108 protein-coding genes and 1 tRNA gene (2 of these 109 cut by a window edge) are annotated in these 115,343 nt (G+C 33.4%); 53 read left to right on the forward strand and 56 right to left on the reverse strand.

Annotated elements, in window-relative coordinates; all coding sequences use genetic code 11:
* The 3 genes from bglX to J2Y38_RS03180 form a co-directional block, all read right to left on the reverse strand.
* Positions 1-1,245, reverse strand: partial view of a beta-glucosidase BglX gene (gene bglX / locus J2Y38_RS03170; protein WP_309839485.1) — the 5' portion only. The gene continues 1,053 nt to the left of window position 1, outside the view; the window shows 1,245 of its 2,298 coding nt (coding positions 1-1,245); its start codon is at positions 1,243-1,245; its stop codon lies off the left edge, out of view.
* 205 nt (positions 1,246-1,450) lie between these two features.
* Positions 1,451-2,833 (reverse strand): sialate O-acetylesterase, encoded by a 1,383-nt coding sequence (locus J2Y38_RS03175; protein WP_309839487.1) that lies wholly within the window; start codon positions 2,831-2,833, stop codon positions 1,451-1,453.
* Entirely contained in the window at positions 2,823-3,914 is a 1,092-nt protein-coding gene (locus J2Y38_RS03180; RefSeq protein WP_309839489.1) for a GDSL-type esterase/lipase family protein, read from the reverse strand. The genes J2Y38_RS03175 and J2Y38_RS03180 overlap by 11 nt, the downstream gene beginning before the upstream one ends.
* A 194-nt stretch (positions 3,915-4,108) precedes the next feature.
* Between J2Y38_RS03180 and J2Y38_RS03185 the strand changes: the two genes are divergently transcribed.
* A complete protein-coding gene (locus tag J2Y38_RS03185; protein ID WP_309839491.1) occupies positions 4,109-4,609 on the forward strand; it encodes a C40 family peptidase in 501 nt (166 codons plus the stop codon).
* Positions 4,610-4,667: 58 nt separating this feature from the next.
* On the opposite strand, the gene J2Y38_RS03190 is transcribed toward J2Y38_RS03185, so the two are convergent.
* Positions 4,668-5,081 carry a DUF1573 domain-containing protein gene (locus tag J2Y38_RS03190; protein ID WP_053473824.1) on the reverse strand — a complete coding sequence of 138 codons (414 nt, stop codon included), beginning with the start codon at positions 5,079-5,081 and terminating at the stop codon, positions 4,668-4,670.
* Positions 5,082-5,244: 163 nt separating this feature from the next.
* Here J2Y38_RS03190 and J2Y38_RS03195 point away from each other — a divergent pair, with 163 nt between their 5' ends.
* From J2Y38_RS03195 to J2Y38_RS03210, 4 genes are all read left to right on the forward strand, one after another.
* A complete protein-coding gene (locus tag J2Y38_RS03195; RefSeq protein ID WP_309839493.1) occupies positions 5,245-6,510 on the forward strand; it encodes a HAMP domain-containing sensor histidine kinase in 1,266 nt (421 codons plus the stop codon).
* Positions 6,507-7,193, forward strand: coding sequence for a response regulator transcription factor (locus J2Y38_RS03200; RefSeq protein ID WP_309839494.1), 687 nt, complete (start codon positions 6,507-6,509; stop codon positions 7,191-7,193). Before J2Y38_RS03195 ends, J2Y38_RS03200 begins: the two co-directional genes overlap by 4 nt.
* Before the next feature lie 107 nt (positions 7,194-7,300).
* Complete coding sequence (locus tag J2Y38_RS03205) at positions 7,301-8,065, forward strand: MBL fold metallo-hydrolase (protein ID WP_309839496.1); 765 nt, start codon at positions 7,301-7,303, stop codon at positions 8,063-8,065.
* 98 nt (positions 8,066-8,163) lie between these two features.
* Positions 8,164-8,688, forward strand: coding sequence for a hypothetical protein (locus tag J2Y38_RS03210; RefSeq protein WP_309839498.1), 525 nt, complete (start codon positions 8,164-8,166; stop codon positions 8,686-8,688).
* Positions 8,689-8,701: 13 nt separating this feature from the next.
* Here the strand turns inward: J2Y38_RS03210 and J2Y38_RS03215 are convergent, their stop codons facing one another.
* A complete protein-coding gene (locus J2Y38_RS03215; RefSeq protein WP_309839500.1) occupies positions 8,702-10,918 on the reverse strand; it encodes a B12-binding domain-containing radical SAM protein in 2,217 nt (738 codons plus the stop codon).
* Between the two features lie 133 nt (positions 10,919-11,051).
* Between J2Y38_RS03215 and J2Y38_RS03220 the strand changes: the two genes are divergently transcribed.
* The gene (locus tag J2Y38_RS03220; RefSeq protein ID WP_309839502.1) at positions 11,052-15,083 is read left to right on the forward strand and encodes a T9SS type B sorting domain-containing protein; all 4,032 of its coding nucleotides are present in this window, start codon (positions 11,052-11,054) and stop codon (positions 15,081-15,083) included.
* A gap of 70 nt (positions 15,084-15,153) precedes the next feature.
* Here the strand turns inward: J2Y38_RS03220 and J2Y38_RS03225 are convergent, their stop codons facing one another.
* Positions 15,154-16,431 carry an MFS transporter gene (locus J2Y38_RS03225; protein ID WP_053473817.1) on the reverse strand — a complete coding sequence of 426 codons (1,278 nt, stop codon included), beginning with the start codon at positions 16,429-16,431 and terminating at the stop codon, positions 15,154-15,156.
* A gap of 271 nt (positions 16,432-16,702) precedes the next feature.
* Between J2Y38_RS03225 and bshC the strand changes: the two genes are divergently transcribed.
* The 3 genes from bshC to J2Y38_RS03240 all read left to right on the forward strand — a co-directional run bounded on the left by bshC (position 16,703) and on the right by J2Y38_RS03240 (position 20,410).
* Positions 16,703-18,292 (forward strand): bacillithiol biosynthesis cysteine-adding enzyme BshC, encoded by a 1,590-nt coding sequence (gene bshC / locus J2Y38_RS03230; protein WP_309839505.1) that lies wholly within the window; start codon positions 16,703-16,705, stop codon positions 18,290-18,292.
* Between the two features lie 208 nt (positions 18,293-18,500).
* On the forward strand, positions 18,501-19,772 hold the full coding sequence (locus J2Y38_RS03235; protein ID WP_309839507.1) for a DUF5009 domain-containing protein: 1,272 nt from the start codon (positions 18,501-18,503) through the stop codon (positions 19,770-19,772).
* Between the two features lie 218 nt (positions 19,773-19,990).
* A complete protein-coding gene (locus J2Y38_RS03240) occupies positions 19,991-20,410 on the forward strand; it encodes a nucleoside-diphosphate kinase (RefSeq protein WP_031456090.1) in 420 nt (139 codons plus the stop codon).
* 98 nt (positions 20,411-20,508) lie between these two features.
* On the opposite strand, the gene J2Y38_RS03245 is transcribed toward J2Y38_RS03240, so the two are convergent.
* The 3 genes from J2Y38_RS03245 to J2Y38_RS03255 form a co-directional block, all read right to left on the reverse strand.
* Positions 20,509-21,225 carry a hypothetical protein gene (locus J2Y38_RS03245; protein ID WP_309839515.1) on the reverse strand — a complete coding sequence of 239 codons (717 nt, stop codon included), beginning with the start codon at positions 21,223-21,225 and terminating at the stop codon, positions 20,509-20,511.
* Between the two features lie 140 nt (positions 21,226-21,365).
* Positions 21,366-21,662 carry a DUF721 domain-containing protein gene (locus J2Y38_RS03250; protein ID WP_256635773.1) on the reverse strand — a complete coding sequence of 99 codons (297 nt, stop codon included), beginning with the start codon at positions 21,660-21,662 and terminating at the stop codon, positions 21,366-21,368.
* The gene (locus J2Y38_RS03255; protein WP_309839519.1) at positions 21,643-22,083 is read right to left on the reverse strand and encodes a hypothetical protein; all 441 of its coding nucleotides are present in this window, start codon (positions 22,081-22,083) and stop codon (positions 21,643-21,645) included. The genes J2Y38_RS03250 and J2Y38_RS03255 overlap by 20 nt, the downstream gene beginning before the upstream one ends.
* A 384-nt stretch (positions 22,084-22,467) precedes the next feature.
* Here J2Y38_RS03255 and J2Y38_RS03260 point away from each other — a divergent pair, with 384 nt between their 5' ends.
* Together J2Y38_RS03260 and J2Y38_RS03265 are read left to right on the forward strand one after the other, a co-directional pair.
* Complete coding sequence (locus tag J2Y38_RS03260; protein ID WP_309839521.1) at positions 22,468-22,986, forward strand: hypothetical protein; 519 nt, start codon at positions 22,468-22,470, stop codon at positions 22,984-22,986.
* A gap of 95 nt (positions 22,987-23,081) precedes the next feature.
* Positions 23,082-24,152, forward strand: coding sequence for a serine hydrolase (locus J2Y38_RS03265; RefSeq protein WP_309839523.1), 1,071 nt, complete (start codon positions 23,082-23,084; stop codon positions 24,150-24,152).
* Positions 24,153-24,169: 17 nt separating this feature from the next.
* Here the strand turns inward: J2Y38_RS03265 and J2Y38_RS03270 are convergent, their stop codons facing one another.
* From J2Y38_RS03270 to J2Y38_RS03325, 12 genes are all read right to left on the reverse strand, one after another.
* Positions 24,170-24,763, reverse strand: a complete 594-nt coding sequence (locus J2Y38_RS03270; RefSeq protein ID WP_309839525.1) for a Zn-dependent protease — start codon at positions 24,761-24,763, stop codon at positions 24,170-24,172.
* 207 nt (positions 24,764-24,970) lie between these two features.
* Positions 24,971-25,924, reverse strand: coding sequence for a signal recognition particle-docking protein FtsY (gene ftsY / locus J2Y38_RS03275; protein ID WP_180859604.1), 954 nt, complete (start codon positions 25,922-25,924; stop codon positions 24,971-24,973).
* A 265-nt stretch (positions 25,925-26,189) separates the two neighbouring features.
* On the reverse strand, positions 26,190-26,342 hold the full coding sequence (locus J2Y38_RS03280; protein ID WP_008468081.1) for a DUF4295 domain-containing protein: 153 nt from the start codon (positions 26,340-26,342) through the stop codon (positions 26,190-26,192).
* 77 nt (positions 26,343-26,419) lie between these two features.
* Positions 26,420-26,602, reverse strand: coding sequence for a 50S ribosomal protein L33 (rpmG, locus tag J2Y38_RS03285; protein ID WP_008253902.1), 183 nt, complete (start codon positions 26,600-26,602; stop codon positions 26,420-26,422).
* Positions 26,603-26,629: 27 nt separating this feature from the next.
* Positions 26,630-26,866: a 50S ribosomal protein L28 gene (rpmB, locus tag J2Y38_RS03290; protein ID WP_008468080.1), complete on the reverse strand. Its 237-nt coding sequence runs from the start codon at positions 26,864-26,866 to the stop codon at positions 26,630-26,632.
* Positions 26,867-26,937: 71 nt separating this feature from the next.
* The gene (locus J2Y38_RS03295) at positions 26,938-28,191 is read right to left on the reverse strand and encodes a competence/damage-inducible protein A (protein WP_309839531.1); all 1,254 of its coding nucleotides are present in this window, start codon (positions 28,189-28,191) and stop codon (positions 26,938-26,940) included.
* A gap of 196 nt (positions 28,192-28,387) precedes the next feature.
* On the reverse strand, positions 28,388-28,732 hold the full coding sequence (locus J2Y38_RS03300) for an Hpt domain-containing protein (protein ID WP_053473805.1): 345 nt from the start codon (positions 28,730-28,732) through the stop codon (positions 28,388-28,390).
* Positions 28,732-29,343: a fumarylacetoacetate hydrolase family protein gene (locus J2Y38_RS03305; RefSeq protein WP_073484407.1), complete on the reverse strand. Its 612-nt coding sequence runs from the start codon at positions 29,341-29,343 to the stop codon at positions 28,732-28,734. The genes J2Y38_RS03300 and J2Y38_RS03305 overlap by 1 nt, the downstream gene beginning before the upstream one ends.
* 97 nt (positions 29,344-29,440) lie before the next feature.
* Positions 29,441-30,211, reverse strand: coding sequence for a 3'-5' exonuclease (locus J2Y38_RS03310; protein WP_053473803.1), 771 nt, complete (start codon positions 30,209-30,211; stop codon positions 29,441-29,443).
* A gap of 206 nt (positions 30,212-30,417) precedes the next feature.
* A complete protein-coding gene (locus J2Y38_RS03315) occupies positions 30,418-31,776 on the reverse strand; it encodes a dihydrolipoamide acetyltransferase family protein (RefSeq protein ID WP_309839536.1) in 1,359 nt (452 codons plus the stop codon).
* An 83-nt stretch (positions 31,777-31,859) separates the two neighbouring features.
* Positions 31,860-33,023, reverse strand: coding sequence for a glycosyltransferase family 2 protein (locus J2Y38_RS03320; protein WP_309839538.1), 1,164 nt, complete (start codon positions 33,021-33,023; stop codon positions 31,860-31,862).
* 30 nt (positions 33,024-33,053) lie between these two features.
* Positions 33,054-34,235, reverse strand: a complete 1,182-nt coding sequence (locus J2Y38_RS03325; RefSeq protein WP_309839540.1) for a hypothetical protein — start codon at positions 34,233-34,235, stop codon at positions 33,054-33,056.
* Between the two features lie 120 nt (positions 34,236-34,355).
* Here J2Y38_RS03325 and J2Y38_RS03330 point away from each other — a divergent pair, with 120 nt between their 5' ends.
* Both J2Y38_RS03330 and J2Y38_RS03335 read left to right on the forward strand, forming a co-directional pair.
* Positions 34,356-34,940, forward strand: coding sequence for a hypothetical protein (locus J2Y38_RS03330; RefSeq protein WP_309839542.1), 585 nt, complete (start codon positions 34,356-34,358; stop codon positions 34,938-34,940).
* Positions 34,941-34,945: 5 nt separating this feature from the next.
* Positions 34,946-35,344, forward strand: coding sequence for a hypothetical protein (locus J2Y38_RS03335; protein WP_309839544.1), 399 nt, complete (start codon positions 34,946-34,948; stop codon positions 35,342-35,344).
* A gap of 223 nt (positions 35,345-35,567) precedes the next feature.
* Here J2Y38_RS03335 and J2Y38_RS03340 read toward each other — a convergent pair whose 3' ends face one another.
* Positions 35,568-36,755 (reverse strand): DUF5009 domain-containing protein, encoded by a 1,188-nt coding sequence (locus J2Y38_RS03340; RefSeq protein ID WP_309839546.1) that lies wholly within the window; start codon positions 36,753-36,755, stop codon positions 35,568-35,570.
* A gap of 127 nt (positions 36,756-36,882) precedes the next feature.
* On the opposite strand from J2Y38_RS03340, the gene J2Y38_RS03345 reads away from it, so the two are divergent.
* Positions 36,883-37,620 (forward strand): CpsB/CapC family capsule biosynthesis tyrosine phosphatase, encoded by a 738-nt coding sequence (locus J2Y38_RS03345; RefSeq protein WP_309839548.1) that lies wholly within the window; start codon positions 36,883-36,885, stop codon positions 37,618-37,620.
* A gap of 27 nt (positions 37,621-37,647) precedes the next feature.
* Complete coding sequence (locus tag J2Y38_RS03350) at positions 37,648-38,619, forward strand: T9SS C-terminal target domain-containing protein (RefSeq protein ID WP_309839549.1); 972 nt, start codon at positions 37,648-37,650, stop codon at positions 38,617-38,619.
* Here the strand turns inward: J2Y38_RS03350 and J2Y38_RS03355 are convergent.
* Together J2Y38_RS03355 and J2Y38_RS03360 are read right to left on the reverse strand one after the other, a co-directional pair.
* Positions 38,603-39,292, reverse strand: coding sequence for a DUF4386 domain-containing protein (locus J2Y38_RS03355; protein WP_309839551.1), 690 nt, complete (start codon positions 39,290-39,292; stop codon positions 38,603-38,605). The two genes, J2Y38_RS03350 and J2Y38_RS03355, sit on opposite strands and share 17 nt — an antisense overlap.
* 18 nt (positions 39,293-39,310) lie before the next feature.
* The gene (locus tag J2Y38_RS03360) at positions 39,311-39,742 is read right to left on the reverse strand and encodes a DUF6326 family protein (RefSeq protein ID WP_309839553.1); all 432 of its coding nucleotides are present in this window, start codon (positions 39,740-39,742) and stop codon (positions 39,311-39,313) included.
* 222 nt (positions 39,743-39,964) lie between these two features.
* Here J2Y38_RS03360 and J2Y38_RS03365 point away from each other — a divergent pair, with 222 nt between their 5' ends.
* The 4 genes from J2Y38_RS03365 to J2Y38_RS03380 all read left to right on the forward strand — a co-directional run bounded on the left by J2Y38_RS03365 (position 39,965) and on the right by J2Y38_RS03380 (position 44,133).
* Positions 39,965-41,827 carry an ABC-F family ATP-binding cassette domain-containing protein gene (locus J2Y38_RS03365; protein ID WP_309839555.1) on the forward strand — a complete coding sequence of 621 codons (1,863 nt, stop codon included), beginning with the start codon at positions 39,965-39,967 and terminating at the stop codon, positions 41,825-41,827.
* 121 nt (positions 41,828-41,948) lie between these two features.
* Positions 41,949-42,431 (forward strand): FKBP-type peptidyl-prolyl cis-trans isomerase, encoded by a 483-nt coding sequence (locus J2Y38_RS03370; RefSeq protein ID WP_309839557.1) that lies wholly within the window; start codon positions 41,949-41,951, stop codon positions 42,429-42,431.
* A 20-nt stretch (positions 42,432-42,451) separates the two neighbouring features.
* A complete protein-coding gene (locus J2Y38_RS03375; RefSeq protein WP_309839559.1) occupies positions 42,452-43,231 on the forward strand; it encodes a class I SAM-dependent methyltransferase in 780 nt (259 codons plus the stop codon).
* A 50-nt stretch (positions 43,232-43,281) separates the two neighbouring features.
* Positions 43,282-44,133, forward strand: coding sequence for an alpha/beta fold hydrolase (locus J2Y38_RS03380; RefSeq protein WP_309839561.1), 852 nt, complete (start codon positions 43,282-43,284; stop codon positions 44,131-44,133).
* Between the two features lie 63 nt (positions 44,134-44,196).
* On the opposite strand, the gene J2Y38_RS03385 is transcribed toward J2Y38_RS03380, so the two are convergent.
* Positions 44,197-44,856, reverse strand: coding sequence for a DUF6565 domain-containing protein (locus tag J2Y38_RS03385; RefSeq protein WP_309839563.1), 660 nt, complete (start codon positions 44,854-44,856; stop codon positions 44,197-44,199).
* A gap of 290 nt (positions 44,857-45,146) precedes the next feature.
* Here J2Y38_RS03385 and J2Y38_RS03390 point away from each other — a divergent pair, with 290 nt between their 5' ends.
* From J2Y38_RS03390 to J2Y38_RS03430, 9 genes are all read left to right on the forward strand, one after another.
* Complete coding sequence (locus tag J2Y38_RS03390; protein ID WP_309839565.1) at positions 45,147-45,833, forward strand: ABC transporter ATP-binding protein; 687 nt, start codon at positions 45,147-45,149, stop codon at positions 45,831-45,833.
* A gap of 93 nt (positions 45,834-45,926) precedes the next feature.
* Positions 45,927-46,496, forward strand: a complete 570-nt coding sequence (locus tag J2Y38_RS03395; RefSeq protein ID WP_073484375.1) for a cob(I)yrinic acid a,c-diamide adenosyltransferase — start codon at positions 45,927-45,929, stop codon at positions 46,494-46,496.
* 173 nt (positions 46,497-46,669) lie between these two features.
* A complete protein-coding gene (locus J2Y38_RS03400) occupies positions 46,670-46,891 on the forward strand; it encodes a DUF2795 domain-containing protein (protein WP_007138072.1) in 222 nt (73 codons plus the stop codon).
* An 87-nt stretch (positions 46,892-46,978) separates the two neighbouring features.
* Positions 46,979-50,326, forward strand: a complete 3,348-nt coding sequence (gene secA / locus J2Y38_RS03405) for a preprotein translocase subunit SecA (protein ID WP_309839569.1) — start codon at positions 46,979-46,981, stop codon at positions 50,324-50,326.
* Positions 50,327-50,563: 237 nt separating this feature from the next.
* On the forward strand, positions 50,564-50,941 hold the full coding sequence (locus J2Y38_RS03410; protein ID WP_309839571.1) for a hypothetical protein: 378 nt from the start codon (positions 50,564-50,566) through the stop codon (positions 50,939-50,941).
* A gap of 99 nt (positions 50,942-51,040) precedes the next feature.
* Positions 51,041-53,200: a TonB-dependent receptor gene (locus tag J2Y38_RS03415; RefSeq protein ID WP_309839573.1), complete on the forward strand. Its 2,160-nt coding sequence runs from the start codon at positions 51,041-51,043 to the stop codon at positions 53,198-53,200.
* Between the two features lie 132 nt (positions 53,201-53,332).
* Positions 53,333-54,925 (forward strand): PepSY-associated TM helix domain-containing protein, encoded by a 1,593-nt coding sequence (locus J2Y38_RS03420; protein WP_309839576.1) that lies wholly within the window; start codon positions 53,333-53,335, stop codon positions 54,923-54,925.
* Between the two features lie 207 nt (positions 54,926-55,132).
* Positions 55,133-55,768, forward strand: coding sequence for a DUF2306 domain-containing protein (locus tag J2Y38_RS03425; RefSeq protein WP_309839578.1), 636 nt, complete (start codon positions 55,133-55,135; stop codon positions 55,766-55,768).
* The gene (locus J2Y38_RS03430; protein WP_309839580.1) at positions 55,765-56,661 is read left to right on the forward strand and encodes a YARHG domain-containing protein; all 897 of its coding nucleotides are present in this window, start codon (positions 55,765-55,767) and stop codon (positions 56,659-56,661) included. The genes J2Y38_RS03425 and J2Y38_RS03430 overlap by 4 nt, the downstream gene beginning before the upstream one ends.
* A gap of 168 nt (positions 56,662-56,829) precedes the next feature.
* On the opposite strand, the gene J2Y38_RS03435 is transcribed toward J2Y38_RS03430, so the two are convergent.
* From J2Y38_RS03435 to cysC, 4 genes are all read right to left on the reverse strand, one after another.
* The gene (locus J2Y38_RS03435) at positions 56,830-57,492 is read right to left on the reverse strand and encodes an RNA methyltransferase (protein ID WP_309839582.1); all 663 of its coding nucleotides are present in this window, start codon (positions 57,490-57,492) and stop codon (positions 56,830-56,832) included.
* A 60-nt stretch (positions 57,493-57,552) separates the two neighbouring features.
* Entirely contained in the window at positions 57,553-58,521 is a 969-nt protein-coding gene (locus tag J2Y38_RS03440; RefSeq protein ID WP_309839584.1) for a sulfotransferase family protein, read from the reverse strand.
* Between the two features lie 12 nt (positions 58,522-58,533).
* Positions 58,534-59,217, reverse strand: coding sequence for an aspartyl/asparaginyl beta-hydroxylase domain-containing protein (locus J2Y38_RS03445; protein ID WP_309839586.1), 684 nt, complete (start codon positions 59,215-59,217; stop codon positions 58,534-58,536).
* A gap of 116 nt (positions 59,218-59,333) precedes the next feature.
* Positions 59,334-59,867, reverse strand: coding sequence for an adenylyl-sulfate kinase (cysC, locus tag J2Y38_RS03450; protein WP_309839588.1), 534 nt, complete (start codon positions 59,865-59,867; stop codon positions 59,334-59,336).
* A 157-nt stretch (positions 59,868-60,024) separates the two neighbouring features.
* On the opposite strand from cysC, the gene J2Y38_RS03455 reads away from it, so the two are divergent.
* The 3 genes from J2Y38_RS03455 (at position 60,025) to J2Y38_RS03465 (ending at position 64,679) form a co-directional block, all read left to right on the forward strand.
* Positions 60,025-60,714 carry an NAD-dependent deacylase gene (locus J2Y38_RS03455; protein WP_309839589.1) on the forward strand — a complete coding sequence of 230 codons (690 nt, stop codon included), beginning with the start codon at positions 60,025-60,027 and terminating at the stop codon, positions 60,712-60,714.
* Between the two features lie 221 nt (positions 60,715-60,935).
* Positions 60,936-62,282, forward strand: coding sequence for an adenylosuccinate lyase (purB, locus tag J2Y38_RS03460; RefSeq protein WP_309839591.1), 1,347 nt, complete (start codon positions 60,936-60,938; stop codon positions 62,280-62,282).
* Between the two features lie 165 nt (positions 62,283-62,447).
* Positions 62,448-64,679, forward strand: a complete 2,232-nt coding sequence (locus J2Y38_RS03465; RefSeq protein WP_309839593.1) for a cation:proton antiporter — start codon at positions 62,448-62,450, stop codon at positions 64,677-64,679.
* A gap of 286 nt (positions 64,680-64,965) precedes the next feature.
* Here the strand turns inward: J2Y38_RS03465 and J2Y38_RS03470 are convergent, their stop codons facing one another.
* Both J2Y38_RS03470 and J2Y38_RS03475 read right to left on the reverse strand, forming a co-directional pair.
* Positions 64,966-65,604 (reverse strand): peroxiredoxin, encoded by a 639-nt coding sequence (locus J2Y38_RS03470; protein ID WP_309839594.1) that lies wholly within the window; start codon positions 65,602-65,604, stop codon positions 64,966-64,968.
* Positions 65,605-65,900: 296 nt separating this feature from the next.
* On the reverse strand, positions 65,901-66,830 hold the full coding sequence (locus tag J2Y38_RS03475; RefSeq protein WP_309839596.1) for an AEC family transporter: 930 nt from the start codon (positions 66,828-66,830) through the stop codon (positions 65,901-65,903).
* Between the two features lie 271 nt (positions 66,831-67,101).
* Between J2Y38_RS03475 and J2Y38_RS03480 the strand changes: the two genes are divergently transcribed.
* Together J2Y38_RS03480 and J2Y38_RS03485 are read left to right on the forward strand one after the other, a co-directional pair.
* Positions 67,102-67,509 (forward strand): Rrf2 family transcriptional regulator, encoded by a 408-nt coding sequence (locus J2Y38_RS03480; RefSeq protein WP_056201713.1) that lies wholly within the window; start codon positions 67,102-67,104, stop codon positions 67,507-67,509.
* A 57-nt stretch (positions 67,510-67,566) separates the two neighbouring features.
* A complete protein-coding gene (locus J2Y38_RS03485; RefSeq protein WP_309839598.1) occupies positions 67,567-68,208 on the forward strand; it encodes an NAD(P)H-binding protein in 642 nt (213 codons plus the stop codon).
* A gap of 318 nt (positions 68,209-68,526) precedes the next feature.
* On the opposite strand, the gene J2Y38_RS03490 is transcribed toward J2Y38_RS03485, so the two are convergent.
* Positions 68,527-69,234 carry a S24 family peptidase gene (locus J2Y38_RS03490; RefSeq protein WP_309839600.1) on the reverse strand — a complete coding sequence of 236 codons (708 nt, stop codon included), beginning with the start codon at positions 69,232-69,234 and terminating at the stop codon, positions 68,527-68,529.
* Positions 69,235-69,326: 92 nt separating this feature from the next.
* Here J2Y38_RS03490 and J2Y38_RS03495 point away from each other — a divergent pair, with 92 nt between their 5' ends.
* The 4 genes from J2Y38_RS03495 to meaB all read left to right on the forward strand — a co-directional run bounded on the left by J2Y38_RS03495 (position 69,327) and on the right by meaB (position 76,459).
* Positions 69,327-69,554, forward strand: a complete 228-nt coding sequence (locus J2Y38_RS03495; protein ID WP_309839602.1) for a hypothetical protein — start codon at positions 69,327-69,329, stop codon at positions 69,552-69,554.
* Between the two features lie 276 nt (positions 69,555-69,830).
* On the forward strand, positions 69,831-73,004 hold the full coding sequence (locus J2Y38_RS03500; RefSeq protein WP_309839604.1) for a hypothetical protein: 3,174 nt from the start codon (positions 69,831-69,833) through the stop codon (positions 73,002-73,004).
* A 168-nt stretch (positions 73,005-73,172) separates the two neighbouring features.
* Positions 73,173-74,477 (forward strand): redoxin domain-containing protein, encoded by a 1,305-nt coding sequence (locus tag J2Y38_RS03505; protein WP_309839606.1) that lies wholly within the window; start codon positions 73,173-73,175, stop codon positions 74,475-74,477.
* An 884-nt stretch (positions 74,478-75,361) separates the two neighbouring features.
* Positions 75,362-76,459, forward strand: coding sequence for a methylmalonyl Co-A mutase-associated GTPase MeaB (gene meaB / locus J2Y38_RS03510; protein WP_309839608.1), 1,098 nt, complete (start codon positions 75,362-75,364; stop codon positions 76,457-76,459).
* Between the two features lie 17 nt (positions 76,460-76,476).
* Here meaB and J2Y38_RS03515 read toward each other — a convergent pair whose 3' ends face one another.
* The 4 genes from J2Y38_RS03515 to J2Y38_RS03530 form a co-directional block, all read right to left on the reverse strand.
* The gene (locus J2Y38_RS03515) at positions 76,477-77,028 is read right to left on the reverse strand and encodes a hypothetical protein (RefSeq protein WP_309839610.1); all 552 of its coding nucleotides are present in this window, start codon (positions 77,026-77,028) and stop codon (positions 76,477-76,479) included.
* Positions 77,029-77,296: 268 nt separating this feature from the next.
* Positions 77,297-79,231, reverse strand: a complete 1,935-nt coding sequence (locus J2Y38_RS03520) for an LTA synthase family protein (protein WP_309839612.1) — start codon at positions 79,229-79,231, stop codon at positions 77,297-77,299.
* A 203-nt stretch (positions 79,232-79,434) separates the two neighbouring features.
* Positions 79,435-79,662, reverse strand: coding sequence for a hypothetical protein (locus tag J2Y38_RS03525; RefSeq protein WP_073484329.1), 228 nt, complete (start codon positions 79,660-79,662; stop codon positions 79,435-79,437).
* A gap of 150 nt (positions 79,663-79,812) precedes the next feature.
* Positions 79,813-81,198, reverse strand: a complete 1,386-nt coding sequence (locus J2Y38_RS03530; RefSeq protein ID WP_309839615.1) for an MATE family efflux transporter — start codon at positions 81,196-81,198, stop codon at positions 79,813-79,815.
* 190 nt (positions 81,199-81,388) lie between these two features.
* Here J2Y38_RS03530 and J2Y38_RS03535 point away from each other — a divergent pair, with 190 nt between their 5' ends.
* Positions 81,389-81,913, forward strand: a complete 525-nt coding sequence (locus J2Y38_RS03535) for a hypothetical protein (protein WP_309839618.1) — start codon at positions 81,389-81,391, stop codon at positions 81,911-81,913.
* A gap of 184 nt (positions 81,914-82,097) precedes the next feature.
* Here the strand turns inward: J2Y38_RS03535 and J2Y38_RS03540 are convergent, their stop codons facing one another.
* From J2Y38_RS03540 to J2Y38_RS03550, 3 genes are all read right to left on the reverse strand, one after another.
* Positions 82,098-83,876, reverse strand: a complete 1,779-nt coding sequence (locus J2Y38_RS03540; RefSeq protein ID WP_309839620.1) for a cytochrome c peroxidase — start codon at positions 83,874-83,876, stop codon at positions 82,098-82,100.
* Positions 83,877-83,972: 96 nt separating this feature from the next.
* Positions 83,973-85,439: a hypothetical protein gene (locus tag J2Y38_RS03545; protein WP_309839622.1), complete on the reverse strand. Its 1,467-nt coding sequence runs from the start codon at positions 85,437-85,439 to the stop codon at positions 83,973-83,975.
* Between the two features lie 282 nt (positions 85,440-85,721).
* Positions 85,722-86,600, reverse strand: coding sequence for a PPK2 family polyphosphate kinase (locus J2Y38_RS03550; protein WP_309839624.1), 879 nt, complete (start codon positions 86,598-86,600; stop codon positions 85,722-85,724).
* A gap of 297 nt (positions 86,601-86,897) precedes the next feature.
* Here J2Y38_RS03550 and J2Y38_RS03555 point away from each other — a divergent pair, with 297 nt between their 5' ends.
* The 9 genes from J2Y38_RS03555 to J2Y38_RS03595 all read left to right on the forward strand — a co-directional run bounded on the left by J2Y38_RS03555 (position 86,898) and on the right by J2Y38_RS03595 (position 95,049).
* A complete protein-coding gene (locus tag J2Y38_RS03555; RefSeq protein WP_309839626.1) occupies positions 86,898-87,734 on the forward strand; it encodes a DUF6929 family protein in 837 nt (278 codons plus the stop codon).
* Between the two features lie 184 nt (positions 87,735-87,918).
* Entirely contained in the window at positions 87,919-88,434 is a 516-nt protein-coding gene (locus tag J2Y38_RS03560; RefSeq protein ID WP_309839629.1) for a hypothetical protein, read from the forward strand.
* Positions 88,435-88,653: 219 nt separating this feature from the next.
* Positions 88,654-89,154 (forward strand): RNA polymerase sigma factor, encoded by a 501-nt coding sequence (locus tag J2Y38_RS03565; RefSeq protein ID WP_053474076.1) that lies wholly within the window; start codon positions 88,654-88,656, stop codon positions 89,152-89,154.
* 2 nt (positions 89,155-89,156) lie between these two features.
* Positions 89,157-90,116: a hypothetical protein gene (locus tag J2Y38_RS03570; protein WP_309839633.1), complete on the forward strand. Its 960-nt coding sequence runs from the start codon at positions 89,157-89,159 to the stop codon at positions 90,114-90,116.
* 79 nt (positions 90,117-90,195) lie between these two features.
* The gene (locus J2Y38_RS03575; RefSeq protein WP_309839635.1) at positions 90,196-92,268 is read left to right on the forward strand and encodes a von Willebrand factor type A domain-containing protein; all 2,073 of its coding nucleotides are present in this window, start codon (positions 90,196-90,198) and stop codon (positions 92,266-92,268) included.
* 38 nt (positions 92,269-92,306) lie between these two features.
* Positions 92,307-93,008, forward strand: coding sequence for an SIMPL domain-containing protein (locus J2Y38_RS03580; protein ID WP_309839637.1), 702 nt, complete (start codon positions 92,307-92,309; stop codon positions 93,006-93,008).
* 40 nt (positions 93,009-93,048) lie between these two features.
* Positions 93,049-93,636: a phospholipid scramblase-related protein gene (locus J2Y38_RS03585; RefSeq protein WP_309839639.1), complete on the forward strand. Its 588-nt coding sequence runs from the start codon at positions 93,049-93,051 to the stop codon at positions 93,634-93,636.
* 112 nt (positions 93,637-93,748) lie between these two features.
* Complete coding sequence (locus tag J2Y38_RS03590) at positions 93,749-94,465, forward strand: 3-ketoacyl-ACP reductase (protein ID WP_309839640.1); 717 nt, start codon at positions 93,749-93,751, stop codon at positions 94,463-94,465.
* Between the two features lie 74 nt (positions 94,466-94,539).
* The gene (locus J2Y38_RS03595) at positions 94,540-95,049 is read left to right on the forward strand and encodes a hypothetical protein (RefSeq protein ID WP_309839642.1); all 510 of its coding nucleotides are present in this window, start codon (positions 94,540-94,542) and stop codon (positions 95,047-95,049) included.
* 157 nt (positions 95,050-95,206) lie between these two features.
* On the opposite strand, the gene mtaB is transcribed toward J2Y38_RS03595, so the two are convergent.
* Entirely contained in the window at positions 95,207-96,541 is a 1,335-nt protein-coding gene (gene mtaB, locus J2Y38_RS03600) for a tRNA (N(6)-L-threonylcarbamoyladenosine(37)-C(2))-methylthiotransferase MtaB (protein ID WP_053474036.1), read from the reverse strand.
* Between the two features lie 499 nt (positions 96,542-97,040).
* Between mtaB and J2Y38_RS03605 the strand changes: the two genes are divergently transcribed.
* Complete coding sequence (locus tag J2Y38_RS03605) at positions 97,041-97,565, forward strand: hypothetical protein (protein WP_053474077.1); 525 nt, start codon at positions 97,041-97,043, stop codon at positions 97,563-97,565.
* 86 nt (positions 97,566-97,651) lie between these two features.
* Here J2Y38_RS03605 and J2Y38_RS03610 read toward each other — a convergent pair whose 3' ends face one another.
* From J2Y38_RS03610 to hisS, 12 genes are all read right to left on the reverse strand, one after another.
* Complete coding sequence (locus J2Y38_RS03610; RefSeq protein WP_309839645.1) at positions 97,652-98,179, reverse strand: GNAT family N-acetyltransferase; 528 nt, start codon at positions 98,177-98,179, stop codon at positions 97,652-97,654.
* 7 nt (positions 98,180-98,186) lie between these two features.
* Positions 98,187-98,990 (reverse strand): Cof-type HAD-IIB family hydrolase, encoded by an 804-nt coding sequence (locus J2Y38_RS03615; protein ID WP_309839647.1) that lies wholly within the window; start codon positions 98,988-98,990, stop codon positions 98,187-98,189.
* 99 nt (positions 98,991-99,089) lie between these two features.
* Positions 99,090-99,308 (reverse strand): putative signal transducing protein, encoded by a 219-nt coding sequence (locus J2Y38_RS03620; protein ID WP_053474039.1) that lies wholly within the window; start codon positions 99,306-99,308, stop codon positions 99,090-99,092.
* A 26-nt stretch (positions 99,309-99,334) separates the two neighbouring features.
* Complete coding sequence (locus tag J2Y38_RS03625) at positions 99,335-100,150, reverse strand: alpha/beta fold hydrolase (RefSeq protein WP_309839650.1); 816 nt, start codon at positions 100,148-100,150, stop codon at positions 99,335-99,337.
* Positions 100,151-100,239: 89 nt separating this feature from the next.
* Positions 100,240-100,902 carry a DEAD/DEAH box helicase gene (locus J2Y38_RS03630; protein WP_180859756.1) on the reverse strand — a complete coding sequence of 221 codons (663 nt, stop codon included), beginning with the start codon at positions 100,900-100,902 and terminating at the stop codon, positions 100,240-100,242.
* A 44-nt stretch (positions 100,903-100,946) separates the two neighbouring features.
* The gene (locus J2Y38_RS03635; protein ID WP_309839653.1) at positions 100,947-102,110 is read right to left on the reverse strand and encodes a sigma-54 dependent transcriptional regulator; all 1,164 of its coding nucleotides are present in this window, start codon (positions 102,108-102,110) and stop codon (positions 100,947-100,949) included.
* A gap of 100 nt (positions 102,111-102,210) precedes the next feature.
* Positions 102,211-103,527: an ABC transporter permease gene (locus J2Y38_RS03640; protein WP_309839655.1), complete on the reverse strand. Its 1,317-nt coding sequence runs from the start codon at positions 103,525-103,527 to the stop codon at positions 102,211-102,213.
* A 93-nt stretch (positions 103,528-103,620) separates the two neighbouring features.
* A complete protein-coding gene (locus J2Y38_RS03645; RefSeq protein WP_309839658.1) occupies positions 103,621-104,550 on the reverse strand; it encodes an ATP-binding cassette domain-containing protein in 930 nt (309 codons plus the stop codon).
* 163 nt (positions 104,551-104,713) lie between these two features.
* The gene (gene dnaJ / locus J2Y38_RS03650) at positions 104,714-105,823 is read right to left on the reverse strand and encodes a molecular chaperone DnaJ (RefSeq protein WP_309839660.1); all 1,110 of its coding nucleotides are present in this window, start codon (positions 105,821-105,823) and stop codon (positions 104,714-104,716) included.
* Positions 105,824-105,900: 77 nt separating this feature from the next.
* A complete protein-coding gene (locus J2Y38_RS03655) occupies positions 105,901-106,479 on the reverse strand; it encodes a nucleotide exchange factor GrpE (RefSeq protein ID WP_309839661.1) in 579 nt (192 codons plus the stop codon).
* Positions 106,480-106,947: 468 nt separating this feature from the next.
* Positions 106,948-107,018 (reverse strand) — tRNA-Trp (locus J2Y38_RS03660).
* Between the two features lie 334 nt (positions 107,019-107,352).
* Positions 107,353-108,780, reverse strand: coding sequence for a histidine--tRNA ligase (gene hisS, locus J2Y38_RS03665; protein ID WP_309839664.1), 1,428 nt, complete (start codon positions 108,778-108,780; stop codon positions 107,353-107,355).
* 183 nt (positions 108,781-108,963) lie between these two features.
* Here hisS and J2Y38_RS03670 point away from each other — a divergent pair, with 183 nt between their 5' ends.
* A complete protein-coding gene (locus tag J2Y38_RS03670) occupies positions 108,964-110,208 on the forward strand; it encodes an ABC transporter permease (RefSeq protein ID WP_309839667.1) in 1,245 nt (414 codons plus the stop codon).
* A 3-nt stretch (positions 110,209-110,211) separates the two neighbouring features.
* Here J2Y38_RS03670 and J2Y38_RS03675 read toward each other — a convergent pair whose 3' ends face one another.
* The 3 genes from J2Y38_RS03675 to J2Y38_RS03685 form a co-directional block, all read right to left on the reverse strand.
* Positions 110,212-110,715 (reverse strand): hypothetical protein, encoded by a 504-nt coding sequence (locus J2Y38_RS03675; RefSeq protein ID WP_309839669.1) that lies wholly within the window; start codon positions 110,713-110,715, stop codon positions 110,212-110,214.
* A 23-nt stretch (positions 110,716-110,738) separates the two neighbouring features.
* Positions 110,739-111,605 (reverse strand): peptide chain release factor N(5)-glutamine methyltransferase, encoded by an 867-nt coding sequence (prmC, locus tag J2Y38_RS03680; RefSeq protein WP_309839671.1) that lies wholly within the window; start codon positions 111,603-111,605, stop codon positions 110,739-110,741.
* Between the two features lie 76 nt (positions 111,606-111,681).
* A complete protein-coding gene (locus J2Y38_RS03685; RefSeq protein WP_309839673.1) occupies positions 111,682-112,173 on the reverse strand; it encodes a GNAT family N-acetyltransferase in 492 nt (163 codons plus the stop codon).
* Positions 112,174-112,299: 126 nt separating this feature from the next.
* Between J2Y38_RS03685 and ribD the strand changes: the two genes are divergently transcribed.
* The 3 genes from ribD to J2Y38_RS03700 all read left to right on the forward strand — a co-directional run bounded on the left by ribD (position 112,300) and on the right by J2Y38_RS03700 (position 114,683).
* Complete coding sequence (gene ribD / locus J2Y38_RS03690; protein WP_309839675.1) at positions 112,300-113,349, forward strand: bifunctional diaminohydroxyphosphoribosylaminopyrimidine deaminase/5-amino-6-(5-phosphoribosylamino)uracil reductase RibD; 1,050 nt, start codon at positions 112,300-112,302, stop codon at positions 113,347-113,349.
* Complete coding sequence (locus J2Y38_RS03695; RefSeq protein ID WP_309839677.1) at positions 113,342-113,944, forward strand: HAD family phosphatase; 603 nt, start codon at positions 113,342-113,344, stop codon at positions 113,942-113,944. The genes ribD and J2Y38_RS03695 overlap by 8 nt, the downstream gene beginning before the upstream one ends.
* 106 nt (positions 113,945-114,050) lie before the next feature.
* Entirely contained in the window at positions 114,051-114,683 is a 633-nt protein-coding gene (locus J2Y38_RS03700) for a YigZ family protein (RefSeq protein ID WP_309839679.1), read from the forward strand.
* 31 nt (positions 114,684-114,714) lie between these two features.
* On the opposite strand, the gene J2Y38_RS03705 is transcribed toward J2Y38_RS03700, so the two are convergent.
* Entirely contained in the window at positions 114,715-115,119 is a 405-nt protein-coding gene (locus J2Y38_RS03705) for a thioesterase family protein (RefSeq protein WP_053474055.1), read from the reverse strand.
* 186 nt (positions 115,120-115,305) lie between these two features.
* Here J2Y38_RS03705 and dnaA point away from each other — a divergent pair, with 186 nt between their 5' ends.
* On the forward strand, positions 115,306-115,343 hold the 5' end (the start) of the coding sequence (gene dnaA / locus J2Y38_RS03710; protein ID WP_011921525.1) for a chromosomal replication initiator protein DnaA. 1,390 nt of this gene lie beyond the right edge of the window; the window shows 38 of its 1,428 coding nt (coding positions 1-38); it begins with the start codon at positions 115,306-115,308; its stop codon lies beyond the right edge, outside the window.

A 115,343-nucleotide genomic window follows, 5' to 3' on the forward strand; every position in this document is an offset into this window, starting at 1 on the left:
TAATGGCAATAAATTCTTTTCGTTCTTTAATAATACGATCGATTTTTTCGCCATATCCAAAACGCCGTCATTATTGATCTTACTTCCAACAACAGCCTTTTCACGTTTTTCATCACAATATCTGTACGGATCATCAAATAGTCCTAATTCGAATTTTACACGAAGAATTCTACGAACGGCATCATCAACCAAAGATTCTTTAACTTTTCCAGACTTAACCAAATCCACCAATTTTGCAACATACAAATACGATTCCATATCCATATCAGAACCCGCAATTACCGCTTTAGCAGTTGCATCAGCTTCGTCTTTTGCGTAACCGTGCGCAATCATTTCGCGAATCGAAGCATAATCAGAAATCACAAATCCGTCAAACTTCCATTTTCCTTTTAAAATATCTCTTTGTAAAAAAGCATTTCCGGTTGCCGGAACGCCATTTAAAGTGTTGAATGAATTCATAAACGTACGAACTCCGGCTTCTACAGTTGCTTCAAAAGGAGGCAAAACCGAGTTATATAATTTAGAATTACTGATATCCACAATATTATATTCTAAACCTGCTTCAACATAACCGTAAGCGGCAAAGTGTTTTGCACAGGCTGCAATTGTATTTACTTTGGCTAAATCAGCAACTGTTTCTCCCTGAAAACCTTTTACTCTCGCATAACCGACTTTGCTTCCTAAATATGGATCTTCCCCTGCACCTTCCATCACACGTCCCCAGCGCGCATCATTTGCCACATCTACGTTTGGTCCAAAAGTCCAGTTAATCCCAGATGCCGAAGCTTCATCTGCCGCAATTGCCGCCGATTTTTTAATCGCTTCTAAATCCCAACTTGCTGCTTCTGCCAACGGAATTGGACTTAACGTTTTATAACCATGTATTACGTCAAAACCTATAATTAACGGAATTCCTAATCGTGTTTCTTCAACCGCAATTTTCTGCACGGCACGAACTTCTTTTACGCCACGCACCGTCAACATTGATCCGACTAATCCTTTTCTTAAATGTTCGTATTTTAATTCGGCAGTTCCGCCTTTTGGAGCCGGTCCCGTAACATCCCAAAAACCATTATATTGGTTCATCTGCCCCACTTTCTCCTCCAATGTCATCAAAGGTAAAAGCAAATCAATTCTTTGCTCAATAGTTTTGTTTTTATCCAAATACGGCTTTTTTTGTGCATTCATATTTCCAACAGTAAACAGGGACAAAACCCCAAAAATTATTATTTTTTTATTTTTCATATGTGGTTTAGTTTTTTCAAGGTGCTATCCCGATAGCTATCGGGACTGAGATACTAAGATTCTAAGTTTTTTTTTCAAACTTTGCGGGGCTTCAACTTCGCTCAGCCTGACAAAAGCGAGCAAAACATCTGCGCAAATCAGTTGAATCAGTAAAATCCGTGGGCAATCCCGATTGCTATCGGGACTAAAATCTACAATCTAAACTCTAAAGCTCTGTCGTAAAACAAGAAGCGGGCAGATTTGCTTTATTAAACAAATCAGACTGTGTGGTATTTCCCCATGCAAATCTCACTTTTGCTGGGTTTGTTACTTTTTTACTTGTCAAAATCACTTGATTATTTTTTATTGAAGCTTCTGCAGAAACAAAATTTCCATCGGCTCCAGCTATTTCAAATTGATTCGAAATTTTGTTTTTAAAATACAATCCGTCAGCATAATCAAAAGAAACTGTGACTTTGTTTTTATCGATTTTAATTTCTTTGAAAAGCGGACCGTTTACCAAATTTGAATTTGTTTTGTAAACTTCTGCCAAAGCTAAATTTGCTAAACGAATTCCAACTGATTTTTTATTCTTTGGATGAATATCAATTGTATCTGAAATGTCTGAAGTTAAAACCATTCCTGTTTTCGGAACTTCTTTTAAAATTTTTCTTTGAGAATTTCTAACCGTAACATTCGAGAAATTATTTGTTCCGGTTTTATACGGTGCTATCTGAACGAAATAAAAAGGAAATTCGTCATTCCAGTTTTTTCTCCACGAAGTAATTAAAGCCGAAAGTGTTTTATCGTAAACTAAAGAACCCACATTTGATTCTCCCTGATACCAAATTGTTCCCGCAATTTTAAATCCAACAATTGGTGCAATCATAGCGTTGTAAGCACGTCCGGGTTGGTGCGGGCCATATTCCTGTTCGTATAGTTTTTTGGCATTTTCTAATAAAACAGGATCATTTTGAATCACTTCTTCCGGCATCCAGATTTCGGCTGGAGTTCCGCCCCAGTTCGATGAAATTAATCCGATTGGTACATTTTTTAAATCTTCACGTAAGCGTTTAGCAAAAAAATAACCAACAGCACTGAAATATTTCATTGTTTCAGGAGTCGATTCAACCCAATTTCCTAATACATTATTCTGCGGAGTTATTGCCGTTGATTTTGAAACGGTAAAAAATCGAATATTAGGATTCGTGGCATTTTTAACTTCTTCATCGCCGTTATCGATTCCCCAGCTTGCAGACATTTCCATGTTGGATTGCCCGGAACAAATCCAGACTTCTCCAATTAAAATATTTTTCAGTACAATTTCATTATATCCTTTTATAGAAATAGTATAAGGTCCTCCGGCTTCAGGAGTTTTGATTATAATCTCCCATTTTGCCTGATTATTTGTAACGACTTTATATTCCTGATTATTCCAGCTCGAAACTAATTTGATTTCTTCTTTTGGATTTGCCCAGCCCCAGATTTTAACTTCTGAATTTCGCTGTAAAACCATATTATCTCCAAAAATATTCGGGAGCGTAACATTTGCTGTTATGCTATTTGCAATCATAAAAAAGAAAATAAGCTTAAGTATATTATTTTTCATTTAGCAGCTTTTTTAAAAATGGAGCATATTCCTCTGCCAAAACTTTATGATCTTCAACATCCGGATGTCCTGAACAGCCTTTTGGTGTCATTGGTTTGAATTTGAAAATCTGAATTGTTTTGTGCTGTTTATCTTCCGCGAAAGCGTTTTTTACTTTATTCAGACAATCTTCAAAAACAACGGCTCTTTCTCCGCCAACCATCGGACTGTTTGTAATTACGATTTGTACATTTGGATTATGTTCGTACAACATTTTTATAAAGTTGATGTAATTCGAAACATATTTTTCGGGATTAAAAGGCAGACGTTCTTTTTTTCCATCTCCTCCAGAAAAATCATTTGTTCCTAAAGCGATACTTATAATATCTGGCTGAAAAGCAAAATCATATTTTGGTTTTGATGGATCTTTTGTCAAATATAAATTCTGATAAATATCCGGCATTATGGCTTCGTCTTTATTTTCGTCATTCCAGTTTCTGTAAATTCCAATTCCTGAAACGCAGCTCATTAAATAATCTATACCAATTTCTCTCGAAAGTCTTGGTCCGTAAGCATAATAACCGTTATGATGATCCATATATTCGCCTTTATCACACGGAATATCCGACGGATCGCTGGCCGCTCCGCAAGTAATTGAATCGCCTATAAATTCTATTTTCTTTTTCTTTTTAGATGAAATCGAAGTCAGTTTTGCCGTTGTTCCGGCAAACAAAATATTGCCGCTTTGAGCTTCGGTATTTTTATAGATTTCTAAATGATGCTCTTTTTTATTGGAAGTAACTTTTATTGGAAATGATTGAACGGCTCCTTTTTCGATTCTGATTTTTCCAATGTATTTTCCATCTAAAACCAACTGAACATAATTATGATGTTCATAAGCATCAACGCTTTGAAGCGAAATTGAACATTCATTTCCTGTAAAATTAAAAGATACAGAAGATGCAGTTCCTATTAAGATTACTTGATCGTTTTGAAGTTTATCAACTCTTCCGGCATAAAGAAAAGTATTTTGGTTTTGAGATGTCGAAACAAGTGAAATCAGCAAAAACAGAATTAAAAGTGCGTTTTTTTTTAGAAACATAATTTATTTGTTAAAATATAAATACGATTCACAAATATATTTGAAACTTAATAAACATAAAGATACTAAAACATCAAAAAGTAATAAAAAAACACCACGTAAACACATCATTTAATTGCTAATTCTTACAATCTATACTGTATTTTGAAAAATAACGTTCTATCTTAGCAATTAAACTTTTTCTTACTTAAAAAATGAAATCCTACTTTTTAATCTTCCTACTTTCTGTTGTTTTATTTTCTTCTTTTACTACAAAAGAGAAAAATAAAAATATCATTCGAAAAGAGCAATCAGCAATAGATCGCGATTCTATAATAGTTTTTGCTAAAAAATATTTGGGAACGCCTTATTTATATGCGAGCAGTAATCCACAAAAGGGGTTTGACTGTTCTGGTTTTGTGAGTTATGTTTTTGGGAATTTTGGCATGACTTTGCCGAGAAGTTCCAGCGGTTATAAAAATTTAGGAACGGCGCTAAAACCTGAAGATTTTAAAGTTGGAGATATTTTGGTTTTTTACGGTTATAAAGACAAAACCGTAATTGGTCATCTTGGTATAATTTGCGAAGCTGACGGAATGCATTCTAAGTTTATTCACGCTTCATCTGGAAAAGCGCAGCAGGTTACGATTACAGCTCTTGATACAGAACATTATACGAACCGTTTTTATAAATGTATTGATGTAATTTCTAAATAAAAAAAGCTCCAGATATGTAATGTCTCTGGAGCTTCCACTTTATAACTAACCTTTATTTTTAAATAACCGTTCCTTTTAACGTAAGTATTTTTGGAGCAGTTTCAGCACTTGTCGTTACAGTAACTGTTTTTGTGAAAGCACCTTTGTTTGCTGCATTGTAAGTTGCTGTTACTTTTGCAGATTTACCAGGTAAAATTGGTTCTTTTGTATAGTCTGTTGCTGTACAACCGCATGAACCTTGAACTTGTGTAATTACAACGGCAGTTTTTCCTGTGTTTTTAAATTCATAAACGATTGCTTTTGGAGTTCCTTGTGGAATTTCTCCAACATCGATTGTTTCAGCTTTCCAAACAATTGCAGAAGCTGTTTCAGTAATTTTTGTTTCAGCTGTTAAAGATTTTACCGGAGCAATTGCTGAAAAAGACATTAGGCTTAAAGCCAAAACCAGCATAGAAATTTTGATAATTTTCATAGTTAAATATATTAATGGTTTATAGTTCGATTTTTACATTACAAAGATATTTCAGACAAAAAGAAATCGCTGTTAAGCGGTTTCAAATGTTTGTTAATGACTTGTTAATCGCTGTTTTTAACTATATTTTTGATTAATATTACACTCTCAAAAGTCTGTTTTCTTGAAAATTAATAAACTCAATAGTATTATCGTTCTGGGATTGGTCGCCATAATTAGTATTTTGGTGGCGCAATTGCTTTGGACAAAAGAGGCTTTTACTATAGAGCAGAAAAAGCTGAGTCAAAAAGCCCATATTGCTCTTCTTGAAGTAGCCAAAAAATTGTATGAAGGAACGAGTCACGAACTTCCGGCGCAAAGTCCTGTACAGAAAATTTCAAATGATTATTATATTGTAAATGTCGATAATGAATTTGAACCTGATATTTTAGAATTTTATCTAAAAACAGAATTCAAAAAGATGAACATTACGACAGATTTTGAATATGCGATGTACAATTGCCAGAGTGATGAAATGATTTATGGCGATTATATTTCTTTATCGAAAAAAAAATCGGAATGTAAAAAGACGGTTTATTTCCCGAAGCATAAAAATTTAGTCTACTATTTTGCGGTTCGTTTCCCAAATGAAACGACTTATTTATTTAGTTCGATGCGCTTTTGGTTTGTGCTTTCGATTATGCTGATTTTGATTTTATTGATTTACGTTTATTCGATTTTTACGCTTTTGCAGCAAAAAAAATATTCTGAATTGCAGCGTGATTTTATCAATAATATGACGCATGAATTTAAAACACCTTTGTCTTCTATTTTAATTGCTTCGAAATACTTAAGTGAACAAAATCCTATTAAGGACGATAAAAAACTGCATACTTATACGGAGATTATTATTAATCAAAGCAATAAACTGAATCATCATATTGAGAAGATTTTAAATATCGCCAAATCAGATTATGCGCCTTTGGAATTAAAAAAAGAACCTGTTTTAATTGTTCCGATTATTGAAGAAGCGATTGAAAATATTCAGTTAAAATACCCTGAAGCGATTATTACTATTGAAAGTCCTTCTCAGGAATATTTATTAGAAACAGATGTTTTTCATTTTGGAAATCTGATTTATAATCTTTTAGATAATGCGGTAAAATACTGCAATAAAAAGCCTGAAATTACGATTAGAATTTATGAGGATAATTCCATTTTAAAATTAGAGTTTGTCGATAACGGAATTGGAATTTCTACTAAAAAATTATCTTATATATTTGATAAATTTTACCGTATTCAAAACGAAAAGAGTAATGAAGTAAATGGTTTTGGACTTGGATTATATTACGTAAAAGAAATCTGCAGTTTACAAAACTGGAAAATAAAAGCTGAAAACAATACTGAAAACGGAGTTACTATAACTTTGTCTATTCCTTATAAAAAATGAAAAATTTCAAGATACTTTATACCGAAGATGATGAAACGCTGGCATTTTTGACCAAAGATAATTTGGAACAAAACAATTATGAAGTCGTTCATTGTACGAATGGAAAATCTGGTTTGGAAACTTTCAAAGATGAAGATTTTGACATTTGTATTTTTGATATTATGATGCCAAAAATGGACGGTTTTGAACTGGCTGAAGAAGTTCGAAAAATGGATACTGATGTTCCAATTATTTTTCTTTCGGCTAAAACTTTAAAAGAAGACCGTATAAAAGGACTTCGTCTTGGTGCCGATGATTATTTGGTAAAGCCTTTCAGCATTGAGGAATTAATCTTGAAAATTGAAGTTTTCCTGAAACGTTCCCAAAAGAATAATAAAGTCGAAAAATCGGTTTATGAAATTGGTAAATATCAATTTGATACCAAAAATTTTATTCTTTTTAATGATGAAGAAAAAGTTGGCCTTACGCAACGTGAAGCCGAATTGCTAAAATTGTTTCTTGACAATAAAAATTTAGTTTTAAAAAGAGAACAGATTTTAACCGCACTTTGGGGAACTGATGATTATTTTATGGGAAGAAGCCTTGATGTTTTTATTTCGCGCCTGCGTAAAATTTTATCAAACGAAAAAGGTATTTCGATTGAAAACCTACACGGAATTGGTTTTAGGTTTTCTATAGTGTAATTGTAAAGTGTATTCTTTCAAATAATCACAATTCTGTTAAAAATAAAGAATAATCTGTAAATAGATTTTGAAAAATCTTTGTATTTTTAAGTTCTAATTTTCCAGATATGAAAATACATCATTTGCGAAATGCCACATTGGTTATTGAGACAGAAAAGCATGTTATTCTTGTAGATCCGATGTTAGGAAAGAGAAAAACAATTGCTCCTTTTACTATTTTTCGTTACAATCCAAAACGCAATCCTCTAGTGGCTCTGCCTAAAAACAGCAGGGAAATTTTGAGCAATGTTACGCATTGTTTAATTACGCATTTACACCCGGATCATATTGATAAAGCCGGAGAAGTATTTTTAAGACGAAAAAGCGTTCCTGTAATTTGCAGTGCTAAAGATGAAAAGGCTCTTTTACAAAGAGGTCTTAATATTGTACAGACTTTAAATTATTGGGAACCTCAGCCTTTTTTAGATGGTAGAATTATTGGAATTCCTGCGCTTCATGGTTACGGATGGGTTGCAAAATTGATGGGAAATGTAATGGGATTTTACATTGAACTTGCAAACGAAAAATCGGTTTATATAAGTTCTGATACTATTTTTACAGATGATGTTCAAAAAGCCTTAATCGAACTCAAACCCGATATCGCAACGGTTGCCTGCGGAACTGCCAGACTAGATATTGGACAGCCTTTATTGATGCGAATGAATGATATTTTGAAATTTACAGCTCTTGCTCCCGGAAAAGTTTTTGCCAATCATCTTGAAGCTCTAAATCACTGCCCAACAACTCGTGAGGAATTAAGAAAAGCGTTGACTGAGAATAATCTATTGTCTAAAGTTGCTATTCCTAGTGACGGAACTAGCGTAGATTATTGATTCTAAATGCATTCTGTTTTTACTGAAAAATAGTTTCGTTTTGCTATTTTCTGTTTCAGTATTATACTATATTTGGCTCTTAATCCAACCAAAAACAGATGAATAATTTTTTAAAAAAAATAAACTTAATTAAAAATATTACAATACAATTACCGGTTTCAAAAATAGATTTTATTCAAAAATTTAGAAACAATGTTGATGAATCTGATTTGGGTTATGTTCCTTTTGAAATTTTTCTATCCAGTAGAAATGAATACAAAGGCAATATTGAAAATAATTCATTTGAGTTGAAAAAGAGAAAAAAATTATTTGACATGAATCATTCTTTTGCCAAAGTAAATGGAAATTTAATTCAGGAAAATGATAAATTGACTATTGATGTTGAAATTATAGGCTTCAGAAAAAGAATGATTATCTTTTTTGGATTTATAATTTTCTTCTATCTCATATCTATTGCAGGAATGATATCTGTAGGTGATAATGTGACTTTTATTTTTTTACCTTTTCTATTTATACATATGTCAATTATGTTAGGCATTCCTTACTTTATAATTAGAAGAAGTGTAAACAGAATGGCTTATGATTTAGAAAGAGATTTTCACTATTGGGTAACAAAAAACTAGTTCAATTTTTTTATTATAAAACTAACAATCCAAACTCTCGCAAAGTATTGATTGGTTTTGAATACCAAAATAATTCGAAATCTTCTAATGAAGTTTCGAAATCATTTTTGACTTCCTGAAAAGTATAATTTTTAGTATTCGAAATTGAAATTCTTGTCAAAATATCAATTAACCAATCGCCTTCTTCTTTACTGGTTTGAATGGTAAAACTTTCTTTTTTATCATGAAAAGTTAGCGACATCATTTCCCAGCTTCTTCCTTTTTTTGATTTGGTGAAGATTTCTGCCGAAGGCTTTCCGCCTAGCCAAACTACTTTTGCATTTGGTTTTGTATTGAAATCGTTTTGTTCTTCTAGCGCATTAAAAATAAAATCGGGATGAATTTTTGTTTTCGGAATTTTGAAATCGAACCAATCTTGCAGTTCGTAATCAAAACAAATTCCGTGCATAAAATTGAAAAGAGATTTCTTTAATCCGAAGCTAAATTTATCGTGATTGATTCCTGTTGAATCTGTGTATTCAATATCGTTGTTTGCAAAAGTCCCAATAACTTCTGTCTTTTTAGTCACACCAAATTGCTCCGGATATAACCCAACCGGACTATGCGCCGTCAACGCAAACTGATGCCAAAATCCTGATTGCAAAACTCCTGCTTCAAATAACTGACGTACCATTTCAAGACTATCAATGGTTTCCTGAATGGTTTGCGTAGGATATCCGTACATTAAATACGCATGAACCATAATTCCAGCTTCGGTAAAATTGCGAGTTACTTTTGCAACTTGTTCTACCGTTACACCTTTGTCAATTAATTTCAATAATCTATCCGAAGCCACTTCTAAACCGCCTGAAACAGCAATACAGCCAGAAGCTTTTAACAATAAACATAAATCTTTAGAAAAGCTTTTTTCGAATCGAATGTTTGTCCACCACGTTACAGCAAGTTTTCGTTTTAAAATTTCGAGTGCCAAAGCTCGCATTAAAGCGGGCGGTGCAGCTTCATCTACAAAGTGAAATCCGTTTTGACCCGTTTGCAGAATCAATTCTTCCATTCGGTCGCAAAGCAGACTTGCTGCAACAGGTTCGTAAACTTTTATATAATCTAGTGAAATATCGCAGAAAGTACATTTTCCCCAATAGCAGCCATGTGCCATTGTGAGTTTATTCCAACGTCCGTCACTCCACATTCGATGCATCGGATTTACGATTTCGATAACCGAAATGTATTTATCCAAAGGTAAATCTGAGTAATCGGGCGTTCCTACATAGGCTTGTTTATAATCGTGTTTTAAGGAATTATTTTTGTAGACAACTTCTCCATTTTCTAACAAAAATGTTCTTTTGAAACGCTTCTCGTCCCTCGACTCCGATCGGGATGACAAATTTTCAACAAGTTCTTCTATCGGAACTTCTCCATCATCTAAAGTGATAAAATCAAAAAACTCAAAAACTCGTTTATCCGAAAGTGAACGAAGTTCTGTATTTGGGAAACCACCACCCATTGAAATTTTAATTTCGGGATGATTTTGCTTTACCCATTGTGCAGATCGAAACGCACTGTATAAATTTCCCGGAAATGGAACTGAAATTAAAAACAATGTAGGTTTTACAGCTTCTATCTTTTCTTTTAAAATTGAAATTAAAATTGAATCAATATAAGTTGGTCCTTGCTGTAAAGCGTTGTATAATTCATCAAAAGAATTGGCACTTCGGCCTAAACGCTCGGCATATCGGCTAAAGCCAAAATTTTCGTCGACACATTCTACAATATAATCCGAAATATCTTCAAGATATAAAGTAGCCAAATGTTTTGCCTTATCCTGAGTTCCCATTGTTCCAAAGGCCCAATCAAGTTCTTCTAACTGTGCAAAACGAGAAGCCTCAGGCAGAAAATCTTCCTGACAAATCTGCAATGCTAATGTTGGATTTTTCCCTTGTAAAAACTGAATCACAGGATCAATTGTTTTGATATATTCATCCTGCAAAGCAAAAATACGTTTAGAGTTGTCTGAGATTTCAGAACCTGAAACTTCAAACTTAAAACCTGAAACCTGAAACAAATCAGAAAGTCCTTTCTTCGAAAACAATTCTAAAATCACATCAATACCCAAATCTGCCTGAACTGATTCTATATTTTTTGTATTGAGAAAACCTTTTATATACGCCGTTGCCGGATACGGAGTATTCAGTTGGGTAAATGGCGGTGTAATTACAAAAAGTTTCGTTTTCAAAAGAATTTATTTTTTTGCAAAAATACGGGATATTTGGAGACTTTTTAGGAAAAGATTTTAAGTATGCGAAGTTTGATTTTTTAATTTCGGTTTGTAGATATTTAATTACATTTGCGACAGTCAAATTAATCAGATGAAGCATAAATTACTTTTCGTTTTCTTTATAATAACTATTCAATTATTTTCTCAAAATAAAAATCAATCTATTGGTTTTAAAGAGAACAAAGGTCAGATTATTGACCAAAAAGGAAAACCAAATACTGCTGTTAAATATTTACTGAACACTAACGGGCTGAATGTCCAACTAAGAAAAAATGGATTTTCATATGACGTTTATGAAGTAAAAAAAACGCCAGTAGAACATCATCCCCGCAATCCCAGAGAAGAGCAATCCCATTTTCATTATAATCAGGAAAAAGATAAAGAAGACTTCAAATTAGAATACACTTTCCACAGAATTGATATTGACTTTGTAAATTCAAACTCAAAAATTGAATTAATTGCAGAACAAAAATCAACTGATTTTGATAACTATTATAATGTTCCAAATAAACCCGAAGGAATTACCAGCGTTTATCAATACAAACAAATTACTTATAAAAATATTTACCCAAATATTGATGTAGTTTTTACAATTCCAAACGACCCTAAAAAAACAGTTGAATATAATTTTGTGATTCATCCAAAGGGAAAAATCTCTGACATTCAATTAAGATTTAATGGTGCCGAAACTGATTTGGTTGATAATAAAATCCAGATGAATGTTCGCTTTGGAAAAATGGAGGAAACACTTCCTGCGAGCTGGATTGAAGATGGAGCGAGTAAAAAGGAAATTGAGGTTGGATATACTAAAATCAAGGAGGATATTTATGGGTTTTCTTCTTCTGATAAGGTAAGTGGAAAAACTATTGTGATTGATCCGGTACCGACAAGACTTTGGGGAACATTTTATGGGGATGACGAAAATTATGGTAGTAATGAATTTGGAGGAAGTACAACTGATTTATTAGGTAATAATTACTTAGTAGGATCAACTTCAGTTCCTAATTCTTCATATGCTACATCGGGTGCACATCAAACTACAATTGGAAACCCTCAAAGCATGGCTCCAGATGGAATAATTGTAAAATTTTCTTCTAGTGGACTTAGACTATGGAGTTCTTATTATGGAGGAGAAGGATATGATCGAATAAAAGCTGTAAGAACAGATTCTCAAAATAATGTTGTCATTGTAGGCCAAACAAATAGTACAACCAAAATTAGCACATTAGGTTCATACCAAACTTCATTTAGTGGATATGATGATGCTTTTTTGGTAAAATTTAACTCTTCAGGTGTTAGACTTTGGGGTACATATTATGGAGGAAGAGATGAGGACGGAGCTTATGGCGTTGATATTGATAAAAATGATAATATTTTTATGGTGGGATATTTTTCAATAAATCACTCAACAAATATTTTTGATACCCCAATAGGAGATGGTTTCATAACCAAATTTAACCCTAATGGAACTATAGTTTGGAATAAATTATATGGGGGGAAAGGTACAGATGAATTTAGATCGGTTAAAGTTGGAGAAAACTTTATTGCAGTTGGTGGACTTTCATACAGTACAGATAATATTTCTACACCGGGAGTATTTCAAGAAAATCTTTATTACACGAATAATCTATCTAACGATGGCATAGTATTTAAATTAAATTTAAATGGAGATCGAATATGGAGTACCTATTATGGAGGGGAATCTGGAGAAAAAATTCATGCAATCGAAATTGATGACGAGAACAATATATATGTAGGTGGAGAAACTACTAGTTCTAATAATATTGCCTCACCAAGTTCTTTTGATGATTATAATTCATATTCTTGGACAGGTTTTCTTGCAAAATTGGATCAAAACGGGCAAAGATTATGGGGAACCTATTTAGGCTATGATACAATAATCTACTCTCTTGCTTTTACAAATAATTCAATCTATGTTGGTGGTAATGGAGGAATTGATAATTCAATAACAACTTTATGTGCATATAAACGAACTGGTATGGCTGGTGGGTACATTGGAAAATTCTCTAAATTAGGAAGCTTAATATGGGGAAGCTACACTGGAGGATTTGACCAATACTCTCAAACAGAAATAACTGTTAAAAATAAAGAAATAGTAGTTGGTGGAACATCATCGATGAATGATGGAATAGCTGACTTAAATTCATATCAGCCTGAAATTTTAGGTCGTAAAAATTTCTTTCTAATGAAGTTTTCAGAAGAAAACAATTGTAATATTAATGCGAACCCAAGCAGTAATTCTCCTGTTTGTATAGGGGGTACATTAAATCTTAATGCTGATTCAGGATATCATTATGCATGGACAGGACCTAATGGTTTTACAAGTAATTTACAAAACCCAACGATCAATAACGTATCAAATGCAAATAAAGGGACTTACAAATTAGTAGCAAGCGATGATTGTGGCTGTCAAAAGAATTATGATATTGAAGTAGTAATTGGAGATATTCTGGCACCAGTTCCGGACATTACCAATCTGCCAACAATAAATGGTGATTGTCATACCACAATAAATACAATTCCAACCGCTACAGATGCCTGTGCAGGACAAATTACAGGAACAACTACAAATCCATTATCTTATAGTTTACCGGGAACTTATACAATTGTATGGAATTATGACGACGGAAACGGAAATTCATCAAAACAAAATCAAACTGTTACAATTACAGGTCAGCCATTGCCAGTTGCAAATTCTCCACAAACTTTTTGTGTTGACAAAAATGCTACAGTAAACGATATTCAAATTACCGGACAAAATATAAAATGGTACAGTAATCTAACCGGAGGAACACTCGTGCCTACAACAACTGTAGCTCAGGATAAAGCAACATATTATGCTTCACAAACCATAAATGGCTGCGAAAGTGAAAGAGTTCCTGTTACAATTAATATTCAGGTTACTTTTCCTCCAATAGGAAATGCAAATCAACCATTTTGTTCAGGACAAAATCCAACTATTGCAGATATTCAGGTTACGGGAACTTCAATAAAATGGTATGACTCGTTAAACAATGGTTCTTTATTATCACAAACTACAAATCTTGTTAATGGACAAACTTATTATGCTTCACAAACAGAAAATAGCTGTGAAAGTCAAAGATTTGGAATTACTGTTTCAATAGTAAATACGCCTTCTGCACCAATATTAAATGGAAATACAGAATTTTGCAAGAAAGAAAATGCAAAATTATCCGACATCCAAATGTCTGGACAAAATATAAAATGGTACGATACTAATTTCTCTGCTACCAGTTTACCTACTACTACTTTATTAGAAGATAACAGAACATACTATGCTTCACAAACAATTGGATGTGAAGGTGACAGAACCCCTGTTTTGGTTCGGGTTTATAATACTCCGCTGCCAACCGGAAATAATAGCCATCTATTTTGTATTGATGAAATCGCAACAATTGAGAATCTTAATATAACCGGAACAGCTGTTAAATGGTATGATGCAGCAACAAATGGAAATATTTTGCCAGAAACAACTTTACTGCAAAGCGGCATTTATTATGCAACACAAACATTGAATAACTGCGAAAGTGAAAGATTTGCTGTTACTGTAAAAATACAAGACACTCAAATTCCAATTGCAGATTCGCCACAAACATTTTGCATACAAAAAAATGCATCAATTAATGACATTGATATTACTGGACAAAATATAAAATGGTTTGAAAGTATTTCTGCAAATAGTACTTTATCCGAATCAACACTGCTTGAAAACGGACACACTTATTATGCTTCGCAAACAATCAGTACTTGTGAAAGTGACAGAATTCCTGTTGTGATAAATATTTTGGGAGCCACAACCGCAGAATGTATCAATTTTGTTGATGATTTGCCTTTTCCAAAATTCTTTACGCCAAATAATGACAACTTCAATGATCACTGGACGATTGATTCAGCTTATTTAGCTCCAAACACAGCAATTAGAATATTTGATCGTTATGGAAAATTAATAAAAGAATTAGCCCCAAATACTTCTTGGGATGGAACTTATCTTGGTCATCAAGAACCAGCTTCAGATTATTGGTTTACTGTTACAAGATTAAACGGAACAGAATTTAGAGGGCATTTTAGTTTAAAAAGATAATTAATAAAAAAGGCGCAGTTTTATGTAACTCGCGCCTTTTTTTATTTCAAAAAATTTAGAATTCTATTATTTAAAATTTATGTTCCTCCTTGCTAATTACCAAAAATGAAACTAAAGAAATAAATGCTGCAATCGTTAAGTACAAACCAACATAACTTACATCATAAGTTTTGGCTAACCAAATTGCAATCATAGGCGCAAAAGCAGCACCAAGAATTCCCGCTAAATTAAAAGTCAAAGACGCACCGGAATAACGAACATTTGTTGGAAACAACTCCGACAGAAAAGTTCCTAAAGGTCCATAAGTGAATCCCATTAAAGCCATTCCGATACAGGCGAAAGTGGTCACTAAAACAATATTTCCGGAACTTAAAAAATAAGAAAAGAAAAATCCGAAAATCGCAATAGCTGCTGTTGCTATAATAAGCATTTTACGACGGCCGATTTTATCTGCAACTACAGCCGAAACCGGAATAAAAATAGCAAAAAACAATACCGAAAACAATTGGATTAATAATCCATTTCTTTTTACAATTCCTAAATCAGAAGTAGCCCAGCTTAATGTAAAAACAGTCATCAGGTAAAAAACTAAAAAAGTTGTAATGGCTGCAAATGTTCCAAAAATCAATTGATTTTTATACGATTTTACAATTGTTAAAAATGGAACTTTAACTTCTTCCTGTTCTTTTTTAGAATTTTCGAAAGACGGAGTTTCTGTAATTTTTGTTCGGATATAAAAACCAACAACAACCAATAATGAACTGGCAATAAATGGAATTCTCCAGCCATAATCCATAAAATCTTCATTGCTCATAGAATCGGTTAGCAATAAAAAAGTTCCTCCTGAAAGCAGCAGTCCTATTGGAGCACCCAATTGTGGAAACATTCCGTACCAGGCACGTTTATTTGGTGGTGCATTTTCTATCGCTAATAAAACAGCTCCTCCCCATTCGCCGCCTAAACCAACACCTTGCCCAAATCGGCATAACATTAATAATAAAGGAGCTGCAACACCAATACTAGCATAACTTGGCAAAAATCCAATTGTAACAGTCGAAATACCCATCGTCAATAAAGCCGCAACTAAGGTAAATTTACGTCCTATCTTATCTCCATAATGCCCAAAAAAAGCTGAACCTAACGGACGCGATAAAAATGCAATCGAAAAAGTGGCTAAAGATTCCAGAGTCGCCATTGTCGAATCTGAACCGGGGAAAAATAATTGAGGAAAAACCAATACTGCAGCATTGGCATAAATATAAAAATCAAAAAATTCAATTGTGGTGCCAATAAGGCTTCCAAAAAGAACATGTTTTAGTGAGTTCTTCTTTTTAGGGTTTGTTTCCATGCAAAATCAGGTATATCTTTTTTTGTTTACAAAAATATAGTTTCGTTATTAATATTTCACATTTAAGACAATTAGTTTCAAAACACTTCTGTATTTTTAACAAATTTCATGTATTTAGCATTTTAAATCATGTTTAATTTATACAAAATTAAAAACCTGATTATAGGAACTTTAAAACAAAAAATAAAAATCAATCTTAAGCAATAGTTAAAACCGATTTTAACTGTATATTTTCATTAAATTTACAGCTGTCAAAAATAAATTTAAAATTATGCCTACCGACTGTATCAGCTATCAAACTTCTGGATATTTCTCTAAATTGATACAAGATTATTTAGATCAGAAATCAGAATTGAAACCGCTGTACAACAATTTCCCAACATTGGAGAATTTCGAAAAACAGATTGCCGAAAAAACAGGCAACTTTGATAACAGCAACCGAATTCCTTTGGTTACTACTTTAAAAAAGCAATATCAAAGCATCGAAATTTCTGATTCAACAAAACAAAACATTGAGCTTTTAGCACTCGAAAACACCTTCACAATTACAACCGGACATCAGTTAAATTTATTTAGCGGCCCATTGTATTTCTTATATAAAATCATTTCGACCATTAATCTTACCAAAGAATTAAAATCGAAATATCCGTCATACAATTTTGTCCCAATTTATTGGATGGCGACAGAAGATCATGATTTTGAAGAAATAAACTATTTTAATTTTAAAGGTAAAAAATTCAGATGGAACAAAGAAAGTAACGGTCCAGTTGGTCGACTTTCAACTGAAGGTTTAGATGAATTCTTTGAAATTTATTCATTAGAATTAGGTTCAAGCACAAATGCCAATACTTTAAAAAAGCTTTTTCAAGATGCTTATTTAAAACACAATAATCTGGCTGATGCAACCCGTTTTTTAGCCAACAGTTTATTTGCTAATTACGGTTTAGTAATTATAGATGCTGACGATGCCGATTTAAAACGTGCTTTTATTCCGTATGCAAAAGAAGAATTAGAAAAACAGACTTCATACAAAGCTGTTCAGGAAACTATCGAGCAATTAAAAGAGTATACTGTTCAGGTAAATCCGCGTGAAATTAATTTATTTTATATTGAAGATAATCTGCGAGAAAGAATCGTTTTTGAAGAAAATAAGTACTTCGTAAACAACACTAAAATCTCATTTTCTAAAGAACAAATTCTTTCTGAATTAGAAAATCATCCTGAAAAATTCAGTCCAAATGTTATTATGCGTCCACTGTATCAGGAAATTATTCTTCCGAATCTATGCTACATTGGCGGAGGCGGAGAAATTGCCTATTGGCTCGAACTAAAATCATTTTTTGATACCGTAAGAATTACTTTTCCAATGATTTTGGTTCGTAACTCTGTTCTTCTGGCAACCGAAAAACAAGGAAAAAAAGCAGATCAATTAAACTTAAGCTGGAGCGATCTTTTTACCAAACAAGAAAATTTAATAAATACGATTACACACAAAATTTCTGCATTTCCAATTGATTTAACACCTCAAAAAGAAATATTGAAAACCCAATTTCAATATCTTTATGAATTAGCAAATCAAACCGATAAATCTTTTTCCGGAGCTGTAAAAGCACAGGAAGTAAAACAGACAAAAGGTTTAGAAAATTTAGAAAAACGTTTATTAAAAGCACAAAAAAGAAAACTAAACGATCAATTACAACGTGTAGTAGACTTACAATGCGAACTATTCCCAAATAATAGTTTACAGGAACGTCAGAGCAATTTTTCAGAATTTTATCTGGAAAAAGGCGAGCAATTAGTTCCACTTTTATTGCAAAAACTGAAACCTTTAGAAATGAATTTTAACATCATAACAATTTAAAATAGTTTGCCACGAATTGCACGAATTACCACGAATTATTTTTTTTATTCAAAGAATATAAATTAGTGGAAATTCGCGTAATTCGTGGCAGAAAAATAATATAATAATAATTCTTGAGAACTAAATAACCACCTATCTTCTCTAAATTATTATTTCAAACCAAATAGCGATTTTTAAAATTATTAACTAACCAATTTACCCAAAACCAATGGTAAAAGAACGCTTAATTTCGCTAGATGTCTTTCGTGGACTAACAATTTTATTAATGACAATTGTAAACAACCCCGGAGATTGGGGCCATGTTTTCCCGCCTTTATTACACGCCGAATGGCACGGCTGCACACCAACAGATTTAGTATTTCCGTTTTTTGTTTTTATAATGGGAGTTGCCGTTCCGCTTGCAATGCCTGATAAATTTTATGACGGCACCACTTTCAACAAAATTTTAGTCCGCTCTTTGCGAATGCTTTGCTTGGGGATTTTCTTTAACTTTTTTGGAAAAATCCAATTGTTCGGACTGGAAGGAATTCCGCTTTTAGTTGGCCGACTTGCTATTACTATTGCTGTCGGTTATGCCTTAATGGGAAATTTCAGTTCAAAAATCAAAAACATTTTAGCATTTTCAATTCTGATAATTTATCTCTTTCTCGCTTACAGCGGCATCGAAGCTTATAGTGATGTAAGGCTTCCGGGAGTTCTACAACGAATTGCAATTGTTTATTTTGTAGTTTCTCTTTTGTATTTAAAAACATCTCAAAAAACACAGATCATAACCGGAATCGTTTTATTATTAGGATATTGGGCAATAATGACTTTGATTCCTGTTCCGGGAATTGGCGACGCAAATCTGGACAAAGGAACAAATCTTGCTTCGTGGTTGGATAGCGTTTTACTAAAAGGGCATATGTATCGCGGAACCGTAACCTGGGATCCTGAAGGAATTTTAAGCACACTTCCTTCAATAGTAAACGGGATAATTGGTTTATTAATTGGTCAATTATTACAGCAAAACTTTCCAAAAACTAAAAAAGCACAAAAAATGGCAATCGCAGGAGTTGCGTTAATTATTGGAGGTTTACTTTGGAATATTGTTTTCCCAATAAACAAAGCCCTTTGGACAAGCAGTTATGTTTTATACACTACAGGGTTAGCCACTACATTTTTAGCGATTTTATATTACATCATTGATATTGCCGATTATAAAAAAGGATTCAAACCATTCTTAATTTGGGGTGTAAACCCAATGATCGTTTTCTTTACTTCGCAGATAATTCCGCAGGCATTGGTAATGATTGAGTTTCAAAATCCACATAAAACTGGCGAAAAAATCAATTTATTAAATTACTTATACAGCTTTTGGATTGCGCCATTTTTCACTAACCCAATGACCGCTTCATTAGCCGGCGCATTAGTTTACGTTTGTATCTGGACTTTTATTTTGTGGATATTTTACAGAAACAAATTAATATTCAAAGTATAATTTTTAAACCATATAAGTAATATAAGTTCATTTTAGAAATACGTTATACTTTGCGGAGATATTCTGCACGCAGTATTTAAATGAACTTATATTACTTATATGGTTTAAAAAAAGCTTTTCTTGGTTAAAACATCATTCTACCATGTTTTAATTACGAATTAATTAAAATCAATTCATAAAAAAAGTCTACTTTTGCACAAAATTTAATAAAATATAAAATGGCAACAAATAGAACTTTTACAATGATTAAACCAGATGCTGTTGCAAACGGACACATCGGGAATATCTTAGCAATGATCACTAATGGTGGTTTCAAAATCGTTTCATTAAAATTAACTCAATTAACTGTTGCAGATGCAAAAGCATTTTACGCAGTTCACGCAGAAAGACCTTTCTACGGAGAATTAGTTGAATTCATGTCACGTGGACCAATTGTTGCTGCAATTTTAGAAAAAGACAACGCAGTAGAAGATTTCAGAACTTTAATTGGAGCTACAAATCCTGCTGAAGCTGCTGAAGGAACTATTCGTAAAGCATACGCAACTTCTATTGGAGAAAATGCAGTTCACGGTTCTGACAGCGACGAAAATGCTGCAATCGAAGGTGCTTTTCACTTTGCTGGTAGAGAGCAATTCTAATATTTTAGATTATAGAGTTCAGATTTTAGATTGCTGAACTTAATAAACAAAAAAAATCCCGTTTCAAATTAAACGGGATTTTTTTATTTGGATATTGATTAAAGCTTGTCTGATTTTTTAACAATTTTCTCCAATTTTTCATCAAGATCTTTCAAAAGTTCTTCTAATGCACTTTCACACATAGGTAATACTTTATCAAGACTTAAAACAGGAACTCCACCTACGATCGTTCCAGTTTTCTTAGAGTTTGCTCCTTCAGAAAAAGCAAATACTTTTTTTCCTGTTTTATCGTATAAAGCGATTCTGGCATAAGCTTTCATTTTTATTGTTCCAGTTCCGCCAACAGCGAATCCTTTTACTACAGCAAAATGAATTTCTGTAAATAAAACACCATCAGCTGTTTCTTTAAACATTTGAGCAGATGCTACTTCATTTGCAGAACCATTCATTCCTTCATAAATATATTTATATCCAGGATAATTAATAATAGTACCGCTTTCTCCGCCTTCTCTTGCAAATTTAGGAGTGAATGCAATGTATTCCTGTTTCTGAGTCACATCAGTTTCAGGAAGTAAATCAAACGGAAATTTTTTAGCATAATCATTAAAAAATGCATTGTGATATTTCTCTAAAATTGGAGAAAGGTTAAAATTTGGGTTATTTCCTAAATCTGCTATCGCAGCCAGTCCATTTAAACCCAACTCCGAAAGATCTATTGTTTTATCTGTGTAAAATGACACAACAGCAACTTTTTTCTTTTGTGAATAACTAGTTAAGGCAAATAATACAGTTAAAATAAGTAATACTTTTTTCATGTTTTGGTTTTGTTTTTTATTTGTTTATTATTAATCAGGTGTTTATAAAAAAACACTTAATGCTCAAATATATCATAAAAAAAACACTTCCATAATGGAAGTGTAATATTTATTTTTAAGCTTAAAATAAAAATTTAAAATCAGCGTAAAACCACGTCTTTAACAACTTCACGACCTAGTTCTTCATTAATCATTTTAATAATTTTAGATTTTCCGTGACTTAATTCCTCTCTTAAAACTGCTGAGCCAAGTTCAACATAAAGTGTGCTTCCTTTCAAAACAACATTTCTCGTATACGTTTTCACGCCATTTCCCATTAGGTTTCCCCACGCATCTTTTACATCAATCTGATCCATTCCGGGCTGTAATTTATTAACCTGAATAATTTGTTGCAAAACAGCCCCAATCGTACTTTGGTTATTTAGTCTTTTTGCCATCGTTTAAAATATTTATTGGTCCCGTTTTTTTATAATAATATTCTTTGTTCTGATCATTTTTCACCACAAACTCTTCATCCGAAATCGAGATTAATTCCTCACTCCATTTGGCATAATTCGTATTATAATCCAGAAAAGTTCCCTTATCCGTAAATCTTACTGAAACATTTTCAAAAGTATCAGTAGTTAAAAAAGTTCCGTCAAGCTGTGCCATTACTTTAGTACGAGTTCCTTTTACGCCTTTAATTTTAAAAAAATCAAAGTTCTCGTTCATTCCATAAGCCTTTTCTTCACCTTTATCAAAAACCACTTTTTCAATTTCCCAGTAACCGTTTAGTTTTTCAATATCTGCCGGTTTTATTTCCTGTTTACAGCTTACAAACAAAAGTGATAAAACCAAAATCATAAAAGCATTTTTCATAGTAAAATATAATATTAATAAGGAGCTGTTTCCTGCTGTCCGCTATATCTTTTATGGCCTCGTTAAAAAGACGAAGCCATAAAAGGATGCCGCTTCCATCAGGGCTAGGGCTCCCTTTTTCAAAAGAAAATTTAGTGAATTACAAAGGTAACTTTATAAATTTCAAAAGAAATATTTTAGTCAATAATTATCTCATTTTTCTCAGACTTTATTTCCCAGATATTGGCAGCCTATAAAAAAGCCTATTTTAACAATCTTATGTCATATTATGGCAGAAATAAATGTGAATCTACAAGACCTTTGCGCAAAATTACCCTGCTTCAGTTTTATAAAAAAAATTAACTGAATTAAAACTTCAACTGCAAAACTCTTATCAAAAATATTATGAAAAAGTATTTCATATCAACACTCGGCACGCTACTCTTAATTTTAGGATGCAGTAAAACCCCTCCTAAAAACATTGCACACATTAAACCAGTGTATGTACAGATAAATAACTATCATCAACCTGAAGAAAAAGAAAATATTGCACCTTCTATAAAAGAAGATTTTTTACAAAACAAAAATTCAAAAAATTCACCAATCACAATTTTAGCTTCCAGCCTGTCGAGAGCACAATACTCTGATCATAAAGACATAAAAATTGTCTTTAAAAATTCAAGCAAAAAAAACATTCAGGCAATTAAACTGGAATGGTACTGCGAAAACTCATTTGATGAACCCGCAAATGGCAGGTATTTTTATGGAAAAGGAAGATCTACGGGAGAGATAGCAAATTTGCTAAAGCCCGGCATGATCGAATCAAAAATCTGGGAAGATTTTTCTACAGATGCAAACCGCATTATAAAAGTAAGGGCTTACTATGTAGTATTTACAGACGGAACAAAATGGGAGCTTAAATAAAAACACTTCATGGTTAAATATGTAAAATAAGTTTTCCCACTCATTAAACTATTTTACATATTTTTGGTCAAACCCCAAACCAAAAACAAAAAACCATGACCAAAACTCTTTGTACAATCCTTACTACCTTATTATTGATAGGCTGCAGTAAAGATTCAGCAGAACCAGATCCGGTTCCAACTCCATCAGAAAACATGTATTTCCCTCCATTAACCGGAACAACCTGGGAAACAAAATCCATAGCCGATTTAAAGTGGAATCAAAATGCCGTACAGCCGCTTCTGGATTACTTAGAACTAAAACATTCTAAATCGTTTATCATTTTAGTAAATGGCCGAATCGTTTTAGAAAACTATTTCAACGGACACACAGCTTCAACAAACTGGTATTGGGCAAGCGCCGGAAAAACATTAACTTCAACCGTTACCGGAATCGCACAACAGGAAAACCTACTAAACATTAATAATAAAGTTTCTCAATATTTAGGCACCGGCTGGACAAGCGAAACGTTGGCACAAGAAAACAAAATTACCTGCAAACATTTACTAACCATGACATCCGGGCTTGATGATTCAACCGATGATGTAAATCCTGAAAATCTAATCTACAAAGCCGATGCAGGAACAAGATGGGCTTATCACAATGTTTATGTAAAACTACAAGATGTTGTTGCAAGTGCAAGCGGACAGACTTGGGAAAATTATTTCAATGCCAAATTAAGGGATAAAATAGGCATGAATGGAACCTGGTTAAAAATTGATGTAAATAGCGTTTATGCCAGTAACTCAAGAAGCATGGCACGCTTTGGGCTATTGATGCTGAATAAAGGGAAATGGGAAAATAATATCATTTTAAATGAAGCCTACTTCAATGAAGCAACAACAACTTCACAAAACATTAATTTAGGATACGGTTATTTATGGTGGCTAAATGGTAAAAGCTCCTATCATTTACCACAATCACAATTTACTTTTCAAGGAAGCGTAATTCCAACTGGACCAAGCGATATGTTTATGGCTTTAGGAAAAAACGATCAAAAAATATATGTAATTCCGAGTAAAAAAATAGTAGTTATTAGAATGGGAGATGCCGCAGATAATGAAAATCTTGCCTTATCTGATTTCGATAAAGTTTTATGGGAAAAAATTAGCGCATTGTATCAATAAAAAAGACTGTACAAAGTTTAGATCAATTGCCAGCCTTTAGATTTTAAAAAACTTTTACAATTATTGCAAAAGTCCTTTTCTTCATCCAGTGGGTTTCCTCCTTCAGCATCACGCATTAAACACGTTTTTATTGCACAATGCGGTAAACCCGCTGTATGACCTAATTCATGTAAAACTAGTTTATAAAACTGTTGATTTTTATTTTTGGGAGACAATCTAAAATCCGAGACTACGCATGCTTTTCCGGGTCTGTAGCCTAACCCCATTACACCCCAATCCTTAATTTCGTTTTTAGTTGTACTAATATCAAAATTTGATAATCCAACTATTACAGAATCTTTGCCAATATTATCTTTAAGACTTTTAATAATACTATCGGCGCGGTATCGATTCCTTGGTTTGTAATAGGAATTTTCAGGAAAAGAAATATTTGATCTTAAAACTACATTTGGATTTATAGTTTTAATTTCTTCAAAAACCTTTTTAGCCTGTTCGGTTTTAAAACTGCCTAAAGGCTGAATAACAATTACTTTTTGACTTTTATTACTTTCATTTTTTCCGTTTGTACAAGAAAGTACAACAAAAAGAAAAACGAGAAAGCAGTATTTCATAATCAAAAATGTATTAAAAAATTATTGCTTAGTTCGCAGTCTTTTAAGAACTCCCATAAAGAAGAAACCTATTCCCAGAACTAATAAAACGTAGTAAAAAGAAAGACTATTGTCTCTCAAAACATTTGCTAAAACAAAACATATAACGCTTGCAAAATAAAAAACAACAGCCGATATATTTTTAAAAGAAGAAAAACTCATTATAAATTATTTAAAGAAACTATCAACGAATTCATATTTATTAAAGACTTGTAAATCTTCAATTCCTTCGCCAACACCAATATATTTCACCGGAATTTGAAACTGATCTGAAATACCAATTACAACACCGCCTTTTGCTGTTCCGTCTAATTTTGTAACTGCTAATGAAGTTACTTCTGTCGCAGCAGTAAATTGTTTTGCTTGTTCAAAAGCATTTTGACCTGTTGAACCGTCTAAAACTAAAAGCACGTCGTGCGGCGCATCAGCAACCACTTTCTGCATAACACGTTTTACTTTCGTAAGTTCGTTCATCAAATTGATTTTATTGTGCAAACGTCCGGCAGTATCAATAATAACAACATCGGCATTTTGAGCCACAGCAGACTGTAAAGTATCAAAAGCAACAGAAGCTGGATCGCTTCCCATATTTTGTTTTACGATTGGAACGCCTACACGATCTGCCCAAACTTGTAACTGATCAATAGCTGCGGCACGGAAAGTATCAGCAGCACCTAAAACTACTTTATAACCAGCTTTTTTAAACTGATAAGCCAGTTTACCAATTGTTGTAGTTTTTCCAACACCGTTTACTCCAACAACCATTAAAACGTAAGGTTTTTTATCTTTTGGAATATCAAATTCAGTTGCTTCGCCTGTATTGGTTTCAGATAATAATCCGCCTATTTCATCACGAAGAATTTGATTTAATTCTTCAGTTCCTAAATATTTATCTTCAGATACACGTTTTTCGATTCTTTCAATGATTTTCAATGTTGTATTTACACCAACATCTGAAGCTACTAAAACTTCTTCAAGATTATCTAAAACATCATCATCGACTTTAGATTTTCCTGCAACAGCTTTGCTTAACTTAGAGAAAAAAGTAGTTTTTGTTTTTTCAAGACCTTTATCTAAAGTCTCTTTTTTTTCGGTAGAGAATAATTTTTTAAAAAAACTCATTTTTAATTTATTGTTAGTTTTAGATCGTTTCTAAGAGTTTTGAAACAATCTTAATGTTTATAGAATGCCATTTGTTTTTAATTTAACCCCAACTGCATCGATCTTTTTATTGTTTTCTTTAAACAAGTAAAGATAAAGAGTCTGACGGGAACAAATGTTTAAAAAAAACACAAATTGATTGGTTTCTATAAAATTTTAAACAAATATAAAAAATAAAAAAGCTACTTCCGAATGAAAGTAGCTTTTCTATATATTGTAATTGTAATTATTTCTTTTTCAAGAATTCATCAACTTCTTCAGGAGCCATAATAGATTCTACGAATGTATATGCACCAGTTTTAGGAGATTTTACCATTTTGATGGCTTTTGATAATCTCTTAGAAGATGTTTGTAACGATGCTACGGTTTTCTTTGCCATGATTCAAATGTTATTTGAAGTTTTTTATAAAACTCTAAATGGCAAAACCATTTAAGATTTACAAAAATCTCTAATTATTACTTAATTTCTTTGTGAACAGTTACACGTTTCAAGATTGGATTAAATTTTTTAATCTCTAATCTGTCTGGAGTATTCTTTTTGTTCTTAGTTGTAATATATCTAGAAGTTCCTGGAACACCAGAAGTCTTGTGCTCAGTACATTCTAAAATTACTTGGATTCTATTACCTTTCTTTGCCATCTTGCTATATATTTATTTAGGAAAAGATTATTTGATAAATCCTTCTGACTGTGCTTTTTTCAAAACAGCAGTGATTCCATTTTTATTAATTGTTTTTATCGTAGATGCTGCTACTCTAAGAGTAATCCATCTATCTTCTTCTGGAAGATAAAAACGCTTTTTAACTAAGTTTACAGAAAACTTTCTCTTAGTTTTGTTCATAGCGTGAGAAACGTTATTTCCTACCATCGCTCTTTTACCTGTAAGGTCACAAACTCTTGACATTATACTTATCTTTTATCGTTATTCAAAATCAGGGTGCAAAGAAAAGAAAAATAAACCATTGTAGCAAAAAATTATTGCACAATTTTTAAAATTTCTTTTTGTAATATTTCTAAACTCTTAATAGTTGCTCTATCTATCACTTTTTCACGTGGTTGGCCAAAGTTAAATTCTTCCGTGATTACTCCCTCTGGTGTAGCCAAAGCGATAAAAACAGCACCAATTTCAGCATTTGAGTCTCCTTTTGATGGTCCGGCGTTCCCGGTTGTCGCGATTGCATAGTCGGTTTTGAGTATATCTTTCACATTCAAAGCCATAGCCATCGCAACCTCAGCACTTACTACCGAAAATTGATCTATTAAATCCTGCGAAACGCCCAAAACATTGACCTTCGCTTCTGTTGAGTAGGAAACCACACTTCCTTTAAAATATCTTGATGCTCCTTGCACAGATGACAAAAGCGAAGCAATTTTTCCACCGGTGCAGCTTTCTGCTGTAGAAATCGTTTTATTATTTTTAGCCAGCAGTTTTCCAACTACGGTTTCAATCGTTTCATTTTCTTCATAACCCACTATAATATCATGAATTATAGCATCTAGTGACTGAACATTTTCTTCAATTGCTTTTTCTAACTCTTCTTTATCTGCTCCGCGGGCAGTCATACGCAGACGAACTCGTCCCGGATTTGGCAGATATGCTAATTTGATAAATTCAGGCAAGTTATTTTCCCAGTTTTCGATACGTTCTGCGACTAAACTTTCGCCCTGACCGTATGTCAAAATGGTTTTATGGACAATATAAGGACGCTTATATTCTTTAACAATTTTTGGGATTATCTCATTTTCTACCAGATATTTCATTTCGTACGGAACACCCGGAAGCGAAACAAACACGGTATTTTCTTTTTTCATCCACATTCCCGGCGCAGTTCCCATTTTGTTATGAAGAACGGTGCATTTTGACGGTACAAGAGCCTGATCTTTATTTAACTGCGAAATGGGTCTTTTATAAAAACCTTCGATAAGTTCTGTTACGTGAGCCAGAACTTCGGGATTTACTACCAACTGATCGTCAAAATAATCACAGAAAGTTTTTTTAGTGATATCGTCTTTTGTCGGACCTAAACCTCCGGTAATAATTACAATATCAACTTTGTTTTGCAGCTGTGCAAAAGTGTTTAAAATATGCTGTTTATCATCACTTATTGAAATCATTTCATAAGTTTCGACACCTATTCGATCCAGTTCTTTGGCTATAAAATTTGAATTTGTATCTACAATTTGACCAATTAAAATCTCATCTCCAATGGTAACTATTGTTGCTTTCATAGTATTAAAAGTTTTACTTATAAAGGTATAAGTTTATTTATGAAGTAGGATTGCGGAAATGATTTGAGGCAGAAAAAATTTAAAAGATAATTTCTTTTATCTTTTAATGAGAAATTAAAACCCTGAAAAATGGATTGAAATAAAATAAGAAAAATGATTCCGCTTTCCAGTTTAGAAAAGCGGAATTATATGAATTTTAGACGTCAAAATCTTTTTTAATTTCTTTAATTGCGTCTTTTACCTGCACTTTTATACTTTTAAAAGTTTCGATAATATCTTTTTTCTTTCCTTCTGCTTTTGTCCACGCTTCGACTTGCAGAATTTCTTCAAATGCAACATTTAACCCCATTAAGTCTAATGTAGGTTTAATTTTATGCGCATACGAATAAGCGTATTTATGATCCTTTTTCTTGATTCCTTCTTTGATTTGTTTTAAATCCTCAGGAACTTCTGTAACAAATAATTTTAGAATTTCGTTTACAAATTCGGGGTCATTGTCTGAAAGCGCATACACTTTCGAAAGATTATACTTTAAAGCCATTATTTTACTTGTATTCTGAATAATTTTTTATCTTCTAAAAAGCCTTCCAAAACATCATTTGGTTTAACCGGCGCAACACCTGCAGGCGTTCCTGTAAAAATAATATCTCCAATTTTTAACGTAAAAAACTGAGAAACATAAGAAACCAATTCATCAATTTTCCAAAGCATAAAACTTGTATTTCCTTTTTGAACTGTTTCAGAATTATTTTTGAGCTCAAACGTAAGATTTTCTAGCGAAACAAAATCACTTTTTGGTAAAAAATCTCCAATTACTGCTGAACCGTCAAATGCTTTTGCTTTTTCCCAAGGCAGTCCTTTTGCTTTTAATTTATCTTGTAAATCTCTGGCAGTAAAATCAATACCTACACTAATTTCGTCATAATATTTATGTGCAAACTTAGGTTCAATATATTTTCCAACCTTATTAATTTTCACAATTATTTCTAATTCATGATGAACTTCCTGAGAAAATTCCGGAATTACAAACGGATGCTGTTTCAACAAAACCGCCGAATCCGGCTTCATAAAAACCACAGGCTCATCTGGACGTTCGTTTTTTAATTCTTCAATATGATTGGTATAATTTCTACCGATGCAAATGATTTTCATTATTTTTAGTTTTCAGTCACAGTTTTCAGTCGCAGTCTTTACTAAATATAAAATCAGTCCCAGCATAAAACTGAATACTGAGACTGCGACTGAGAACTTATTTTGTATTTAATTTTCTCAATTTAATTCCTGTCAAAACTTTTTTGGTGTACAAAGGAAAATCGGCGTTTTGAATCCAGCTGAAATATCCTGGTTCTGTTTCCAAAACTTTTAAAACTTTTGCACCTTTATGTTTTCCGAAAGTAAAAATTTCTTCATCGTCTTTATCAAAAGCAATCATTCCGGCAAAATCAGCGATTTTTTTACGGGTTGTGAACTCAGATAATGATTTCATATCGTTTTCCAGTTCAGGATAACGATCTAACTGTGCTTTCAAAATCTCATAAGTTGCCATGGTGTCTGCTTCTGCAGAATGCGCATTTTCAAGACTTTTTCCGCAGTAAAACTTCAAAGCAGCACTTAAAGTACGTTCTTCCATTTTATGAAAAATAGTCTGAACATCTACAGAAACTTTATTTTTCATATCAAAATCAACTCCGGCGCGAAGCAATTCTTCTGCTAATAACGGAATATCAAAACGATCTGAATTGAAACCTCCCAAATCACTGTCTTTTATCATATTATGAACCAGCGGAGCCAATTCTGCAAAAGTAGGTTCGTTTGCTACTTTTTCGTCAGTAATTCCGTGAACGGCTGTAGTTTGTGGAGGAATTGGAATTGTTGGATTAACCAGCCAGGTTTTACTTTCTTTATTTCCGTTTGGAAAAACTTTAAATATTGAAATTTCTACTATTCGATCTTTACCGATGTCAATTCCAGTTGTTTCAAGATCAAAAAAGCAGATTGGTTTGTTAAGTTTTAATTCCATTTTTAATTTTTATAAGATTACAAATGTAAATTTTTAAAGCCAAAGTTCCCGCCCAAATTTCTATTTTTTTGACCAAAATTGGCTTTTTTTGTTGATTTTACGTTTAAAATTAAAACAAAACAAGTCGGTTTTCTGTTTTTCGTACAAACGAAAAAACCCGAAAAACTTTTAAATTTTTCGGGTTTCAAATTTTATTTATGAATCGATTAGAAATCTCTGTCTATATCAAAAGCTTCTAAATATTCAGCTACTCTTTTTACAAAACTTCCTCCTAATGCACCATCTACAACTCTGTGATCGTAAGAGTGCGATAAGAACATTTTTTGACGGATTCCGATAAAATCCCCTTCTGGAGTTTCAATAACCGCAGGAACTTTACGAATTGCCCCAAGAGCTAAAATTCCAACTTGCGGCTGATTGATAATTGGCGTTCCAAAAACACTTCCAAAAGTTCCAACATTTGTAACCGTATAAGTTCCGCCTTGTGTATCGTCTGGCTTTAGTTTTCCTGCTTTTGCACGGTTTCCTAAATCATTAACCGCTTTTGCCATTCCAACAAGATTTAACTGATCTGCATTTTTAATTACAGGAACAATTAAATTTCCGTTTGGTAGCGCAGCCGCCATTCCTAAATTGATGTTTTTCTTTTTGATGATATATTCACCATCAACAGAAATATTCATTCCAGGGAAATCTTTTAATGCTTTTGCAACCGCTTCCATCATAATTGGTGTAAAAGTCAGCTTCTCGCCTTCTCTCTTTTCAAAAGCCGTTTTAACTTTATCTCTCCATTTTACAATGTTTGTTACGTCAACTTCAATAAACGATTGTACGTGAGCGGAAGTTTGTACAGAAGCCACCATGTAACCAGAAATCAGTTTACGCATTCTGTCCATTTCGATGATTTCGTCACCGCCATTTACAGAAACCGGAACTGCCTGCTGGCTTTTTTGAACTACCGGCTCTGGTGCTTTCGCAGTTTCAACAGCTGGTTTTGGAGTTTCAACCGCTGCTTTTGGTGCTTGTTCAACTGCTTTCGGAGCCTGAACAATTCCTGCTTTGCGGTCTTCTATATATTTTAAAATATCATCTTTCGTTACTCGGCTGTCTTTTCCTGAACCTTGAATATTATCCAATTCAGCAAGAGAAACACCTTCTTCTTTTGCAATATTTTTTACTAAAGGAGAAAGGAATTTTTCTGATCCTGAAAAATCCTGAGGAGCAGCAACTTCTTCTTTTACTGCTTCAATTGTTTTTTCGATTTCTACAGCTTCTGCAGGAGCAGCAGCTTCAACAGCTGGAGTTGCAGCCGGCGCATCACCACCTTCAGTTTCGATAATTGCAATAGTCTGCCCTACCTGAACTAAATCATCTTTGCCAAATAATTGTTCAACTAAAATTCCAGATACTTCACTTGGCACTTCACTGTCAACTTTATCAGTTGCAATTTCCAGTACAGCTTCATCAGCTTCAATTTTGTCTCCCACTTCTTTCAACCAGTTAGTAATGGTTGCTTCAGCGACGCTCTCTCCCATTTTAGGAAGCTTTAATTCAAATCTTGCCATATTATTATTCTAAAGGGTGATTTTGATTTTCTGATTGCGAAATTACTGAAAAATTTAAATATAAATTACACTTAATATAATTTTTACTGAATTTTTCTGATTTGCCCTCTGTCATTTCTTGAATTACTTCCAATAATATAATTGGTGTTTTTGGGGAAAATCTTAAAAGTAATGTTCTTATCTTTAAGAGTTTCTATGATATTGATACATTTTTTGAATGAAACATAGTGATTATCCAAAATGATCTCTGCCTTTTTTCCCTTTAAAATCAGCGACGAATTTACCATTTTTTCTTTTTTGAAATCTAAAAAACTAACTTTATTTTCTAAAATCGAAGCCAACTTTTCAGACAAATTCTCATTTTCAGAGTATAAAATATAACTTTCCGGCAGCGGTTTTATTTTAGTCTTTCCCTGAAACATTTTTACAAATGAAAAAAACCAGGTTCCAACCTGAATAAAAAAACTAAAAAACCATGATTTTTTAAAATGCTTTTGATAGAAAAAATTCATTGCATCCTGAAAACGTTTCATATACAACTCGTCTTTAACGGTACTTTCTCCTTTATAATGTAAAACTGTTGTTTCGTGAAAATAATAATTGGATTTTTTTAGCAAAAGCGCCCTGTAAGACAAATCAATATCATCTGCATACATAAAGCAGTTTTCATCAAAACCATTTAATTTTTGGTACAAATCTTTTTCTAAAAACATAAAGGCACCAACAAGAATCTCCACTTTTCCAGTTTGGTTTTCATTTAAATGCTGTGCATAATATTGATTAAAAAGATTCCATTTTGGAAATACTTTATACAAACCAAAGATTTTGGTAAAAGCAACCCAGGGCGTTGGAATTCCGCGTTTACTTTCGGGCAGAAAGCTTCCGGTTCCGTCAATTAATTTACATCCAATGATTCCTAAATCTTGTTTTTCTTCGGCGAAAGCCAAAATTTTAGTAAAAGTATCTTCGGCAACAACGGTGTCGGGATTTAAAATGCAGATATATTTTCCACCGGCTTGTTCAACTCCAATATTATTTCCTTTTGGGAAACCAAAATTTTCCTGGTTTTGAATCAGTTTTACTTCCGGAAATTGGGTTTTCATCATCAAACAGCTGTAATCTGATGAATTATTATCGATAACAATAATTTCGGCATCAAGACCGGCAATTGCTTCCTGAACACTTAAAACACATTGTTCCAGAAAGTAACGCACATTATAATTAAGAATGATAACCGATAATTGCATTGAAATTTTTGTAATTGATTTTGGGGAAAGTTAGAAATTTTCGGCCAAACCTAATCGCAATGACCAATCGTTTTTACTAATTCCATAATCAAGCACTAAATTGCTGTTGTTTTTTTTGTTCCATTTAATGCGTAGTCCCGTTCCGATGGCGGGATTCCATTTTTTAAATTGATAGGTATCTAACTTTGAAACGGAGGAAACATTGGTGAAAAAGACAGCGCCCCAAAAACCGTTTTTTGAAATATCAGTTCGATATTCAGTTTCAAAATAAATCAGCGCATTGCTGCGAAATCTGTTTCGGGTAAAACCGCGTCCGGTTCTTCCGTCACGATCCCAGCCAATACTTGGCAGATCTAAATAATGTGGTTTTCCACCAAAAGTTGACCAATAAAAAGCTCTGTAGGCTAAAACCCGATGTTTGTATTTATGGAAAGAATGGTATTTGCGGGCATCAAAATAAATAGAATTCCATTTTTTGCCTTCTACTCCACTTGTATTAATTCGGTAATCGGCCTCGACGTATAAACCTTGTTCGGGATTTACATTATTTTCTCTGGAATCGTAAAGTCCCTGTATGGCAATTCCGAAGGAACTTTCGTTAGAGAAATCTCCGTTCATATATTTAGAATAATCGGTTTCTTCATCGATATAAGATTCTTCAGAAATATTTTGATAATTGTCAAATAATAATCCAAGTCCAAGTCGATAGTTTCCGATTATTTTTCGGGTTGCAAATTGATAAAAACGCCATTGCTGATAATCCAGAGTTGACATTTTTTTATCTGTATTATGTCCGCCCAGACCATACGTATCCTGCGGATAAATCATATACCGATAATCGCCTATAAAATTCCAGTAATTATCCTTCGTATAAATATAGGTTTGAATGGGAAAAACATATTGTTTGGTAAAACTAAAATAAGGTGAAAACGAAACCTGAGACATTTTGGTCGTGTTGCTGTCGCCGAGATAAAAAGTGGTTAAAAAAGAAACTACTAAACCTGCATTTTTATTAGCATCAATTGGAACCGGAAGTAAAGAAAAAGCTATTTTTTTATCCTGATTTTTTCGTAACGAATCGTTTTCATTAAAAAGCTTGTACAAAACATCCAGTATATCTTTATTATTATGTGAAATGGAATCGTTTTGGCAATAGCTGAAATGCATTTGAAAAAAGAAAAAAAAACCTAATAGAAGTTTTGCATTTTTCATAACGTAAGTTTTTCAGATACAACTTCTTACAAATTTAAAATTTTATTCAGAATATACGCTTCTTTCAAAATAAATAAAAAGAAAATTCTATTTTTGAAGTAAATCAAAATCTCTTTTTCAATGAAAATCAAAGCAGTTGTTTTACTTGGTTCTCTCTTTTTTGTGTTTGCAATTTTAAGTTTCGCTTCCGCGGAAGAAGTTTCGAATGCAAATATAGATTTGGTAAAAACTTCAACTTGGTACATTGCTGGTCCAGCCAAAGAAAATCAGGAAACAATTAATAAAATCCGAAAAGAAAAAGGCATAATTAAAGTTACTGCAAAAGATAATCCGGTTGGAGAAATTGAGCTGAATGTGATGCTTACAGAATCTTATTCAAACGATGGCAAACCAACAAATTTGTCTGAAAGCTCAAAATATCTAAGTATTACGTATAAATCATCGCATCTTATAAAATTGCAGGCACGCGAAGGAAACGCTGAAGGAACGGGATGTGTACACGGCGGCTCGCATCCAAGAATAGATCTGCCTGTTTCTGCTAAAAAATTCTCGACCATAAAAATTCCGTGGACGGATTTTAAGCAAGACGGCGATCCAAACGGAAAGACTTTAGATATTCATAATCTGTGTAAATTCAATTTTGTGAATTACAATCCGGTTTCGGGCGCGACATTAGAAATAAAATCAGTTATAGTTCAAATTTAAAAAACATGAAAACAAGACTTTTCTTTTTACTTTTTACAGCATTTTTTTCATTTTTTGGCTTTAGCCAAAGTAAACCAGTTCCTCAAAAAATAGATATTAATGGTGTTTGGGAAGATCTAAATTCAGGCGTTCAAAATGCTGTCGCTATTATTTCTGAACAAAACGGAAAGGTTATTTTTTCGCATTATTTAGAATGGAAAGGTCAAAAATTTGTAGAAAGCGGCATTGGCACCAGAAAAGGCGATACGATTACTTATACGGTCGATGTGACTTTACCAATTGAAGGCTGGGCAACTGCAGGAACGCATACTTTAGTATTGTCTAAAGATGGAAACAAACTTGAAGGAACTTTTGTAGACAATAAAAAAAGAAATGGGCCGATTGCGTTTAAGAGAATTCGATAAGAATTTTTTGTTTCAGGTTTTTGAAATGCGAATTTTAACGCAAAGCGCGCTAAGGTTTTTCGCAAAGTGCACAAAGTTTTTTTCTAAGTGAGTTTTTCAAACTGCAAAGTTCTCAAAGCTTTGTATTGATAAAGCTTTGAGAACTTCAGCTAATTATTAGCTACAACTTAAAAATCTTAGCGAACTTTGCGAAAAACCTTAGCGTGCTTTGCGTTAAAAAACATTATAGATGAAGCTGAATTTTAAACCTGTTAAAGATTTTCATTACGAATAACATTATTGTTGAGAAAACCAGTGACCAGATAATTCCTGGAACTCCTTCTCTAAAATATTCTGGTATAATGTGAATTTTGAATGCGAGATTAAAATAATAAATAACACCCGGCAGAATATAAATCAATAACGGATTTGCTGCTGCAGGCATAAAAAAATCGCTCCATTTGGTTTGTTTTTTAATTTCCATTAACCAATACAAAAAGTAAAATAAAACGGTGCAAATTCCGGCAGAAATTAATGTCCATGAAGGCGTTCCTTGTATTTTTGAGATTCCGTAATGTGGTCGAAGGAAAAATCCAACGGCGAAAAACAACACAATAAATCCTATTACGGGCCAATTGATTTTATTTTCGATTTTCTTGTCAAAAAAGAGCAATGAGATAATTATTCCGGCCGTTACTAAAGTTACATGTGTTAAATGTCCAGCAATAAAATGCAGCCATTCCGGCATGACTAAACCTTTTGTCAAATTAGCTGAATTTGCGGCAACACAAACTACAAGAAAAGCAATCATCGCCCATAATCTGCCTGAAACGAGCCAATAATAAATTACCGAAATAAGATAAGCCCAACCAATTAAACCCAAAATCCCCCACCATTTTGGCGTAATTCCTATTTTTCCGGTTTCTTCCTGAACGTATAAAAAGTAAAGTGCAATTAAAACCAGCATTCCGCCATATTGAAGTATGTATTTTAACCAAACTGAAAAATCTTTTGGGTATTTATTCCAAATGGGAATTGGCATTGCATAAGCCAGAAGCCCCCAAAAAGCGGGTGCGATAATCATTTTTGAAGCATCATAACCATATTCGGCATTTACCATATAAACACCTATTATTATTAAGGCTACAGCACGTTTTAAAGTATGTGTCCAGATTACTTTTGGAGTGTCGCCTTTTATTAATCTGGCATTAAAGGCAAACGGAACTGACATTCCGACTATAAATAAAAAAGCAGGGAAAACTAAATCGACAAAGGTCATTGCATCGGCATCGGCGGGCATGTGTTTCATCCACTGTGGCACATTTTTGACACTTGCGAGTTCGTTTACAAATATCATTACAAAAATGGTAATTCCGCGTAAAGCGTCAATCGAAATAATCCTTTGATTATACAAATTCTCTTTAATTTTCATAAAATATTACTTTTTCATCAAATATAATATAATTATAAAATGTCGGTTACATTGTTACATAAATTTTCTTTTGCAATATTTCTTTAAAGAGAAATAAAAACAACATCAATTCTTTACTTTTGCAGTTATGCTATCATTCTTTAAATCAAAACCTTTTTTAAAAGACCTTCTGGCGGGCGATTATGTCGATATTCACTCCCATTTGCTTCCGGGAATTGATGATGGCGCATCATCTATCAAAAAAACAATAAAACTTGTAAAGGCATTTCAGGAATTGGGAATTTCTCAGTTTGTTACTACTCCGCACATTAATCATTTTGTCTGGGATAATGCTGAACAGGATATTTTAGACAGACAAAAAGAAACTGAAGTTTTACTGAAAGAACAAAACCTCAATATTCCATTTAAGGCCGCATCTGAGTATTTTATGGATGACTGGTTTGAAAATCATGTAAAAACAGAAAAGCTTTTAACTTTAAAAGACAATTATGTATTGGTTGAAATATCGTATTTAAGTGCGCCCTTAAACTTATATAAGATTATTTTTGAGATACAGCTTGCAGGATATATTCCGGTTTTGGCACATCCGGAACGATATTTATATTTTCATAATAACTTTGAAGAATATGAAAAACTTAAAAAAGCAGGTTGTTTATTTCAGCTGAATTTATTGGCTGTTATGGGTTATTATGGCAGCGAAATCACCAAAACTGCTGCGCTTTTATTAAAGAAAGGAATGTATAATTTTTCGGGAACTGATGTACATCACAGCAATCATATCGAATCTTTACATCAAAAAATAAAAATAGATTCAGTTGAAAACTTAAAGGAAGTTATTGCCAATAATCAGTTTTTTAGATTCTAATTTTTTTCCAATTTAAAGCATAAAAAAATGCTACGGATTCTACTATTTTTTATTCTGTCTGTTTTTTCAGTTAAAGCCCAAACTTCGGGCTGTACAGATGTGCTTTCAAAAAATTACAATCCAAATGCAGTGCAAAATGACGGAAGCTGTATTTATGAAAGTTTAAAACTGAGACCTGAATATTCGATTAGACTTAGCGATTCTATTAAAGAAACTTCGGGTTTAATTGCTTTTGATGATTTATTGTGGACTCATAATGATGATCACGATAAAACGATTTACGGATTAGATTCTTTGGGAACAATCAAAAAGAAAATCATTCTGGATCAAGTTGTAAATCATGATTGGGAAGAGATTTCACAAGACAGTTCGTATTTATATATTGGAGATTTTGGAAATAATTATAGCGGAAACCGAACGGATTTAAATATCCTGAAAATTGAAAAAAAATCATTTTTAGAAGGAAACCCCATTATCGAAAAAATCTCATTTCAATATGCTGACCAAGCTGATATTTCGGCACAAAAACCAAATTCGACCGATTTTGACTGTGAAGCTTTTGTAATTTCTAAAGACAGTATTTATTTGTTTACCAAACAATGGAAATCGTCTAAAACCAGTATTTACGTTTTACCCAATCAACCTGGAAACCATATTGCACAATTTAAAAATACCTTAGATACTAAAGGTTTAGTTACGGGTGCGACGTATTTTGAAGAAAAGAAAATCGTGGTTCTTTGCGGTTATTCTAAAACGGGAAAAACATTTCTTTATCTTTTATATGATTTTAAAAACAATGATTTTTTATCGGGAAATAAACGAAAAATCGATCTTAAACTTCCATTCCATCAAATAGAAGGAATTGCGACAAAAGATGGTCTTCATTATTTTATTACCAATGAGTCTTTGGTGCGAAAACCCATTTTAAATAATCCGCAGCAAATTCATTATTTAGATTTGAGTTCTGTTTTAAATCCATATGTTAATCGGCAGCAATAATGTTGTTTTTCGCTCCCATTATTAAAAGCCACAAACACGTTCCAATTTCGCCAAGAGTTGCCGGAAGTCTTACAAAAGAAGATATTCCGAGATCAGCATAATTCGAAAACAATGCATTTCCGAAGAAATTTATTAAATAACTCACACAGCCAAGTATTAATAATATTCCTAAAAATCTCGGAATTATTGCTGATTTAAAAATTAGATATCCCAAAGGAAACAGCCAAAGCCCCCAAAATATCTGAACAATTAAATTTCCGTAATCATATTGATTCAGATAAAACATTACCAAATCTTTTTCTTCTCCGCCTGAATTAATTATAGAAAGCACTGCAAATTTATTCTGCATATTTATAAAAGAAATCGGCACGCTTACAATCGCTAAAACGACCATATATATGGCGTATGTTTTATGAACAGGTTTCAGTAATTTGTACAAAACCAAAGGCAGAAATAAAAAGAAGGTGTAACAGATTAAACCGCTTACAATACCAAGCCTGAAAAGAAATTCATGGTTTACAATATTACTAAAAGTTATATCAGGATGATTCCAGACAATTAGTAGAGAAGGAACATATCCTAAACTATAAATCCCGGTTATTACAACTACTAAATACAACAAACCCGCGATTCTGCCTGTATTTCTAAACGATAGTTTTGATTCTTGATTCATGCTGTTATTTTTTAAAATTTAAATTTGTTTTGGCCATTTAAGTGCAGTCCAAAATATGATTGAAGTCAAAATACTTTCTATTATTGCGAGAAAAATGTAGAAACTCCACCAGGCTCCAGTTGTAGTAAAAGCTATTAACAGCATTATGGCAGTATAAATAATTCCGAAAATGAGATTAAGCCAGCGGTTTATTTTTGGTTTTAAAACTACCGATGCAAAAATCATTAAGGCAGGAATTGCCATTAAAAGTGTCGCGAGAAATAATTTCATGGGAGAATCCAGCAATGTATCTCCGCTTATAAAATCTTCGACTTTTTTTGGAACATAAAGCGAGAAATAATCTCCATAGATATAACAAAACATTACAGAAGTCCACAATGCTGCAAGTTTGATTTTTGTATTTATTTTAAAATCTTCAAAACCGCTGGTATTTATTTCTTTCTCGCTCATATTTAAGGAATTAAATTTAAAATATGTCGAATAGAGTCTCAAAATGTTACAAACGGTTTTTATTCTAAAAGATAAAACTGAAAAGCTATCTTCTAATTTTCATTTTCTAAAACTTAAATAAGATTAACAATTCGCAAATAGTAAGATAAAAGTTTACTTTTGCAAAAAGTTATGTTTTCCAAAACACTCATAACGCATAATTTATAACTTACAATTTACAAAGTGAATTACTTATCTGTAGAAAATATATCGAAGTCATTTGGCGAAAGAGTCCTTTTTGACAACATTTCATTTGGAATCAACAAAGACCAAAAAATCGCTTTTATTGCCAAAAATGGTTCTGGTAAAACTACCATTATGAGCATAATTAATGGCTTAGAAGAACCAGACACAGGACAAGTTGTTTTGAGAAAAGGAATCAGAATGGCGTTTCTTTCGCAGGACAACAACCTTCAAGATGAACTTACTATTGAAGAAAGTATTTTCGCTTCAGATAATGAAACACTTAAGATAATTGAAGCTTACGAAAAAGCATTAGAAAATCCAAATGATGAAGAAGCTTATCAAAAAGCTTTTGACGGAATGGATCAGCATAATGCGTGGGATTTTGAAACGCAATACAAACAAATTCTTTTCAAGTTAAAACTGGATGATTTTAAACTTAAAGTCAAAAATCTTTCGGGAGGACAAAAAAAGCGTCTTTCTTTGGCTATCATATTAATCAATCGCCCTGATTTATTAATTCTGGATGAGCCAACCAACCATTTAGATCTTGAAATGATCGAATGGCTTGAAAGTTATTTTGCCAAAGAAAATATTACGTTGTTTATGGTAACGCACGACCGTTTCTTTTTAGAGCGTGTTTGCAACGAAATCATTGAATTAGACAACGGAAAATTATACCAATACAAAGGAAATTATTCTTATTATTTAGAGAAAAAAGAAGAAAGAATAACTTCTGAAAATTCTAGTATTGACAAAGCTAAAAACTTATTTGTTAAAGAATTAGAATGGATGCGTCGCCAGCCAAAAGCGAGAACAACCAAATCTAAATCGCGTCAGGATGACTTTTATGTAATTAAAGAAAAAGCACAAAGCCGACGAAAAGACAATAAGGTGGAGCTAGAAATTAATATGGAAAGAATGGGAAGCAAAATTATCGAGCTTCACAAACTTTCTAAAAAATTTAAAGAACGTGTTATTCTAGACAACTTTAGTTTTGATTTTCAGCGTGGCGAAAGAATCGGAATTATTGGTAAAAACGGAACTGGAAAATCTACGTTTTTGAATCTTTTGACAGGAACAATTCCGCCAGATAATGGCCGTGTGGTAAAAGGAGATACCATTAAAATTGGTTATTACACACAATCCGGAATTAACCCAAAACCGGGACAGCGTGTTATTGATATTATTAAAGAATATGGCGAATATATTCCGCTTGCAAAAGGAAAAATTATTTCGGCTTCACAATTGTTAGAGCGTTTTCTTTTTGATGCGAAAAAACAATACGATTATGTTGAAAAATTAAGCGGTGGAGAATTAAAACGTTTGTATTTATGTACGGTTTTGATTCAGAATCCAAACTTTTTGATTCTCGATGAGCCAACAAATGATTTGGATATTGTTACGCTTAACGTTCTGGAAAGTTTCCTTTTAGATTATCCGGGATGTTTATTGGTAGTTTCGCACGACCGTTACTTTATGGATAAAATTGTCGATCACTTATTTATTTTTAGAGGACAGGGTGAAATCGAGAATTTCCCAGGAAACTATTCCGATTTCCGTGCTTATGAAGACAGTGCCGATGTTGCTCAAAAAGAAGAAAACAAAGCAGAAAAGAAAGATTGGAAACAAAATAATCCAACCGGAAATTTAAGCTTTAACGAGCAAAAGGAATATCAAAAAATCGAAAGAGAAATTAAAGATTTAGAAATCGAAAAAACTAAAATCGAACAATTATTCGCTGATGGAAAAGTAGCCGATGCTGATATCGAGAAAAAAGCTAATGAATTACAAAGCATCATAAATAAAATCGAAGCGAAAGAAGAACGCTGGTTCGAACTTTCAGCAAAGATAGAAGGATAAGTTTATTACACAGAGATTCACAAAGAAAGCACAGAGGTGCACGAAATTTTTTGTGAATCTTTGCGTTTTCTTTGTGAATCTCTGTGAAACCAAAATATTTAATTATTTAAAAAAATAAAATATGAAACAACTTTTAACAGCATTACTGGCACTGACCCTTTTCGTTTCTTGCTCTAAGGACAAAGATGAAGTTAAAGATTATACGGCTCAGAATGAACAGGAAATTAAAGATTACCTGGCTAAAAATAATTTAACTGCAACAAGAACAGATTCTGGTTTGTATTATATTATAAATGAGCCGGGCGAAGGCGAAGATTTCCCTGAACCTAATGCAAATGTAACCGTTGTTTATAAAGGTTATTTCACAAACGGAAATGTATTTGATGAAAGCGACAAAGATGTAGATGAAGCTGATAAAAAAGGAGTTGCTTTTGGCTTAAGTCAGGTAATTCAAGGCTGGAAAGAAGGAATCCGACTTTTTAAACCGGGAGGAAAAGGTGTTCTTTTAGTTCCCGCGTATTTAGGTTACGGAAGCAGGGATTACAACGGAATTCCGGGTGGATCTGTTTTGGTATTTGATATTACTTTAAAATCAATTAATTAAGATATTTTCAAAGTTTCGGCATGTTTTTTCAAATCAAATCTTATTTAAAATTTCTTTGGAATTCTAAAAACGAACACGGCGTTCATTCGCCTTTTGTTTTTAGTTTATTGACCAAATGCTTTTATGATAAGAAGCCGAAACGCGAATATTTGATTCTAAAAAATTATAGAAAATCACTTCTTGAAAATAAAAATTTTATTGAAGTAACTGATTTTGGTGCTGGCTCTAAAGTTTTTAAATCAAACAAAAGACAGATTTCTAAAATTGCACAAACAGCGGGAATTTCTCCAAAACGGGCTGAATTATTATTTCGCGTAACTAATTATTTTCAGCCAAAAAACATTCTTGAAATCGGGACTTCTTTAGGTTTAGCAACTGCTGCGCTTGCATTGGGAAATACAGAGGCAAAAGTTATTACAATTGAAGGCTGTCCAAATACGGCAAATACCGCCCAAAATCAATTAGATAAATTTGACTGCAAAAATGTCGAAAATATAATTTCAGAATTTGAATCTTTTTTAATTTCAGAAAACCTGAACTCTAAAATCTACGATCTAATATATTTCGATGGTAATCATTCTAAAAAAGCAACTTTAATATATTTTGAACTTTTACTGCAAACAGTAAATAATGATTCTGTTTGGATTTTTGACGATATACATTGGTCGCCGGAAATGGAAGAAGCCTGGGAAATTATCAAAAATCACCCAAAAGTAAAAGTTACGATTGATACTTTTCAATGGGGTTTTGTATTTTTTAGATACGAACAGGAAAAAGAACATTTTGTGATTCGCGCTTAACAAATTTCAGTATACAATTTTTATTACATTTGTTACTATACGAAGTTTATATGAATGCAATCAAAATTGATACACCTTTACAATATTCAATAGCTGTAACTGAATTTCTTTCAGACAATCCAAATGCTAATTGTGTTATTATTGCTTCTGCCACAGGAGTTAAGCAAAATTATTATCATAATTTCTCAAAGTTTTTATCTAAAAACAATTATTCTGTTTTCACCTTTGATTATGGAGGAATTGGCGATTCAAAACCAGAATCTCTAAAGAAATTTTCTACAACAGCAACAAACTGGGCTCAAAACGATTTTGAAAGTGTAGTTCAGTATGTTAAAAGCAAAAAGCCAGACAGCAAAATATTTATCATAACACACAGTATTGGCGGCCAGCTTATTGGTTTAGTTCCTTCAAATAATTTATTTGACGGTGTAATTATGGCTGTTTCACAATCTGGAAGCTGGATTCACTGGAAAGGATTTGAAAGGCTAAAAATGCAATTTTTGTGGTATGTTACTATACCTTTATTTTGCAGAATTTTCAATTATTTACCTTCCAGTCATTTTACCCGTATGGAAGATTTACCAAAAGAAATGGCTGTGGAATGGGCAAAATGGTGCAAAAAACCAAATTATCATTTTGATTGTATCGACAATGTAAAAGAGCATTATTATAAAATAAAATGTAAAATTATTTCCTATAGTATTGACAATGATTTTTATGCAACTATTCCTGCAGTAAACTGGATTGCATCGCAATTTAAAAATGCTGACTTAACCAGAACGCATTTAAAAGCCGAAGACTTTGGCGTAAAAGATATTGGCCATTTTGGCTTCTTTAAAAATAAATTTAAAGACAGCATTTGGAAACTGTTTTTAGAAGATTTAAGGAAATTCGAGAATTAATTACAATAAAAAAATGGCAATCAGAAATGATTGCCATTTTAATACTAATTCAAAATAACTAATTTATTTTTTAGCGTCTTTATTTTCTTCAGATTTTGCACCCATTCTGTTAACAGTATACATTGGTGCAAATTTAATTTTTAAACCGGCAATTTTTCTGTTATCTTCAGATGTAAGTCCTTCTTTTTCAACTGTGTTTTTACGGCTGTCAAGTGCTTCATACATCAACTTAACTTCATCCCAGTCTTCTCTAGAATATTTATCTTTATTATCTTCAACAGTGTGAACAAATTGTTGGTAAACACTGTGAATATTTTGAGCATTAACCCAGTCAAAGTTCATATCATCGCCAATTTTTCCTTCACCAAACAAGGCGTTTCTTAATTGTTGTTTCGGACTTGGAGCCGGAGGGGCAAAAACGGTGGTCATCTCATTTTTAAACTCTTCATATTTAACTTTGCTTGCATTTATTTTTTCGGTCGCAGCCGAATTATCTTTTAAATCTGCTAACGCTGCCTGAGCTTCCTGAGATCTTCTATCATATTCAGCATCAACTGCTTTCCAGTCTGCTTTTAAATTTTCTGCTGAAACATTTTTAACTGAATCGACGTAAGCTACATAAGCATCAACTTTTTTCTGAGCTTGTTCTTGTTTTTCATCTTTACACGATGTAAAGCTTAATGCAATTAATGCGATTCCTAATACCATTTGAATATTTTTCATAATACTGATTGTTTTAATTAATTATAATCAAATTTACCAAATAGCCAATCAAACAAATTACATTATTGTCATGTTTGAAAATTTAAAAACATTTTAATACTATAAAATTCATAAAATAATGACAATTATGCAAAATCAATCGAAAATGATATAACCGTTTCTGCTTTAAAAAACATATTTATTTTAATACATATCTATTAAAAAGCTTTTGTAACAAAATCCATTTCTAAACTACTTATCATTTTTATGAAAAGTGTTTTGTACTTTTAAATCCAAAATTGTAAAACGAAATGGCAAATCCATTAATTAAAATAACTGACATACGACGAAATTTTGTACTTGGTAATGAAATCGTCTATGTTTTAAAAGGAATTAATTTAGAAATCAACAAAGGCGAATACGTCGCTTTAATGGGGCCTTCGGGATCTGGAAAATCAACTTTAATGAATTTATTAGGTTGTTTGGATACACCAACTTCAGGACGTTATGTTTTGAACGGAAAAGATGTCAGCCAAATGCGTGATGACGAACTTGCCGGAATTCGTAATACAGAAATTGGATTTGTTTTTCAAACTTTTAATCTTTTACCAAGAACAACGGCTTTAGACAATGTAGCTTTACCTATGATTTATGCCGGATATTCAAAATCTGACAGAAATGCGAGAGCAACTGAAGTTTTAAAACAAGTAAATCTAGCCGACAGAATGGATCACCAGCCAAATCAGCTTTCCGGAGGACAACGCCAGCGTGTTGCCATTGCACGCGCTTTAGTCAACAAACCTTCGATTATTTTAGCCGATGAACCAACAGGAAACTTAGACAGTAAAACTTCTGTAGAAATCATGAAGCTTTTTGGAGACATTCATGCACAAGGAAATACGGTAATCTTAGTAACCCACGAAGAAGATATCGCTGCCTACGCACACCGCGTAATTCGTTTGCGTGATGGTTTAATTGAAAGCGACACCACTAAATAATTTTAGATTTCTGATTTTAGATTTTAGATTATTTTCAAACAAAAGAAAAACTTAGAATCTTAGCAACTCAGAACCTTAGTATCTTAAAAAAAAATGAAAGTATATACCAAAACAGGCGATAAAGGAACAACAGCTCTTTTTGGAGGCACGCGCGTTCCTAAAGATCATATCAGGATTGACAGTTATGGAACTGTTGATGAACTTAATTCTTATATAGGATTAATTCGCGATCAGGAAATAGATTCACATTATAAAACTATTTTAATAGAAATTCAGGATCGTCTTTTTACTGTAGGCGCCATTTTGGCAACTCCGCAGGAAAAAGAGGTTTTAAAAAACGGAGAACTCCGCTTAAAAAATCTCGGAATAATTGACTCGGATATCGAATTACTGGAAAACGAAATAGATAAAATGGAAGAAAGCCTTCCGCAAATGACTCATTTTGTTTTACCGGGCGGTCACCCAACCGTGTCACATTGTCATATTGCCCGCTGTATATGCCGCCGTGCTGAGCGTTTGGCAGTACATTTAAGTCATAATGAACACGTTCCCGAAATCGCAATTATGTACTTAAACCGACTTTCTGACTACCTTTTTGTCTTGGCACGGAAGTTGTCGTTTGACTTAAAAGCGGAGGAAGTGAAATGGATTCCGAGGAAGTGAAATTTTAGATTTTAGACTTCAGATTTTAAATTTTTCAAGATTCTATAAATCTAAAATCAACAATCTAAAATCCGCAATTAACAGGACGTTCTTAAATTTTATTAAAATAAATCAAATTTTACTTGTCTTTTTCAGTAAAAAATTTATTTTTGCACAAACTAAACAGATAACAGATGTATTGGACATTAGAATTAGCATCTTATTTAAGTGATGCGCCATGGCCTGCTAACAAAGACGAACTTATTGACTACGCTATTAGAGCTGGTGCTCCATTAGAAGTAGTAGAAAACCTTCAGTCAATAGAAGACGAAGGCGAGATATATGAATCAATGGAAGAAATTTGGCCTGATTATCCAACAGACGAAGATTATCTTTGGAATGAGGATGAATATTAAAAAATAAACCAAAGGAAAAAGTCTCATCATAGAGGCTTTTTTTTTGGTTCAAATACATATTATATAATAAAGAAATACAAATAAATTATGAGTTTCATAAATAGCATCATTAAGGTCTTTGTAGGTGATAAATCTCAAAAAGATGTCAAAGCTTTACAACCTTACTTAAACAAAATTAAGACTTTCGAAACTAGTTTAATGAGTTTATCTCATGACGAACTAAGAGCGAGAACCGCTTATTTTAAAGAAAAAATTAAAGAAGCAAGGGCAGATAAAGATGCAAAAATCGCTTCTCTAAAAGCTGAAGTTGAAAATATTGAGGATATCGACAAAAGAGAAGATATTTATGATGCAATAGACGCTCTTGAAAAAGAAGCTTATGAAATCTCTGAAAAAACTTTATTGGAAATTCTTCCCGAAGCGTTTTCTGTAGTAAAAGAAACGGCTCGCCGTTTCAAAGAAAACTCTCATATCGAAGTTACTGCAACTGCAAAAGACCGCGAATTCTCTGCAACAAAACCATATATTACTATTGACGGCGAAAAATCTATCTGGGCTAACAAATGGAATGCTGCCGGAAAAGATATCACTTGGGACATGATTCACTATGACGTTCAGTTGATTGGTGGAATGGTTCTGCACGAAGGTAAAGTTGCCGAAATGCAAACGGGTGAAGGTAAAACTTTGGTTGCTACACTTCCACTTTACTTAAATGCTTTGACAGGAAACGGAGTTCACTTAGTAACAGTGAATGACTACTTAGCAAAACGTGACAGCACGTGGAAAGCGCCTTTATTCGAATTCCATGGTTTATCTGTTGATTGTATTGATAATCACCAGCCAAGTACAGAGCAAAGAAAAAAAGCATACGACGCTGATATCACTTATGGAACCAACAACGAATTTGGTTTTGACTACTTAAGAGATAACATGGCGCACTCGCCAAGCGATTTAGTGCAGAGAAAACACAATTATGCTATTGTCGACGAGGTCGATTCTGTATTAATTGATGATGCAAGAACACCGCTTATTATTTCAGGACCAGTTCCACAAGGAGATCGTCATGAGTTTAATGAATTGAAACCAAAAATTGAAAACTTAGTTGCACAACAACGTCAGTTAGCAAATGGTTTCTTAGCAGAAGCTAAAAAATTAATCAAAGAAGGAAATACTAAAGAAGGCGGTTTCTTATTATTAAGAGCTTACAGAAGTTTACCTAAAAACAAAGCATTAATTAAATTTTTAAGTGAAGAAGGAATTAAACAATTGCTTCAAAAAACTGAAAATCAATACATGCAGGATAACAATCGCGAAATGCATAAAGTGGATGAAGCTTTATATTTTGTGATTGAAGAAAAAAACAATCAGGTTGAATTAACAGATAACGGTATTAAATACCTTTCTGGAGATACTGATGCAGATTTCTTCGTTTTACCGGACATCGGAACAGAAATCGCTGCTATCGAAAAACAAAAACTGGACAAAGACGCTGAAGCAGAAGCTAAAGAAAGATTATTCCAGGATTTTGGAGTAAAAAGCGAGCGTATCCACACTTTAACTCAGCTTTTAAAAGCGTATGCTCTTTTTGAAAAAGATGTAGAATACGTTATCATGGACAACAAAATTATGATTGTCGATGAGCAGACAGGTCGTATCATGGATGGTCGTCGTTATTCTGACGGTTTACACCAGGCGATTGAAGCTAAAGAAAACGTAAAAATCGAAGCTGCTACACAAACTTTTGCTACTGTTACATTACAGAATTATTTCAGAATGTACAGCAAATTAGGAGGTATGACTGGTACGGCGGTTACAGAAGCTGGTGAGTTATGGCAGATTTACAAATTAGACGTTGTTGAAATTCCAACCAACCGTCCGATTTCAAGACAAGACAAAGAAGATTATATCTATAAAACTACACGTGAAAAATTCAACGCTGTAATTGAAGACGTTACTGAATTATCAAACGCTGGAAGACCAGTATTGATTGGAACAACTTCTGTAGAGATTTCAGAATTATTAAGCCGTATGCTTAAAATGAGAGGAATCACACATAACGTATTGAATGCTAAAATGCACAAGCAAGAGGCACAAATCGTTGAAGAAGCTGGTAAAGCCGGAGTTGTAACTATTGCAACAAACATGGCTGGTCGTGGTACCGATATTAAATTATCTCCAGAAGTAAAAGCTGCCGGAGGTTTAGCAATCGTGGGTACAGAGCGTCATGATTCACGTCGTGTTGACAGACAGTTACGTGGTCGTTCTGGTCGTCAGGGAGATCCGGGAAGTTCTCAGTTTTATGTTTCTCTTGAAGATAACCTAATGCGTTTATTTGGTTCTGAAAGAGTTGCTAAAGTGATGGACAGAATGGGATTGAAAGAAGGTGAAGTTATTCAGCATTCTATGATGACTAAATCGATCGAACGTGCTCAGAAAAAAGTAGAAGAAAACAACTTTGGTGTTCGTAAACGTTTATTAGAATATGATGACGTTATGAACTCTCAGCGTGAAGTAGTTTACAAACGTCGTCGTCACGCATTGTTTGGCGAGCGTTTAAAACTGGATATCGCGAATATGCTTTATGATACTTGCGAATTAATCGTAAGCAACAATAAAATTGCAAATGATTTTAAAAGTTTTGATTTTGACTTAATTCGTTATTTCGGAATTACTTCTCCAATTTCAGAAGCTGATTTCCAAAAATTATCAGATATTGAAGTAACTGGAAAAGTATACAAAGAAGCTTTGGCTTTTTACACTGAAAAAACAGAAAGAAGCGCTAGAGAAGCTTTCCCAATTATTAGAGGAGTTTATGAAGAGCCAAACAATCATTTCGAAAGAATTGTAGTTCCATTTACAGACGGAATCAAAACTTTGAATGTGGTTACAGACTTGAAAAAAGCTTACGAAAGCGAAGGAGCGCAATTAATTGCTGATTTCGAGAAAAACATCACACTTTCTATTGTTGATGAGGCTTGGAAAAAACACTTACGTAAAATGGACGAATTGAAACAATCTGTTCAATTGGCTGTTCACGAACAAAAAGATCCATTACTTATCTATAAATTAGAAGCTTTCAACTTGTTTAGAGGAATGTTAGACAACGTTAATAAAGAAGTTATTTCATTCTTGTTTAAAGGTGATTTACCAGCTCAAAACGTTACTTCTGAAATTCACGAAGCAAGAGAAGTTCGTCAAAAAGAGAATTTACAATTAAGCAAAGACGAAATTCCTAACAGTGAAAGCATCAACCGCGAAGCTGGAGAAACACAACAACGTCAGGTTACAGAAACTATCGTTAGAGATATGCCAAAAATCAATCGTAACGACAATGTAACGATCCAAGAAGTTGCAACTGGTAAAACAGAAACAATGAAATTCAAAAAAGCAGAAACTCTTTTAGCTTCTGGAGCTTGGGTTATTGTTAAAGAATAAGTTTCAGTATTCAGTCGCAGTTTTCAGTTTACAGACTAGACGAATTACATATCAAACCCGACAGGTTTTAAAACCTGTCGGGTTTTTAGTTTTTATCATTCAGTCGCAGTCTCAGTTTACATACAGACTAAAAACTGAGACTGCGACTGTAAACTGAATACTAAAAAAAATCCCGAAACACTTGGTAATAAATGCGAATTAAATGTATTTTTGCATTCGAAACATAGAAACAGCGTTTTGAAACGATTTTTGATCATATTGCTTTCATGTACACTTTTACTGCCCTCTTTTGGCAGCTTCTTTGTTTACACTTCTTTCAAACTTAATCAGGAAGAAATTTCAAAAACGATTTGCGTACAGCGAAAAATGGTTTTTAATTCCTGTAACGGTCGATGTGAACTTCAAAAAAGTTTAAAAAAATACGCAGATAACGAAAAAAGAATGCAAAACAACCTGAAAGAAAAAGCAGAAGTTGTTTACATTCAAAATACTACTACGACTAATTTTAAATTAGTAACTCCAATTGAATCAAGAGCAAAAATCTTTGCTTCTTTTAACACAAAACCTATTTCGGTTTCAAACACTACGTTTCGACCTCCATCCTATTTTATATAAATTTCTGATAACCGCTTTTCAATAGTTTTTGAAAAGATTTTTTTCTTGTCGTAAAGTCAGGAAAAGCACACGTTACTTTAAAATTTATATAAATTTAAAATGAAAAAAATATACATTATCCTATTCTTTATAGGACAATTTGTCTTTGCGCAGAATAAGGTAGAAAAAGACACAACAAAATCTCAGGAGCTTGAAAACGTTTTTATAACTGCCAACAGAACTGCCACTAAACGTAAGGAAACTCCTGTTGCCATTAGCAAAATAACAGCCAAAACCATTAACGAAGCAAAAGCAACTGCCGTTTATGAAATTATAAACAAAACTCCGGGAGTTTTAATGGTTAACTTAGGAAACGAGCAGCACATGATGTCTATTCGTCAGCCAATGACAACAAATGCTTATTATCTGTATTTAGAAGATGGCTTGCCAATTCGCCCAATGGGAATTTTCAATCACAACGCTTTATTAGAAATCAATCAATATAACCTACAAAGTATTGAAGTAGTTAAAGGTCCGGTTTCTTCTTTATACGGCCCTGAAGCTGTGGGCGGAACAATCAATTTAATTTCGATAAAACCACCTGTTGATCCAGAATTTAAATTTGGAGTTCAGGCAGATAATTATGGATACAGAAGATTTCAGGCTGCCGGCGGTGCAACCGTAGGAAAAGTTGGTTTTCATATTGCCGGAATTTCAAGTTTACAAGAAAATGGATGGATGACTTATTCTGATTACAACAAAGATAATCTGAATGCCAGAATCGATTATAACATCTCTCCTTCTACCCGATTAATGAGCAATACGATGTATGGAAAATATTATTCGGATATGAGTGGTTCGGTCAATGAAGAAGCTTTTTATAACAGAACTTATAAAAGCACTTCTAATTTTACTTATAGAAAATCTGATGCTTTAAGAACCCGCTTAACGCTGGAACACGATTGGAACAACAATTCAAGCAGTTATATTACAGCTTATTTGCGTGATAATAAATTAGGCCAAAATCCTTCTTACGGAATTAAATGGAGCCCGACTGTAAATCCTACAACTGCTAAAGGTGAAGTAAATTCAAATAACTTTAAAAGTTACGGAGCAATTGGACAGCACACTCAAAAATTTGATTTTCTAAATACAAAACTTGTGGCTGGTGCTTTATACGACTATTCTCCAGTTACGTATTGGTCTTATGTAATTGATTTAAAAGCTAATTTAAATCCGGGAGAAGCTGGTAAACAAACCGTTGATTCTTATGAAATAATTGCTGAACATCCAGATTCAAAATTAGCAGATTATACGGCAGATATTTTCAACTCTGCAGGATATGCGCAATTGAGTATTAGTCCAATTGAACAATTAATATTTACCGTTGGCGGTCGATACGACAACATGAAAGTAGACTATGATAATGCTTTAGACAAATCTACAGGAAGCAAAGTCTACGATAAATTCACTTTTAAAGTAGGTGCAAATTTTAACCCAGTTGAGTTTGCAGGTTTTTATGGTAATTATTCTCAAGGTTTTGCGCCTCCGGGAATTACCTCTATTTTTAGAACTAAACCAGGAACTGGAGGAACAACAGGCGTTCCGGCTGCTTTTTATTACAACTTAGAACCTGCAACTTTTGATAATTATGAAGTGGGCGGATGGCTTTCTTTCCTTCAAAACAAATTAAATTTTGATTATGCCTTTTATTATATGGAAGGTAAAAATGAACTGTTAAACATTAAACTTCCAGATAACTCAACAGATTATCGTTCGGCAGGAGAAACGCGTCATAAAGGAGTTGAATTTGGAGCTTCATATCGTCCTTCGCAACAATTTAATATTCGCTTGGGCGGAACTTACGCGCAGCATACATATATCGATTTTAAACTTTCGGACAAACCAAGCGATCCTGTTCAGGATTTAAACGGAAAAGAAATGCCGGCAGCACCAAGATGGTCTGGAAATTCAGAGGTAAGTTATTATCCAAACTGGCTTCCTAATTTAAGGACTTCTATCGAATGGCAGCTTGTGGGAAGTTATTACCAAGATCAGATCAATACGGTAAAATACGACGGTTATAACATTTTCAATGCAAGAGTTGGTTATCAATGGAAAGGAATTGAAGTATATGGAAACGTAATGAACCTTACAGATAAATTATACGCTTACAATGTTTCGAGAGCGAATACCACAAATGCCCAGCCAACATATACGGCGGCAGCTCCAAGAACATTTGTATTTGGAATTCAGTACAATTTTTCATTAAAAAAATAAAATTATTTGCCCACAGATTTCACGGATTAAAAGGATTAATCACAGAGTTTTTTAAATAAAAAAATCATTTTAATCCGTGCCATTCCGATAGCTATCGGGAGTGGCAAAAAAACAATCAAAAACAACTCAATTATGAGTAAAGAAACTAAAAGAAAATCTTCTAAGAAAGATTCTAAAATCGTAAAAAAAATCAAGCAGCACATGTACAAATGGCATCGTGTTATTGGCTTAATTACCATTGTTCCTGTTATTTTCTGGACGCTGTCTGGTTTAATGCACCCGTTTATGGCGCATTTTTTCAAACCTGAAATTGCTCACGAAAAACTGGAACAGCAAGTAATCGACAAAAGTCAGTTGAAATTGTCTATTCAGGAAGTTTTACAAAAAAACGAAATCACCCAATTCAAAAATTTCAGAATTGTCACTTTTAACAATACTACTTATTATCAATTAAAAACCATTTTTGGTGAATTATGGTATTATGATGCTTCGAATGGAAAAAAACTGGAAGAAGGAGATCAAAAATATGCCGAATGGCTTTCTCGCTATTTTCTCGATGATCAAAAAAGTGTCGTAAAAAAGAGCGAAGTGGTAACCGAATTTACTTCGCAATACAAATATGTAAATCGTTATTTACCGGTTTACAAACTGACTTTTGACCGTCCTGATGCTATGGAAGTTTATGTTGAAACCTCTTCCAGCAAACTGGCGACTTACAATCCAACTTCAAGACAGGCTTTTATCTGGTTTTTTGATACTTTTCATAACTGGTCATTTATTGATGCGATATCTAACAATAGTATCCGAATCATTACCATGATTTTCTTATTGTCAATTATTGGATTTTCTGCTTTAAGCGGCATCTTGATTTACGGTTTATTGTGGAAACAATTCAAAAAAACTGATAATGCAGCTCCTAAAAAAGGGCTTAGAAAATACCATCGCCAAATTGGAATCTGGGTTTCGCTTTTCACTTTGACTTTTGCTTTTAGCGGAGGATATCATGCTACAACAAAATGGGCACCTTATACTTTATCGCAAATGGTTTACGAACCTACATTTGTGACTAAAGAAATTCCATTAGCCAATAATGCGCTGGATTTAGACTGGACTCGTTTTCAAAATACAAGTATTATTACTTTAAACGATACAACTTATTTCCGTTGCCAATTACTTGAAAAAAGTAAATTCAAAACTTCAAAAGTAGATTCTAATACAAAATGGAATAAAAAGAAAGATCAAAAATCGGAAGTGATTTACATTAATGCTGCAACCAATAAAGTTGTCCCAAATGTTGATCTTCACTATGCCGAATATCTGGCTTATTATTTTACAGGCGGGGCTCCGCAAGCGGCTTGCTGCGAAATGATCGAAACTTCTGAAGAACCGGAAGAATCAATAGAAAATGTAAAATTATTAGAATCAAAAGTATTGACTGACTTTGAAAGCAGAGAATATGGTTTTGTAAACAAACGTCTTCCTGTTGTAAAATTAGCATACGACACTCCTGAAAAAACAACCTATTTTATCGAAACTTCAACTTCAAGACTCGCAGCTGTGGTTAAAAATGCAGATAAAGTAGAAGGTTATTCTTTTGCGATATTGCATAAGTTTTTATTTATGGATTGGGCAGGAAAAAACATTCGTGATCTGGCCACAGTTTTAGCAGCATTGAGTATTTTAATTGTCAGCATTTTAGGTTTTATATTATTCTTAAAAAAGTAAGTTAAGATACTATCCCGATAGCTATCGGGACTAAGATTCTGAGATACTAAGTTTTTTTTGCCGCGAATTACACGAATTTTCACAAATTTTTAAATCAATTAATTCGTGAAAATTCGTGTAATTCGTGGCAGAAAATTCTCCCCAACTACCAAAAGTGGCTGGGGATTTTTTATATTTGATACCTAATAAACCTTTTACAATAAAGAATTGAGAAAAAAGATTCAGTTTTCGTTATTACTAATTTGGGCAATCTGTTTTAGTTATTTCTTTATTCTAATGCTGAAGCTTACTTTGCAGTACATTCCGTTAAAAAACGACGCTGCTTTTCTCCAGATCAAACAAACGGAAGTTTCTGAAATTCCCTATTATACTACCTTTTTTTATATTCATGTCTATTCGGCTATTTTTGTTTTGCTATCAGGATTTTTTCAGTTTAACAATTTTCTTTTAAAGAAATATCCTCTTTTACATAGAAACCTTGGAAAGGTATATGTTTTTGTAATTCTGCTTTTAAGTGCGCCTTCGGGGTTATTTATTGGCTTTTTTGCTAATGGCGGATTTTATTCTAAAATATCTTTTGTCACTTTATCCGTTCTATGGTTTTACTTTACTCTAAAAGGTTTTCTCTTCATTAAAAACAAAAATATCACGCAGCACAAGGCCTTTATGCTGCGAAGTTTTGCTTTAACATTTTCTGCCGTCACTTTACGTTTTTGGAAGGTGATTCTTGTATATTTGTTTCACCCTGCGCCAATGGATTTATATCAAATTATTGCCTGGTTAGGCTGGATTCCGAATTTATTAATCATCGAATATTATCTTTATCATCAATCAAAAAAATGAAAAACCTTCTTTATTTATTTTTAGCCGTTTCCCTTTTTTCTTGTAATTCTAAAGAAAAACAATCACAAATCAGTGATAATAAAATGCCCGAAGAAATTCGAACTGATTTATACGGTTCGTGGGTTGGTTCATTTATTGTTGCAGAACGTGATACAACCCAAGAAGTAAAAGAAAATTTTATCAATAAGATTAACATAAGTATTAAAAAAATTACTGAATCTGAAGTTACGGGACAAAGTGTAGTCGCTGGTAACATAAGACCTCTTAAAGGTGAAATGACAAAAAAAGGAAAAGTAATTCATTTTACACTTAAAGAACCCGGCGATGATAAAAATGATGGTGTTTTTGATTTTGATGTAGTAAATGATACTATAATTTCTGGAATATGGATAGCCAATAATCCTAAAAAAGAAGTTCGTAAAAGAAAATTTGAACTGGTTAAAAAACAGTTTAAATACGATCCTAATTTAATGTTACCTAATAATGGTTCTTATATTGACTATGAAAATCCAAAGGAAGAACAAGTAACCTATTATGAAAACGAGGAAGATTCTATAAATAATAAAGAAGCTGAAACTTATACTGAAAGTGTCTATAGAATGGCATCTGAAAGTATTTCAAACATCAATTCATCAACAAAAAAACTAAAAGAATCTGATATCAAAAACCTGAAGAAAATTGATTTGGAAATCCTTAGAAATACCATTTTTGCCAGACACGGACTTTCTTTTAAAACGAAAAAAGTACGTCAGTTTTTTGATGATGTAGAATGGTACATTCCGGTTGAAGCAAACGTTGATAACAAATTGACCGAAACAGAAAAACAAAATATCGTTTTATTAAAACGTTTCGAAAAATACGCCGAAGATAATTACGATTCTTTTGGAAGATGATTTTTTTTTAAGATGCTAAGGTTCTAAGTTGCTGAGATTCTAAGTTTTTATTTTTGCCACGAATTAATTAATTTAAAAATTAGTCTAATTCGTGGCAAGCTTATTTAAAATTCTCTTCTTTTCCAAGCTCAGCATCTTAGAACCTTAGCAACTTAGAATCTCAGAAATTTATCTCGGATTTTCCTGGTAATAACGCGCTTCTATTCTTTTAATATCTTTAATTGAATTTTTAGCCCACGCCAGGCGTTTTTCTAATATTTCTTCATCAGATAAATGCCAGTCAATATCTGAATTTCGCAGTCTGTTGGTAAGGTTTTGAATGATGATGGCAGCAGAAACGGAGATATTCAGACTCTCTGTAAAACCTACCATTGGGATTTTTAAAAATCCATCTGCTTTTTCTAAAATTTCCGGAGAAAGGCCGTCTTTTTCAGTTCCAAAGAACAAAGCACTTGGTTTTGTAATATCAAAATCCTGAATCATACAGTCGTTTTCATGCGGTGTTGTCGCAATGATTTGATATCCTTTATTTCTTAAAGAGGAAATACAGCCTTCAACACTATCAAAACGGTTAATGTCAACCCATTTTTGTGCACCTAAAGCAATTTCTTTATCTATTCTTTTACCAAAACGCTGTTCGATAATATTAAGTTCCTGAATTCCAAAAACCTCACAACTGCGCATTACGGCACTCGTGTTATGCATTTGAAAAACATCTTCGACCGCAATAGTAAAATGTTTGGTTCGGCTTTCTAATACTTTTAAAAATTTCTCTTTTCGGTTGTCTGTCAATATATTTTCGAGAAATGCCAGGTAATCTAAATCAATCATTTTGTTTGTATTTGGCGCAAAAATACATATAAATCAATAAAAAGTAAATTCATTTGTATTTTAGCTTTCCTGATGTTCCAGAAACGTGCTGTTTAATTTTTCGTGCAGCAGATTAAGCTTTGTAAAATTGATTTCTAATTCTTCTTCTTTAAAAGAATCTCCATTAAAAGCTTCATTTTCGTTTTTAGAATGGGCATTTAGGCGTTCATACATTTTATCAAGTTCTGCATAAGCATAATTAACTTTGATAAACGAAATAAATTTTTCTACAACCTGTTTCATTCCGTCGTTGTAATAAAGAGCTGTAACATTTTGATCTGTTTCGTAAAAACTCAAAAAGCCTTCAAAATATTTCTCCAAAACCAAAGCCCCATACTGCTGAAAACTTATTCTATTTATCTCCTGAGCCGTAATTCCAAAAACACTCGGCGGCAGTAAATTCGGAACCATATGCATTCCCATCTTTTTTTGATGCGATTTCAAAACTTCTGTCGGGTTTCTGTAAAGCAGCGCAAAAGGTGTTTCAGCAAAAATGCTTCTTAAATAACCTGCATTAAAAATGTGCCAGGCATCCAGTTTTAAAAATAAATTCTTTTGTTCCGGAAATCTTTTCTGTCCTAAGAATTTAATAACTGCTTTTAAAAGCGCCGTCTTTTTGTCTAAACCAAACAAATTACTTCTCAAAATTTCATCCACAATTGGTGCTTCAGAAATCATAATATTTTCTACTGAAGTGGCTAAAGACTGACTCAGCATTGTAGAACCGCATCTTGAAACGTGAAATACCAAAGATTTTAAATCGACCGAAACTATTTCTTCAGACCATTCTACAAGATTTTCAGTAGTACTTATTACTTTAAACGACTTTGAATTGTATTCGTGTTTTCTGCATTTTAAAATTGTTTCCTCAAAAAAAGGTTCGGCATATTTTAAATCTCCCACATAAATCCATTCAAAATAGATTTCATTATTTTTTTCAAGTAACTTATAAGGAATCCAGTTAGAAAGAGGATTAAGTATGTTTTCCATTGGTAATTTATTTTATTTTGACTGAAGATCTGCGATAATTTTTGCTGTCATTTCTGATGGATTTCGCGAAAGCTCAGCAATAATCTGTTGTTTTACCTCATCAGAATATTCGTTTTTATTGGAAGAAGCATGAATATCAAAACCCATTTTGGCAAATAATTTATCAGACCAATCGTTTCGAATACAATCAAGAGTAAGATGAATTCGCGGTTCGGAGCTTTTATTTTCAACACTATGCGGAAGCTGGAAATTAGCATACCAGCACTCTCCCATTTTCATTGGAACCAATTTTTTATCTACATAAAAAAAAACTTCTGAGTTGGTTATGATAGGAACATGAATCCTGAAAAATCCATCTTCATAAGAAGTGTCATTATCTACATGTTCTTTAATTTCGCTGTTTGGCCCTAATCGCAGTAATCGTACGGCTTCTTTTTCACATTGAAACCAATCCATAATTTCTTTAAAATAATGACAGCGGTCCAGCAGCGGCGTATTTTGGTATTCTTTATTTGAAAAAGAAGTAATATCGTTTACCAAGCCCGATTGTGATCGTAAAGAAACACTTGTCCATTTTCCCTCATATCGGTTGGTATTAAAATGCGGAGTCCATAAATCATTTTCGCAAATCGTAAGTTCTTGCTGTAATTTTTCAATCGAAAAGGAAATAGGAAGTATGCTTGACGAAGGATTCATAAGCTTAGGGTTAAATTTGAGATTTGTTTTTGGTCCTGTAAATATATAAAATACACCAACCCAATCGTTAAATAGATAAGCAAAATTTTACAAATTCAGGAATCCGTTTTTTAAGATTAAAGTTCTTTCCTTAAATTATCAATAATGAAGTCGTAAAGTTTATTTGTTGAAAAAGATACTGTTTCTAAATCGGTTTTTAAGACTAAATCTGCTGTTTCGGGAGTTTCAAAAACGTCGCTTATTCCCGTAAAATTTTTAATTCTGTTAAGGTCATCTTCCGGCAGTAAGGCTTTTTTATACAAACCTTTCGGATCTCTTTCAATCAAATTATTTATCGAGCAGTCTAAAAAAACAGTTCGCACAAATTCGTGTGTTCTTAATTCATTTCGCAGACTTTCGTACGGATTTATTACTGACATTAAAGTAATGGTATCTTCGGCAACAAAATTTCGTCCCACATTAAAAAGACGTCTTACGTTCTCGCAGCGGTCTTCTTTAGAAAATCCTAAATCTTTACAAATCGTTTTTCGGTACACATCGCCGTCAACGATTTCAGCTTTATAACCGTTTTCGATTAATAAATGCCGAACATTTTGAGCCAATGTCGTTTTTCCTGAACCCGATAATCCTGTAAACTGAATTAAAATCATTTAGAATTTCTTTTGTTTTTATGAGGCATTAAAACTAAATAATCTGCAAAGTCAAAACAATAAGTATAATTACGGTTTTATTGCCTCTCAAAAATATTAAAAAAGAATCGCCTTACCTTTTCGAAATTGCTATTTTTATCTTTTAATAAATTTCAAAATGAAAAAGAAACTTGTTGTTTTAACCGGCGCCGGAATTAGTGCCGAAAGCGGTATTAAAACCTTTCGTGACAGCGATGGTTTATGGGAAGGCCACGACGTTATGGAAGTAGCAACTCCCGAAGGCTGGAATAAAAATCAGGAATTAGTTCTCGATTTTTATAATAAAAGACGCCAGCAGCTTAAGGAAGTACAGCCTAATTTAGGACATCAAATTTTAGCCGAATTAGAAAAAGATTTTGACGTTTATATCATTACTCAAAATGTCGACGATTTACACGAACGTGCCGGAAGTACCAAAGTTTTGCATTTGCATGGCGAATTATTAAAAGTGAGAAGTGTCAGAAATCGAAATTTAATTTTAGACTGGACAGAGGATTTACTAACGGGTGATTTAGACGAAAACGGACATCAGTTACGTCCGCATATTGTCTGGTTTGGTGAAGAAGTTCCGGCACTTGAAGAAGCAATTGACATAACCGAAACAGCAGATTATTTTGCCGTAATTGGAACTTCATTACAGGTTTATCCTGCGGCAGGTTTAATTTCTTATGCTCCCAGTACAACACCTGTTTTTTATATTGATCCAAAACCTATTTCAATTCCGAATATTCGAAACAAAGTGGAAGTTATTGCAAAAGTTGCATCTGAAGGAGTTGCAGAATTACGAGAAAAATTAAAATCGATTTAAGAACACATAATTTATTGAACACACTTATTGAACACAAATTTCACGAATTAGCACGAATATTTTGTATTATCTAATAAGTAAGTAAAAAAAATTAGTGTCAATTCGTGAAATTCGTGTTTTATCTACTTTTTTCCCTTTTAAATTGCTTTCAATTGACTTTGTGATTACTTTAAATCCGCAAATTCTGTTTATATTTGCACCTTTCGAAAAACAACATAACAATGACTACTCTAAACGAATTGAATGCTATATCGCCAATTGACGGAAGATATAGAAATAAAACTCAAAATTTAGCACCTTTCTTTTCTGAAGAAGCTTTAATAAAATACCGTGTACTGGTTGAAATTGAATATTTCATCGCTTTATGCGAAATTCCTTTACCTCAGCTTTCTGGTGTAAATTCAAACTTATTTGACAGTTTAAGAAATATCTACAAAAATTTCTCTACTGAAGATGCGCTTTGGATTAAAGAAACAGAGAAAGTAACCAACCACGACGTAAAAGCGGTTGAATATTTTATTAAAGATGCTTTTGAAAAATTAGGTTTATCTCAATACAAAGAGTTCATTCACTTCGGATTAACATCTCAGGATATCAATAATACTGCTATTCCGCTTTCTACAAAAGAAGCTTTTGAGCAGGTTTATACGCCATCATTGATTGCTGTAATTTCTAAATTAAAAGAATTAAGTGTTGAATGGAAAGATATCCCAATGCTGGCACGTACGCACGGACAGCCGGCTTCACCTACTCGTTTAGGAAAAGAAATCCTTGTTTTTGTAGAGCGTTTAGAAGAGCAGATGCGTTTGTTATTCAATATTCCGTTTGCAGCTAAATTTGGCGGTGCAACAGGAAATTTCAATGCACACCATGTAGCATACCCGCAAATTGACTGGAAAAAATTCGGAACTAATTTTGTTGAAAATGAATTAGGCTTACAACATTCTTTTCCAACAACTCAAATAGAACATTACGATCATTTTGCTGCATTTTTTGATGGTTTAAAAAGAATCAACAATATCATTATCGATTTAGACCGTGATATCTGGACTTATGTTTCAATGGATTATTTTAAACAAAAAATCAAAGCAGGCGAAATTGGTTCATCGGCTATGCCGCATAAAGTAAACCCAATTGATTTTGAAAATTCTGAAGGAAACTTAGGAATCGCTAATGCTATTTTTGAGCATTTATCGGCTAAACTTCCTATTTCAAGATTACAGCGTGATTTAACAGACAGTACCGTTTTACGTAATGTTGGTGTACCAGTTGGACATACCATTATTGCTTTTGAAGCTACACTGAAAGGTTTGAACAAATTATTGCTGAACGAAAGCAAATTTGCTGAAGATTTAGAGAAAAACTGGGCAGTTGTTGCCGAAGCTATTCAAACTATTTTACGCCGTGAAGCGTATCCAAATCCGTATGAAGCTTTAAAAGGTTTAACAAGAACAAACGAAGCTATTGATAAAAACGCAATTCATAATTTTATTGCGACTTTAGAAGTTTCTGATGCTGTTAGAGCCGAATTAATGCAAATAACTCCTAGTAATTACACAGGAATCTAAAGAAAACCTAAAATATTTTGTCAAAAAAAGCTATCTTTATCGAGATAGCTTTTTTTTTAACCCGGAGTATCCAGATTAGTTCACCTGAATTGATTTTAATAGAAGTTTAGTGAACTTTTATAAGAAATAAAAAAGCTGGATTATACTCCTGAAAAATACCACTTTATGATTGCCTTAAATGCCGCTGCAGAAAGTACACACCATTTACAACCTTTAATTAGTGATCTGGGATTAATCCTGATGACTGCCGGAATTGCCGTTCTAATTTTTAAAAAAATGAAACAACCGCTGGTTTTAGGATACCTGATTGCAGGATTCCTGGCCGGAAACCATTTTGATTTTTTTCCCTCAATAACCGACATGAAAAGTGTCGAAGTCTGGGCAGAAATTGGGGTTATATTTCTTTTATTTAGTTTAGGACTCGAATTTAGTTTTAAGAAACTAATGAAAGTGGGCGGAACTTCCTCTGTCACAGCAATTACCCAGATATTATTCATGACACTGATTGGTTATTGTGTTGGACAATGGATGGGCTGGGGAAAAATGGACAGCATTTTTCTCGGGGCAACGCTTTCTATTTCGTCAACCACTATTATTATCAGGGCTTTTGATGAATTGGGCGTAAAAGGAAAAAAGTTCGTTGGGATTGTATTTGGAGCTTTAATTGTTGAAGATATCGTAGCCATTTTAATGCTCGTATTATTATCGACAATTGCCGTGAGCGATCAGGTTTCCGGCGGCGCGCTGATACAATCCGTTTTAAAATTGGTTTTCTTTTTAATTATATGGTTTTTGGGCGGAATCTTTATTATCCCGACTATTTTGAAAAAAGCCAAACATCTTTTAACCGATGAAATGCTGCTGATTATTTCATTAGCATTGTGTTTAATGATGGTTATTTTTGCTGCAAATGTTGGTTTTTCTCCGGCTTTGGGAGCTTTTATTATGGGTTCTATTATTGCTGAAACTACCATGGCAGAAAAAATCGAACATTTAATTCAGCCCGTAAAAGATTTATTTGGTGCCGTATTCTTTGTGTCGGTAGGAATGTTGATTAATCCGGAAACATTGGTTACATATGCGCTTCCGGTGGCTTTAATTACGCTTTTAACTATTTTCGGGAAAGCATTTAGTTCCTCTATTGGAGCTTTACTTTCGGGTCAGCCGTTGAAACAATCCGTTCAAACGGGAATGAGTTTAGCACAAATTGGCGAGTTCTCTTTTATTATTGCAACACTTGGTATGACATTAAAAGTGACAAGTGATTTCTTGTATCCTATAATTGTGGCTGTTTCAGCCATTACAACTTTTACAACTCCGTTTTTAATTAAATATTCCGAATCTTTTGCGCAGGTTTTAGAACAAAAAATGCCAAAAAGATGGGTAAAAAATATTAACCGATACAGTTTAAATGCACAAGCCATTAAATCTGTAAGTACGTGGCAGGTTGTATTGAGATCTTCTATTACACAGATAATTCTTCATACTATAATTATAACTGCAATCATTTTATTATCATCAAAATTCATAGCTCCTTTAGTTGCCGATACACGATTCGGGAACACTTTGGCCGCACTTATAACTTTAGCCGTAATTGCACCCTTTTTATGGGCATTATCGCTGCGTCGTGTAAAAGTGGATGAAGTCGAAATACTTTGGGAAGAACGTAAATACCGAGGCGCACTTTTAATGCTTATTTTAATCAGAATGAGCCTTGGATTATTTTTCGTTGGATTTTTATTGAATATCTTCTTCTCGCCTTTAGTCGCTTTTGTGGCCTTGATTATTGCGATTGGAGCCTATCAGCTTTTTCCAAAAAAACTGAACGAGCAATATCATAAAATCGAAAATCACTTTTTGAAAAACCTCAACGACCGCGAAAACAAAAAAATCGACAGACGTTATGCCAATTTAATGCCGTGGGACGGTCACATGTCTATTTTTGATATTGGAAAAGAATCAAACCTTGCCGGAAAAACGCTGGAAGAATTAAAGATCAGGGAACTTCTTGGAATCAACATTGCTTATATACGCCGTGGTGAAGTAACGATTCCAATTCCGTCTAAAAACGAACGTTTATTTCCCGGAGATGAAATCTGCGTAATTGGTACCGATGCCCAAATTACCGAGTTTACCAAATACCTGACCCAAAACGAAATTGAAGCCAAAACAATCGAAGAATCTGAAATTGTATTACGTCAGCTAGAAGTTTCCCAGGAAGAATTCACCCAAAAAAGCATCGGCCAATTTAGAGGAAAAACCGGTGGAATGGTAGTAGGAATCGAAAGAAACGGAAATCGTATTTTAAATCCCGAATCGAGTTTACTTTTACAGCCTAACGATATTATCTGGGTAGTTGGAGATAAGAAAAAGATGAGTGAGTTACTAAGAAGCTAAGTTTCTAAGGTTCTGAGATGCTAAGTTTCTAAGATTCTGAGATACTAAGTTTTTTTCTTTACGAATATATCTTATAAAAGGATCTAAGATGCTGAGATTCTAAGTCGCTAAGATTTTTTCTATATTCTAAAAACTCAGAATCTTAGAATCTCAGCTACTTAGCATCTAAAAAAAAGTGCTAAATTTCTAAGCCACTAAGAGTTTAATCTCTCAAAAAACTTAGAAACTTAGCACCTAGTATCTTTAAAAAAATCTTAGCGCCTTAGTATCTTAGCAACTTAGAACCTTATTTGTTCGGTTGCGGAGTCAAACGCAGATAAGGTTTAATTGGTGTATATCCTTTTGGGAATTTCGCCGGAATATCACTATCCGGAATCGCCGGTGCAATTACTACATCTTCACCATCTTTCCAGTTTGCCGGAGTAGCTACGCTGTAATTTGCTGTTAATTGTAAACTATCAATAACACGAAGTAATTCGTCAAAATTTCTTCCTGTAGAAGCCGGATAAGTCAACGTCAATTTGATTTTTTTATCGGCACCAATAACAAAAACAGAACGTACTGTAAATTTATCGCTCGCATTAGGATGAAGCATATCATAAAGCGTTGCTATTTTTTTATCTTCATCGGCAATAATTGGGAAATTAACCTCTGTATTTTGAGTTTCGTTAATGTCTTTAATCCACTCTAAATGCGACTGTAAACCGTCTACACTCAAAGCAATAACTTTAGTATTTCTTTTGGAAAATTCCGGAACATAGTTCGCTACAGTTCCCAATTCAGTAGTACAAACAGGAGTAAAATCTGCCGGATGCGAAAATAAAACACCCCATGAATCTCCTAAGTACTCATGAAAATTAATTGGTCCTTGTGTGGTTTCTGCGTGAAAATCCGGAGCTATATCGCCTAATCTTAATGTTGACATAATTTATATTTTTTAGTTCCTCTAAAATTAACTAAAAAATACATTTAGAAAACACGTAAGAATTAAAAAAAAGTTAAAATTCTACATTCTCTATCTAGTTAGTATTTTAAATTCATCTGAAGATTAGTTTAACACATAGAAACATAGATTTTGTAATCTTAAAAAGGCGTTTCATTTGCATTAACAAACATAGGCGCTATGTGTGAGAAACTAGTTTCTTTTGACCTTCTCTTTTTAAACAAGAAAAGCTATGTTTCTATGTGTTGAAAATAATTACACCCAACGATTATAATAGATTAAATAAACCCCACCACAAAGTACCAAATAGCAAGCGTTACAAACGAAACAGGAATCCCAAAGCCAATCATCATACTGCTTAATTTTGGTTTTAAACCATAAGTCGAAGCCAGAATTGCACCCGTAATCATAGGCGCCATGGCGATTTCTATAATCGTAATTTTTATCGCTTCAGAACGCTGGTTAAAAACAAAAACATAGAGAATAAAAATAATCAGCGGCGTTACAACAAGACGGAAGAAAAGTCCGAGGCGTAAAAATTTCCAATGCTTGCTTTTTCGATCAAAAGTCAATTGCAATCCAACCGAAAATAAAGCCAAAGGCGTAACCAAACTTCCTAATTTCAATAAAAAGGGCTGAATATTCGAATCTAAATCATAATTAAAAACGTTGAGCAAACAGGCCGCAACGAAAGTTATAAACGGCGGAAATAAAAGAATCTTTTTTGAAATGCTTTTAAAATCCGGACTTCCTTTAGAATAAAAAGCCGCCACAAAAACACCCAAAGTCGAAACCACCACAAATGTTCCCGGCTGATCTACCAATACTGCCGTTTCTAAACCTTTTTTTCCAAACAAAGCCTCAACAATAGGATATCCTAAAAACGATGAATTACTTAATCCCGCAGTCAGGATCAAACAGCCAATTAATTTATTTGACCAGCCCAGTCGTCGCCCCAAAAAATGAAAAAATACAAAAGCCAGAAAAAAACTAATCCACCCCGCTCCTATCGGGAACAATAATTCGTTGCTCCATTCAATTTTCGGAATATGATATAAAGTAATCGCCGGAAGGCAGACATAAATAACAATTTTATTAATCGTTTTATAAATATGAGTTGGAAACCGCTTTACATTCTGCAAAAGCAATCCTAAAAACAAAAAGAAGAATATTATAATAAAGTTGTTCATATCAAGGGTAAGTAACAAAAATAAGGATTTATAAATTGATGTATAAAACAAATTACACCTAATTTAAATTAGCACATAGTCCCGAAACCTCGGGCAGTATCATTAAGCTTCGGGACTATATGTGAGAAACTAGTTTCTTTTGATCTTCTCTTTTAGACAAAGAATAACTATGTTTCTATGTGTTTAAAAAAATATACATCAGGCAAAGAAGCAAACAGAATTAATTTTTAGTTAAAATTAGTTTTCGTATAATAAAACTTATTACATTTGTAATATATTTTATTACAGTATGCTTTCAGGTAAATTTGCCATAACGATTCACATTCTTACGCTCCTCAATAAATTCCCGAATGATTATTTATCATCAGAATATATTGCAGGAAGTATTAATTTAAATCCCGTTTTGGTTCGAAAAGAAATTGCAAACCTCAAAGCCCATCATATTGTAGAAAGTAAAGAAGGAAAAAATGGCGGTACAAAACTGGCTGTAGATTCTTCAAAACTTACTTTAAAAGAAATATTTGAAATGACTTTTGAAACCATCAATTTAGGTTATGCTAAAAATCAGCCTAATCCGGATTGTCCTGTGGGGAAAAAGATCAACCAAAACCTGGATGCTTTGTATGCCGACATGAATCAAAAAGTGAGCGCACAATTACAGGGAATTTCTTTAGAAGATTTTTCGAACCAGTTTTAAAACTATTTTTTTACACAAAACTGTAACATTTTTTATTACTAAATAAATTTATATATTATGAAAATCGCAATTATTGGAGCAACAGGATTTGTAGGCTCAGCAATTTTAAACGAATTGGCAAATAGAAAACATGAAATTACAGCAATTGCAAGAACTCCAAAAGATACTGCCAACGCATCTTGGGCTGCCGCAGATATTTTTAATGTAGATGCATTAGCCGAAATTTTAAAAGGACATGATATTATCATTAATGCTTATAACCCGGGCTGGACAAATTCAAACTATAGTTCTGATTTCGAAAACGGATCAAAATCGATTCAGGAAGCTGCAAAAAAATCAGGTGTAAAACGTTTTATCACTATTGGAGGTGCCGGAAGTTTATATGTAGCACCAGGCGTGCAGGCAGTTGATACTCCAGAATTTCCAAAGGAATATTATACTGCAGCTTCTGCTGCAAGAGATTATCTAAATGTCATTAAAGAGGAAAAAGAATTAGACTGGGCATTTTTTAGTCCTGCTCTCGAAATGCATCAGGGAATTACAACAGGAAGAACCGGAAAATACCGTTTAGGTTTAGAAAATCCTGTATTTAATGACGAACAAAGAAGTATTTTATCTGTAGAGGATTTAGCGGTTGCTATTGCTGATGAAGCAGAAACTCCAAAACACCACCAAGTTAGATTTACTGCGGCTTATTAAAAACACGCATAGTCATTGCGAGGAACGATTTGGAAAAACTATCGCTGTCATCCTGAGCGATCCCGAGGATTAGGGAGAAGGACACGCAAGAAGCCCCACAAAGCAATTCTAAAATACAACCCAGACCCAACAGATTATCAAAAACCTGTTGGGTCTGTTTGTGTTTAAGCATGAATTCAAATGTTAAAAAATACCGCATATATTTAACACTCAAAAAAGCGATTTTTTTTCAACAATTTTAAACTTTAGTATGTTTGTAAGAAAAAAGCCTTAAAAATAATTATGAATAAGTTTATAATTTACCCGAAATAAAAAATTTTATTCTAATCTTATTACTCCCGTTACAATAGCAATAGAAAGTACTTTAGATTTTGGTAATTCAAACGGGGCATAATCTTTATTGTCGCTTACAACAGTAACAAAATCGTCATTATCTGATTTGCAGATACGCTTTACCAAAACCCCTTGTTCCGTATTTACAACATACACTTTATTCCATTGAAAAAACGTATCAGGAGACAAATGCTTACAGGCTACGATATCGCCATTGTTATAGTTAGGATACATCGAACTGCCCGTTACAGTCATTAAATAATCAGAATCTTTAAAGGTTGGGATTAAAAATTTTACAGCATTCAGGTCAGTAATCTCCTTATTACCTGAATTATATTCAATCATAGTTTCTGCAGAAATAAGAGGCAGTGTATAATTTTTATGAGAAACTCCAGCAAAAGATGTATTTATATACGAATTGTCATTTTTGCCATTATAGTCTGCATCTGCATCATCATTATTTTTCAAAATATTTCCAATTCCATATTTAATCCAATCCTTATTTATAGCAGTACTTAAAGCGCACAACCTGTCCACAAAATCAGCTGGAAGGTTAACTTTTCCGTTTAATACATGCGAAAACGATGATTTATTTGAATACCCCAATAGTTTTCCAACCTCTTCTTGATTTTTTGCTGCACCTAAACTTATCAATGCTTCCAGAGCGATCTTAATTCTTTGCAAGTCAGTCATGTGTGGTATAATTGTAGGAAATTTTATATTTTATGTTGTTTAATTATAAACTTGTTCATATCTTTGCCTTAATTTTTAAAATAAATTTGGCAATGGATAAAAGTAAGACAAAAATTTACAAATCCTATGATTCGAATATTTTAGAGGCGTTGTTTGTAAAGTATGGCGTATCAAAATATTACATACGGCAAAGCATAAGCGGATCTGTACAAGGGATTACTCCAGACTGCATAAAAAAAGATTATGCAACAATGGAAAAAGCAAGTAAGGACATTATTATGCTCCTTATTCAAAAAACGATGGGCAAGGAAAATAAATAAAACATTATCCTTATGCTCTGTCAGCCTAAAACCCCAAGTTTTACAAGCCTACCTATTAAATTATCCGTTTCGTTACCAAAACGGGCCACAACCTTTCATCATAAGAAGCCATATTGACAAGAATTCAATAGCGCTGTTTTTTACAAAATAATACCATAAATACCACAAAAATAGACGAATACCTAAAACGGGTATTCATAACGTATGCTTTATAATCTGCTGCTTTTTAAGCAGCGGAACCGGGCATGCTATTTTAAAATTTAAATAATTTAAAAAATGAAAAAAAATCTATTTTGTATATGGCTTGTATTTGCCATATTATTTTCGGTTAACACGCAGGCCCAGATGACCATTGGGGGCAAGAAAGAACCCGAGGCTTTCTCTGTGCTGGAACTGCTTAACAAAGGCGGGCTTCGACTGCCGCAAATGACAACTGCAGAACGTGATGCATTTGCAGTAAAAAATAATGATAAAGGAAACGGACTTACTATTTACAATAAAACTACCAATTGTGTGGAGTATTGGAACGCATCACGCTGGGTAAGTTTATGTGACGGAACATCGCAGACAACCATAAGCCCGCAGCCATGCATAAACGTAGCTGCAGATGGTACCGGATGTGACCAGACATTTAACGTTACAGACCCTGATTGTCCTAACGGTCCATTTACCATTGCAATTATGGCTGGTTCAGAATATGCATCATTATATGATATAGACAAGGTTAATGGAAAATTTAAAATATACTTTAACCCAAATGAAACTGTAAACACACATACGGTATTGGTACGTGTTACCAGTACGTGTACCAGTTTATATAAAGAGTTTTTATTCTCTCAAAATGGGGTAGACTGTACTTCTATGCCGTATGCAGTGCCGGTAATATCACCATCAAGTGCCGATTTGGCTTTATGTGCGGGCGGTGCGGTATATTTATCTGTTCCAGCTAATACAGCAAATCTTAATAAAATAATCTGGACTCGTAATGGTCTTCCAATACAGGGAAGCAACGGTGCATCTTACATTGTCGCTACGCAAAAAGGAGAATATAATATCTCTATGGGTGCTGTTGGCTGTAATACTAATGCATCAAACAAACGTACGATTACAGAATCTGGAACAGTAACACCGGTTAATCTTGCGGTAACGGCAACAAATAGCGGGGTAATCTGCGGTACAAAAAAAGTAACGCTTTCTGCATCAGGAAACGGCAGTGCTTCTGTTGTTTGGTTCCATAATGGGAAAGAAGAAAAAACAGGAGAATCTGTAGAAATAGAAGGTGACAGCAGCGTGGGCGAATGGTTTGCAGCTACAAAAAATGGAAGCTGTTATTCCAAACCTTCAAGCAGTATTCAGGTAACTAAAAGTCAAGCAGCGGGAGAAGTGTCTCTTGATCCTAATGATGTATTAGTAAATGATACGCCGTTACAGAGCTTTACAAACTTTTGTTCTGGAGGAAGTTTAAATTTAGCGGTTAAAAATCAGCAAAGCGGAATTACTTATAAATGGTACAATGGCAATGATCTTATAACTGCTAACCCATTTATTGTTCCGGCTTCTCAGTCAACCATTTCACTTCGTATGGAGGCGACTGATAACAGCGGAGCAAAATGTGCAGCAGAACAAAGGGTTTTAAAGGCAGATATAACACAGGGCAGTACGCCTGAGAATCCAGATATTAAAACTACAAGCACCCTTTGTAATGGCAAGGCAACTTTGACTGTTCTAAATTCAGGAAATTATACTTACACTTGGTATAAAGATAAAAAAATAATAGATGGAGAAACTAGTAATGAACTTCAGGTAACAGCTGGAGGAACTTATGGAGCTACTATAAAGAACACAACTGGCTGTATAAGCCCTATGGTAGAAAAAACAATTTCCGGAAACTCAAGCGGTCCTAACCTTGATTGGGATCCTCAGGTAAACCCTCCTACTGATCAAACTTTTGGTTCACAAATTACGCTTACTGTTACTAATTCATACGATTCTTCTTATACATGGACTATGGATGGAATTGCAGTTGCTGATGCTGACGGAAAGACTGCAACAATATTTCTACCAAAGAGTGGAACTGATGGTCAAAAAGTAAAAATTGCAGTAAAAGCAAAAAATGAATGCGGCGAAAAAACGATAGAGAAGGAAATAACAATGAACATTGGGTGTCCTACGCCTGTTATTGCTTCAATATCCAGCGACCAGACTATAAAAGCAAAAACACTGGTTACTATAAATGTTTCCGTAAATCAAACTAATACAGAAACGTACGCATGGTATCAAAACACAACTAATAGTACAACAGGAGGTGCTAAGGTAGGCAGCGGAACTTCATATAGTACAAGCGATCTTACAGAAGGTACATATTATTTTTACTGTATTGTAACAAATGGCTGTACAGGTAAACCGTTTGCAACTTCATTAACAACTAAGGTTACTGTAACCAAAAGCCCTGTGGATATCCTGCCAGGAACGGGTTCTTTAAGCGGCAGGACATGTTTTGATATCGTAGAAACTGCGGGTAAGGATTGTGGTACAATAGCATCCCGTTCATCTCAAAAAGCAGATTTTACTAAAGTGCAAGCCTATACCTATACTTTTACAAAAAGTCCAACTGGTACAGTAAATAATCTTCGTTTTGATTATATAGAAACTGTAGGTGCAGGCTATATTGTTAAAGATTTTAAAGATAATGGTGACTACACCGTTACAGTAACATATAAATCAGACTTAAATACTACAGCTAGAAATCTCGATAGCAAAAACGCGTACAAATTAACTATATATGCCATTTTTAATGATGGAACTGGAGAAAGAGCAGTAAGCATAACAGCACAAATAAAAGACTGTATGTGTTGTGGTGCAAAAACTGGCCCTGCAGATACAGATTGGAAAGCATTTATGTGTCATAACTTAGGTGCAGATACTTCTTTAGATCCTTTTATTCCTGCCAGAGGTTTATATGGAAAATACTATCAATGGGGAATGAAGACTCCTATTGCTGATTTTACTTATATTTCAGATTATAACACTACAGCTGTAGTACCACAATTACCCATCAAAACACAAGCTGCTGGCTGGTCTATTGGAAGTAGAAATGAAAATACTGATCCATGTCCTAAAGGATATCGTGTACCTACTAAAAAGGAGTGGGAAGGGGTAGGAAATACTGCTTATAACCGAAGAACACCGCTAGGCACTTATGCGGCTTATGGGGCAGAAGAAGGAGGAATGAAATTTGGTGACGCATTAATGCTTCCGAATGCTGGTTTTCTAGAGAGTGGTGGAACTATGCATATAATTAAACTGGCTTATAATGTTGCTGATTTAATAGATGCTTGGGGTACTAATGGTGGTTCATATATTTTTGGGTGGTATCCTCCAAATCCTTCTCTTTTCATTTTCTCTGGTGTTCAAAGTAGTGCAATATCTGTGCGCTGCATAGCTGAATAGCAATAATTAAAAAAATGCTTTAAAATCTTAGAAAGCAATTAATGCTTTCAGGATTAAAAAAATGAATTACCAAAAGGCTGTTACGCTTTTCATTTCCTGCTTATAGGCAGGAATGGAGGGCGTTTCGGTATTTTATAAATTTTAATAAAAATTAAACAGATAAAAAATATGAAAAAAATATTAATAGGAGGTTTTGCTGTTTTAAGCATGCTGACTTCTGTATATTCACAAACCATAAATATCAACTATCCTCCTAACGCAGGAAAGCAATATGCATTTATACTGGACAAAGGAGGTAAAAAAGACACTATTACCACAGGTAAACTTGACTCGGCTGGTAAAACAGTACTTGTTGTCCCGGCTGCCCAAAAAGGGTATGCAGGTATTTTGCACTTTGCACTTATAGATGGTGTTGGTCTGGATTTTATTGTAAACAAGGAGAATTTTAGTATTTCCTGTCCGGAAGAACAGCCTAATTTTGAGAACCTTAAATTTACAGGTTCGCCGGAGAATGATTTTTTAAATCAAAAAATGCAGCAGCAAAAAGCAATTCTTGACAAAGTCGGTTTTGTACAATATGGTCTTAATTTATATAAAAAAGAAGAACCATTGTATGCCGCTTTCCAAAAAGAAAATGAAAACCTGCAGCAGCAATTTACCACACTTAGAAACGAAACCGCAAATAGTCCTTTATATGCCGCACGTTTTATAGAAATTTACCGTTTTTTAATGGGCATAAGCAGCAGCTTTAACCAGCCGGAAGAAGAAAAAGCAAAAGAGTTAAATCTTTTTGTAAAAGAAAAACTCGATATGCAGGTTCTCTACAACAGCGGTTTCTGGAATCAGGCAATCGAAGGCTGGGTGAATTTACAAAAAATGGTAATTAAAGACGATGCTGTTTTACTAACAGATACCAAACAAATCATGTCGCGCATAAAAAGCAATGAAATCTACACCGCTTTTACAGAAAAAATCGTGGCTGTGTTTACCAAAGAAGGAAAAGATGATTTAGTAAACGCCATAAGTCAGTATGCAGCAAAATCAGGAAAGTTAGAAAAACCAAGTAAAAAATTAGCAAACACTATTAATGCTCCGGTAATTGGTAATTCGGCGCCCGCTTTGCAGACTGCGGCAGGTAAAAAAACAATCAATAAAAAGACTTTATTATTCTTTTACGAATCGGGCTGCAACAACTGCGAGAATGAAATTCACCAGTTATTAGGCAATTACGATATTGTAAAAAACAAAGGCTACGAAATAATAAGCGTAGCCGCAGACATGACCAAAGATGCCACAGACGGCCATGATCACACTTTCCCGTGGAAGGAACAGTTGTGCGATTTTAAAGGTTTTGCAGGTCCAAACTTCCAAACCTACGCCATAATAGGAACCCCAACTTTTTTTACTATTGATGAAAAAGGTAAAATCACTGGGAAATATGCGAGGTTAATTGATACAGAAATCCTTAAATAATTAACAATTAATAATTGATAATTAATAATTGTTTTGTCACCCTGAGCGAAGTCGAAGGGCGCAAAGTAGCTCCGCAATAAAAGTCAGACCCGACAGGTTTTAAAAACCTGTCGGGTCTCTTTGTGTTAAAACAATGTCAAAGATCCGTCTGTGTCATTGCGAGGAACGAAGCAACCGCACTAACAATGACAGCGCTTATATCTAAGTGAGATTGCTTCGTTCCTCGCAATGACATGCGGTGCGGTTATACAATCTTTGTCGAGCTTCTTGCGTGTCCTTCGACTTCGCTCAGGATGACAAACGGTACGGTTACAATCGGCACGTACAGTCATTGCGAGGAACCAAGCAACCACACTACAATGACAGGCGCTTATATACTAAGTGAGATTGCTTCGTTCCTCGCAATGACATGCGGTGCGGTTATACAATCTTTGTCGAGCTTCTTGCGTGTCCTTCGACTTCGCTCAGGATGACAAACGGTACGGTTACAAAATCGGCACGTACAGTCATTGCTAGGAACGAAGCAACCGCACTAACAATGACAGCGCTTATATACTAAGTGAAATTGCTTCGTTCCTCGCAATGACATGCGGTGTGGTTATACAATCTTTATCGAGCTTCTTGCGTGTCCTTCGACTTCGCTCAGGATGACAAACGGTACGGTTACAAAATCGGCACGCACAGTCATTGCGAGGAACGAAGCAACCGCACTAACAATGACAACGCTTATATACTAAGTGAGATTGCTTCGTTCCTCGCAATGACATAAAAATTCGTGTAAATTCGTGCAATTTGTGGCAAACCTAACAACCCGCAATTTCAAAGAAATCCTTTTTTTGAAACTCTTTTTGTTTTCAGTACTTTTACAATATTAAAAAAGTATTTTGTCAAGTTTAAAGAAACAGTCGGGCAGTTTAACTGAAAAAGCTGGAATTTCATCTCCTGAAATTACCAATGTTTCGGCTATCAATCAAATTAAAAACAAACGCAGGCAGCAGCCTTCTGCTTCTGAATTAATCTCTGGAATTCTTTCCGGAAATATAACCGCATTAAGCCGTGCGATTACGCTTATCGAAAGCACCAATCCCGATCATGCCGCAAAAGCAGACCAGATTATAAAAGGCTGTCTTCCGTATGCCAATAAATCAATCCGCATAGGAATTACAGGTGTTCCCGGTGTTGGAAAAAGTACTTTTATTGAGGCTTTTGGAACTTATTTGACTCAGGCAGGAAAAAAAGTGGCTGTTCTGGCCGTTGATCCCAGCAGTTCGATTTCCCACGGAAGTATTCTGGGCGATAAAACCCGAATGGAAGAACTGGTAAAAGATGAAAATGCTTTTATTCGTCCAAGTGCATCTGGAGAAAACCTGGGTGGTGTTGCCCGTAAAACCCGAGAAACGATTATTTTATGTGAAGCCGCTGGTTTTGATACGATAATTATAGAAACGGTTGGTGTGGGACAAAGTGAAACTGCTGTTCACAGTATGGTTGACTTTTTTCTTTTATTAAAAATTTCCGGCGCAGGCGATGAACTTCAAGGAATTAAACGCGGTATTATGGAAATGGCAGATGCCATCGTTATCAATAAAGCTGACGGTGATAATATCAAAAAAGCCAATCAGGCAAAACTGGAATTTAACCGTGCTTTGCATTTATTTCCTCCAAAAAAATCAAACTGGCAGCCCAAAGTCACGACTTGCAGTGCGATTACAAAAGAGGGTATTTCGGAGATCTGGAACACGATTTCTGATTATTTTGAAATGACAAAAGAAACGGGATTCTTTCAGGAAAAAAGAAACGAACAAAACCATTTCTGGATGATGGAAACGATCAACGAACAATTGAAATCAAATTTCTTCAATCAGCCTGTGATTATGGAGCAAATGGAACAAATCAAAAAAGCGGTGCAAAATGATGAAATATCACCTTTTGCAGCCGCCCAGTTTTTATTAAGTGAATATAAAAAGCTCTTAATACCTTAAAGCTTTTTTAATTTCATTTACTTCTCATTTACATTAATTGCAATTCTATAAGCTCCTTCACTTTCTTCAATAGAATATTTACCAGGAGTTAAAATATCTGAATTGAACTTAAGAGATTTAACTAATTCCGGTTGTATAATCTGTCCTTCAGGTATTACATAAACTCTTCCATTTCGCAATAATCCCTTTTTATGTTCTTCGGTTAAAGCACTTTTTTGAATTGTCATAACAAATTTATCGGCTTCATTTGTAACACGTACTGGTGTTCCGTCGTTGTCTGGCTTAGAAAAGCTATATTTTATCCACTCGTAAAAAACAAAATTACAAAATCCTTCCGGCTGACTGCAGTCAATATTATGCGCTCCCCAGGCTTGCACAATAACCCCTTCATAGTGAGGTAAATATCTTTGAGTATTGGGCTGATTTTGCTGTTCTGTTTTTGATGATTCCGCATTTTGATCTTCGCTTGAATCGTTGTTACAGCTTATAAAAAAAACTGCTAACACAAAAACTAACATCACTTTTAATACTTCAGATTTTTTAATCTTTTTTTGTTGTAAACTTTTCATAATAAATAATTTAATTGACCCTTACTCTATTACTGGCTTTTCAGGTTACGCCTTTTGGTTTAGTATAGATCAATTAAATTTATTTTTTGTTACCTGTTTTGTTTGAATTTTAACACAAAAAAAAGCTGCTAAGTATGAAATTACATACCTAACAACTGTAGTTCAAAAAACATTAAGATTTTTTATTCACCATATAAGTAATATAAGTTCATTTAAATAGCGCACGCCAAAACTTAAATTTTCTTATATTACTTATATGGTGAAAAACCTATTTTTTTCTTAGCTTATATTTATTTTCCTTGTATAAATTCCCTGCTGTAATAACATGTGCTAACGCATCTTTTGCTAATTCTTCGTTTAGTTTAACCGGAATTAAAGTTGTATCGTTTTTAATTTCAAACTGAAGCGGTTTTAAATTTGGCTGCATAATTACAACCTGATTCTCTACCCTAAAAGCGTTGATATCGTTAAACTGCATAATCGATCTTCCCTGCACTTTTGGATCTAATTTATTTAGATTTCTACCTACCATTGGTGTTTCAAACGAAAGTCCTAAATAACTCAACAATGTTGGCGGAATATCGATTTGGCTTGCCAGTCTGTCATAAACAGCACCTTTTGGAACTCCAGGCCCCATGATGAATGCCGGAATATGGAATTTGTTTATTGGTACTAAATTTTTTCCGTAAGTTCTGGTGTTATGATCTGCGATTACAATGAAAATTGTGTTTTTAAAATACGGTTCTTTTTTAGCCATTTCGAAGAATTTACCAATCGAGAAATCGGCATATTTCATGGCGTTATTTACCGTTGCCGCTTTTTTATCAAATTGTTTTATTCTTCCCGCAGGATATTCAAACGGTTCGTGGTTTGAAGTCGAAAACATTAAAGAGAAAAATGGTTTGTCTCCTTTTGATTTAAAATAATTATTGGCTTTGGTTACTAAATCTTCATCAGAATAACCCCAAGTTCCCTTGAAAGCGTATTTATTTCCATCTGATTCAAAATCTTCCTGATCTACAATATCGCTGAAACCGTTTCCGTTGAAAAATGAAGCCATATTATCAAAATTCGCCATTCCGCCATAAATGAAACTGGTATCATAACCTTTTTGTTTTAAAGCATCAGCAAGCGTGAAAAATCCTTGTTGTGAGTTTCCTAGTTTTACCACACTTTCAGACGGTGACGGTAAAAATCCCGTTACAACAGCTTCGATTCCGCGAACACTTCTGGTTCCTGTGCAGTATAAATTGGTAAACAATAATCCTTCTTTTGATAATTTATCAAATTCTGGTGTCAACGGTTTTCCACCTAAAATTCCAACATATTCTGCGCCTAAACTTTCTTGTAAAAATATCACCAAATTATATGTTTTTTTCTTAACAGAATCCGGCTGCTGTACATGCAGAAACGGAATTTCGGCATCTGTAAAATCTGTCGGGCCGGCGATCATGTATTTTTTTACACGGGCAATGGCTTCGGCTTCATCCATTTTTCCGTACATTTTTGTGTTTCCTTCATTCTTAATTGAATAAGCGGCAAAGGCAACAGTATAAAATGAATTTAATCCTAAAGTATTTGTCAATTGATCTGTAGAGAAAACAGCATTACTGGCATTAATAGGACGTTTTGAAGTAAGACTTGAACGCGCTCCAAAAAACAATAAAAAGGCTACTAATGGAAAAGCGATTAGTTTGAATTTATATTCAGTGCTTGTAGTATGAAAATATTTTTTTCCTTTTTTGAAAGCAAAATAAATGACAACCCCAAGAATCAGGAAAGTTACAATGATAGAAGTCAAATAACTTTTTAAAAGCATTCCAACCACTTCTTTAGGATAAATCAGATAATCTAAGAAAATCTTATTCGGACGTGTGTCGTATTGTTTTACGAAATCCGGCGAAGCTAATTCTACAAAAAGAATCAGAAACAGGAATAAGAAACTGTAAATTACTAAAAAACTATTGGTGAATTTCAACCATTTATTTGGCAGAAAAGTAATTAAAACGGCCGGCAGAAAAGACAAATAACAAAGTAAAATCAAATCCATTCGCAAACCGATTGGGAAGATATACCAGAAATCAGGCGTCTGCTCTACCCTTTCTTTAAAAAGGAAAAATAAAAATATTCGGCTTAAGGTTGTAATCAGTAATCCGATTAATATAAAATTGAAAATAGGTTTTAAATAACTTAATTTTTTCATTAGATGATTTATATTAGTTTTTGGTTGAGATTATGAAGTTGCAAAGTTTTTGTTTCACGCAGATTTTAAAAGATTTAAGCAGATATACGCAGAAATTTTTATAGCAATTTTTAAAATTAAATCTGCTTAAATCTGCAAAATCTGCGTGAGAAAATCCCGGAAACATTGAAGACGCACTACTGTGCGTCTCTACATGTGCGTCTTTACTCTTCGTAACGGTTTATTTCTCTGTCGTAAAATTCATTGGCTTTAACGATAAGACCTTCCATTTCGGCATTTAATTCTGCTTCATCAAGATCTTCTGCTTCTTCCATAAATTCAACCTCATCATCTTTTAAGTTGATTATAAATCTTGGGTAATCAAGGTGAATGATAAAAATATCATCTGGAAAATCAGTATTATCGCCAAGTAAAAATTTAGGTAAGTCCATTTTATCTATGTTTATTTTTTTAATTTATAATGTTTGTTTTTGGCCCACAGATGTCACAGATTAATACAGATTAAACAGATTTTATTAAAAAACACAGCGTTCATCTGTATTAATCTGTGACATCTGTGGCCTATATTTTAAGTTTCAAATTTAGTTATTTGCAAATGAATTTGAGATTAATTTCTTTGTAAGGTAATGAAAGCGCATGTACAGGAAAATTGCCGCTGTGGTTAATCCTGCCAAAAGCCCTATCCAAACGCCCTGCGCCTTCCAGTCTGTATATTCTCCCAAATAATACGAAATAGGAAAACCAATAACCCAATAGGCTACAAACGTAATGTACATGGGGATTTTAACATCCTGCAAACCACGTAAAGCTCCCAGAACCACAACCTGAACTCCATCTGAAATTTGGAAAATGGCAGCGATCAATAATAATTTTGAAGCGATTTCGATTACTTCGGTATTGTCTAAAATTTGTCCGCTGTTTTCCATATTTAAGAAGATATGCGGGAAAAAATCATGAAAAACGACAAACAGAAACGCGAAAAATGTTTCGATTACAATGGCAAGCAAAAATATAGAACGCGCCACAACAACGAGGTTTTTATAATCCTGCAATCCTCTTTGGTTACTTACCCTAATCATCGATGTTACGCTTAACCCCATCGCAAACATAAAAGTAAGTGACGATAAACTCAACGCAATTTGATTGGCCGCCTGACTCGTTTTACCAATATTACCGCAAAGCCAGATGGAAGCGGTAAACAAAACGACTTCAAAAAGCATTTGCATAGCAGACGGAAATCCTAAGTTTATTATTTTTTTAAGCGTTGCGCTTTTAATTTCGCTGAAGCTGAAATTTTTAAAAAAGTGTTTTAAGTCATTTCTTCTTGACAGCATAATGTGCATGAACATTACCAAAAATATTCTAGAAATTACGGTACCAAGTGCCGCACCGATAATTCCCATTTTAGGAAAAATCCAAATACCGTAAATCAACACATAATTTATACCTACGTGAAGTACGTTTGCCATAATCATGGCGTACATCGAATATTTAGTCATCGATTTTCCGTCGGCGAATTGTTTATAACCCTGATACATTACTAAAGGAATCAGCGAGAAAGCAACCCAGTCTAAGTACGGTTTTGCGAGTACAATTACTTCTTTAGGCTGTTCTAACAATTCCATTAATGGTTTTGCTAAAACAATTAAAGTAAAAAGCAATAACCCAATAATGGCGCATAAAAACAAACCGTGATGAAATGCAGATCTAATTTTGCCATCGTTTTTTTCGGCATCGCCTTCGGCCACAATGGGCGTAATGGCTGTCGAAAAACCAATTCCTAATGACATCGCAATAAAAATCATACTGTTTCCAAGTGAAACTGCCGCCAATTCAGTACTTCCTAATTTCCCTACCATTATATTATCGACAATACCTATTAAGGTATGCCCAACCATACCTAATATAATAGGATATGCCAGTCTGAAATTATACGAAAACTCTTTGGTGTACTGCTTTAGATTCACTTTGCTGCTTTTTTAGTGGGCAAAGATAATCAGAAGCTTCGAATTCTATCCTATTAATAAAAAGATAAGCCAATTTTAAGGCTAAAATTAGCATACCGTAATATTATATAACGATTTTTAAAAATTATATAACAAGTCCAAAAGGCCTCTATTCTACTTTTACATTATTAATAATTCAAAGATATATGCCATGAAAAAATTACAGTTTATATGCCTCGCTGCATTCGCATTTTTATATTCTAATGCCAGTTTTGCTCAAGATAATGCAGCAACAAATTACGATCAGGGTTTTAGATTAGGAATTGGTTTAAACGGAGGTATCCCAACTGATACTGACGATTATGATTTTTCACTTGGTGGAGACGTTCGTTTACAATATGACTTATCTAAAAGAACATCTTTGACATTAACTACAGGTTTTACAAACTTGTTTGTGGGAGGTAAAGATGAATTAGGAAACAACATAAAAGATTTGGGATTCATTCCTGCAAAAGCTGGTTTTAAAGCTTTTTTCTGGGAAGATCAATTTTATGTTCTGGGTGAAGTAGGTGCCGGTTTTGCAGTAACAAACGGGTATAATGACACCACATTTTTATGGGCTCCAGGAATTGGGTATGCCAACAAATACATTGACGTGAGTGTCCGTTATGAGGACTATGACAAGTTCAATACCAATCAGGTTGCGCTTCGTTTAGCGTATGGTTTTGATCTATAAAAAGAAAAGGTTTATTTTATTTTTTTGTTTTTGGTAACAAACCCGGAAGTTTTCATAGTCTTCCGGGTTTTGTATTTTATAGCAATTCGTATTTCCTAAAAAAAGTAACCCGACAGGTTTTTAAAATCTGTCGGGTTTGTATATAACGTTGAAAAATTATCTAATGATCAAATTGACACATTATTTAATTCTTATTTAAGAACTTTTTATCTGTCAATGTTTTCATAAAAGCAATCAGCTGCTTTTTTTCTTTATCAGATAAATTCAATTTGTCTTCGGGTAATGTTTGATTTGGTACATCAAATCCTAAACCTAGCCCTCCGCCCAGATCATAAAAGTCTATAACTTCTTCCAGCGTTTTATAAACACCGTTATGCATATATGGAGCCGTAAGTTCGATGTTTCGTATCGTTGGGGTTTTAAACGAATTTTTATGAATGGCAGCCTGAGTAATTACAAACTTTCCTAAATCGCCATCCAGTTTTTTGCTTTTATTGGGAACTCCTAAAATTTCACTTTCAGATTTATCAAAATTTGGCGGAACCGTTCCGTTTGTTAACGGAATAAAATGACAAGTTGCGCATTTGCCTTTTCCGGCAAATAAATTAAAACCTGCTTTTTCATCTGCAGTAAAAGCTGTTTTATTCTGCATATAATTATCAAATTTTGAATCATAATGACTTAAAGAACGAATATAAGATGCCAAAGCGTTTTTGATAGCAAATTCGTTTATTTCACCTTTTGGAAAAGCTTTTTTGAACTCTTTTACATAGTCAGCATTTTTTTGAATCGCTAAAGCTGATTTCTCTAAAGATCCATGCATTTCGTTTTCATTTTTAATTACTGCAACTGCCTGATCTTCGAGATAACTTACTCGCGAATCTGTAAAAAACACACGCTGAAAAGCAATATTTGTAAGCGTTGGCGTATTACGCTGAATCATTGATTTTCCGTCTAATGTAACAGCTCTTTCTAATCCGTCTGTAAAAGCTTTATCAGCATGATGACACGAAGCACAGGAACGGGTATTATTTCCTGACAAAATTGGGTCATTAAATAACTTTTTACCAAGAGCAATTTTTTCCGGCGTTGTTTGATAATCAGGAAAACCTGAAAAGGCTTCGGGATCAAAGGCGTCTTTATCAAATAACGTTTGGGCTGTTGGTTTTAAACCTCTTTGTTCTTTCATTAACGGAATTTCTAATTCCGCCTGCGTTTTATAAAGTCCTTTACTTAACGGATTTAAAATTTCTTTGATAAAATAAGCGCGATCAAATGCATCAAAATTGTTATTCGTCTGCAGATATTTTTTTCCTTTTTCTAAAACTTCAAGTACTTGATTGGAATTTGAAACTTCTTTGTTCTCCAGATAAACACGGTAGTATTTTTCGATTGTTTCCAAAGACACCGAAGCTTCCGGAAGTGAGTTTAGCACAACCGGCGAATCAAATCCTGTAATTCCCAAAGTAATAATTCTATAAACTTCTAATCGCATGGCATCAAAAACATGGGCATCGGTCAATTCATTTGAATTTGAAACTTTTTCTAACCGAATTAAATTAGCTGACAAAACACCTAATTCCTGAAGCAGTTCTTTTTTATTGTTTTTATCGTATTTCGGAAAAATTAATTCTTCAACAACCTGAAATCCTTCGGGCTGAACAGTTTTATTATCATTTTCTTCAAACTCAGGTATTGATGGTCCGTTGATCGATTTAGAAACGGCAGGCGAATAATATTCGCTTAGCAATTCAACTTTTTTATAGCTTTTGTGTCCTTCTAGAAATTGTTTCTGAATTTGCGCTTCTGAAGCATCAGATGCTACTGAATGTTTCAGTTCATTAACTTTTTCGATTAATAAAGTAATGTCTTTTTGAAACAATGTATTTATTTCCTGATGTTTGCTTTTTTTCTGACAAGCAGCAAACACAAGCAGGAATAACAAACAATATATTTTTTTCATGGTGTAATGACAATTAAAAGAGGAATAGGTAGAAAAAACAGAAACCACTACCTCAAATTGAAATAGTGGATAACTGTTTTTTGATAACTTAACAATTTATCTTGCCAAACCTTGTATAACTACAATTTGACTTGCCTGGTTTTCTTCAGGACGGTTTGCTCCGCCATCAGGTTTTAAATATTTTGTACCAGTCCATGAGTGAGGCTGTATACTTAACATAAAAGTATCTGGAATACCTAATTGTTCAGAAACATCAATTAATCCTCCATATTCCCAAACTCCTTTTTTGCTTGGATCAAGGTCTTTTGTAGCTACGTTATATTTAGCTGCATCTGCTGCCGTACGACGGTGGTCTAATTCTACTACAACTTTCAAACCTTTTGTAGCGATATTATATTGATAGATATAAGCGTCGTGCGTTTCATCTCCGTATCCGTTGGCATCTTCTTCAATGTAAACGTAGTTTTTAGTCACACAAATGTTATCCGGATTTTGGAATTTACCAGCAATTCCGCTGCGGTTATCACCGTCAAGAATCACTTCAAGAGTTCCTTTTAATGGATCAGCCGCATCAAGATTTAATCTGTAAACTCTACCGTATTTAGTTCTTGAACCATCAGCATTAGTTTTATTAATATCTTGTCCTGTTACATTAAAATACAATTCACGATCTGCATTATCTCCGCCTTTACGGTAATCTAAATCTTCTACACGACCAAATTTAACCGCTTTCAAAGTATTTACAGCCGCATTAATCTGCGCACCTGTAAGCGTTTTATGATCGTCAATTTTCACAAAAGAAACCGGATAAGTTTTACCAGTCTCCATATCTTTTTCTCTCTGGTTATCGTCATTTCTTTTTAGCATATACAAAGAACCATTGGTTAAATCACCCACAGTATTTGCTAGATACATAAAAACCTGACCTCCGTAAGTTCCAGAATCGTCATCGCCAATTACAACAACCGTTTTACCTTTGTAAGCAGAAGAACGCAATGGCAAAGCATTCTCTGCACTTAAACGTCCGAAACTTGCTAATTCTTTAGATACAGATGCTGAACCTGCACTTCCGTAAGGATCTAACGCATGTGTACGAGATTCTTCTCCAGATTCTCCACAAGTTAAATAAACTGGTCCAAAACCATGTTCTGCTTGTGTAGCCATAGTTGCGCCGCACAATCTCCAGGTTCCTCCGCTAGAATTTAACAAATATTCCCCTTTAGTAGGTTTGAATGTTTTGTCTAGTGTAATTCTTGAAACCGAAAAGTTGTCTTCATTGTTTACTAAAAAAGTAAAAGTTCCGTCCGTATTCTTCAATAAACCAGAACCATCTGCAGAACCTCCAAAAATATATTTTGGACTATCTGGAAAAACGTCATCTGAACTAAAAAGAGAATAAATCTTAAGATTTTCAAAACCTACCTGAGCCTTTAATAAACTTGGCGTTACAGATTGGTCTTTTAACACAACACTTGTTGTTTCTGTTTCGTCTTTAGAGTCGTTGTCATTACAAGATGTAAGCACCGAACCTAAAATAAGTAGAGGTAAAATAATTCGTTTCATTTAGCTAAATATTGGTTTTTATTTTTTTACAAAGTAAATCCCTACTCTTTAACTTAAAATGACTTATACATTATCAAAAAAATAAGGCTTTTAGCCAAAACACCTTACAGTATCAAAAAAATTAACATTAATTTAGTAATACAAAATACACTTAAACTTGCAGTAACATAAAAACGAAAAAAGAGTCTTACTTTATGACTCCCAAAAATAAACCCGACAGCTTTAATCTGTCGGGTTTGTTGAAAAATTATCTAATGATCAAATTGACACATTATCTAATTCCTAACTTTTCTCCAAAGTCTTCTTGTACGTTTCAAAATTGTCTTTAATCTCTTTAGGCAATTCCGGAACCTGAATATCGGTGTATTGTTTCATTTCTTCCCAAATAATTTTCGCTACAATATAACGCGCCATATCTTTATCATCTGCAGGAATTACATACCAAGGCGCATTTTCTGTCGAAGTCTCGTTTATCGCTTCTTCATAATATTGCTGGTATTCGTCCCAATGTTCACGCTCTTTTAAATCGCCTGGAGAAAATTTCCAGTTGTGTTTTCCTTCTTCTAAACGGCGCAGTAAACGATTCTTTTGTTCGTCTTTACTTAAATGCAGAAAAAACTTCATGACAACAGTTCCGTTTTGAGTAATGTGTTTTTCGAAGTTATTAATCTGTTCAATTCGGTTTTTCCAGAATTTAGGTTTAATATCGTCAACCGAATTAATTCCCGGTAAATTCTCTGCCAAAATAAATTCAGGATGCACTCTTGTCACCAAAACATTTTCATAATGCGTTCGGTTAAAAATCGCAAACTTTCCTTTTTCCGGCAAAGCAATATAATGACGCCATAAATAATCGTGTTCCAGTTCAGTCGAATTTGGCGTTTTAAAACTATGTACCACAACCCCACGCGGATTAAATTCTTTAAAAACTTCTCTAATCAAACTGTCTTTCCCTGAAGTGTCCATTCCCTGAAGGCAAATTAAAACTCCATATTTATTATGCGCATACATTATATCCTGAAAATCGCTTAATTTTTCTTTTACTTTTTCCAGTTTATCTTCTTTTTCATCATCATCGGCATCAATATCTAATAAAGTTGGAAATTTACTTAATTTAATTTTATCTGTGACTTTAAAATCTTTCGGGTCTATTGATTTCATATTTTTTGATTTTCATTTTTAAGAGGTAAAATATGTTATCGCTTTTCATTTATGCATTACTAAATGACTTTTTCAAAACAGCGATTTCATATTTTCAAATTTTGTATCATAAATATAGTAATTTTACGAAGCATATTCCTGCTATTCATTGCAATACTTTTTCAATAAATTGCTTTTTTCCAAAGCCATAACAAGAGCTTCCGCTGGTCGCTTTGTTCTGTCAGGAAAAAACTCAATTTCTTTTCAAAGTATTTCCATTACTATCAGGGCTAGGCAATTATTTTCAAAACAACATTCATGGAAAAATTCACATTAGAAATATTATTTCAAATCATCGGAATCGGTTCGGCATCAGGATTATTTTATAACAATGATGCACTTTATATTATTGGTGACAACAGCGGATTCTTATACGAATACAATATGCAGAACCAGCAGTTAAACCAACATCCTTTAATTGATAATCCAACGCAAAATATTCCGAAAAATCTAAAACCCGATTTTGAATCTTTAACACATCATAACGATACACTTTATGTTTTTGGTTCCGGTTCTACCGAAAACCGAAACAAAATGATTGAGTTTAATATTAAATCAAAATCCGTTTTACAAAAAAACAATTTAGTCGATTTATATGCCGTTATGCAGAATTTCGGTTCTATAAAACCAGAAGATTTCAATCTGGAAGGAGCCGTTTTTGATGGCGAGAACTGGTATTTATTCAACCGTGGAAACGGAATTTCAAACAAAAATACCATTTTTACCATTCATGCGAAAAGTCTTGGAGATGAATTTGCTTTGGTTGCAACCAATTATAAACTGCCAAAAATAAAAGGCGTTCGTTCCAGTTTTACGGATGCTATTTTAGTGGAAGATAAAATCTATTTTCTTTCTACTGCCGAAGACACAAAATCAACTTACGACGATGGAGAAATCTTAGGAAGTTTCATTGGAAGAATTGATCTTAAAACCATGAAAATTGATTTCACTCAAAAAATAACTTCAACTAATAAATTTGAAGGTTTGACTTTTTATAAAAAAGAAAATAACAAAATTGAATTTTTACTTTGCGAGGATAATGATACGGAACTTTTAGAGACTAAGATTTTTAAATTGACTTTGTCGGTAAAATAAGAATTACACAAGTATTTCGATTCCAATAGTAACGTAGAGGCGCACAGCAGTGCGTCTCCGCAAAGAATGTAAAAATAATTGATGGCAAAGATTGCGGATTTACGAGACGTTAGACGCACTGCTGTGCGTCTCTACAAAATGCAATCGTTAAAAAATATTAGGTTTATAAAACAATTCCAATTTTATGAAAAAAGTAATTCTTTCATTGATAATAATTCTTACTCTTTCGGCAGGTGGTTATTTATTTTATACCTTTAAAAGAAATAATAAAGAAAAGAAAAACTTAAGTACTTTAAGTATAGAAGAGTTAACCTCAAATGTGAAAAAAAATCACAAGACTTTATCTCCAAAAGATTTAGATCCAAAATCATTTATTCTTCTTTTTAAAGAAAAATACAATAAAAAGTCTCCGCTAAATTTTGTATCAATGCTTGGAGATTTTCCTGAAAACTGGGTACAGCCAAAAGATGTCGAATATCTAATTTCGGTTATGAATTCTAAAGAAAAATGCTGTGGATATATGAACTTATTTTCTTCAACTCTTTTAACTGAAGATGCTGAAGTTGGGGGTTTTGCAATAATTTTTTTAAACTCATATATCTCTCATACAAAAATTGATCTAGGTTCAAACAGTAATCCAAAAGTTGACAAGGAATCAATTAAGAAAATTGAAGATTGGTATCGAAATACAAAAAAATAAAAATTGACCTTATTTGATGTCATTTCGAATTTACGATACGTTACACGCACTGCTGTGAGTCTCTACATAAAACCTTTGTAACTTTGAAACTATGAACCTTTGAACCTGAAAAAAAAACTTTTTTTCAACCTCGTCCCAACCTTTTTATCTTTTTATCTCTCTTTATAATTAAAGACCAATATTGTGATAAACGAAACGCTAATTTCTAACTGCAAAAAAATGAACCGCGATGCGCAGCGTCAGGTTTATGAGCATATGGCTCCAAAATTGTATCGCGTTTGCAAACGATACCTCAAGAAGGAAGAAGAAATCGAAGAAGCCTTGGCCGACGCTTTCTATACCATATTTACAAAACTAGATCAGCTTAAGGAAGAAAAAGCCTTTGAAGCCTGGGCTAGAAAAATTGCCGTTAATTACTGTTTGGCTTCCATCAAGAAAAACACCAATTTCAACATGTATCTTGATGATGTAAAAATGCTTGCACAGCCATTTACAGAAGAAATGAACTCATTAGAAGAAGAAGACTTACTTAATTTATTAAACCATATTCCGGATGGCTGTAAAACTGTTTTTAACCTTTTTGTTATAGAAGGTTTTGGACATAAAGAAATTGCAGCAATGCTTAACATTTCCGAAGGCACTTCAAAATCACAATTGAATGCCGCGAAAACCAAGCTAAAGGAATTAGTAAATAAATTGTATTACCAAAAAGCAAAATAGTCATGGACAATCAAGATAAAATATTCAACAGATTTAAGGAAGCTGCAGATAATGCAGAACCCAAAGATTTTCCGGGAATGGAAAAAGTCTGGTCGCGTGTTGAAGACAAACTCGACAGAAAAGAAGATAAAAAAAGTATTGCGCTCTGGAAAAAAATCGCTGTCGCTGCTTCTCTTTTATTAGTAATTTCTTTAGGGTATCAGTTTTTAAAAACAGACAAAACGACTATTATTCAAACACCAGATAAAGTTGTGGTTAATGAAACTGAAAATGAAACAAATGAAAATTCAACTTTAGAAAAAAACAAAGCAGTAGTAGCGGCAGATTCTCAATTAGTTTCAAAAGAAGAAGCTTCTAAAATTCTGGAAAAACAAATTCAGCAACAGCAAAAAGTTGCAATACATGAAGTTATAGTTTCTCCAAATACAGATGCAATGTCAATGCCAATAGCTGACGAAGCTCCAGCCCCAGTTGTTGCAGAATCGTCATCCTATGAAGAAGACGCCGAAGTCTCAAAATCCAAAGATAAAATAGATGTAAGTTCCGGATATTCAAGAAAAATGGAGAAAGAAACTTTTAAAGCCTCTTCTGCAGAAATGCAATCTCAAAGAGCTAAAAAAAGTGCCCCTTTAGTTATCCTTAACGGTAATGCAATGGCTCACAGCGACGAGGTAAAAAAAGACAAAATGATGCAGGCTGAAATTACAAATCTACAGCCTGAAAACGTAGAATCTCTAGTTGTATTAGATGAACCTTTGTATATTATTGACGGAATCTACTATTCTGAAAATGATTTATTTGGAAATAATCCAACTAGTCCTTATGCGCCTTTAGATAAACAAGACATTAAAACAATCACCATTTTACAAGATCTTGAAGCCACATCAAAATATGGCGAAAAAGGAAAAAAAGGAGTTGTTATCATAACTACAAAAACAGGAAAACCGGCTTTAAAGAAATAGCCTAAACACAACAAATCTTAGTCAAAGTTTAAAGCTTTGACTAAGAAAAAATCCGAACATTAATTTAAAACTTACTATCATGAAAAGTCTAAAACTTATTTCATCAGCCATTGCTATGCTTATATGTTTCGTGTCAATGGCGCAGGAAAGAACGATTACAGGAATTGTTACAGATGCAAGTTCGATTGCGCTTCCGGGGGTTAATGTCTACATTCAAGGGACAAAAACATATGCTGCTACGGATTTTGATGGAAAATACAGCATTCAAGCTCAAAAAGGTGATGCTCTTGTTTTTTCTTATATCGGAATGAAGAGCCAAACAATTATTGTACAAGATTCAAATGTTATCAATGTTGTATTAAAAGACGAATCTAATCAGCTGCAGGAAGTTGTTACAGTGGCTTACGGAATTTCAAGAACTAAAAGAAAAGCTGCAAAACAATCAAAAAGCCAATATACGCCAGCTCCAAGTGTCACGGAATCTGTTTCTCCTAAAAATGAACCAATTTACATTGTTGACGGAGTTGCGATAAAAGCCGATCAAATGGCAAAAATTAATCCGAATGATATTGATGATGTAAAAGTTTTAAAAGAGGAATCGGCTACTTCAATTTACGGAATTAAAGCGGCAAATGGCGCAGTAGTTATTGCAACGAAAGACGGACTTTACAAAAATCTTTCAGAACAAGAATTAGACAAAAAATTAAATATTATCAGACAAAATCCTGCTCAGCCTACTCAGGAAGATTATGATGCTTTTATAGAAAATACTTTTGAAAGTCCAAAAATGGCTCCGCTTTCTACCTTTTCTATTGATGTAGATAATGCTTCTTATACCAATATCAGACGTTTTTTGAATAGTGGACAAAAAGTTCCAAAAGATGCTGTGCGTGTAGAAGAAATGGTAAACTTTTTTAAATACAATTATCCGCAGCCTAAAAATGAACATCCGTTTTCTATTAATACAGAAGTAAGCGATTCGCCTTGGAACTCACAAAATAAAATTCTGAAAATTGGTTTGCAGGGAAAAAACATTCCACTTGAAGATTTACCTTCTTCAAATCTTGTTTTCTTAATTGACGTTTCGGGTTCAATGGAAGACATGAATAAACTGCCTTTGCTAAAACAATCCATGAAAATATTGGTAAATGAATTACGCCCAAATGACAAAGTAGCAATTGTGGTTTATGCAGGAGCAGCCGGAATGGTTTTGCCTCCAACTTCTGGAAACGAGAAAAAAACAATAATTAAAGCGCTTGATAAATTAGAAGCCGGAGGAAGTACTGCAGGAGGTGCAGGAATTGAACTCGCGTATAAAATTGCAACAGAAAATTTTATTAAAAGCGGCAATAATCGTGTAATTCTGGCAACTGATGGCGATTTTAACGTAGGAAGTTCTTCCAATTCTGATATGGAACAACTAATTGAAGAGAAAAGAAAAACAGGCGTTTTCTTAACTTGTTTAGGTTACGGAATGGGGAATTACAAAGACAGTAAAATGGAAATCCTTGCGGATAAAGGAAACGGAAATTATGCCTACATCGATAATATTCAGGAAGCAAATCGTTTTTTAGGAAAAGAATTTAAAGGTTCGATGTTTGCGATTGCAAAAGATGTAAAAATTCAGATTGAATTCAATCCAAAACAAATTCAGGCGTACCGATTAATTGGTTATGAAAACAGAAAACTTCGTCCGGAAGATTTTAAAAATGATGCGATCGATGCAGGAGAATTAGGAAGTAACCATACCGTTACGGCTTTGTATGAAATTATTCCGGCTGGTGTAAAAAGTGATTATTTAAATGTTCAGCCTGATAATTTAAAATACACTCAAACCGAAACAAGTTCAAACAATTATAGCGGTGAACTGGCGACAATAAAATTCCGTTACAAAAAACCTGACGGCGATAAAAGTATTGAAATGGTTCAGATAATCAACAACAAATCGGTTAGTTTAGACAGAGCTAGTGATGATTTCAAATTCAGTACGGCTGTGGCTTGGTTTGGATTAAAACTAAGAGATTCAAAATTAATTTCTGATAAATCATCTGAAGCAATTGCGGAATTAGCACAACAAGGAATGTCATTCGACAAAGGAGGTTACAAAGCCGAATTTATTCGTCTTATTGAAACTTCTGAAGAATATAATTAATAAATATTTCTTTACATTTGAAATTCAATTTTAAAAACATGAAAAAACTATTTTTCTTTTTATTGATTCTTGCGTCTATAACTTCATTTTCTCAAACGAAAAATGAAAATGACAAACCATACATTGAAGTTTCAGGTCAGGCAGATACATTAGTAACACCAAATAAAATTTGGATAAATGTGTTATTAAATGAAAAAGATTCGAAAGGAAAAAAATCTGTAGAAGATCTTGAAAAAGAAATGATATCAAAATTAAAAGAGATTGGAATTGATATAGAAAAAAATCTTAGTGTAAGTGACATATCCAGTAATTACAAATATTATCTTTTAAAACAAAACGATATTTTCAAATCTAAATCTTACTCTATTTTAGTAAAAGACGCAGCATCAGCTTCTAAAGTATTTATAGGACTTGAAAAAATTGGTATTTCAAATGTTCGAATTGAAAAAATTGAAAATACTGATGAAAAAAGAATAAGTCTTTTAATTAATGGAAAAGCAATATTAAATGCTAAGCAAACCGCTGAAAGTTTTACTAAACCTTTAAATCAAAAGGTTGGAAACGCTATTCAAATAACCAACCTTGAGAACTTTTTAAATCAATTGTCTGGCAGGGTCGCAGGAGTTAATATTAAAACCTCAACCACTTTCTATTCTGAAGAACCGACAAACGAACCCAGCATAGAATTCGAAAAAATAAAAATATCAAGTTCTGTTCATGTCAGATTTCTTATCGAATAATTTAAGTCAAACATATACAAACCATTTCAAATAAAAATTCATGAATCCTATTTTAAGCCAAAATCTATTTTTAGTTAAAGAACATATCGGAATGTTTAAAGCTGCTAACAACTATGACATTTACGACCCTCAAACGAATCAAATAATTATGAACTGCCGAGAAAACAATCTTGGTTTCTTTACTAAAGTATTTCGTTTTACAGATTATAAAAGAGCGACACCTTTTAATGTTGAAATCACAACTGCTTCGGGCGAAAAATTAATTTCGGTAAAAAGAGGAATTGCAATATTCAGATCAACAGTTGAAGTTTTTGACGAAAAAGACAGATTAATTGGAACCTTCAAACAGAAATTTTTCTCATTTGGAGGAAGATTCGAAATCTTAGATAAAAATGAAAAACCTGTTGCAACATTACAAGGAAAATGGACAGGATGGGATTTTAAGTTTTCTCACGAAAATAAACAGCTTGCACAAGTAAGCAAGAAATGGGCCGGATTAGGAAAAGAGTTTTTTACAAGCGCAGATAATTATGTACTTCAAATTGAAGAAACTGTACCATCAGATAGTCCGCTTAGACAATTAATTCTTGCTGCCGTAATGTGCATTGACATGGTTTTGAAAGAATAAAAAAGTTGTTAAACTTAGATTAAGAAAACACCTAAAAGCATCATTTTAGTTGGCAAAAGCTTTATTTTTGTTAGACTTAAAATGATGCTTTTTGCATTTCTAAACATAAATCATGACAGACTTAAAAAATAAAAATGCGCTTATTACAGGCGCTGGTAAAGGAATTGGTAAAGCGATCGCCATTGCTTTGGCAAAAGAAGGCGTAAATGTAATTCTTGTTGCCAGAACGCAAGCCGATGTGGATCAATTAGCCGCTGAAGTAAATCAATTTGGCGTAAAATCTTTAGCTTTATCTGCAGATGTTTCTGATATCAATTCTGTAAATACTGCCGTTGAAAAAGCTTTAGCCGAATTTAAAACTATTGATATCCTGATTAATAATGCCGGAATTGGTGCTTTTGGAAAATTTCTGGAATTAGAACCTGCCGACTGGGAAAGAATTATTCAGGTAAATTTAATGGGAACGTATTATACAACCCGCGCTGTTATTCCGCAAATGATCGAAAGACAAACGGGTGATATTATTAATATTTCTTCAACAGCAGGATTAAACGGAAATGCTGTAACAAGTGCTTACAGTGCGTCAAAATTTGCTGTTATGGGTTTAACAGATTCTTTAATGCAGGAAATGAGAAAACACAATATTCGTGTTACCGCTTTAACGCCAAGCACAGTGGCAACAGATTTAGCAATCGATTTAAAATTAACGGATGGAAATCCAGAAAAAGTAATGCAGTCTGAAGATGTTGCTGAACTGATTATTGCACAGCTTAAATTAAACCGCAGAGTTTTTATTAAAAACAGCAGTATTTGGTCTACTAATCCATAAAAAACATTTCTCTGACAACTTTGTCAAAGTTTTAAACTTTGACAAAGTTCCTAACAGCCTTAACATAAAATCAAATGGAACAATATTTAAGACAATTAATTGCGATAGAATTTCAGGATAAAAAAGAAATTTTTACCGGGTTTCTTATTGATTATTCTGATGACTGGATTTTACTTCGAAATAATCCGGTTGATTATATTTTGGATGGCTTTGTTATTTTAAAGAATAAAAATATCGAAGCCATTCACAGGGATGAAGACCTCGTTTTTACCGAAAAAGTTATTCGCCTAAAAGGAATAAATATTAATACAGAAGATATTATTCCGATTCAGGATCTGAATGCTATTGTAAATTTTCTTGATAGAAAGTATACCATTTTTCAGATTGCTAAAAAATCTTCAAAAGCGGTCTATTTGGGTAAATTGATTTCTCTTACAGAAGATGAACTATTAATTGATTTCCTTGAAACAAAAGGCAAATTTGGCGGTGAATTAGCTTTTAATCCTGAAAAAATCAGAGTTATTGAATTTGATACAGATTATATTAATTCTTTGAAATTGGTGATTCCTGAGAATCAGAAGTAGATTTTTTTGATACAATAAAAAAGCCCTTTTTAAAAGGGCTTTTTTATTTTCTGTCATTGCGAGGAACGAAGCAATCACACGCTGTATATCTCTTGTGCTTATGTTAGTGCGGTTGCTTCGTTCCTCGCAATGACAATACTTTGTCTATATATTTTTTTTAAGCTTCTGCCAATTTGTTTACAAACTCCAAACGAACACTTCCATCTTCATCAATTTTTGTCAAATTGATTTCATGTAAAGTATTAATCAGTTCCGGATTCCATGGTGTTTTTACTTTTACGTAGTTTTCTGTAAAACCGTGAATGTAACCTTCTTTATTTTCACTTTCGAATAAAACTGTTCTGTTTGTTCCGATTTGACTTTCGTAGAAAGCACGACGTTTTTTAACCGATAATCCGCGTAGCATTTTACTTCGTTTTGCTCTTACATTCGCAGGAACAACTCCCGGCATATCTGCAGCTTCAGTATTATCTCTTTCAGAATACGTAAAAACGTGTAGATAAGAAATATCCATTTCGTTTAAGAAATGATACGTTTCTAAGAAATGTTCGTCTGTTTCTCCAGGAAAACCAACAATTACATCAACACCAATACAGGCGTGCGGCATAACTTCACGAATTTTATTTACACGATCTGTATAAACTTCTCTTAAATAACGACGTTTCATTAATTTTAAAATATCGTTGCTTCCTGATTGCAGCGGAATATGAAAATGCGGTACAAAAGTTCGGCTTTTTGAAACGAAATCAATGGTTTCATTTTTCAATAAGTTTGGTTCAATAGAGGAAATACGAAGACGTTCAATTCCGTCAACTTCATCTAAAGCTTTCACTAAATCAAGAAAAGTATGTTCGTGTTTTTTATTTCCGAATTCGCCTTTTCCGTAATCTCCAATATTAACTCCGGTTAAAACAATTTCCCTGATATTTTGAGCCGAAATTTCTTTGGCATTTTTTAAGACATTTTCTAAAGCGTCACTTCTTGAAATTCCGCGCGCTAACGGAATGGTACAATAGGTACATTTATAATCGCAGCCGTCCTGAACTTTCAAAAAGGCACGGGTACGATCACCAATAGAGTAACTTCCCACATAAAAATCAGCTTCGGCAATTTCGCAGGAATGAACTTCACCCATATCATTTTTGCTCAAATCATGAATATAATCTGTGATTTTAAATTTTTCAGTAGCTCCCAGAACTAAATCAACGCCGTCAACGGCAGCTAATTCTTCTGGTTTTAATTGTGCATAACATCCAACTGCTGCAACAAAAGCCTTATCATTAAGTTTCATTGCCTTTTTTACAACCTGCTTAAACTGCTTATCTGCATTTTCTGTTACAGAACAGGTATTGATAACATATATATCTGCAATTTCTTCAAAATCGACACGATCAAAACCTTCATCATTAAAGTTTCGGGCAATTGTAGAGGTTTCTGAGAAATTCAATTTGCAGCCAAGCGTATAAAAAGCAACTTTTTTTCTATTTTCCATAGGAATGCACTACATTTATAGTAGTAAGATATTATATTTACATCTCTATTAAAGAGTTTGCAAATTTACATACAATATTCTTGAAAATAAAATCAATAATGTACTATATATCAATATTTTGCATAAAGCATCAATTTTAAAACGCATTAAAAAATCAAATAATAAATCAATTATTTCTTAAATTTTGTATTTTAGGAGATGATAAATTTTGATTCAATAAGAATAAAATGACAAAATTATCGATTAAGTGCAAATTTTATCGATTAAATACATTTTTTTGTCTTTTAAATTAAAATTTTCTTACATTTAACTTTGTTTAGAAAATTTCAGTCTTATATTGAGTTTTTATAGATTTTAAACTTTAATATTAATATAATAACAATTCATATAAAACAATTTTGATTTTCAATCGTTATGTTGTTGTTTTGTTATTAAAAAAAGAATGGGAACGCCGAAAACCATAAAGAGTAGGCAAAAATTAAAAATTAAAAACTCCACTATGAAAGCATTTTTACCCACGATCTGCTTGATGTTCTTGACCATTTTTAGTTCGCAAGCGCAAACTAATGCCCCAGCTGCAAATGCAAACCCATTTCCATCTATTAGTACTTTAACAAATTGGGCGAGTTTAAACTCTCAATCACAATTTGATATTGCAATTCGTGCGGTTGGATTTAAATTTGAAGTAAAGGAGCCAAGTACAGAATCTACAGCTTACACTTATATTCGTAAAGTAACTGTAAATGAAGTAAACTATACAGATAGAATTGTTTACAGAATTACTAATAATAATTCTGCAAGTATTATCTCTTTAGTTACTGCTTCTACAGATTTAGTAAGTTTATATACTCCACAATTAGCAACATTCAAAAACAACAATTGCAAAACTGAAATGTCTAAAGACAAAAACACAACTTGCAGCTGTTACGAAAGTGCCGTTTATGCAATTGATCTTTGCGACGAGCGTGTAAAACTTACAATGGGTGACGGAAATAAATATTTTGTTTCTGTAGCTAAAAAATAATTCCAAGAAATTACGTTTTCCAAATCTTTGCAGACTTTCATAGTTTTCAAAGATTTGGAGGAACGATTTCTTAAAACACAATTTCTTTATAAGTTTGGATTTTTGAGTTCGTACCAAACTTCTATTTCTCCTTCATATTCGAAGGAATTCACAAAATGGAAACCTAGTTTTTCTAAAATCTTTCTGGAATTTTCATTTCCCGCATCCGCGAAAGCGTAAAGATTTTCTACTTTCATTTCGTTAAAAGCATAATCAATAAAAGCTTTTCCAGCTTCTGAAGCGTATCCTTTTCCCCAATGTTTTTCAATAAAACGATATCCTAACTCGTAAAAGTTTTTATGATTATTGATTTCGTCCGTAATATACTTTATTCCTGACCAGCCAATAAATTCATTGGTTTCTTTTAAAACAACAGCCCAGCGGCCTGTTCCAAAATCTTTGTATTGCTTTTGAACAAATTTGATATAATCAATACTTTCTTCAATATGTTTTACGGGATTATTTCCTAAAAACAAATGCACATTCGGATTCGAATCCAATTCGAACATTCCTTCTGCATCAGAAAGTTCTAATTCCCGTAATATCAAACGTTCTGTTTCGATTGGATTTTTCATCTCAAAATTAATTTAAAATATATTTCTGTACTACTTCGGCAACGCCGTCATTGTTATTTGAAGATACAATTAAATTTGCTTTATCGCGCAATTCTGGCGTAACATTATCAACCCAAACGCCTAAACCTGCATATTCGATCATTGTTAAGTCATTTCCGGCATTTCCAACAGCGATAATTTCACTTTGATGAATTCTGAGTTTATTTGCTAATTGTTTTAAACTTGCAGCTTTATCAATTCCGTTTTGCGCTGCTTCAAGGAAAAATGGTTTAGACATCGAAACGCTTAAATGCGGCATTGCAGCTAATAAATCTTTTTCGACTTCTTTTAAATAAGCAGGATTTTCAAGTAAAATACATTTTACAGCAGGTCTGTCAACATAATCTTTAAAACTCGAAACTTTACGGTGCGCCATTCCGGTAATATCTTTTTCAATCTCGATATATTCAGAATCGGTTTCACTTATAATTTCATCATCTAAATACGTTATAATGTGCGTTTTCATTTTTACACTATAATCATATAAAGCGTGGATTTGTTCTACAGTAAGTTTCTGTTCAAATAAAACAAGATCATCTTTCACCTGGCTGATAATTGCGCCGTTAAATGAAATCATATAAGAATCATTCAAATCCAGTTCCAGCTCTTTTGCATAAGCAATCATTGCCGATGTTGGCCTTCCAGAAGCCAAAACAACATAAACGCCTTTTGCCTGTGCTTCTAATAAAACTTTTTTATTTAAATCTGAAATTTTGTGATCGTCTGTCAACAAGGTATCATCCATGTCGAGAACTAACATTTTGTATTGCATTTTTTTTAGTTTGCAGTTTGCAGTCGCAGTATTCAGTCGCAGTCTCAGTAAACAGTTTTACACTGAAAACTGAGACTGCGACTGAATACTGAAAACTTTTTAAATACTCATTCTAAATTCTTCAATAACCGGATTTGCTTTTGCAAAATCTGTTTCCTGAATGAAAACCTCAACGGCCAAATCTGTACCGCCAAAACCTCCTAAACGAGCTGATTGAATATTATCTTTTTTTACAGTTTCTACACCGGCTTCTTCTAATCTTTCCTGCAAAGCAATTGCTAATACTTCACTTCCTGAAAACACCTTCATTAATCCCATGACATTTTATTTTATTAATTATTAATCTATTCTAGTATTGTTTTTAATTGATTTTGAAAATCTTCATTTTCATTTACTCCAATATGTTCCTGATTTTTTAATGGATAAAAAACAGCATTTGACTTCAAAAGTTTCTTTAACCGAACTGAATTCTCAAAAGGAATTAATTGGTCTGCAGTTCCATGAAAAATATAAATTGGAGCTTTTATCTGCGGAAGATAAACATTGGTTTCTAAACTAAACTTTTTCATAAAGTCCGGAAACATTGGCACTCGCTTACTTGACAATTCTAAAAAATTATAATACGGCGCCTGCAGCAGTAAAGCATTTGGTTTATTTTCCAAAGCTAATTTAGCCGCAAATCCGGAACCTATCGAATATCCGGCAATTATGATTTTATCTTCTGGATATCTTTTCGTCATTGACTGATACACAATTGAAATATCTTTTGACAATTGTTCTTCATTTTCGATTTCGCCTTCGCTTTTTCCGAAACTTCTGTAATCTAAAATAAAAATATCGTGTCCTAATGAAGTATATACTTTTGCAATTTTACCCCAGGTTTCAAGCGTTCCGGCATTTCCATGAAGATAAAAAATCAGTCCTTTAGAATTTTCAGCCTTAAATAATAATCCGTTAAGAATAGTTCCGTCAAATGATTTGATGTTTATCTCTTCGAATTTTTGCTGATAATCAAACTTGTAATCTTTTGGCAATCTTGAACTATGAAAAACTAATTCAACCTGATTAAAATAAACATAAGAAATTATCAAAATATAAATAATTAGAAAAAAGCACAAAAGTACGATTGACAGGAATTTAAGTGTTTTGAATATTTCCATATATAATTATTTAGTTTTGAGTCGCAGTTTCAGTTTTCAGTGAAGCTTGTAAACTGAGACTGAAAACTGAGACTGAAAACTGCGCCTTTTTACTCTTCCTCAATATCGTCTTCTTCTTCATCCAATTCCTCCTCGCCTTCTTCATCCATATCAAATAAATATGGTTCTAATAACATTTTATCTGCCAAAATTTCGATACGTTCTGTCAAAGTTTCAGCAAAAATTAAACGCTGTGTTTTGGCAATGCTGTTAGAAATACGCATTATTTTAGTTTCATGACGCAATTTCAAAATAGGATCTGCATCATCAAGGATAAACATTTTCAAACGGTTTACATTATAACCCGCTGTCGAAAACATATCGCTCAATTTGTTTGGCGTTCCAATTAAAACATCAATTCCTGTAGAAACGTAATTTTTGTCATAATCCATATCGCCTTTGTCATGAACACCATACACTTCGAGATTCGTATATTTTCCGTATTTCTCAAAAAGCTCTTCCATTTCAAGCACTTTTGCTTTGTCTTCAACAATAATCAAAGCACGTGGCGATTCTTCATTTTTTCCAGCTAATTGCTGAATCACATTTAAAACAATCGTAGTTGTTTTTCCGCTTTTCTCCGGAGAAATAATAATACAATCCGCACCACTTTTTATGGTCGAAAAAGTTTCCAGCTGCAAAACATTTGCTTCTGTTAAACCATTTTCAATTAATCCGTCTTGTAATTTCTCGTTTATTTTTTTTAGTTTCATGCTTAATTTTAGATTTATGATTTTAGAATTTAGATTCTAAATCATTATTTACTGGCGAACATTTTTACGTCGCCTTCAGAGATTTCGCTTCCTCCTAAAATGATTAATCTTTCGACAACATTTCTAAGTTCGCGAATATTTCCTGTCCAGTCGTATTCCTGTAATAATTGTATGGCTTGCGCCGAAAATACCTTAATCGAATTTCCTTGTTCTGATGCAATTTTTTCTGCAAAATGTTTGATCAAAGCCGGAATATCGTCGCGTCTTTCATTTAATGGCGGAACTTTTATCAAGATAACAGCCAAACGATGGTATAAATCTTCACGAAAACGCCCTTCGGCAATTTCTGTTTTTAAATCTTTATTTGTTGCGGCAACCACACGAACATCAACTTTAATGTCTTTATCGGCACCAACTCTCGTAATCATACTTTCCTGAAGCGCACGTAAAACTTTGGCTTGCGCCGAAAGGCTCATATCTCCAATTTCATCTAAGAAAATAGTTCCTTTATCTGCCGCTTCAAATTTTCCTGCACGATCCTTAACTGCCGATGTAAAAGCACCTTTTACGTGTCCGAATAATTCACTTTCGATCAATTCACTCGGAATCGCTGCACAGTTTACTTCAATTAAAGGGAAATTAGCACGTTCGCTTTTTTCGTGTAATTGATGCGCTACTAATTCTTTTCCGGTTCCGTTTGGCCCCGTAATCAAAACTCTGGCTTCGGTTTGAGCAACTTTATCAATCATCACTTTAATATGATTAATAGATTCGCTGTCGCCAATCATTTCGTAATTTTTGCTGACTTTTTTCTTTAGAATTTTATTCTCAACAACTAATTGTTTTTTGTCTAAAGCATTACGAACGGTATTCAATAAACGGTTTAAATCTGGTGGTTTTGAGATATAATCAAAAGCACCCAAACGCATAGTATGAATTGCGGTTTCCATATCGCCATGACCTGAAATCATAACCATCGGAATTTCCGGTTTTATCTTTTTTACTTCTTCTAAAACCTCAACACCGTCCAGTTTTGGCATTTTGATATCGCACAAAACCAAATCGTAATCGTTGTTTTTTATTTTTTCAAGACCCGCAGCCCCATCTTCAGCTTCATCAACCTGATAGGTATCATTTTCTTCTGATAATATTTTTACCAAAACTCTTCTAATCGCTGCTTCGTCTTCGATAATTAGTATTTTACTCATTCTTTTTTAAGATACTAAGATGCTAAGACTCTGAGATTCTGAGTTTTTTTTCAGCTAAAATCTTAGCATCTCAGAAACTTAGAAACTTAGAATCTCTAAGTTAATATTTAAGCCATTTATACAATTCCTTCCACGTTGGTTTTTTGCCGTACATTAAAATACCAACACGGTAAATTTTTGCAGCGAACCAAACAACAAGGAAAAAGGTAGCAAACAATAATGATACCGAAATTGCGATTTGCCACCACGGCACGCCAAACGGAATACGCATTAACATAACTATTGGCGAGGTAAGCGGAATCATAGAGAATACAACAGCAACAGTTCCGTGTGGATCGTTTACAACCGTAAAAAATCCGATGTAGACACTTAGAATTAACGGCATTAATATTGGCAGTAAAAATTGCTGAGAATCGGTTTGATTGTCAACAGCTGCTCCAATTGCCGCATAAAATGAACTGTATAAAAAATAGCCTCCAATAAAATAAATTACGAAACCGATTAGAATGCTTGGAATGGGTAAATTCCATGCTTCTCTTAATCCCATTTGTATTATCCCAGAAAAATTATGATCTACTGATTGCATTAATACGGGTGGAATATTTGATCCTGGCCCAATATTTACACCAAAAAATGCCGAAGCCGCAAACATTAATCCCAAACCAATAATCGCCCAAATTATAAATTGTAAAATTCCTGCCAATGATGTTCCAACAATTTTACCAATCATTAACTGAAATGGCTTTACAGATGAAATAATGATCTCGATAATACGGTTTGTCTTTTCTTCGATTACGCTTCTCATTACCATATTTCCGTAAATGATGATAAACATCATAATCAAATAACCAAATGCACCGCCTATTGCAATTTTTATTTCATTTAATCCTTTTAAACTTTCTTCTCCCGAAGCTTTAACCAAATGAATATTAACCTCTGATTGTGCTTTTTGAATTGCCAGCGTATCTAGTTTTGCTTCTTCGAGATTTAGTTTGGTAATTTTTGTTCCGATAATTTTCTGCGTACCTTCTATAAAAGAAATACTTGGACTATTATTCGAAATAAACTCAATTTTACTTTCTAAATCTTTTGTTTTATTTGTTTTTGGAATAACAATTAATCCACTGAAATTTTCTTTTGTAATGCTGTCTTTCAAAGCTTTTACATCAATTTCAGATAAATTCAGATATTTGAATTCGGCACCTTTTTTATTTTCTTTTAAAAAATCGGCAGCAAAAAGTCCGGTTTCATCATGAATTGCAATACGTTTTGTTTCGGCTTTCATTGTGCTCAAATAACCTATAAAAACGGCTATCGCAACAAACAAAAGCGGACTCAAAAAAGTCATGACAACAAAAGATTTATTGCGGACTTTGGCAATAAATTCTCTTTTTATAATTAATGAAATAATACTCATTTCTTGATTTTAGATTTTAGATTTTAGATTTTAGATTGTTGACTTTAGATTTTTAGATTTTAGGCCTTCACTCTAAAATCTAAAATTTGAAATCTAAACTTTATTCTCTGTAACTGTTTGAATAAAAATATCGTGTACACTTGGAATTTTTTCTACGAAATGTGTTACTTGCCCACGTTGTGTCAAGACATTTAATAATTCATTTGGCGCTGCATTTCCTATTTGGATATTTAATTTTAAATCGTCATTTAAAGATTTAAAATTCGCAGGTGAAACGGTAAACTTTTGTGTAATGTCGTACATCAAACCTTCAACATTGTTTGTCAGGATTCCCACTTCAAAACTGTTAGTTTTAAACTGACGTTTTACATCGCCCACGTTTCCTTCAATCAGTTTATTTGATTTGTGAATTAAAGCAATATGATCGCACAGTTCTTCTACACTTTCCATTCTGTGTGTCGAGAAAATAATAGTTGCTCCCTGCTCTTTTAATGCCAAAATTTCATCTTTTATAACATTGGCATTTACAGGATCGAAACCTGAAAAAGGCTCATCAAAAATTAACAATTTTGGTTTATGTAAAACACAAACTACAAACTGAATTTTCTGTGCCATTCCTTTAGAAAGTTCCTGAATTTTTTTATTCCACCAGCCTTGAATTCCTAAACGGTCAAACCAATAATCCAATTGTTTTTTGGCTTCGGTTTTAGATAGTCCTTTCATTTGTGCGAGATACAAACATTGTTCTCCCACTTTCATCGAGCTGTATAACCCTCTTTCTTCCGGAAGATAACCAATTGTCTGTACGTGTTTTGGATGCAGTTTTTCTCCATCAAGAATTATTTCGCCGCTATCTGGCATTGTAATTTGATTGATGATTCTGATTAAGGAAGTTTTTCCAGCTCCATTCGGACCTAAAAGTCCATATATACTGCCTTTTGGCACATTTAATGAAACTTCGTTAAGCGCTACATAATCGCCATATTGTTTTACGACTTTATGTACTTCGAGTAAGTTGCTCATTTTGTTTTTTTGGATTTTCTTGTGCTGGCTTTTGACATTTTTGCCAACAGTCTGTAAAAGTAAATAATTACTAGCGAATCTGCATAATAATACGCAAAAAACCCATTCTATTTATGTTTAGAATGGGTTTTGAATTTATTTAAACATTTAGAAAAAGTTTAGATTATGAGAACATATCTTTTACTTTTTCAAAAAATGATTTCTCTGATTTTTCAGGACTTGGTATAAAATGTTCGTCATTTAAAGCATTTTCAAAGAATTGTTTTTGTTCTTTGTTTAATGTTTTTGGTGTCCAAACATTTACGTGAACCAATAAATCTCCGCTTCCGTAACCGTTTAAACTTGGAATTCCTTTTCCTTTTAATCTTAAGATTTTTCCAGATTGAATTCCTTCTTCCAGTTTAATACGCACTTTTCCGTTAATTGCTTCAATATCTTTTGAAACTCCTAAAACTGCCTCAGGGAAACTGATGTACAAATCAAAATGTATATTTTCACCTTCACGTTTTAAGAATTCGTGTTCTACTTCTTCAATGGCAACAATTAAATCTCCCGGAATACTATTTCCTGGCGCATCGTTTCCTTTGTTTGAAACTTTCAACTGCATTCCGTCAGTAACTCCTGCCGGGATTTTGATTGATACAGTTTCATCTTCCTGAACCATTCCTTGTGCATCTGCCTCAGAAGGTCTTTTATCTAAAATTTGACCAGAACCACCACAAGTAGGACATGTTGATGCTGACTGCATTCTTCCTAAAATGGTATTGGTTACACGCATTACCTGACCTTGACCGTTACAAGTCGTACAAGTTTTATACGTTACACCTTTTGCCTGAACTTTACGTTTTACTTTTACTTTTTTCTCAACACCATTTGCAATTTCTTCTAAAGTAAGTTTTACTTTAATTCGAAGATTGCTTCCTTTAGCGCGACGAGGACCTCCGCCTCCGCCTCCGAAACCGCCAAATCCGCCTCCAAAAATGTCACCAAACTGGCTGAAAATGTCATCCATATTCATACCGCCGTGACCACCGCCAAATCCGCCAGAACCATCAAATGCCTGATGTCCGTACTGATCGTATTTCGCTTTTTTCTGTGGATCGCTTAAAACTTCATAAGCTTCAGCTGCTAATTTAAAGTTTTCTTCTGCCTCTTTGTCGCCTGGATTTTTATCAGGGTGGTATTTAAGCGCACTTTTTCTATATGCTTTTTTTATTTCGGCAGCGTCAGCATTTTTTGAAATGCCTAGTATTTCGTAAAAATCTTTTTTCATAATTAGGTTAAATTCCAAATCCTAAAATTCCAAATCCCAATTTAAAAACTGGTACTTAAAAATTCTGTTTGCATTTTTTAGTTTCCGATTACTACTTTAGGGAAACGAATAATTTTGTCTCCTAATTTGTATCCTTTTTCAATAACATCAACAATTTTCCCTTTTAATTTATCAGACGGAGCTGGAATTTGGGTAATTGCCTCAGCAAAATCAGCATTAAAAGCATCACCTGCTCTTACTTCAACTTGCTCTAAACCTTTAGAAACTAAAGTACTTTTAAGCTTTTCATGAATCAACTCCACTCCTTTTGTTAAGGTTTCGTCTTCAGATTTGTTGATTTCTACCATTGCTCTGTCAAAATCATCTAAAACAGGAAGCATTGCTAACAAAACTTCTTGATTTGCTGTTTTAAACAAGTCAATACGCTCTTTTGAAGTTCTTTTTTTGTAATTTTCAAATTCGGCAAATAATCTCAAAAACTTATCTTTTTCCTTTGCCAAGTCTTGAGCTAATTGCTCTTCAACACTTAATTCTTCAACAATTAACTGCTCACCGTTGGCATTGTTCTCTAACGTTACATCGTCTAATTCCTGATCGAATTCTGTATTTTCAGTAGTCATATTACTTTTATTTTTAAAAATATTCTTAAACTTCATTTTTATTTCTTTCTGTTGGATTGCAAAAGTACTGCCAAATCTTCTAAAATGTCAAATTGTCACTTTATTAAATATGAGTGTTTTAAAAAGCGAAAATAGACAATAAAAATTTATTATAATTTTAAGACTATTACGATTTAGTTTGTCGTATCTTTGGTATCCAAATTGGGAACAAAAATTTATTACCTATCAAAATTGAATTTAAGGGTTGGCTAAGGCCTCTAAATAATTATTAATTCAAGTTTACCTTATATTAAAAAAAGCTTCGCCTTTATAGAGACGAAGCTTTTTTTTATGCCTTTTTTATCTTGAAAAAATAGCGCAAAGAACGCTAAGTTTTTTTTACTCTTAAGCTTTTTAAAAAAGCCAAAGTTCGCAAAGCTTGTATCGATCTAGCTTTGCGAACTTTGGCTTTTTTTGATAGTATCTTAGATAAAATCCTTGCGTCCTTTGCGGTAAAAAATATTGCACGGGCGGAGGGATTCGAACCCCCATCAACGGTTTTGGAGACCGCTATTCTACCCTTGAACTACGCCCGTAACTTAAGGTGGGCAAATTAAAAGTTTTTTTTCTTCATCAGCAACTATTTCATGGATAGATTTTAAAAGAAAATCCTTTAAACCTATGTACTCAGCGACAAAAACCTACGTTCCAAATAGTTAACCCAACAAAGTTTTTTTCAATCCTTCGAAATTTATTCGCTTGTCACTAAAAAATTTATTTCACGCAGATTTTAAAAAGATTTAGGCAGATTTTAGCAAATTTATTTAATATAAAAATCAAATTAAATCTGCTAAAATCTGCCCAATCTGCGTGAAATAAAAAATCTTTTTAATCTGTGTAATCTGTGGCAAAAAACTTCGCTTCAAATAGTTATCCTAACAAAGCATTTTTCAATCCTTCGAAATCAACCGAAACCTGTTCACCTGTCACTAAATTCTTTAAGGCGTAAGAGTTTAAAGCAATTTCCTGATCACCGGCAATTACTGCAAACGGAATCAGACGTTTATCTGCATATTGAAATTGTTTTCCAACTTTTACATTATCCGGATACAACTCTACTTTTATATTTTCCTGTCTTAATTTCTGAATGGCTTTTGAAGCATACAAAGCTTCTTTATCTCCGTAATTGATAAATATTGCTTTTGAAGTCGCCGCAACAGTTTCCGGAAACAATTGTAATTCTTCTAAAACCAAGTAAATTCTATCTAATCCAAAAGAGATTCCGACACCGCTCATATTTTTTAAACCAAAAATACCAGTCAAATCGTCGTATCTTCCGCCTCCGCCAATAGAACCCATTGAAACCGTTTTTGGCGCTCCAACTTCAAAAATAGCTCCGGTATAATAATTTAATCCGCGTGCCAAAGTCACATCAAGATCTAAAATTGCGCTTGACAATCCTAAAACTGCAACATTGTCACAAATAAATTTCAATTCTTCAACACCTTTCATTCCTTCTTCTGATGAAGCTAACAATTCTGAAAGCTGCTTAATTTTATCTGCAAAAGTTCCAGTAAAACTAAAAAGTGGCTGTACTTTTACCAACGCTGTTTCAGAAATACCTTTTTCGATCATTTCTTTTTTTACGCCGTCTTCTCCAATTTTATCTAATTTATCAAGAGCAACCGTAAAATCAATTAATTTATCTGAAGCACCAATAACTTCGGCTATTCCAGATAATATTTTTCTGTTGTTAATTTTGATTGTTACGCCTTCTAAACCTAAAGATGTAAAAACGGTATCGTACAACTGAACCAATTCTACTTCCTGCCAAAGTGAAGTTGACCCCACAACATCGGCATCACATTGATAGAATTCTCTATAGCGTCCTCTTTGCGGTCTGTCAGCTCTCCAAACTGGTTGAATCTGGTATCTTTTAAAAGGAAATTCAATTTCGTTTTGGTGTTGTACAACGTATCTTGCAAACGGAACTGTTAAGTCGTAACGCAATGCTTTTTCTGAAATTCTTCCAGTAAATTTATTCAGTTCGATTCTTTGACTTAAATCAATTGTTTCGGCTGAATTAACCTGAAGTGATTCTATAGATTCCGGTAATTCAATTTTATTTTTATTGAAGAAAAAGTTACCTGAATTCAGGATTTTAAAAATCAAACGATCTCCTTCTTCCCCATATTTTCCCATCAAAGTATCTGAATTTTCAAACGAAGGAGTTTCTATCGGTTGAAAACCAAATTTTTCAAAATTAGTTTTTATCGTCTGAATAATATATTGACGTTTTGACACCTCGGCAGGCGAAAAATCTCTTGTTCCTTGTGGAATACTTGGTTTTGAAGCCATCTTTTTTATTTTAGATTTCTTATTTTAGATTTTAGATTTATTGTGAAATCTAAAAACCTAAAATTCTTTGATATTATTTTCTTTTAATTTTAATCGACTGCAAATATCTTACTTTTTAAAATAAATAATAGCGGTTAGAAAACAAACTTGTAACAAAAACCGTATTTTCGTGACAAATTGGTCATGATGCTAAAATTATTTAAAGAAAATATCCGAATTGCTTTTGGTTCTATCAAAACTCAATTGCTGCGAACCATTCTTACTGTTTTAATTATTGCTATCGGAATTACCGCTTTGGTTGGAATTTTAACTGTTGTAACGGCACTTGAAAATACAGTTTCGACCAATTTTGCTTCGATGGGAGCCAATACTTTTAACATCAATCAATATGAAAATACGGTTCGTAACCGCGGTGGAAACGAACGAGAAATCATAAATCCAATTATTTCTTATCCAGAAGCGGTTGCTTTTAAAAACAAATACAAATATCCTTTTACCGAAACTTCTCTTTCGTTTACAGCAACATCAAAAGCCGAAGTAAAATATTTAGATACCAAAACAGATCCTGAAATTACGGTTGTGGGTGTTGATGAACATTTTATTTCAAACTCAGGTTTAGAAACTACTTTAGGACGTTCTTTTAATCAGTTTGATATTGATAACAATACTTATTCCTGCGTTGTAGGTTCTGATTTTGAAAAAGGTTTATTAAAAGATGTGAACCCAATTGACAAAGTAATTTCAATTCGCGGTGCACGTTTTAAAGTTATCGGGGTTTTAAAAGAAAAAGGTTCAACATTTGGAAACAGTCAGGATTTACGCGTTTTAATTCCTATTCAGGTCGCGCGTTCTTTATTTACTGCACCCAACATTAATTACACTGTCAGTGTGATGGTTTCTAAAAAAGAACTTTTAGACGAAGCCGTTGATAATGCAACAAGTACAATGCGAAGAGTTCGAAAACTAAGTCCGGTTCGTGATAACAATTTTGGTATTGGCCGAAGCGATGATTTAATCAACAGAATTTTAGGAATCACAAAATACTTAGGCTGGGCATCGTGGATTATTTCTGTTATCACTATTTTAGGTTCATCAATCGCTTTAATGAACATTATGATTGTTTCGGTTACAGAACGTACCCGCGAAATTGGTGTTCGAAAAGCTTTGGGCGCAACTAAAGTTACAATCTCAGTTCAGTTTTTTATTGAAACTTTATTAATTGGACAAATTGGCGGTTTGGTCGGAATTGTGCTAGGAATTCTAATCGGTTTCGCTTTTGCAGCCGCAATGAGTTTTGCTTTTGTGATTCCGTGGATGGCAATTTTTGCCGCTTTTGGAACCAGTTTTATGGTTGCCATTGTTTCCGGTTTATATCCTGCAATTAAAGCTTCGCAATTAGACCCTATTGAGGCTTTACGATATGAGTAATTTTTACGTTTCCTGCAAGGTTTTCATAAGTTTTCTTTTCTCAACTCCTATTATGTCAAATTCAAAATAGTTCTCGAACTCAATTATTTCATGAGGCTGTTCATTTAGAATTGTATCTATTGTCTCACCATCAAATGTTATAGTTTCAGCAAATAGATCATCTACAATTAAAATACAATTTTCGTGCAAATAAAAAAAAGGAAAATCTAAAGAGTAATCAACTACATTTCTTTTCAATTTTCTGTTTTTCAAATCAATTATTCCCCATTGATAAATGAATCTGAAGAAAATTAAATCTATATTTTTGAAATAAACAAAATTAAAATCGTCTAATTTCAAATTATTTTGATTGAGCAGAAATTTTGCAGTAATGTTATACTCTGGCTTTTCTTCAAACTCAAAATCAACATAGCAAATCTTTAAATCTGAAGAATCATCAGAAGGAATTTCGATATCAAATCTTTCATATATTTGATGTGCATTAAAATTCCTAATTTGTAATTTCATTTTTTGCTATTGAATAAAAATCCCTACAAGGTTTTGGAAACCTTGCAGGAAATCATGCGGTCGTTATCATAAATATCTTTACGAAGATCGATGTTTATAAAATCCATTTTACCTAGCAAATCGATCATTTCTTTTCCTAAATACTGATTGATTTCAAAGTACAATTGTCCGTTTTCCAAGAGATTATTATGTGCTAGAGAAGCTATTTTTCTGTAAAAAACCAATGCATCATTATCATCTACAAATAATGCCAAATGCGGTTCGTAGTCGAGAACATTTTTCTTGATTTCTTCTTTTTCAAGATTTCGCACATAAGGCGGATTTGAAACAATTACATCAAATTGGCATTTCAATTCTTCTGTTTCTAAAATATCCTGAAACATAAAAGTAACATCTACTTTATTTCTGTTCGCATTTCGTTTTGCAGTTTCTATTGCTTTTTTTGAAACATCTATGGCATATACATCTGCGTAAGGCAGATTTTTAGCCAATGAAATAGCAATACATCCGCTTCCGGTTCCGATATCAAGAATTTTTAGTTTTTTGGTTTTATCAAGCGATTTATTTTCATTAATAATCCATTCGACCAATTCTTCTGTTTCCGGTCTCGGAATCAAAACATTTTCGTTTACTTCAAATTCTAAACCGTAAAAACTGGTTTTACCTAATAAATACTGAATTGGAACTTCTTTTTTTAACTGTGCTAATAATAGTTCCCAAACAGCAAAATCAGACTCAGAAAAAAATAATTCATGATTTAGAGCCAAATCTATTTGACGCAGCCTGTGTTTATCTTCTAAAATTAAATAGAAAAAACTTTCCGCTTCGTACGCATCGTACAAAGGAGATAACTCTTTAATAAACTGAGTACGATATTGTTTAATTTTCATTGCGTTTATTGCGTATTATTTTTCAGCCAAAGCTAATTATTCTTCACATAAATTTTACAAAACCAACTCATTAAAATCAGTTCTGCAAATCTTTCAACATCCATACTGGGCAAGAATTATGCCCGGTACAACCCATTGGTGCATCTAAATATTCAAAGCCTGATTTTTTATATAATTTTTGAGCCGCATGCATAAACGGCATTGTTTCTATGTAACATTTTTCAAAACCAAAATTCCTTGCTTCATTTAGACATTCATCCATCATTTTACTTCCAATTCCTAATCCGCGAACTTCTGGTAAAAAATACATTTTTTGCAATTCACAAATTTTTGAATCTCCATTTTCTAATGGCGCAATTCCGGCACAGCCTAAAATTTCGCCTTCACTTTCAACTACAAAATAGACTGATTGCGGTTTATTGTATTCTTCAAACATTAAATCTAAATATGGGTCTTCATAAGCGGTTCCCACTTTTGAAATCTCCATTTCGTCAAAAACGGATCGTATTAATTTCGCAACTGCCTGATTGTCTTCTTTTTTAATTTTTCTGATAACCCAATTTCTCATTTTATTTTTTCACTTGTATCTACAAAAATAAAAATACTTTTCCGATAGTTTCATAACATTTTGTTTTGTTTCGCAACAATAATTACAATATTAGACTCAAAACTCAAAAATAATTACTTTTGCAGGGTGAATATACATGAGAAATATATCAAACGATGCATTGAACTTGCTAAAAATGGTTTTGGAACAACTTATCCAAACCCAATGGTAGGAAGTGTAATTGTTTATGAAGATAAAATTATAGGCGAAGGCTGGCATAAAAAAGCCGGCGAACCACACGCCGAAGTAAATGCGGTTCGATCTGTAAAAGATAAATCGTTATTAAAAAAAGCAACCATTTATGTGAGTTTAGAACCTTGCTCTCATTTTGGAAAAACGCCGCCTTGCTGTGATTTAATTATTACAAATGAGATTCCGAATGTGGTTGTTGGAACGGTTGATCCAAATGAAAAAGTGGCAGGAAGAGGAATCAAGAAACTAGTTGAAGCCGGAGCAAATGTAACCGTAGGCATTTTAGAAGACAAATGCAACGAACTCAACAAACGCTTTTTTACTTTTCATCAAAAAAAGAGACCTTATATTATATTAAAGTGGGCCGAAAGTCAGGACGGATTTTTAGCTCCCGAAAAAGAAGAGGATCAGGAACGTAAACCGGTTTGGATCACTAACACCTATTCCCGACAATTGGTTCATAAATGGCGAAGTGAAGAACAGGCGATTTTCGCCGGCACACAGACGGTTGTTAATGATAATCCGAAATTAAATGTTCGCGATTGGTCAGGAAATAATCCGGTTCGGGTGATTTTAGATCAAAACAATCGAATTTCAAAAGATAGTTTTGTTTTTGATGATAGTGTAAAAACGATTGTATTTTCGAAATCTGAAAACAATGTTTCGACTGAAAATACGATTTTTGAGAAGATTGATTTTAACAAAAACCTGATTGAGAATATTTTATTTGTTTTATATCACCATCAAATTCAGTCTATAATTATTGAAGGCGGAAGACAGACTCTGCAGTCTTTTATAGATCAAAATATTTGGGACGAAGCGAGAATTTTTGTTGGAAAAAACACTTTTGAAAAAGGGACAAAAGCACCGGAACTTCAAAAGAAAAATACCATTAAAACTTATATTCAAAACGACGAATTAATATACGTAAGGAATTATGATTGATACGATAATTTTTGACTTTGGAGATATCTTCATCAATTTAGACAAACAAGGAACGATTTCAGGATTGCAAAATTTAGGTTTGACAGAATGGAATACTGAACTAGACCGTTTGAATTTATTGTTTGAAACCGGAGATATTTCATACGATGATTTTATAGGCGGATTTCAGAAACAGCTTCCTAATGCATCAGTTGAAGAAATCATGAAAGCGTGGAATGCGGTTTTAGCTGATTTTCCTTCTTATCGATTGGATTTCTTAAAAGAGCTTTCAAAAAAATACCGTTTGTTTTTGTTGAGTAATACTGATGCTATTCATATTGCTACTTTTGAAAAAACGGTTGGGATTCCTTTTTATACTGATTTTTATAATTGTTTTGAAAAAGTTCATTTCTCTTTTGAAATTAGAAAACGAAAACCAAATGCGGAGTCGTTTCAACATTTAATTGACGAGCATAATTTAATTCCTGAGCAAACGTTATTTGTTGATGATAAAAAAGATAACACGGATGCTGCTGCAGCTTTAGGCTTACATGTTTGGAATTTACAAGTTGGCAAGGAAGATGTTGTTGACTTGTTTGACAAAAACATAATATAATATTTAGCCACAGATTAAAGGGATTAAAAGGATTTTTTAACTGTTGTAAATAATCTGTGTGAATCCTTTTAATCTGTGGCTAAAAAAACAATTTAGAATTTTAAGTTTGGAATATAACGATACGTATCAAACCATTGCCAGTGCATCTGAAGAAGTTCTTTTTAAGGAAAAAGGAAGTAAATTCTTTGGTTACGCATTTCCTATAGAAACCGAGGATGAAGTAAAACCGATTATTGAAGACTTAAGAAAACTTCATCCGCATGCTGTACATTATTGTTACGCTTATCAATTAGGTACGGCTCCAAAAATTTCGTATCGTGCAAACGATGATGGCGAACCAAGTAATACTGCCGGCGCACCTATATATGGACAAATACAATCTTTTGGAGTAACCAACATTCTTATAGTGGTGGTTCGTATTTTTGGCGGTACAAAATTAGGCGTTGGCGGCTTGATCGCAGCTTATAGAACAACAGCGCAAATGACATTAGAAGTTTGCGAAATTGTTGAAAAAACAATTGATGTTCAGTTTTTAATTTCTTTTGATTATAAAAATATGAACAAGGTAATGCGTGTTATAAAGGAGAAAAAATTGGACATAATTTCTCAGGAAATGGAAATCGATGAAGATTCAGGACTGCCAATTGGTAAGATAATGACTAAAACACGAAAAAAAAATGCCGAATCTATATTCGACATTTTTGATTTAATGTTTGAAATCGATATTAAAATTGTGTAATTTAGTATAAAAACGTGCTTCGTTTTAACAATTACGTTAGCGTTTTGAACAATTCCAAAATATAATCTGGAGGGGCAGTTGGGCGACCCGTTTTTAACGAAATAAATACTAAAATAAACACTGCGGTTGTTAATAACTCATTTGCTTCATTATAGATTTCGCAGTCGAATTCGATCTTAACAGACGACTGACTTTTGAATGTTGTATGAATTGTTAAAAGTTCATCATAACGCGCTGATTTTTTATAGTTGATCTGCATCGAAACAATTGGAAGTCCAATTCCGCTTTCTTCCATGCTTGCATACGAAATCCCTTTATTTCTAAGCCATTCCACACGTCCAATTTCAAAATAAGGCACATAATTTCCGTGATAAACGACCCCCATTTGGTCAGTTTCGGAGTAACGAACACGCACTTGCGTTTGATGATTTTTCATTATTTATACATTAAAAAATTTAAAATTACTGAAGTTCTCTTACAACATTTTTTTATAAAATTAGATACCAAAATATTTTTTTTTACAGAAATTTGTTCACATATTTGTTATCCTGAAAAACGGAAAAATTTTGCTCCTATTTTATAGGAGAATCTTTATCAATAATAAAAAAATTTATTTGAATCTATGACTAAAACTGCTCAATCGGTATGGGAAAACTGTTT

The sequence above is a fragment of the Flavobacterium sp. 2755 genome (assembly GCF_031455715.1).
Classification (GTDB): domain Bacteria; phylum Bacteroidota; class Bacteroidia; order Flavobacteriales; family Flavobacteriaceae; genus Flavobacterium.

Bases quoted from the DNA above. Each gene is read 5' to 3' on its own strand.
- J2Y38_RS03175 (WP_309839487.1), bottom strand. From the start codon at position 2,833: ATGAAAAATAATATACTTAAGCTTATTTTCTTTTTTATGATTGCAAAT.
- J2Y38_RS03180 (WP_309839489.1), bottom strand. From the start codon at position 3,914: ATGTTTCTAAAAAAAAACGCACTTTTAATTCTGTTTTTGCTGATTTCA.
- J2Y38_RS03185 (WP_309839491.1), top strand. From the start codon at position 4,109: ATGAAATCCTACTTTTTAATCTTCCTACTTTCTGTTGTTTTATTTTCT.
- J2Y38_RS03190 (WP_053473824.1), bottom strand. From the start codon at position 5,081: ATGAAAATTATCAAAATTTCTATGCTGGTTTTGGCTTTAAGCCTAATG.
- J2Y38_RS03200 (WP_309839494.1), top strand. From the start codon at position 6,507: ATGAAAAATTTCAAGATACTTTATACCGAAGATGATGAAACGCTGGCA.
- J2Y38_RS03205 (WP_309839496.1), top strand. From the start codon at position 7,301: ATGAAAATACATCATTTGCGAAATGCCACATTGGTTATTGAGACAGAA.
- J2Y38_RS03210 (WP_309839498.1), top strand. From the start codon at position 8,164: ATGAATAATTTTTTAAAAAAAATAAACTTAATTAAAAATATTACAATA.
- J2Y38_RS03220 (WP_309839502.1), top strand. From the start codon at position 11,052: ATGAAGCATAAATTACTTTTCGTTTTCTTTATAATAACTATTCAATTA.
- J2Y38_RS03225 (WP_053473817.1), bottom strand. From the start codon at position 16,431: ATGGAAACAAACCCTAAAAAGAAGAACTCACTAAAACATGTTCTTTTT.
- bshC (WP_309839505.1), top strand. From the start codon at position 16,703: ATGCCTACCGACTGTATCAGCTATCAAACTTCTGGATATTTCTCTAAA.
- J2Y38_RS03235 (WP_309839507.1), top strand. From the start codon at position 18,501: ATGGTAAAAGAACGCTTAATTTCGCTAGATGTCTTTCGTGGACTAACA.
- J2Y38_RS03240 (WP_031456090.1), top strand. From the start codon at position 19,991: ATGGCAACAAATAGAACTTTTACAATGATTAAACCAGATGCTGTTGCA.
- J2Y38_RS03245 (WP_309839515.1), bottom strand. From the start codon at position 21,225: ATGAAAAAAGTATTACTTATTTTAACTGTATTATTTGCCTTAACTAGT.
- J2Y38_RS03250 (WP_256635773.1), bottom strand. From the start codon at position 21,662: ATGGCAAAAAGACTAAATAACCAAAGTACGATTGGGGCTGTTTTGCAA.
- J2Y38_RS03255 (WP_309839519.1), bottom strand. From the start codon at position 22,083: ATGAAAAATGCTTTTATGATTTTGGTTTTATCACTTTTGTTTGTAAGC.
- J2Y38_RS03260 (WP_309839521.1), top strand. From the start codon at position 22,468: ATGAAAAAGTATTTCATATCAACACTCGGCACGCTACTCTTAATTTTA.
- J2Y38_RS03265 (WP_309839523.1), top strand. From the start codon at position 23,082: ATGACCAAAACTCTTTGTACAATCCTTACTACCTTATTATTGATAGGC.
- J2Y38_RS03270 (WP_309839525.1), bottom strand. From the start codon at position 24,763: ATGAAATACTGCTTTCTCGTTTTTCTTTTTGTTGTACTTTCTTGTACA.
- ftsY (WP_180859604.1), bottom strand. From the start codon at position 25,924: ATGAGTTTTTTTAAAAAATTATTCTCTACCGAAAAAAAAGAGACTTTA.
- J2Y38_RS03280 (WP_008468081.1), bottom strand. From the start codon at position 26,342: ATGGCAAAGAAAACCGTAGCATCGTTACAAACATCTTCTAAGAGATTA.
- rpmG (WP_008253902.1), bottom strand. From the start codon at position 26,602: ATGGCAAAGAAAGGTAATAGAATCCAAGTAATTTTAGAATGTACTGAG.
- rpmB (WP_008468080.1), bottom strand. From the start codon at position 26,866: ATGTCAAGAGTTTGTGACCTTACAGGTAAAAGAGCGATGGTAGGAAAT.
- J2Y38_RS03295 (WP_309839531.1), bottom strand. From the start codon at position 28,191: ATGAAAGCAACAATAGTTACCATTGGAGATGAGATTTTAATTGGTCAA.
- J2Y38_RS03300 (WP_053473805.1), bottom strand. From the start codon at position 28,732: ATGGCTTTAAAGTATAATCTTTCGAAAGTGTATGCGCTTTCAGACAAT.
- J2Y38_RS03305 (WP_073484407.1), bottom strand. From the start codon at position 29,343: ATGAAAATCATTTGCATCGGTAGAAATTATACCAATCATATTGAAGAA.
- J2Y38_RS03310 (WP_053473803.1), bottom strand. From the start codon at position 30,211: ATGGAATTAAAACTTAACAAACCAATCTGCTTTTTTGATCTTGAAACA.
- J2Y38_RS03315 (WP_309839536.1), bottom strand. From the start codon at position 31,776: ATGGCAAGATTTGAATTAAAGCTTCCTAAAATGGGAGAGAGCGTCGCT.
- J2Y38_RS03320 (WP_309839538.1), bottom strand. From the start codon at position 33,023: ATGCAATTATCGGTTATCATTCTTAATTATAATGTGCGTTACTTTCTG.
- J2Y38_RS03325 (WP_309839540.1), bottom strand. From the start codon at position 34,235: ATGAAAAATGCAAAACTTCTATTAGGTTTTTTTTTCTTTTTTCAAATG.
- J2Y38_RS03330 (WP_309839542.1), top strand. From the start codon at position 34,356: ATGAAAATCAAAGCAGTTGTTTTACTTGGTTCTCTCTTTTTTGTGTTT.
- J2Y38_RS03335 (WP_309839544.1), top strand. From the start codon at position 34,946: ATGAAAACAAGACTTTTCTTTTTACTTTTTACAGCATTTTTTTCATTT.
- J2Y38_RS03340 (WP_309839546.1), bottom strand. From the start codon at position 36,755: ATGAAAATTAAAGAGAATTTGTATAATCAAAGGATTATTTCGATTGAC.
- J2Y38_RS03345 (WP_309839548.1), top strand. From the start codon at position 36,883: ATGCTATCATTCTTTAAATCAAAACCTTTTTTAAAAGACCTTCTGGCG.
- J2Y38_RS03350 (WP_309839549.1), top strand. From the start codon at position 37,648: ATGCTACGGATTCTACTATTTTTTATTCTGTCTGTTTTTTCAGTTAAA.
- J2Y38_RS03355 (WP_309839551.1), bottom strand. From the start codon at position 39,292: ATGAATCAAGAATCAAAACTATCGTTTAGAAATACAGGCAGAATCGCG.
- J2Y38_RS03360 (WP_309839553.1), bottom strand. From the start codon at position 39,742: ATGAGCGAGAAAGAAATAAATACCAGCGGTTTTGAAGATTTTAAAATA.
- J2Y38_RS03370 (WP_309839557.1), top strand. From the start codon at position 41,949: ATGAAACAACTTTTAACAGCATTACTGGCACTGACCCTTTTCGTTTCT.
- J2Y38_RS03375 (WP_309839559.1), top strand. From the start codon at position 42,452: ATGTTTTTTCAAATCAAATCTTATTTAAAATTTCTTTGGAATTCTAAA.
- J2Y38_RS03380 (WP_309839561.1), top strand. From the start codon at position 43,282: ATGAATGCAATCAAAATTGATACACCTTTACAATATTCAATAGCTGTA.
- J2Y38_RS03385 (WP_309839563.1), bottom strand. From the start codon at position 44,856: ATGAAAAATATTCAAATGGTATTAGGAATCGCATTAATTGCATTAAGC.
- J2Y38_RS03390 (WP_309839565.1), top strand. From the start codon at position 45,147: ATGGCAAATCCATTAATTAAAATAACTGACATACGACGAAATTTTGTA.
- J2Y38_RS03395 (WP_073484375.1), top strand. From the start codon at position 45,927: ATGAAAGTATATACCAAAACAGGCGATAAAGGAACAACAGCTCTTTTT.
- J2Y38_RS03400 (WP_007138072.1), top strand. From the start codon at position 46,670: ATGTATTGGACATTAGAATTAGCATCTTATTTAAGTGATGCGCCATGG.
- secA (WP_309839569.1), top strand. From the start codon at position 46,979: ATGAGTTTCATAAATAGCATCATTAAGGTCTTTGTAGGTGATAAATCT.
- J2Y38_RS03415 (WP_309839573.1), top strand. From the start codon at position 51,041: ATGAAAAAAATATACATTATCCTATTCTTTATAGGACAATTTGTCTTT.
- J2Y38_RS03420 (WP_309839576.1), top strand. From the start codon at position 53,333: ATGAGTAAAGAAACTAAAAGAAAATCTTCTAAGAAAGATTCTAAAATC.
- J2Y38_RS03430 (WP_309839580.1), top strand. From the start codon at position 55,765: ATGAAAAACCTTCTTTATTTATTTTTAGCCGTTTCCCTTTTTTCTTGT.
- J2Y38_RS03435 (WP_309839582.1), bottom strand. From the start codon at position 57,492: ATGATTGATTTAGATTACCTGGCATTTCTCGAAAATATATTGACAGAC.
- J2Y38_RS03440 (WP_309839584.1), bottom strand. From the start codon at position 58,521: ATGGAAAACATACTTAATCCTCTTTCTAACTGGATTCCTTATAAGTTA.
- J2Y38_RS03445 (WP_309839586.1), bottom strand. From the start codon at position 59,217: ATGAATCCTTCGTCAAGCATACTTCCTATTTCCTTTTCGATTGAAAAA.
- cysC (WP_309839588.1), bottom strand. From the start codon at position 59,867: ATGATTTTAATTCAGTTTACAGGATTATCGGGTTCAGGAAAAACGACA.
- J2Y38_RS03455 (WP_309839589.1), top strand. From the start codon at position 60,025: ATGAAAAAGAAACTTGTTGTTTTAACCGGCGCCGGAATTAGTGCCGAA.
- purB (WP_309839591.1), top strand. From the start codon at position 60,936: ATGACTACTCTAAACGAATTGAATGCTATATCGCCAATTGACGGAAGA.
- J2Y38_RS03465 (WP_309839593.1), top strand. From the start codon at position 62,448: ATGATTGCCTTAAATGCCGCTGCAGAAAGTACACACCATTTACAACCT.
- J2Y38_RS03470 (WP_309839594.1), bottom strand. From the start codon at position 65,604: ATGTCAACATTAAGATTAGGCGATATAGCTCCGGATTTTCACGCAGAA.
- J2Y38_RS03480 (WP_056201713.1), top strand. From the start codon at position 67,102: ATGCTTTCAGGTAAATTTGCCATAACGATTCACATTCTTACGCTCCTC.
- J2Y38_RS03485 (WP_309839598.1), top strand. From the start codon at position 67,567: ATGAAAATCGCAATTATTGGAGCAACAGGATTTGTAGGCTCAGCAATT.
- J2Y38_RS03490 (WP_309839600.1), bottom strand. From the start codon at position 69,234: ATGACTGACTTGCAAAGAATTAAGATCGCTCTGGAAGCATTGATAAGT.
- J2Y38_RS03495 (WP_309839602.1), top strand. From the start codon at position 69,327: ATGGATAAAAGTAAGACAAAAATTTACAAATCCTATGATTCGAATATT.
- J2Y38_RS03500 (WP_309839604.1), top strand. From the start codon at position 69,831: ATGAAAAAAAATCTATTTTGTATATGGCTTGTATTTGCCATATTATTT.
- J2Y38_RS03505 (WP_309839606.1), top strand. From the start codon at position 73,173: ATGAAAAAAATATTAATAGGAGGTTTTGCTGTTTTAAGCATGCTGACT.
- J2Y38_RS03515 (WP_309839610.1), bottom strand. From the start codon at position 77,028: ATGAAAAGTTTACAACAAAAAAAGATTAAAAAATCTGAAGTATTAAAA.
- J2Y38_RS03520 (WP_309839612.1), bottom strand. From the start codon at position 79,231: ATGAAAAAATTAAGTTATTTAAAACCTATTTTCAATTTTATATTAATC.
- J2Y38_RS03525 (WP_073484329.1), bottom strand. From the start codon at position 79,662: ATGGACTTACCTAAATTTTTACTTGGCGATAATACTGATTTTCCAGAT.
- J2Y38_RS03535 (WP_309839618.1), top strand. From the start codon at position 81,389: ATGAAAAAATTACAGTTTATATGCCTCGCTGCATTCGCATTTTTATAT.
- J2Y38_RS03540 (WP_309839620.1), bottom strand. From the start codon at position 83,876: ATGAAAAAAATATATTGTTTGTTATTCCTGCTTGTGTTTGCTGCTTGT.
- J2Y38_RS03545 (WP_309839622.1), bottom strand. From the start codon at position 85,439: ATGAAACGAATTATTTTACCTCTACTTATTTTAGGTTCGGTGCTTACA.
- J2Y38_RS03550 (WP_309839624.1), bottom strand. From the start codon at position 86,600: ATGAAATCAATAGACCCGAAAGATTTTAAAGTCACAGATAAAATTAAA.
- J2Y38_RS03555 (WP_309839626.1), top strand. From the start codon at position 86,898: ATGGAAAAATTCACATTAGAAATATTATTTCAAATCATCGGAATCGGT.
- J2Y38_RS03560 (WP_309839629.1), top strand. From the start codon at position 87,919: ATGAAAAAAGTAATTCTTTCATTGATAATAATTCTTACTCTTTCGGCA.
- J2Y38_RS03565 (WP_053474076.1), top strand. From the start codon at position 88,654: ATGAACCGCGATGCGCAGCGTCAGGTTTATGAGCATATGGCTCCAAAA.
- J2Y38_RS03570 (WP_309839633.1), top strand. From the start codon at position 89,157: ATGGACAATCAAGATAAAATATTCAACAGATTTAAGGAAGCTGCAGAT.
- J2Y38_RS03575 (WP_309839635.1), top strand. From the start codon at position 90,196: ATGAAAAGTCTAAAACTTATTTCATCAGCCATTGCTATGCTTATATGT.
- J2Y38_RS03580 (WP_309839637.1), top strand. From the start codon at position 92,307: ATGAAAAAACTATTTTTCTTTTTATTGATTCTTGCGTCTATAACTTCA.
- J2Y38_RS03585 (WP_309839639.1), top strand. From the start codon at position 93,049: ATGAATCCTATTTTAAGCCAAAATCTATTTTTAGTTAAAGAACATATC.
- J2Y38_RS03590 (WP_309839640.1), top strand. From the start codon at position 93,749: ATGACAGACTTAAAAAATAAAAATGCGCTTATTACAGGCGCTGGTAAA.
- J2Y38_RS03595 (WP_309839642.1), top strand. From the start codon at position 94,540: ATGGAACAATATTTAAGACAATTAATTGCGATAGAATTTCAGGATAAA.
- mtaB (WP_053474036.1), bottom strand. From the start codon at position 96,541: ATGGAAAATAGAAAAAAAGTTGCTTTTTATACGCTTGGCTGCAAATTG.
- J2Y38_RS03605 (WP_053474077.1), top strand. From the start codon at position 97,041: ATGAAAGCATTTTTACCCACGATCTGCTTGATGTTCTTGACCATTTTT.
- J2Y38_RS03610 (WP_309839645.1), bottom strand. From the start codon at position 98,179: ATGAAAAATCCAATCGAAACAGAACGTTTGATATTACGGGAATTAGAA.
- J2Y38_RS03615 (WP_309839647.1), bottom strand. From the start codon at position 98,990: ATGCAATACAAAATGTTAGTTCTCGACATGGATGATACCTTGTTGACA.
- J2Y38_RS03620 (WP_053474039.1), bottom strand. From the start codon at position 99,308: ATGGGATTAATGAAGGTGTTTTCAGGAAGTGAAGTATTAGCAATTGCT.
- J2Y38_RS03625 (WP_309839650.1), bottom strand. From the start codon at position 100,150: ATGGAAATATTCAAAACACTTAAATTCCTGTCAATCGTACTTTTGTGC.
- J2Y38_RS03630 (WP_180859756.1), bottom strand. From the start codon at position 100,902: ATGAAACTAAAAAAAATAAACGAGAAATTACAAGACGGATTAATTGAA.
- J2Y38_RS03635 (WP_309839653.1), bottom strand. From the start codon at position 102,110: ATGAGTAAAATACTAATTATCGAAGACGAAGCAGCGATTAGAAGAGTT.
- J2Y38_RS03640 (WP_309839655.1), bottom strand. From the start codon at position 103,527: ATGAGTATTATTTCATTAATTATAAAAAGAGAATTTATTGCCAAAGTC.
- J2Y38_RS03645 (WP_309839658.1), bottom strand. From the start codon at position 104,550: ATGAGCAACTTACTCGAAGTACATAAAGTCGTAAAACAATATGGCGAT.
- dnaJ (WP_309839660.1), bottom strand. From the start codon at position 105,823: ATGAAAAAAGATTTTTACGAAATACTAGGCATTTCAAAAAATGCTGAC.
- J2Y38_RS03655 (WP_309839661.1), bottom strand. From the start codon at position 106,479: ATGAAGTTTAAGAATATTTTTAAAAATAAAAGTAATATGACTACTGAA.
- hisS (WP_309839664.1), bottom strand. From the start codon at position 108,780: ATGGCTTCAAAACCAAGTATTCCACAAGGAACAAGAGATTTTTCGCCT.
- J2Y38_RS03670 (WP_309839667.1), top strand. From the start codon at position 108,964: ATGATGCTAAAATTATTTAAAGAAAATATCCGAATTGCTTTTGGTTCT.
- J2Y38_RS03675 (WP_309839669.1), bottom strand. From the start codon at position 110,715: ATGAAATTACAAATTAGGAATTTTAATGCACATCAAATATATGAAAGA.
- prmC (WP_309839671.1), bottom strand. From the start codon at position 111,605: ATGAAAATTAAACAATATCGTACTCAGTTTATTAAAGAGTTATCTCCT.
- J2Y38_RS03685 (WP_309839673.1), bottom strand. From the start codon at position 112,173: ATGAGAAATTGGGTTATCAGAAAAATTAAAAAAGAAGACAATCAGGCA.
- J2Y38_RS03695 (WP_309839677.1), top strand. From the start codon at position 113,342: ATGATTGATACGATAATTTTTGACTTTGGAGATATCTTCATCAATTTA.
- J2Y38_RS03705 (WP_053474055.1), bottom strand. From the start codon at position 115,119: ATGAAAAATCATCAAACGCAAGTGCGTGTTCGTTACTCCGAAACTGAC.